We start from the raw sequence: 115343 nt of genomic DNA on the forward strand, positions 1-115343 counted from the left end.
CGAGATGAAGCTCTTCGGATGCCTGGCGGCGACGAAGATCTTCGTCGCGTTGTCGATGCCGACGGTGTCGTCGACAGGCGAGTGCATCACCAGCAGCGCCTTGTGCAGATGCTTGACCCTGTCGAGCAGGCGCTGCTCGACGACGTCGTCGAGGAACGAGCTGCTGATGCGGAACGGACGGCCCGCGAGCGAGACCTCGGCCGAGCCGTCGCGGCGGATCGCCTCGAGGCTGTCCTTGAATAGCGCGGTGACGTGGCCCGGGTCGGAGGGCGCCGCGATCGTCACCACGGCTTTCGCATCGGGAATGTCGCCGGCGGCGGCCAGCACGGCGGCTCCGCCGAGGCTGTGGCCGATCAGGATCGCCGGCGGCTGTCGGGTCTCGCGCAGATGATTGGCGGCGCGGACGAGGTCGGCGACGTTGGAGGAGAACGTCGTGTTGGCGAAGTCGCCTTCGCTGGAGCCCAGGCCGGTGAAGTCGAACCGCAGCACGGCGATGCCATGGGCCGTCAGCGCCATGGCAATGCGCCGCGCCGCATGCGTGTCCTTGCCGCAGGAGAAGCAATGCGCGAACAGCGCATAGGCCCGCGGCGCGCCATCAGGCAGATCGAGCGCCGCGGAGAGCTTGTCGCCGCCTGCGCCTTCAAACTGGAAACGTTCGGTCGGCATGATGTGGTCTCCATCCGTTGCGTCTTCACCGCCGTGCGAGGCGATGACACGGCATCGTTCCCCGTTGTCATACAACAGATCTGGCCATACGCGCAGACATGGTGGCATACCCTCGCGGCCTGCACGGCCCGAGCTCCGCGGATCTTCCACCCTCTTGAAACAAGAGGGCGCAGGGAAGGTCGGGAGCCTGCCGCCCCCATGGCCCGCCTGCGGAAAAAATGCAGGCGGCAGAACCACAGGTACGGCTGAGGACATCCCGGCCTTCCCTGCGCAATGGTTGGAACGGCTTATACGTGCTCTCTCCGGGGAACGGCTTTCTTGCCCCCGTCATCGCGATGCGCGTCATCCGCACCACGACTTGACGCCAGCACCGCGGCGCCGAGACCACACGATTTCACCGTGCGCACCGGATCGTTCGTCCGCACGGAAGACCATGCTGCGACCCGTCGCGCCCACCGCATCCCGCGCTCCACGTCCGTGACGATCGCGATACGCCCCTCTGCAACGAGGCGGGATGGCGAGGAATAAATCACGATTTTCAGAAAAACGCAAGGGGAGATTATTTAGGGGGCGAGGCTGGACGTGGGACCACATGATTGACGCCAACACCTTCCGGTCAGACCGAGGGCTGTCGCATTTGACGAACGGAGTTTTGTGCCGCCTGTCTCCAGGTCGTCATGGCCGGGCTTGTCCCGGCCATCCACGCCGTTCGGCATGCTGGGAACGACGTGGATGCCCGGGACGAGCCCGGGCATGACGGAGTAACTGGTGTGATGGTTCGTTACGACGTAGGTCAATATGCGATTGGACTGCGGTCGGCCCGGACCAGCGATCGATCTCACGACCAGGCGCCGATCAGTCTCGCGGAGGCAGGAGCTCGATCTCCTGTTCGCCATGCCGGATCGCGGTCGGCAGGTCCTGCGAGACGAGATCGGTAATCCATCGGACGAGCGCCGGCAGCGCTTCGTCCTTCGCTTGCCGGCGGAGTGGGGGTAAATCCCGCTCGTGCGCGGTGCCGACCTTGATGTTGAGACGCTCGTAAGGAATGTCGCCGTCCGGCGGCCGATATCGTGCATCGAACAGACGCCTGCCGTGGCTGCGAACGAGGTGGATGCGAATGCCGCCGAGATCTCTTGCGGTCAGTGCGGCGAGGATGACGCTCGGCTTGAGAAGGTACCCATAGCCTTTGGGGATCTTGCCGGTTTCTGAGGTGAACTCCATGCTGAATCTCTGGCACGTTCGGATATCGCGGTGACCGCGCTTCGGGTCGGAAGCGATAGCATGCAGTCCGTAGGGTGGGCAAAGCGAAGCGTGCCCACCAATCTTTTCTCATCGGCGGGGCGATGGTGGGCACGACGCGTTCCGCGTCTTTGCCCACCCTACGGCTCCGCGGGCGTGTCGATACGCGAGCCCGTCAGTCCGAATAGCGCTGTTCGGCCCATGGATCGCCGCGGTTGTGATAGCCTCGCACCTCCCAATAGCCGGGTCTGTCGGCCTCGAGAAACTCGATCGCCTTGAGCCATTTCGCGCTCTTCCAGAAATACAGATGCGGCACGACGACGCGCACCGGGCCGCCATGCTCTCCAGTCAACGGCGCGCCGGACCAGCTATGCGCGAGCAACGCATCCTCGGCGGCGAAGTCTTCGAGCATCAGGTTCGTCGTGTAGCCGTCATAGGAATGCAGCACGACGAATTCAGCGCTGTCACACGGCCGGCAGGCGGCGAGCAGGTCACGTGTGGCGAGCCCTTCCCATTGATTGTCGTAGCGCGACCAGGTCGTGACGCAGTGGATGTCGGAGACGAACTGGCGCTGCTCCTGGGCGAGGAAGGCGCGCATGTCCCAGAACAGCGGGGTCTCGACGGCGCCATAGACATCGAGTCGCCAGCGCTCTGACGTGACCGACGGTGTCAGGCCGAGGTCGAGCACCGGCCAGTCGCGGGTCAGATGCTGCCCCGGCGGCAGGCGCTGGTCCTCCGGCCTGATGATGCGGCCGGTCAGGAATTTGCCCTCGCGCGCCCAGCGTTCCTTGCTGCGGGTCAGCTTGCTCTCGGGCGGCAGGCTGGACTTGTCGGCCATCTCGACACCTCGTCAATTCGTGCGGGCTCTTTCGTGCGGGCTCATTCGTGCCGGTGCATCGCGGACGCATGCTTGGTGTCGCGCATGGTCGCATAGATCAGCAGCGACAGGAAGATCACGCCGGTGAGATAATAATAGAACCACGTCTCGTGCCCTATGCTCTTGAAGTAGAGGGCGATCGCCGGCGCGGTGCCGCCGAACAGCGATACGGTGATCGCATAGGGCAGGCCGACACCGAGCGCGCGGACATTGGTCGGAAACAGCTCGGCCTTCACCACCGCATTGATCGAGGTGTAGCCCGCCGTGAAGATCCAGGCGCCGCAGATCAGCAGGAAGGCTGTGAACGGCTCCTTGGTGCCCTTCAGTACCGTCAGGATCGGGATCGTCGACAAGGTGCCGGCGACGCCGAAGAAGATCAGCAGCGGCTTGCGACCGATGCGGTCGGAGATGGCGCCATACAGCGGCTGCAGCACGCAGGCGAACAGCAGCGAGCCGAAGATCACCATCGTGGTCTGGTCCTCGGTGAGGCCGACCGAGAGCTTCACGAAGGTCTGCATGTAGGTGGTGAAGGTGTAGAACGCGGCGGTGCCGCCCGCGGTCAGGCCGACCACCAGCAGCAGCTCCCGCGGATATTTGAACAGGGCGGTGATCGAGCCGGAAGGGCCTACGGTCTTCTTGGCCTCCACGAAGGCTTCGGTCTCGTGCAGGTTCCGCCGCATCACCGCGACGAAGATTGCGAGGCCGGCACCGATCGCGAACGGAATGCGCCAGCCCCAGGCTCGCAATTCTTCCGGGGTCAGGAACACCTTCTGCAACAGCAAAAGCACGATGATCGCGGTGAGCTGCCCGCCGATCAGGGTGACATATTGGAAGCTCGAATAGAAGCCGCGATGCTTGGCGTCGGCGACCTCGGAGAGATAGGTGGCGCTGGCGCCATATTCGCCGCCGAGGCTGAGGCCTTCGATCACGCGGGCGAGCGCCAGGATGATCGGCGCGGCGATGCCGATGGTGGCATAGGTCGGTGTCACCGCGATGATCAGCGAGCCGAAGCACATGCAGAGCACCGAGACGGTCAGCGACAGCCGCCGGCCATGGTGATCGGCGAGATAGCCGAACAGCCAGCCGCCGAGCGGGCGCATCAGGAACGTCGCGGCGAACACGACAGCGGCGTTGAGCTGCTCGACCACCGGGTCCTTCGACGGAAAGAAGGCCGGCGCGAAGTACAGCGCGAACGCCGTATAGGCATAGAAATCGTACCACTCGACCAGGTTGCCGGCCGAGCCGATCAGGATCGCCTTGATGCGCCGCTCGACGTCGGTGAATGTGGTAGTGTCCGCGGCAGGCGGCAGCGCCTGGTCTGTCATATCCGGTCTCCGGCAAGCATGATTTGCGGCCCTTCTACGGCAGCCGCCCGGATTGCCAACAGCCGATAACGGACATGGGTCCCATGTTCAGAGCATGGAACTCGGCGGATGGCGGCCTTGAAAAAAAGGCCCGTTCGTCGGCCATCGCGCCACGAAAGCAAGTCCCGATCCTCATGGTGAGGAGCGCCGCAAGGCGCCTCTCGAACCATGAGGCCGCCGACCAAACTAGCCCTTCGGCGCGCGCGGATCGATCGGGGTCGAGCTGGCCACGCCAAGAACATCTTCCAGCAACTTGGCGCCGGCGAGCAGCTCGGCGTCGGCGCGCGGCGCCGCGATCATTTGCAGGCCGATCGGCAGGCCCGTTTCCGTGAAGCCGCAGGGCAGCGACAGGGCTGGGCAGCAGGCCAGCGTGATCGCATAGACGATGCCGAGCCATTGCACGTAGTTGTCGAACTTCTGCCCGGCGCATTCGGCGACGTAGCGGTTCTCGACCGGGAAGGGGGGCACGATGGTCGCCGGCGCCAGCAGCAGATCATACGTCTCGAAGAACTTCACCGCGCGCGCGGTGATCGCGATGCGCTGCGCCTCGGCGCGCGCGATCTGGGCGACCGTGAGCTTCAGCCCTTCCTCGATGTTCCAGATCACCTCGGGCTTGAGCAGGTCGCGCTTGGTGCGCAGCAGCTCCGCCTTGCTCATCGCGAAGTCGAGCGCGCGCAGCACGTGGAAGCATTCATGCGCCTCGCTGAAATCGGGATGCGCCTCCTCGACGATCACGCCGAGCTCGGCGAAGCGCTGCGCCGCCTTGCGGGTGACGGCAGCGACTTCGGGATCGACGGGCGTGATGCCGAGATCGGGCGAGTAGGCGACGCGGACCGGCTTCTGGCCGGAGCGCGCGGCGGCCAGGAACGACGTCGCAGGCGAGGGCAGCGAGATCGGATCCGCGACGTGCTCGCCGCTCATCGCGTCCAAGAGCAGCGCGAGGTCCGCGACGTTGCGGGCCATCGGGCCCTGGACGGCGAGATTGCGGTCGATGGTCACCGCCGGCGTATTCGCGACGCGGCCGAAGCTCGGGCGCAGGCCGACGATGCCGCAGAAGCTGGCGGGATTGCGCAGCGAGCCGCCCATGTCCGAGCCGTGCGCCAACCAGGCCATGCCGGTGGCGAGCGCCACCGCGGCGCCGCCGGAGGAGCCGGCCGCCGAGCGGGACGTGTCCCAGGGATTGCGCGTCGCGCCGAACACCTCGTTGAAGGTGTTGGCGCCGGCGCCGAACTCCGGCGTGTTCGACTTGGCGTAGATCACGCCGCCATTGGCTTCGAGATGCTCGACCATGAGATCGGAGCGTTCCGGAATCCGGTCCTTGAAGATCGGCGAGCCCTGGGTGGTGAGCACGCCGGCGACGTCGGTGAGATCCTTGATCGGCACGGGCAGCCCGGCCAGCACGCCGCGCTCGGCAGCCGGCTTCTGCATCAGCGCCTTGGCGTGATCGCGCGCGCGATCGAAGCACAGCGTCGGCAGCGCATTGACCTTGCCGTCGACGGCTGCGATGCGCGCTTCCAGCGCGTCGAGGCAATCCAGCGGCGTGACCTTGCCGGACTTCAACTTGTCGACGACGGCGCAGGCGCTCTCGCGGATCAATCCCTGGTCGGCCAAAGCTTAGTTCTCCTGATGGCAAGCGTCCCGGCGCTTCGCTGTAGATCACGTTTCGGCTGAGGTGGAAAGGTCGCGGCGATCAACCCCACCCTGCGCTGATGCCGCCATCGACGGTATAGATCACGCCGGAGGTGTAGCCGGCACGGTCCGAGGCCAGGAACGCCATCAGGTCGGCGATCTCGCTGACATGCGCGGGGCGGCCGAGCGGCAGGGTCTTCTGGAACTCCGTGTAGCGGCTCTCGTCGCCGAACAGGTCGCGGGCCCGCGTCTTCAACAGGGTGACGTGACGATCGGTGCCGACCGGCCCGGGATTGATGCCGACGACGCGGATGTTGTCGGCGAGGCTCTTGGAGCCGAGCGCGCGGGTGAAGGCCATCAACGCCGCATTGCCGGCGCTGCCGCAGATGTAGTTGGCGTCGAACTTCTCGCCGGCCGCGCCGATGTCGTTGATGATCACGCCGCCGCCGCGCGCCTTCATCTGGGCATAGACCAGCCGGGTCAGGTTGATGAAGCCGAACACCTTGAGGTCCCAGGCATGCCGCCAGGCCGCCTCGTCGATCTTGTCGATCGCGCCCCCCGGAATATCGCCGGCATTGTTGACGAGAATGTCGATGTCGGACGCCTCCTGCGCCAGCCGCGCGACGTCTTCGGATTTCCGCAGGTCCACCACATGCGCGGCTGCATCGATCTGGTGCTTCGATCGGAGCTGCTCGACCAGGGCGGAAAGGCGATCGCCGCTGCGCGCAGCGAGCCGGACGTGGCAGCCTTCCTCGGCAAAGGCTTCGGCCGCCCCGGCGCCGATTCCCTTGGACGCGCCGGTGATGAGAACGCGCTTGCCGCGCAGATGAAGGTCCATGGAGGTGCTCGCTGAGGGGAGGGAGACCGGATTGTCGGGCGCGTCAGCCATGCGGTCAATCTTGCACCGCAGCGTTGCGCTGGGCCGTCGTTTGGTCCATTCAGGCGTCGACGATTTCAGCCGGGACAGTCCGGCAGCACCATCTGAGGATCCGCTCGATGAGCAAGAAGCCCTATCGCATCGCAGTCATTCCCGGCGACGGCATCGGCAAGGAGGTCATGCCCGAGGGCATTCGCGTGATCGAGGCCGCCGCCAAGAAGCATGGCGTCGCCGTGCAGTTCGACCATTTCGACTTCTCGAGCTACGACTACTACGAGAAGCACGGCCAGATGATGCCGGACGATTGGAAGGCGCAGATCGGCGGCCATGACGCGATCTATTTCGGCGCCGTCGGCTGGCCGGCCAAGATCGCGGACCACGTCTCGCTGTGGGGCTCGCTGATCAAGTTCCGCCGCGAGTTCGATCAGTACGTGAATCTCAGGCCCGTGCGCCTGATGCCCGGCGTGCCGTCGCCGCTGGCTGGCCGCAAGCCCGGCGATATCGATTTCTGGGTGGTGCGCGAGAACACCGAGGGCGAGTATTCCTCGGTCGGCGGCCGCATGTTTCCGGACACCGACCGCGAGTTCGTGACGCAGCAGACGGTGATGACCCGCACCGGCGTCGACCGCATCCTGAAGTTCGCCTTCGAGCTGGCACAGTCCAGGCCGAAGAAGCATCTGACCTCGGCGACCAAGTCCAACGGCATCTCGATCACGATGCCGTATTGGGACGAGCGCGTCGAGGCGATGGCGAAGAACTATCCGGGCGTGAAGTGGGACAAGTACCACATCGACATCCTCACCGCGAACTTCGTGCTGCACCCGGACTGGTTCGACGTCGTCGTCGGCTCCAACCTGTTCGGCGACATCCTGTCCGATCTCGGCCCGGCCTGCACCGGCACCATCGGCATCGCGCCGTCGGGCAACATCAACCCGGAGCGCCATTTCCCGTCGGTTTTCGAGCCGGTGCACGGCTCCGCGCCCGATATCGCGGGGCAGGGGATCGCCAACCCGATCGGCATGATCTGGTCGGGCGCGATGATGCTGGAGCATCTCGGCGAAAAGACCGCGGCGCAGTCGATCGTCGGCGCGATCGAGCGCACGCTCGCCGAGCGCACCTTGCGCACGCGCGATCTCGGCGGCAATGCCGATACCGAGGCGTGCGGCAAGGCGGTCGCGGAGATGGTGGACTAGGAACAGCTATTGTTGTCGCTCCCGGCGAACGCCGGGTTGCATAGCCAGGGCGGGTTAGCGGGGCGTAACCCGCCTTACTAATCGTTGCTGGACGACGGCGGATTACGCTCCGCTAATCCGCACTACGCGATTGCCACCGTCCGCTCTCGATCAATCACGCGGTATAGGTTGCCTGCGTTGGCCGGGACGACAGCGGTAGTTTAGGCGACAGCTCGACCAACAACGTCATTGCGAGGAGCGCAGCGACGAAGCAATCAGGGTCGCCGCGGGACTCTGGATTGCTTCGCTGCGCTCGCAATGACGGAGGAGAGAGCGTTTACTCTGCCGCCACCCGCCGGCAGTGCTCCCACGCGGCGTGGATCAGGTTTTCGCTCGCCTCCGGGGTGCGGAAGGCCGAGTGCGCGGACAGCGTCACGTTCGGGATCGTGGTCAGCACGTGACCGGCGGGCAGCGGCTCGGTGGTGAAGACGTCGAGGCCGGCGTGGCGGATGTGGCCGCTGCGCAAGGCATCGATCATCGCGGCCTCGTCGACGATGGCGGCGCGGGCGGTGTTGACGAAGATCACGCCCTTGCGCATCTGCGCGATGCGCTCGCGCGACAGGAAGCCGCGGGTCTCGTCGTTGAGCAGGAGGTGCAGCGAGACGACATGGCTCTGCTGCAGCAGCGTGTCGAGGTTGACGAAGTCGACGCCCGGATGGCTCTTCGGCGAGCGGTTCCAGGCGATCACCTTCATGCCGCTGCCCGACGCGATGCGCGCGACCTCGGCGGCGATGCCGCCGAAGCCGATCAGGCCGAGCGTCTTGCCGGTCAGCTGCATGCCGTCGTCGCGCAGCCAGTTGCCGGCGCGCATCTCGCGGTCCATCTGCGCGATGCCGCGCGCCGAGGCCCACATCAGCGCAATGGCGGCTTCGGCAACCGCCGTGTCGCCATAGCCCTTGATCAAATGCACGGTGATGCCGAGCTGGCTAAGCTCCTCGGGGTTCATATAGCTGCGCGCGCCGGTGCCGAGAAAGACGACGTGCTTGAGGCCCTTGCACTGCTTCGCGACCTCGGTGGGCAGGGCGGTGTGATCGACCACGCCGATCTCGGCGCCGTCGAGGATCGTGGGCCAGTCCTCCGGCTTGATGTCCGGATCGAGATGCACGCGCATCTCGGGATCGCCCGATTTGCGCTGCCGCTCGAAGATCTCGGCCAGCGAGTCGTTGGCGTCGATGAATACTCCGCGCACGGATACCTCCTAGTTGTCCTGCCTGGCTAGTGCGGCAACAGAGGCGAACTCCCTCCCCCCTTGTGGGGGAGGGTTGGGGAGGGGGTAGCCCCGGGCGACACCGCCGTTGTGGACCCCCACCCCCGACCCCTCCCCGCAAGGGGGAGGGGAGCCCAGCATGCCCGCGCTATTCAGGCTTATGATTGATCATTGATATTGGAGTAGATTGAAGCAGTAGATCACGACGCCACGCCCGCCAGCGACAGGACGGTGTGCAGCAGGACATTCGCGCCGGCGGCGCAGTCGGATTGCGTCGCGTCCTCGAGCTCGTTGTGGCTGATGCCGTCCTTGCAGGGCACGAACACCATGGCGGCCGGCATGATCGTGTTCAGATTGCAGGCGTCGTGGCCCGCTCCCGACGTGATGCGCCGGTGCGAATAGCCGAGCGTGCCGGCGGCGCGCTCGACGGCATCGACCAGCTTCGGATCGAAATGCGTCGGCGGCTTGCGCCAGACCTGGTCGATCGCGATCTCGACGCGGCGCTTCTTCGCAATTTCACCCGCGGCCGCGCGCAGGCTGGCATCGAGTGCGTCCAGCGTATCGGCATTGGCGCTGCGGCAATCGATGGTGAAGGCGATCTCGCCGGGGATCACGTTGCGCGAGGGATTGGCGATGACGGCCTCGCCGATGGTCGCGACCGCGTTCGGCCCGAGCTTGATCGCGATCTGCTCCAGGGTCAGCGCAAACTCCGACAGCGCCAGCAGCGCGTCGCGGCGCAGCGGCATCGGCGTCGAGCCGGCATGGCTCTCGAAGCCCGTGACCTTGCCGTCGTACCAGAACACGCCCTGGCCGTGGTCGACCACGCCGATGGTCTTGTTCTCGGCCTCCAGGATCGGACCCTGCTCGATGTGCAGCTCGACGAAACCGGAGAATTTCTGCGTGCCGACGGCCGTCGCGCCGCGATAGCCGATCTCGTCCAGCGCCGCGCCCACGGTCATGCCTGCGGCATCTGTCCGCGACAAAATGTCCTCGACCGTGAAGTCGCCGACATAGGCGGCCGAGGCCATCATGGCCGGCGCGAAGCGCGAGCCTTCCTCATTGGTCCAGTTGACGATGCACAGCGGCGCGTCGGTCTCGATGCCGGCGTCGTTGAGGGTGCGGATCACCTCCAGCGCGCCGAGCGTGCCCAGAATGCCGTCGAACTTGCCGCCCGTGGGCTGGGTGTCGAGATGCGAGCCGAGCCCGACCGGCGGCTTCGCCATGTCGCGCCCCTTGCGAAGTGCAAACATCGAGCCGAGCGTGTCGACGCGCACTTCGAGCCCGGCATCCTCGCAGGCTTTCCGGAACCAGTCGCGGACCTGCTTGTCCTCCTGGCTCAGGGTCAGCCGCCGCACGCCGCCCTTCGGCGTGGCGCCGAACCTGGCGGTCTCGTGGATGCTGTCCCAGAGGCGGGCGGAATCGATCTGCAGATTGGTGACGGCGCGGCTCATGCTTGAATTCCCTGTACTCCGGCATCCTGTCCATCGCGCGCCGCGACGAGCCCGTCAACCGATGCAGAGGGATGGCTGGCCGTCTGCGCCGTCCGGACTGCGAGCTCGGCGACGCGCTCGATCGCGATCATCTCGGGCGACGACAGCCAGCTCGCGGTGAAGGTCAGCGGTGGAATCCTCAGGTCCGTCTTCAACTCCTGCAGGCGGCCGCTCTCGATCTCGTTGGCGACGATCGCGGCCGGAATAACGGCGACGCCGAGCCCCTCGACCGCCATGTGGATCACGGTCGCCAGCGAGGCGCTGGCGTGCAGCCGCATCGGCGGCAGATGCGGGCGGTTGAACAGCGAACGCACGTTGTCATAGGGCTGGGTGTTGCGCGGAAAGGTGATGATCGGAAACCGCGCCATCTGCTCGGCGGTGACCACGCCCGTGCCGAAGCCGAGGGCAGGGCTGGCGAGGAAGCTGATCGGATAGTCGCACAGCACGCGGCTGCGGATGCCGGACTCGGAGGGCGCGCCCAGCGCGAAGGCGAGCTCGATCTCCTGCGCCAGCAGCCGCGCGTGCAGATGGGGCGTGACGTCGACCTCGATCTCCAGCGACAGATTCGGATAGCTCTCGTTGACGCTCTTGATTAGCCGCGGCAGCCAGTCGTGCACGATGGTCTCGGCGACGCCGAGCCGGAGCACGCCGCGCATCGCCGAGCGGTCGCCGACCTCGGCCAGCATCTCCGCGCGCAGGCCGATCAGCTTCTCGGCATAGACCAGCATCTGCCGGCCGCTCGCGGTCGGGGACGCCACGCGATGATCGCGGTTGAGCAGCTTGACGCCGAGCTCGCGCTCGAGCTGGGCGATGCGCTGGGAGATGGCGGGCTGGGTCGTATTGAGGCGCTGCGCCGCGCCGCGGAAGCTGCCAAGCTTCACGACCCAGAGGAAGGTCTCGATGGAACGGAAATCCAGCATCGCGCCCCGCTCGGATCAATTTGTCTTATCGATCCTGATTAAAAACGAAGATTAGACTTTATAGCATGGCTGATGTTCAGTGAGTTTGTCGAGATATTAGGCAAGTGGCACAAATGACTGTTTCTGCGGCAGTGCAGCAATCAGCCGGCGAGACGGATCTTCTCCCGAGCCATCGGGCCCGCCTGGATTATCGCGCGGGCAGGGGCTGGAGCACGGCGGGCGTCGCCAACGGCTTCGTCCAGGGCAATCTGGCTGTTATCCCCGAGCAGTACGCCGGCGCCTTCCACCGCTTCTGCCAGCTCAACCCGAAGCCGTGCCCGATCATCGGCATGTCCGATCCGGGCAATCCGCACATTCCGGCGCTCGGCGCCGATCTCGACATCCGCACCGACGTGCCGCGCTATCGCGTCTGGCGCGATGGCGAGATGGTCGAGGAGCCGACCGATCTCATGGCGCATTGGCGCGACGACCTCGTCGCCTTCGTGCTCGGCTGCTCGTTTTCCTTCGAGGAGGCGCTGATGGCCGACGGCCTGCCGATCCGCCACATCGAGCAGGGCTGCCGCGTGCCGATGTATCGCACCAACATCGCCTGCACGCCGTCGGGGCCGTTCGCGGGGCCGATGGTGGTGTCGATGCGTCCGTTCAAGCCGGCGCAGGCGATCCGCGCGGTGCAGATCACGACGCGCTTTCCCGCCGTGCACGGCGCGCCGGTGCATCTCGGCCATCCCGACCAGATCGGCATCGCCGACATCAGCAAGCCGGACTACGGTGACCCGGTGCCGGTTGGCGCCGACGAAATTCCTGTCTTCTGGGCCTGCGGGGTGACGCCGCAGGCGGTCATCGCTGCGGCCAGGCTGCCCTTCGCCATCACCCACGCACCGGGCCTGATGCTGATCACCGATCTCAAGAACAAGGATCTCGCCGTCCTCTAATCAGGCAGCCATGCTGCTCATTGAGCCTTTACCGTCGACCTCAACCGCTTCATCGATGCGCTTTCATCAGAGGATCTTGCCATGACCATCACGCGCCGAAACGTCCTGCTTGGAGCCACCGCCGCCGCTGCGCTCGGTCCGATCGCCGCCCGCGCCCAGACGTCGGAAGTGAAGATCGGCGTCATCTATCCGTTCTCCGGCGCCAGCGCCCAGATCGGCGTCGATGCGCAGCGCGCGTTCGAGACCGCGGCGGAAATCATCAACGGCAAGTATGATTTCGATCTGCCGCTCGCCCGCACCGAAGGCCTGCCTAGTCTCGGCGGCGCCAAGATCAAGCTGGTGTTCGCCGACCACCAGGCCGACCCGCAGAAGGGCCGCGCCGAGGCCGAGCGCCTGATCACCCAGGAGAAGGTCGCAGCCGTCATCGGCTCCTATCAGAGCGCCGTCGCGGTGACGGCGAGCCAGATCTGCGAGCGTTACCAGATCCCGTATCTGTCGGCCGACAATTCCTCGCCGAGCCTGCATCGCCGCGGCCTGAAGTATTATTTCCGCGCCGCCCCGCATGACGAGATGTTCTCGCAGGCGATGTTCGACTTCTTCGACGCGATGAAGAAGAAGGGCACCAAGATCGACACGCTGGCCCTGTTCCACGAGGACACCATCTTCGGCACCGATTCGAGCAATGCCCAGCTCAAGCTCGCCAACGAGCGCGGCTACAAGATCGTCGCCGACATCAAGTACCGCGCCAACTCGCCGTCGCTGTCGGCCGAGGTGCAGCAGCTCAAGGCCGCCAATGCCGACGTGCTGATGCCGTCGAGCTACACCACGGACGGCATCCTGCTGGTCAAGACCATGGCCGAGCTCGGCTACAAGCCGAATGCGATCGTGGCGCAGGACGCCGGCTTCTCCGAGAAGGCGCTGTATGACGCGGTCGGCGACAAGCTCGAAGGCGTGATCTCGCGCGGCTCGTTCTCGCTCGATCTCGCCGCCAAGCGGCCGATGGTCGGCAAGATCAACGACATGTTCAAGGCCAAGTCGGGCAAGGACTTCAACGACTACTCGTCGCGCCAGTTCATGGGCCTGATCGTGATGGCCGACGCCATCAACCGCGCCAAGTCCACCGACGGCGAGAAGATCCGCGACGCGCTGGCCGCGACCGACATGCCGGGCGAGCAGACCATCATGCCGTGGAAGCGGGTGAAGTTCGACGAGAACGGCCAGAACAACGACGCCGATCCGGTGCTGCTGCAATATGTCGGCGGCAAGTTCGTCACCATCTTCCCGACCCAGGCCGCGGTGGCCCAAGCCACCTGGCCGATGAAGTAAGCGTCTTCGGCCCGAGGGGCGGGGAGACCATGGCGGAGCATCTGTCGTGCTCCGTCATTGCGGGGAGCGCAGCGACGAAGCAATCCAGGGGCCGCAAAGAAGGTCTGGATTGCTTCGCTTCGCTCGCAATGACGGGGAGCAAGTGAAGTGACAGCAGAAACAATCATCCAAAGTCTCGCCAGCGGCCTCTTGATGGGCCTGCTCTACGGGCTGATCGCCGTCGGCCTGGCGCTCATCTTCGGCCTGATGGACGTCGTGAACTTCGCCCACGGCGAGTTCCTGATGATCGCGATGTACGCGACCTTCTTCCTGTTCGCCTATTTCGCGCTCGATCCGCTGCTGTCGGCGCCGATCGTCGCCGCTGCTCTCTTCGTGTTCGGCGCGGTGGTCTATCTTCTGATTGTCAGATTTGCGGTCAGGGCGAAGGCCAATACCGGCATGGTGCAGATCTTCTCCACCTTCGGTCTCGCCGTGCTGATGCGCGGTGTCGCGCAGTACTTCTTCACCCCTGACTATCGCAGCATTCCGCACTCCTGGCTGGGCGGCAAGACGATCTCGATCGCCGGCATCTATCTGCCGCAGCCGCAGCTGGTCGGTGCCCTCATTGCGATCGCCGCCTTCGCCGGCCTGTACTTCTTCATCCACCGCACCGATTTCGGCCGCGCGCTGGAGGCGACGCGTGAGGATGCCGGCGCGGTGGCGCTGGTCGGCATCGACAAGAACAAGGTGTTCGCACTCGGCTGGGGCCTTGGTGCGGCGCTGGTCGGCCTTGCCGGTGCGGTCATGGCGATCTTCTTCTATGTCTTTCCCGACGTCGGCGCGTCGTTCGCGACCATCGCCTATGTGACGGTGGCGCTCGGCGGCTTCGGCAGCGTATTCGGCGCCTTTGCCGGCGGCATCGTGGTGGGCCTCGTCGAGGCCATCACCACGCTGATCCTGCCGCCGTCGCTGAAGACTGTCGGAATCTACGGGGTCTATCTCCTCGTCGTCTTCATCCGCCCGCGCGGCCTGTTCGGATCGATCTGATGGACAAGGCATTCATCCAACGCCGTCGGCGCGACCTCGTCCTCGCCGCCTTCCTTGCGGCCATCGCCGCCGTCGTGCCGTTCTTCGTCAAGGACGTCTACGTCCAGAACATCATGGTGCTCACCCTGATGTACGCGGCGCTGTCGCAGAGCTGGAACATCCTGTCCGGCTATTGCGGCCAGATCTCGCTCGGGCACGCGCTGTATTTCGGGCTCGGGGCCTACACCACCGCAATTCTGTTCACCAAGTTCGGCGTGCTGCCGTGGTTCGGCATGCTCGCCGGCGGTCTGATCTCGGCGCTGATCGCCATGGCGCTCGGCTATCCCTGCTTCCGGCTCGGCGGCCATTACTTCGTCATCGCGACCATCGTCATCGCCGAGATCACGCTGCTCTTGTTCCAGAACTGGGATTGGGCGGGGGCGGCACTCGGCATCGACATTCCGGTGCGGCGTGACTCGTGGCTGACCTTCCAGTTCACCCGCTCCAAGCTGCCGTACTTCTACTTTGCACTCGTGCTCGCCTGCGTCGCCTGGTTCGTGACCTGGTGGCTGGAGGATTCGAAGTGGGGCTATTGGTGGCGCGCGGTGAAGGACAACCCGGTCGCCGCCGAGAGCCTCGGCGTCGACGTGTTCAACTCCAAGATGGGCGCGGCGGCCGTCTCGGCCTTCCTGGTCGCGATCGGCGGCAGCTTCTATGCGCAGTTCGTGTCCTACATCGATCCTGAAAGCGTGATGGGATTCCAGTTCTCGCTCTTGATGGCGCTCCCGGCCGTGCTCGGCGGCATCGGCACGCTGTGGGGACCGATGCTGGGCGCGGTCATCCTGATCCCGCTGACCGAGTTGACCCGCTCCTTCATCGGCGGCTCCGGCCGCGGCGTCGACCTGATCGTGTATGGCGGCCTGATCGTTGCGATCTCGCTGGCGCGGCCGCAAGGTCTGGTCAGCCTGTTCTCCCGCAAGCCGAAGCCGGCCGTTCAGCCCGCGAGAGAGGCGGTGGCGTCATGACCGCGCTGCTGGAAACCCGTAAAATCACCCAGCGCTTCTCGGGCCTGACCGCCAACTCCGACGTCTCCATCAAGGTGGGGCATGGCGAGATCGTTGGCCTGATCGGTCCGAACGGCGCCGGCAAGTCGACCTTGTTCAACCTGATCGCCGGTGCGTTCAAGCCGACCGAAGGCGCCATCATCTTCGACGGCGAGGACGTCACCGCGCTGCCGGCCGCCGAACGCTGCCAGCGCGGCATCGGCCGCACCTTCCAGGTGGTGAAAAGCTTCGAAAGCATGACGGTGATCGAGAACGTCATCGTCGGCGCGCTCGTCCGCACCACCAACATGCGCGAGGCGCGGCGGAAGGCGCATGAGGTCTTGGAGTTCTGTGGCCTCGGCGCCCGCGCCGATGTGCTCGCCAGCGATCTCGTGCCTTCGGAGAAGCGGCGCCTGGAAGTGGCGCGTGCGCTCGCCACTGAGCCGAAGCTGCTGCTGCTCGACGAGGTCCTGACCGGCCTGACGCCGGTCGAGTCACAGAAGGGCGTCGAGCTCGTGCGCCGCGTGCGCGACACCGGCATCACGGTGCTGATGGTCGAGCATGTCATGGAGATCGTGATGCCGCTGGTCGATCGCGCCATCGTGCTCGATCTCGGCAAGGTGCTGATCGAAGGCAAGCCCACGGACGTCGTCCGCGATCCCAAAGTCATTTCCGCCTATCTCGGAGACCGCCATGCTGTCGGTGCGTGACATCACCACCGCCTATCAGGGCCTGGTTGCGATCTCGAATATCTCGATCGATGTCGAGAAGGGCGAGATCGTCTGCGTCGCCGGCGCCAATGGCGCGGGCAAGTCGACCTTGTTGAAGTCGATCGCCGGGGCCGAGCGGCCGCGTGCGGGCAGCATCACCTTCGACGGCAGCCGCATCGACGGCATGGCGCAGCACCTGATCACGGCCAGGGGCATCGCCTATGTGCCGGAGAACCGCCGGCTGTTCCCGCGGCTCTCGGTGCGCGACAATCTGCGGCTCGGCAGCTATCTCTATCGCGGCGAGGCCAACCGCGAGGAGCCGCTCGACTTCGTATTCACACTGTTTCCGCGGCTGTCCGAGCGGCTCGAGCAGCGCGCCGAGACCTTGTCCGGCGGCGAGCAGCAGATGCTGGCGATCGGCCGCGCTCTGATGACCCGGCCGCGGCTTCTGATGCTCGACGAGCCGTCGCAGGGCATCATGCCGAAGCTGGTCGACGAGATCTTCCAGGCCGTCAAGCGCATCCGCGACGCCGGCATGACCGTGCTGATCGTCGAGCAACGCATGGCCGAATGCCTGGAGATCGCCGACCGCGCCTACATCCTCCAGACCGGCCGCGTGCTGATGCAGGGCACGGCAGCGGAGATCAGCGGCAACAAGGATGTGCGGAAGGCGTATTTGGGGCTGTGAGGCGATATGTTCAATTGCCTGCTCTGCGTCGTTGTGTTCGCGGCGCGTAGCGAAGCCATCTAGAGTCCCGTCCGAGGCCCCTGGATCGCGTCGCTGCGCTCGCGATGACAGCGTTCGTGGAAGGCGCGGTGTCCGCCACAACCGTCATTGCGAGCGCAGCGAAGCAATCCAGGGGCCAAGGCAAAGTTCTCTTTGGCTAAGATGTCGAGCAACAGCGGCGACTGTTCGGTCAGCCGCCGCGGCTACACCATCCCCTTGCCGGCGTCGGACCCCTGGCGGCGCTGCCGCGCCTGCAGCATCAGGATCACCGACAGCGCGGCGAAGATCACGACGAAGGACACCGCCGATGTCAGCGTGCCCAGCGCGTAGATGTCGGGCTTGGTGACGGTCGTCGTCAGGCCCTGCAATTCCAGCGGAAGCGTATTCACCGAGCCGATCGCCTGGCTGGAGCGGGCGAGTTCGTCCCAGGACAGGGTGAAGCCGAACAGGCCGATGCCGACCACGGATGGCAGGATGATCGGCAGCACGACGTGGCGGAAGGTCTGCCAGGGCGTGGCGCCGAGGTCGCGTGCGGCTTCCTCCAGCCGGCCGTCGAAGCGGTTGAAGATCGCGAACATGATCAGGAGTCCGAACGGCAAGGTCCAGGTCAGATGCGCGCCGAGGCCCGAGGTGAACAGGCCCATCGCGGTGGTGTAGCCGTCTGCGAGCCAGCCGAGCCCGACATCGGCGCCGTGCTTGTTGATGAAGTCGTCGATCAGCCGGAACTCCAGCGCGATGCCGAGCGAGGTGATGATCGAGGGCATGATCAGGCTGGCGATCGCTGTGTAGAACAGGATCGAGGCGCCACGGAACGGCTTGCGGAACGCCATGCCGGCCGCGACCGACAGCACCACCGTGATTACCATCACCACGAGGCCGAGCGCCAGCGAGCGCTTGAACGCGGCGCCGATGTCGACGATGCCGCCGCCGGAAAACACCTTGCCGAACCAGGTCAGCGACACGCCGTTCATCGGAAACGTCAGGCCGCCATCCGGTCCTTGGAACGACAAGATGTAGATCGCGATCATCGGCCCGTACAGGAACAGCACATAGGCTGCGAAGAAGGCCGCAAGGATGTAGAAGGAGCGGGGGCGCTTGTCTCCCATCTCAGAGCTCCTTGCGCACGTCGACGATCCGCGTCAGCGCGGAGATGATGATGATGGTGATGCCGAGCAGGATCACGGCATTGGCCGCGGCGGCCGGGAATTGCAGTGCCGACAGCCGGGACTCGATGATCTTGCCGGCGGAGGCGATCTGCTGGCCGCCCATCACGCCGACGGTGACGAAGTCGCCCATCACGATGGTGATGACGAAGATCGAGCCGATCACGATGCCGGGCTTCGACAGCGGAATGACGATGTTGACCAGTGTCTGCCAGCCCGATGCGCCGGCATCATAGGCGGCCTCGATCAGGCGCTTGTCGATGCGGATCATCGAATTGAAGATCGGCACCACCATGAAGAACGTGAACAGGTGCACCAGCGCCAGCACCACCGAAAATTCGGAGAACAGCAGCCATTCGATCGGCTTGTTGACGATGCCCACACCTTGCAGGCCCTGATTGACGAGGCCGTTGCGTCCCAGCAGCGGGATCCAGGCGATCATCCGGATCACGTTGGAGGTCCAGAACGGGATCGTGCACAACAGCGACAGCACGATCTGCCAGGTCTTGCTGCGAACGTGGAAGGCGAGGAAATAGGCGACCCAGAAGCCGATCATCAACGTCAGGCCCCAGGTCAGCAGGCACAGCTTCAGCGTCTTCAGATAGGTCTTCAGGATCGTGCACAGTTCGGGCAGGTTGGCGACGCAGCCTTCGAAGGTGTCGGTATAGCCGCGGAAGCTGAACGCCGGGATCATCTCATATTCGTTGTAGTCCCAGGCGCTGACGACGACGACGAGCACCAGCGGCAACAGGAAGAACAGCGCGAATACCAGCATCATCGGGCCGGCCTGCAGCCACGCGATCGAGCGCTGGGTCAGCTTGCGGAAGGTGCTCTCCGCGGGCGCTACGGTGTCGGGCGAATTGTCGATCGTCACGGCCACGTGGGGAAACCTGTCGTCCGGTGCGGATGTTTCGAAACGTCTGAGACGAGCTGCCGCGCCCACGACGTCGCGGGCGCGGCAGCAATGGCGGTCACATCAGGCGGCGATGAACTCGTTCCACTTGCGGACCATGTAGTCGTTCTCGTCCATGACGGCGTTCCAGCAGACGACGTTGCCCATGCGGTCCTCGTAGGAGCCGCCGTCGCGCACGGCGCCGGCCTTTTCCATCAGGGTGCCGTCGGGGGCCTTGATGTCGTTCTTCGCCGGCTTGCCTTCCATCCAGTAGCCCCACTCGTCCTCGGTCATGTTGGCCTTGGCGGTGGAGAGCACGGCCGAGTAGTAGCCCTGGCGGTTGAGATAGGCGCCGGCCCAGCCGGACAGGTACCAGTTGACGAACTCATAGGCCCAGTCGAGCTTCGGGCTGCCGCCCACCGCCTTGGAGACGCAGAAGCCCGAGGCCCAGGAGCGATAGCCTTCCTTGAGCGGCTGGAACACGCAGGGGATGCCCATCGAGCGCACCTTGGTGACGGCCGGCGACCACATCGACTGGATCACGGTCTCACCCGAGGCCATCAGGTTGACGGACTCGTTGAAGTCCTTCCAGAACGCGCGGAACTGGCCGGCCTTCTTGGCCTCGGTCAGCACCTTCATCGTCAGGTCGATCTCGGCCTTGGTCATGTTGCCCTTGTCGGCATATTTGTATTGGCCGGTCGCCTCGACGACGAGGGCGGCATCCATGATGCCAATCGAGGGAATGTTGAGGATCGAGGCCTTGCCCTTGAATTCGGGGTTGAGCAGCTCGGCCCAGGAGTTGATCGGGCGCTTGATCAGGTCGGGGCGGATGCCGAGCGTGTCGGCGTTGTAGACGGTCGGGATCAGCGTGACCCATTCGGTCGGGGTTGCCGAGAAGGTCTTGGAGTTTGCGCCGTCGAGATAGAGCACCTTCCAGGGCGCGGTGCCCTGGCCGCCGATCTTCTTGCCGTTCGGCAGCTCGCCCTTGGTGAAGACGGGCGTGATGTTGTCGAATTCCTTGATCTTGCGCGCGTCGAGCGGGAAGATGTTGCCCGACGGCACCAGCTTCTTGAGCGAGAAATATTCGGTGTCGAGCACGTCGAAGGAGTTCGGCTGGGTGATGACGCGCTTGGTGACGTCGTCGGTCGTCGCCGTGATGTATTCGATCTTGATGCCGGTGTCGGCGAGGCACTTCTTGGAGATCTCGTCGCCCTCGTTCACGGCGGTGCCGAGATAGCGCAGCACCTTGGCGTCGGCGGCGTGGACGTAGGGCGCGCTGAGCAGCGTGCCGGAGCCGGCGAGACCGGCAACGCCCGCCGCGCCCTTGAGCAGCGAGCGGCGGCTGATGGATGTCGTCTTCGATCGATCAGTCATGATCATCTCCTTGGGAAAGAACGAGCAAACGAAAATCAGGTGACCAGCTCCGCAGCCGGAGCGGCTGCGGCAGGGCGGGGCGTCAGTGCGTCAGCGAAGGCCATGTTCCAGGTGACGACGACGCGCTCGCCGATGCTGTGGGTCTGTGCATCGAACTGATCGTCGCTGAGCTGCGCCGAGATCTCGGGGCCACCGTCGGTCGCGACCGCGACCAGCACATAGGTGCCCTGATATTCGATCTTGCTGATAGTGCCGGGCACCACCGGGCCGTCGATCGCCGCATTCGGCGCCTTGAGCTGGATGCGGTCGACGCGCACGGCGAAGGTCTCGCCGTTCAGCGGGATCACGTTGTGGCCGCCGATGAAGCGGGCGGCGAATTCGGTGCGCGGATGATTGAAGATGTCGCGCGGGCTGCCCTGCTGCTCGATGCGGCCGCCATTCATCAGCACCACGAGGTCGGACAGCGCCATGGCCTCGTCCTGGCCATGGGTGACGTGAACGAAGGTGAGCCCGAGCTCGCGCTGCAGTCGCTTCAGCTCGGCGCGCATGCGCAGGCGCAGGAACGGGTCGAGCGCCGACAGCGGCTCGTCGAGCAGCAGGATCTGCGGCGAGGTGATCAGCGCACGGGCCAGCGCCACGCGCTGCTGCTGGCCGCCGGAAAGCTGCGCCGGCAGGCGGCCAGCATAGCTCTGCATGTCCACCAGTTCGAGCAGCTCGCGTGCCTTGGCGTGGCGCTCGGGCTTGGACACGCCTTTCATCTTCAATGCAAACGCGACGTTGTCGATCACCGACAGATGCGGAAACAGCGCATAGGACTGGAACATCATCGCGGTGCCGCGTCCTGCGGGCGGCAGCTCGGTCACGTTCCTGGCGCCGACGATGATGTCGCCCGACGTCGCGGATTCGTGGCCGGCGATCATGCGCAGGGTGGAGGTCTTGCCGCAGCCGGACGGGCCGAGCAGACAGCAATAGGAGCCGGCGGGAATCCGCAGGTCGATTGCGTCGACGGCGGTGACGTGACCGTACATCTTCGTCACCTTCACCAGTTCCAAGCTCGCGCCCGCCGCCATCCGCCCTCCGTCGTCCTGTCCCGTGTCGGTCATGATCGCAGCTCGCTCCGTCGGGCGCCCGCGATCCGGCCCGTCTGATGTCTGCAACGGATATGCCAAGGGTCGCCGTGGGCGCGGAGCAGCGCGTGAAAATTGCGCGCTGGATGAGATGCGTATGCAACGCTCGAAAGGGCATTCCCCGGTCCCGGCGTCAGTCCGCTCAGATGGGCCGCCGATCCGGCCAAACAGCCGCGCCCACGCCGATGTGGAGGCATTTTGCCCTGTCCTTTCGTGCTCCGGGCGTGCTCAGCGATAGGCTGCAATCGATGGTGGAAGAGCGGGGCGCATCCTCGCGCCGCGGCAGCGATGAGCTGCCGGTGTTGTCCTTGCTCGACCGATCCGTCCCTGATTGCTACCGAAGTCGCACTTTGCCTGAATATTAGGCATCGTTGTCCTCCCGAGGCAAGGCAGCTTGATGAGCGACAAGGCGGCGCAGGCTACCTCGCATGCAGGCCAGGCTGGCGGGACGCTAGATCCGCCGTGCCCGCGATCTCGCCTGCGCGGCGGCCACCAGCATGCGCTCGGCAATGCCGCGCAGCTCGCTGACCGCGATCGGATCAGAGGCGGCGAACGCGTCATAGGAGTCGGCTGCGATCGGAAACCAGCGATAGAAGCGGGCCTCCTCGTAGAGCACCCGGACAGCGGCATCGATCTCGGCCGGCGTTGTTGCGAAATATTGCATGCCCATCCATCCGCCGGCGGATCAGTGATGATCGTTGTGATCGGGCAGGGTGAGGCCGAAGACTTTGACCAGATCGTCGACCTGCTGCGGCGACAGATGACGCGGGTTGAGTCCGCGCAGCAGCAGATAGAGCTTTGCGGTCTCCTCGAGCTCCTCCATCGCGAACACGGCGGCTTCCAGCGTGTCACCGGACACGACGGGCCCGTGATTTGCGAGCAGCACCGAGGCGTATTTGCCGGCGAGACCCTTGATGGCATCGGCTACCGCGGGATCGCCCGGACGATGATAGGGCACCAGCGCGGTCTGGCCGCAGCGCATCAAGTAATAAGGTGTCAGCGGCGGCAGCGCGGCGCGCGGATCGATCTCCGGCAGCATCGAGATCGCGACCGAATGGGTCGAGTGCAGATGCACGACGGCGCGCGCGGCGTCGCGCGTCTGGTACAGCGCCGTGTGCAGCGGCACCTCCTTGGTCGGTGCATCGCCCGAGACCAGTCGCCCTTCGGCATCGAGCCGCGACAAACGGGCCGGATCGAGGAAGCCGAGCGAGGCATTGGTCGGCGTCACCAGCCAGCCGCCATCATCGAGCCGCACGCTGATGTTGCCGGACGATCCCGGCGTCAGCCCGCGCTCGAACAGCGAGCGGCCGAACCGGCAGATGGCCTCGCGAATCGCAGTTTCCGCCACGGGTCTTTCCTCGCATGTCGCTGTTTTGCCGCTTTGTCTCACGCTTTGGCAACGCGGCCAAGCCGTGATACCCAGGGTGCAGTCCGGGGCAACCGGACATTCTCCGGGAAACGCTTCAGGGATCTGCCGCATGCCGTCGCCATCGCAATTGAACGTCGCCGTGATCGGGCTTGGCTCGATGGGATTCGGCATGGCGACCTCGCTGAAGCGCGCAGGCTTCGAGGTGACCGGATGCGACGTCTCGGCGGACGCGGTGGCGCGTTTCGTGGCCGACGGCGGCAAGGGCGCGACGACTCCCGCCGAGGCGGCTGATGGCGCCGATATCGTGGTCAGCGTCGTGGTCAATGCGGCGCAGACGGAAGCCATCCTGTTCGGCCCGGGCGGTGCTGCCGAAACCATGCCGAAGGACGCCGTGTTCGTCTCCTCCGCGACCATGGATCCTGACGTTGCGCGGCGGCTGGCGAAGCAGCTCGAAGCCACCGGCCGGCACTACCTCGACGCGCCGATCTCCGGCGGCGCGCAGCGCGCCGCGCAAGGCGAGCTGACGATCCTGGCCTCGGGCAGCGCGGCGGCGTTTGCCAAGGCGCGGCCGGCGCTCGATGCGATGGCGGCCAAGCTCTATGAGCTCGGCGATGCCGCCGGGCAGGGCGCTGCGTTCAAGATGATCAACCAGCTTCTCGCCGGCGTTCACATCGCTGCCGCCAGCGAGGCCATCGCCTTCGCCGCCAAGCAGGGTCTCGATATCAGAAAGGTCTATGAGGTCATCACCGCCTCGGCCGGCAATTCCTGGATGTTCGAGAACCGCATGCCGCACGTGCTCGACGGCGACTACACGCCGCGCAGCGCGGTCGAGATCTTCGTCAAGGACCTCGGCATCATCCAGGACATGGCACGCAGCCATCGTTTTCCGGTGCCGGTCTCGGCCGCCGCGCTGCAGATGTTCCTGATGACGTCGGCCGCCGGCATGGGCCGCGACGACGACGCCTCTGTGGCGCGGATGTATGCGCAGGTCACTGGCACGACGCTGCCGGGCCCCTCCAAGTAGCAGCACGACGAGTATTCACGCCATGCCCCGCTTCGCCGCCAATCTCTCGATGATGTTCACCGAGCATCCGTTCCTCGACCGCTTCACGGCCGCCGCCAAGGCCGGCTTCACTGCGGTCGAATTCCTGTTTCCGTATGACCATCCGGCCGAGGAGGTCGGCCAACGGCTGCATGGCAACGGCTTGACCCAGGCGCTGTTCAACCTGCCGCCCGGCAATTGGGATGCCGGCGAGAAGGGCTTTGCGGCGCTGCCGGAGCGCTTCGACGATCTCAAGGCGAGCCTCGAGACCGCGCTGCCTTATGCCATGGCGACCGGCGTGAAGCGGCTGCACATGATGGCGGGGATCGCCGAGCGCAGCGATCCGAAGGCGGTGGAGGCGTACTACAAATCGGTCGCATGGGCGGCCGAGTTCTTCGCGCCCCACGGCCTCGACATCGTCATCGAGCCGATCAATCCGCGCAACGTGCCCGGCTACTTCCTCAACGATTTCGGCTTCGCCCGCGATCTGATCCGCGAGCTGAAGATTCCGAACCTGAAGCTGCAGTTCGACATCTATCATTGCCAGATCATCCATGGCGACGTCACGATGCGGCTGCGCGAGATGATGGACATCATCGGCCACATCCAGATCGCCAGCATTCCCTCGCGCAACGAGCCCGACGGCGAGGAGCTCAACTATCCGTTCCTGTTCGGGGAGCTCGACCGGCTCGGCTATGCCGGCTTCGTCGGCTGCGAGTACAATCCGCGCGGCCGCACCGAGGACGGGCTCGGCTGGTTCGCGCCCTACAAGGGAGTGAAGCCGTGAGCCTGAAGCTCGGCTGCATCGCCGACGACTACACCGGCGCCTCCGATCTCGCCAACACCCTGACCCGCGCCGGCCTGCGCACGGTGCAGACCATCGGCGTACCGGCTGATGACCTCACGCTGCCCGAGGTCGATGCCGTCGTGGTGTCGCTGAAGAGCCGCTCGATTGAGGCGTCGCTTGCCGTGGCCCGCTCACGCGAGGCCGACGCATGGCTGCGCGCACGAGGCGCCGACCACGTGCTGTTCAAGATCTGCTCGACGTTCGATTCCACCGACGCCGGCAATATCGGTCCTGTCATGGACGCGCTGGCGGGCGATGCCGGTGAAACGATCGTGCTGGTGACGCCGGCGTTCCCGGAAACCAGGCGGACCGTCTATCAGGGCAACCTGTTCGTCGGCGGCGTGCCGCTCAATGAGAGCCCGCTCAAGGATCATCCGCTCAACCCGATGCATGACGCCAATCTGGTGCGCGTGCTCGGCCGGCAAAGCCGACGGAAGATCGGTCTGGTCGATCTCGCCACCGTGGTGCATGGGCCGGAGGCGATCAGCCACCGGCTGCAGGAACTGGCCGGGCAGGGCATGGGTGCCGCGATCGTCGACGCCGTGTTCGATGCGGACCTGACCGCGATCGGTGCGGCCGCCTTGAAGAGCCGGGTCTCCGTCGGCGCGTCCGGCATCGGGCTCGGTCTGGCGCGCGCTTTGGTCGAGGCCGGGCGCGTGCATTCCCACGGCTTGGCGCATCACGCCGATGCCCCCGTCGGCGGCTTGGCCGCCTGCCTCGCCGGCAGCTGCTCGCAGGCGACGTTGCAGCAGATCGCGCAGGCCGAGACCATCATGCCGGTGCTGCATCTCGATGCGGCGGGTCTGGTCGCCGGTCCGGACGAGACGCAGCGCGCGCTCGCCTGGGCGCGTGAGCGCATCGCCAAGGGGCCTGTGCTGATTGCCTCCAGCGCGACGCCGGATCAGGTCAGCGCGCTGCAATCCAGGCACGGCCGCGAGGCGGCGGGGCACGCCATCGAGCAGGCGATGGCCGATCTCGCCGAGGGGCTGATCCAGGCCGGCGTGCGGCGGTTGATCGTCGCCGGCGGCGAGACCTCGGGCGCTGTCGTTGATCGGCTGGGGATTCCGGGCTTCCTCGTCGGTCCGGAGATCGCGGCCGGCGTGCCCGTGCTTCGCACGATCGGCGCCGACGCAGGCGACATGCTGCTGGCGCTGAAGTCCGGCAATTTCGGTGGGCCGCAGTTTTTCGCCGACGCGCTCGGGCTGATGCGCTAACTGCGCGTCGGCCGACTGCCGGCTGCGTCGGCCTGTGCCGGATTTTGGAACGACGTGCTGAGCCTCGGTCCCGATCTCATCATCTGCTTAGTTTGTGAGCCGTCGCTCGGCGCGGCAGCGCCGCCGTGCCGCCATAAGCATCGGGACGCACACTGAAAAAGCAGAAGTTTTTTGCGTGTAATGCCCGATAACTCCCGTAAATTAACGGTCTCTAGGGACCTCACCGCTATACCTCCGGTACGGACCGTCGCGTGACGCGTCCATCTGTGGGTAGGGCAATGAAACTGAATCGGATCGGCTACAAACTCGGGCTCGCTGGCGCCATCGGCGCATCTCTCGCCGTCGGCATGATCGCTAACCAGTTGATGGCGGAAAGAGCGGTCAACCACGCCAATCAGCAGGCCGAGCGCGCGCGGCGCGTCGTCGAGAGCGTGCTGTCGGCCAGCATCAACATGCAGCAGACCCAGCTCGGTGGCCGTTCGGCGCGGCTGGCGCGTGCGCCGGCCGAGGCAGAGAAGGCAGCCGCCGACATTCAGCAGTTCTCGACCGGGATGGTGACGGACATCGACGCCGCACTCGCCAACGTGTCGACCGCCGACAATCGCGCCCGGCTGACCCGGATCAAGGAGCTGATGACGAGCTATGCCGCGGGAGCGGTCGATCTCGCCGAGGCGCAGAAGAAGTTGCTGACGCAGATCGAAAAGCGCAGTGCTGTCTCCAACGACTGGAACACCAGCCTGAAGGCTCTGCTCGCCTCGCCGTCGCTGCCGAAGCTCGCCTTCCGCGAGCGGGTCGAGCGCCAGCTTCACGCTGCCGATGCCAAGTTGAACTACATGCGGTCGCAGGCCTGGCGGTTCGGTATGACTGGCGATGCCGCGACGATCCTGACGGTGAAGCAGACGGTGCCGGGGCTGAAGAGCTCGCTGACCGACGCCCGCATGCTGGCCGACGACCGCGAGATCCAGGCCACGATCACCAAGCTCAATGGCCTCGCCTCGGACTTCGTCGCCGCGAACGACGAGGTGGTGAAGACCGAGGGGATCAAGGAGGCCGTGCTGCGCGACCGCACGCTCATCTATCTCGGCGAGGCCGGCGAGCTGATGTCCTCTGCGATCCAGGACGCGCGCGCGCGCAACGCGAGCGCGCGGTTCGAGGCAGACCAGGTCGCCGCGCAGGCGAGCTATATCACGCTGTTTGTCGGATTGGCGGTTCTGTTGTCGGTGATCGGTTCGGTCGTGTTCTCGTTCCTCGGGATCGCGCGGCCGTTGACGCGGCTGAACGCGGCGCTCGGCGAGATGGCGCGCGGCCGGCTCGACATCGCCATTCCCGGCGCATCGCGGGGTGACGAAATCGGCGATCTCGCCAAGACCGTAACGGTGATTCGTGGCAATGCGGAGGAGAAGGCGCGCGCCGAGGCCGAGGAAAAGAGCGCGCAGGACGCGATCACGGCGCGCCAGCGCAAGGCCGACATGCAGCGGCTGGCCGAGCAGTTCGAAGCCGCGGTCGGCGAGATCGTGAACACCGTCTCGTCGGCCTCGAGCCAGCTCGAGCAGTCCGCCACCACGCTGACCCAGGCCGCGACGCGCTCGCAAGGCTTGACGACGGCGGTTGCGTCCGCCTCGGAGGAAGCCACGACCAACGTCCAGTCGGTGGCGTCTGCGACCGAGCAGATGGCCTCGTCGGTCACCGAGATCAGCCGTCAGGTGCAGGAATCGGCGCGCATCGCCAACGACGCCGTCGGCCAGGCCCGCACCACGACCGGGCGCGTCAGCGAGCTGTCCAAGGCTGCCACCCGCATCGGCGACGTCGTCGAACTGATCAACACGATTGCCGGCCAGACCAACCTGCTGGCGCTCAACGCCACCATCGAGGCCGCACGCGCCGGCGACGCCGGCCGCGGCTTCGCGGTCGTCGCCTCGGAGGTCAAGGCGCTGGCGGAGCAGACCGCGAGGGCGACTGGCGAGATCGGCCAGCAGATCTCGAGCATCCAGGTCGCAACGCAGGAGTCGGTCAGCGCGATCAAGGAGATCTCCTCCACGATCGAGAAGCTGTCGGAAATCTCCTCGACCATCGCAGCCGCCGTCGAAGAGCAGGGCGCGGCGACGCAGGAGATCTCGCGCAACGTCCAGCAGGCGGCGCATGGCACGCAGCAGGTCTCGTCCAACATCGCCGACGTCGAGCGCGGTGCGGCCGAGACCGGGTCGGCCTCGGCCCAGGTGCTCTCAGCGGCACAGGCGCTGTCCGGCGACAGCAACCGTCTCAAGCAGGAGGTCGCGAGCTTCCTCGGTTCGGTGCGGGCGGCGTAACGCCGAGACGCGGAAGCGGCCAACTCGGATTGCGCAGGGGATTAAAAGGCCGGAGCATCGAACGCTCCGGCCTTTTGCGTTGTCTCGCGTTGCATCGACGCCGGCAAACTAACCTGCGTAGTCAATCTACGTTTTTAACTTGTGTTAAGAATCGGCGCGTAGGGTCCGGACGTTCGCGGCCAACGCGCAGTCGAGTCCCACGGGCAGACGGCGCTTCTCTCGTTCGGTCGCATGGCACGAGACGACGCGTCGCACGGCAAGCCGGAGCGCGTTACCGATCTGGACGGGCAACGATCAGTTTTCGATCGTTGCTCCGTATTTGCACGGACATCGTCTTAACCAGACTTAATATTGGGTTCCGTAGCTTCCACGCGTGGGCTGCGGGCCCGTTTGCGTGACGACGAGGGCGAGCCCCCCGACCGTCGACGTGATCTGTCCCCGAGCGCCCCAAGCATGAGTCGCGCCCGTGGAGACTGACATGTCGTTTGCAATGCCTCATCGCCTCAAGCTCACCATCGGGATCAAGATCTACGCCCTGATCGGTCTGAGCTTCCTCGGTCTGATCGGCCTGACTGCCTTCAATTCCCGTGAGCTCGCTGCCGGCCTCAAGCAGCAGAAGCAGCTCGAGCTGCGGCATCTGACCGAGCTCGCGCTCGCCATCTTCGCCGAGGAGCATGCTGCCGCGCAGAAGGGGACGATCTCGGTCGCCGACGCGCAGAAGCGCGCTCTGGAGCGCGCCTCCCAGCTCCGCTATGGCGGCAACGAGTATTTCTTCGTCACGGACATGACCGCGAAGATGCTGATGCATCCGATCTCGACCAAGCTGATCGGGCAGGACGTCGCGGACATGAAGGATCCGAACGGCAAGAAGCTGTTCCAAGAGATGATCGACGTGGTTCGCCAGCATGGCCGCGGCTTCGTCGACTACGATTGGCCGAAGCCCGGCTCCGAGACGCCGCAGCCCAAGCTCACCCATGTCGCAGGCTTCGCACCCTGGAATTGGCTGGTCGGGACCGGCGTCTATATCGATGACCTCTCGGCTCAGGCCTGGGCCTCGACGCGGCAGTCGTTGATGGCGGCCGGGATCGTGCTGCTGATCCTGCTCGTCGTGTCGACGCTCGTCGGGCGCGGCATCACCAGCCCTCTGCATCGCATGACCAGCGCGATGAAGAGCCTCGCCGGCGGCCGTCTCGACGTCGAGGTCCCCGGCGTAGGACGCGGCGACGAGATCGGCGAGATGGCCGGCGCCGTCGAGGTGTTCAAGAGCAATGCGGTCGCACGTCACGCGCTGGAAGCGGAGCAGAAGGAAGCCGAGCAGCGGGCGCTGGCCCGCCGCAAGGCCGACATGCACAAGATGGCCGACGACTTCGAAAGCGCCGTTGGCGAGATCGTCGAGACGGTCTCGTCGGCTTCGTCCAGACTGGAAGTCTCGGCGGATACCTTGAGCAAGACGGCGGTCCGCGCCGGCGAGCTCGCAACCACGGTGGCGGCTGCGTCGGAGGAAGCGTCGACCAACGTGCAATCCGTCGCCTCGGCCACCGAGGAGATGACGTCCTCGGTCACCGAGATCGGCCGCCAGGTGCATGAATCGGCGCGCATGGCCAACGAAGCGGTCGAGCAGGCGAAGAAGACCAACGAGCGGGTGAGCGAGCTGTCGCGCGCGGCGAGCCGCATCGGCGACGTGGTCGAGCTGATCAACAGCATTGCCGGGCAGACCAATCTGCTGGCGCTGAACGCCACGATCGAGGCGGCGCGTGCCGGCGAGGCGGGGCGGGGCTTCGCCGTGGTCGCCGCCGAGGTCAAGGCGCTGGCGGAGCAGACCGCCAAGGCGACCGATGAGATCGGCCAGCAGGTGGCCGGCATCCAGGCGGCGACACAGGAATCGGTTGCGGCGATCAGGCTGATCTCCGGCAGCATCGAGCGGCTGTCGGAGGTTTCCTCGACGATTGCAGCCGCTGTCGAAGAGCAGAACGCCGCGACCAAGGAGATCTCGCGCAACGTGCAGCAGGCGGCGCACGGCACGCAGCAGGTCTCCGTCAACATCACCGACGTGCAGCGCGGCGCCACCGAGACCGGCTCGGCCTCGACCCAGGTGCTGGAGGCGGCCCAGGGGCTGTCGACAGACAGCAACCGCCTCAAGCGCGAGGTCAGCCGCTTCCTGCAGACGGTCCGCGCGGCCTGACAGGCCGGGGCAATCTCACTAGCTCAATTAACGATCCGACCAGCGTGTCTCAACGAGTTCAAATCCCGTCATGATGGCCTTCCTTGACCTCCGGCCCCGCCACGAGGTGGTGAACCGGATGCGATCGCTCGCGACTTCCTCGGTGATCATCCTCACCCTCATGCTCACGACCTCGGTCGGTGCCGCGCCCGGCGACAACCTCGCCGTCGTGCGCGACCTCGGCGGCAGGATCGGTCCCGCCATCGGAGCGGCCCTTGCCTGCAGCGAGATCCCTCGGCCGCGGATCCAGGCCATCATCGGCAAGTTCCAGGCCGTCATCCGGGAGGCGTCGAGCGACGACGGCGATCGCAACGAGCTGACGCGCGAGTTCGACCGCTCCATCGCCGACGGTCGCGCGGCCGTGGCGAGTGGCCGTCAGGACTGCCGGCGGGCCGAGCTTCAGCTCGCAGACATCGAGCGATCGATCGGCGCGCCCGCAACGGCGGCCGGCGCGCTGCCGGACTCTGCGCCCTCCATCGCTGCGGCTGGTGCGACGAGCGCCGTGCCTGCTCCATCGGTTCGCGGCGTCACGGAGCGCGACATCACGTTCGGCAGCGTCTTGCCACTGTCGGGCGCGAACAAGGAATCGGGTCGGCTGCTCAAGGTCGGCATCGAAGCCGCCTTCAACCGCGCCAACGACGCCGGCGGGGTCAATGGCCGGATGTTCAAGCTCGTCGTCGCCGATGACGGCTATGATCCGAACCGCACGCTCGACGCCATGAAGCAGCTCTACGAAAAGGAGCGCGTGTTCGGCTTCGTCGGCAGTTTCGGGACCGCGACGGCGGCCGTCGCGATCCCATATTCGCTCGAGCGCCGGATGCTGTTCTTCAGCCCCTATACCGGTGCGAACGTCTCGCGCCACGATCCGCCGGACCGCTACGTCTTCAACTATCGTCCGAGCTATTCGGAAGAAGCTGATGCGCTGGTCCGTTACCTGGTGAAGCTGCGCCGCGTGCCGCCACGCCAGATTGCGCTGTTCGCGCAGGACGATTCGTTCGGCGATGCAGGCTTTGCCGGCGTGGCAAAGGCGTTTCGCGTCCTCGGCCTCAGCGACGCCGCGATCCTGCGCGTCAACTACACCCGCAACACCGTGGATGTGGAGCCGGCGATCAACCAGCTCAAGGCCCAGAAGGTGCCCGTCCGCGCGGTCATCATGGTCGCGACCTCGCGCGCGGCGGCGAAGTTCATCGAAAAGGCGCGCGATGCGCTTCCCGGCGTCCTCTTCGTCAATGTGTCGGCGGTCGGCGCATCGGCGCTTGCCAATGAGCTCATGCTGCTCGGTTCGCGCTACGCGGCCGGGGTCGTCGTGACCCAGACCGTTCCCGCCGTCTCCGGCTATTCGAGCGTGGTGCTCGACTACAAGGCCGCGCTGGCTCGACACTTCCCCGGCGAACCGCCGGACTACACCTCGCTCGAGGGCTACATCGAGGCGAGTATCCTGGTTCAGGCCCTGAAGCAGGCCGGTCCGCAGCTCGATACCGAGCGGCTGATCGATACGCTGGAGTCGATGCGCAACATCGATCTCGGTCTTGGCGCCTCGCTCAACTTCGGCCCCGCCGAACATCAGGCCTCGCACAAGATCTGGGGCACGGCGCTCGACGAGACCGGCGCCTATCAGCCGATCGAGCTGGAATGACGCGGCTATCGCCGGGGTGCAGCGCGGCTCCGGCGAGACCGGCTCGGCGTCGTCCCAGGTGCTCTCGGCGGCGCAAATGCTGTCCGGCGACAGCAACCGACTGAAGCTCGAGGTTGGACGTTTCCTGGACACCGTGCGCGCAGCCTGATCCCGGCGCGCAGATCCCGACCAGACCAGGGCGTGGCCGCGAGGCCGCGCCCTTTTTTCGTGGGCCGGTCGGCGCGGATGGCGGGCGAGGCAGCCGGCCAGGCGCGCGCGACCACCGATCGCCTCGGCGGGCTGTCGAAGGCCGCGACCCGCATCGGCAAAATCGTCGAGCCGATCAACATCACCGCCGGCCGAACCAACCTGCTGGCGCTCTTGCGCTTCCTGCAAACGGTTCGCACCGATTGATCCAGTTTCCTGCATCAACGGCGGCAACATGGTTGGGCCGTTCTGTCTGGCTCGTATCGAGGAGACACGCCGGCGACAGGTCTTGTGAGATTGCGGCCGTCCGTGAACGGGGTCCAGCGACCCGTATTTCAACGGTTGCGGCATTTTATCTTAGGTTAATCGGCGACTGCGACAATCGATGCATCGTTTGCAGCAAAATTAGTCATGCCGATGCCGGCATGACTCGCGGCCATCATCGTCGATTGAAAGACTCGCCATGCGTAAGAATTTGCCCGTCACCAACGTCGAGTATCCGATCACGGATGACACGCTGATCGTGTCCAAGACCGACACGAAGGGCAAGTTGACCTTCTTCAACCAGGATTTTGTCGATGCGGCCGGCTTCACCGAAGCCGAGCTGATGGGGCAGCCGCACAACATCGTGCGTCATCCGGACATGCCGCCTGAAGCCTTCGACAATCTCTGGACCACGCTCAAGGCCGGCCGTCCCTGGGTCGGCGCGGTCAAGAACCGCCGCAAGAACGGCGACTATTACTGGGTGCTGGCGACGGCGTCGCCGATCTGCAAAGACGGCCAGGTCGTCGGCTACACCTCGGTGCGCACCAAGCTGCCCGCCGACCAGCGCGCAGAGGCCGAGCAGGTCTATGCGGCGATCCGCGAAAAGCGGCCACATGGTTACAAGATCGACGACGGCATCGTCCGCCGCCGCTCGGTGTTCGACCATCTCTCGATGTTCACCGGCACGATCGCGGCACGGCTGCGAACGCTGGTCGGATTGCAGACGCTGTTCCTGCTCGTGCTTGGTGTCATCTCGTTCGGGGAGGGCGGGCTCGCCGGAATGACCGCCGTGGCGATTGCTGCCACCGGTGTCGTGCTGTGTGGCCTGGTCGGGCTGCGCACAATGAACGTGATCGTGGCGCCGCTCGATCATGTGAACGAGACGATGGAAAGCATCACCCAGGGCAAGCTCGACACCCGCATGCACATCGAGCGCGACGACGAGATCGGCCGCGCCTTGCGTAACCTGCAGACCGTCCAGACGATGGTGCGGTTCAACGCCAGGGAGCTCGGTGAGCAGGAGCGGCGAGCAGCCGCCTCGCGCAAGCGGGAGATGTCGGAGCTCGCCAACAGTTTCGAAGGCGCCATCGGCAACATCGTCAATACGGTGTCCTCGGCCTCCAGCGAGCTCGAGAGCTCGGCCAACTCGCTGTCGAGCACCGCCGTGCGAGGGCAGGAGCTTTCCACCACCGTCGCTGCGGCCTCCGAAGAGGCGTCGGCCAATGTTCAGGCCGTCGCCTCGGCGACCGAGGAGCTCACTTCGTCGGTCCGTGAGATCAGCCGCCAGGTGCAGGAGTCCGCGCGCATCGCCTCCGATGCGGTCGAGCAGGCACGCCGCACCAATGATCGTGTCGGCGAGCTGTCGAAGGCGGCGACCCGCATTGGCGACGTCGTCGAACTGATCAACACGATCGCCGGGCAGACCAATCTGCTGGCGCTCAATGCCACGATCGAGGCCGCGCGGGCGGGCGAAGCCGGCCGCGGCTTTGCCGTCGTCGCCTCCGAGGTCAAGGCGCTGGCCGAACAGACCGCCAAGGCGACCGGCGAGATCGGCCAACAGATTTCCGGCATCCAGGGGGCCACGCAGGAGTCGGTCGGCGCCATCAGGGAGATCTCGACGACGATCGAGCGGCTGTCGGAGATCGCCGCGACGGTGGCGGCCGCGGTCGAGGAGCAGGGCGCAGCAACCGCCGAGATCTCGCGCAACATCCAGCACGCCGCCGCGGGTACACAGCAGGTGTCCGCCAACATTTCCAATGTCCAGCGCGGCGCCAGCGAGACCGGCGACACCTCGGGGCAAGTGCTCAGCGCCGCGCGCCAGCTCTCCGGTGATAGCCAGCGTCTCAAGCAGGAAGTCAGCCGCTTCCTGCAATCGGTTCGCGCCGCCTGACCCAAGACATGACGAAGCGGAGGACAGCGGCCGAGATTGGCCGCTGTCGCATCCGATAGTCGAACGACACAGCCCTACCGATAGCCGCGGACAGAGCCGACGACGCCCCCGCGAACCACGTCGACGCTCATGCGTGCGCCGTTCGTCAGGCGGCGCCCCGCTCGACCGGATCATCCCCCACCGTTGCAGACTCCCCACACCTGACGCCCCGGCCAGAAAGGCCGTTGTCGCGCCATAATCCCGCTAAGGTGCGGAGATTAACTTGTGTTAGGCATTTATTCAACCGACGGTATATTTGAGTGGCAGGCAATGTGATTGCGGGTGGTTTTTCGCGAAGGACCCTGGTGCTATCGGCCGCGACGGCCGCGGCTGCTTTGGGTCTCGATGCGGGACTAGCCGTCGTTGCCGCCAAGCCGCACCGCCGCACTGAGGATCCCGCACGCGGCTATCGCCGGATCACGATCGGCGAGGCGGAGGTGATCGCCCTCTACGACGGCGTGTGGGAAAAGCCGCACGAGGCCGGCTTCATCAGCAATGCCAGCATCAGCGACGTGAAGGACGCACTGCGCGCCGCTGGTCTGAGCCCAGCCTTCGTCCCGGTCCCGATCTCCACCTTCGTGGTGCGGCTGAAGGGCAAGACCGTGCTCTGCGATGCCGGCGGCGGTGGTCAGGTGCAGGGCTACAATTCCGACTCGATCTTCGTTTCGGGTCGCATGCTGGACAATCTGAAAGCAGCCGGCATTCGCCCGGAAGACATCGACACCATCCTGATCTCGCACTTCCATCCCGATCATATCTTCGGCCTGCTCGGCGAGAACACCGACGCGCCGGTGTTTCCCACCGCCGAGATCATCGTGGCTGCGGCCGAGTACAAATTCTGGACCGATGCATCTCTGACCAGCCGGCTGCCGCCGTGGCGGCAGGCGCTGGCGCGCCGCATCCAGAGCGTGATCCCGGGCTGGAAGAACGTGCTGCCGGTCGAGGGCGAGGACGAGGTGGTGCCCGGCATCCGCTTCGTCAGCGTCCCCGGTCATACCCCGGGGCACACCGCGTTTCATCTCGGCTCCGGAGCGGAGCAACTGATGATCTCCGGCGACACCGCCTATGTGCCGGCGTTGTGCCTGCGCCATCCGGAATGGCACGGCGCCTATGACCAGGACGGCGCGGCTGCCGAGGTCAGCCGGCGCAGATTGCTCGATCGTATCGTTGCAGAAAAGATGTTGGTTTGTGGATCTCATTTTCCGTGGGCCGCGTTCGGTCGGCTCACCCGCGATGGCGCCCATTATGCGCTCGACCTGCTCCCCGCGTGATCCCGGACCGGCCTCGGAAGAGAGGTTCGGGATCGCGCCATGACGACGCATTATGAGGTGCTCGGCGTATCGCCGCGGGCCGATCTCGACACGATCAAGCGGGCGTTCCGCCAGGCCGCCAAGGCGCACCATCCCGACCTCCGGGGCAGCGCCGATGCGGCGTCGGAGCATCAGCTCAAGCTGATCATCGTCGCCTACAACGTGCTGCGCGACGCGGGCCTGCGTGCCGAATACGACGCCCATCTCGCCTCCGAGCGCGACCGCGTCCGCCGCGAACGCTGGGACGCCATCCTGCAGTTTACCGCGGCGACCGCCGTGCTCAGCGCGGTCCTGATCGGCCTCGAGATTCTGCTGTTGCCCTCCGCCGGTGACTGGATGAGCAGGCAGGCGACGCGCTCGATCGTGACACCGTCGCCGCAGGCCCGATCGGGGCCGCAGCGCAAGGTCGCAGGTGAGACCGTCCCGGCGCCTGCCGTCCAGGACGCGACCGGAGCCGTGCTCCCGGTGCCGCCTCCGGCGGCGGAGGCCCCCGCGCCGCCTCCGCCGGCAGAGCCGAAAGCGGCAGAGCCGGTCGTGCCGCCTGCGCCGATGACCGCCGCATCCTTGGTGAAGCGCGCGATGGACCGCAGCCGACAGGGCGATCTTGAGGGCGCCGTCGCCGATTTCGACGAAGCAATCCGGCTCGCGCCCCGCAATGCCGATCTCTATCACTACCGCGCCAAGGATCTGGTCCGCATGGGTCGCTTCGACCGGGCGCTTGGCGATTATGAGCGGGCGATCCGGCTGGATCCGCACAACCCGATGCTGTTCCACGATCGTGGACTTGCGTTCCAGCGCAAGGGAGATCTCGACGAAGCCCTTGTCGATCTCGACCACGCCGTGCGCATGGGCTTCAGCGATGCCGCAACGTACAGCGACCGGGGCACGGTGTGGCTGGCAAAGGGGCACTACGACCGCGCGCTCGCCGACTTCAACCAGGCGCTCAAGCTGGATCCGGAATTGGCGGTCGCGGCCGCCCGGCGTGACGAGGCGCTCGCGCGCAAGCGCGACCAGCAATTGGCGGGCGACGACAGCGCGCCTCCGGCGGCTGCGGAGACCACGGGCACGGTGCCTGCCAACGTGAAGCCCAGGCGAAGTGGGCGCTGAGCGCCGGCCCGTGATCCGCACTCGACATCCAGGACGCGGTGGGCAGCGTTGTGCTCACACCTGTCGGCGCGACCGTTCCATCGCGCGGCGGTTTGCGATCCAGGAGCGCGCCATGAGCGTCTACGTGTCCGTCACCGGCTTCCGCCCGCATCGCGGCCTCACGCGGCTGGCGCGATTCTGGTGGCACACGCTGCGCGCCGTCCGCCAGGCGCGTGCGGCTCCCGGGAATCTGCGCGTCGAGCTTCGTCCGGTGAATGGCATCTATCACACGCTGACGGTCTGGACCGACGAAGCCAGCATGCGCGCCTATGTCAGAAGCGGCGCGCACCGCCGCGCCATGATCGGCTTCCGCGACCTCGGTGGCGGCAGGACGCTCGGCTTCGCGGCGGAGCGCGATCCCGATTGGGAGACGGCCTATGCGCGCTGGCAGCACGAGGCGCGGGAGGTGTGAGGCGACGGAAGCGAACTAATTCGTCCGCCACTCCGGCACACCATCGGCGGCCATCGTGATCGTGCCGAGCGCGCCGACCGGCGACCGGTCCTGATCCATCAGCCGCGCCAGCGTGGCTGCGTCCTGCGCCGGCACGCGCGCCAGCGTGCGCGTGTCCTGCTCGGTGCGCAGCATCACCACGCCATGCTCGACCTCGCCGTTGCGATCGAACAGCGCGGTGAAGCTCTCGACCCTGCCGCCGCCGCCGGCCTCGCTGACGAACTCCGGCGTTGCGGCGCGATGCCGATCGGCCTCGGCCTGCACGCTCACCTCCTGCGACAGCGATGACGGCGGCTCGCGCGAGATCACCAGCGCATGATGCTTGGTGACGAAGCCGCCCTGGCCGTACAGCAGGCCGCGCCTGGCGCCGCCGCGCAGCCGCCGCACCATCGCGCAGGCGGCATGCGTCATGTAGGTGTTGAGCGGCGCGCCGAAGAAGGTCAGCCCGCCGGTGACGGTCGGCTCCACGTCAGCGCCGAGGCCGAGGATCCGCCGCGCCATCTTCGGCACGCAGGGAAAGCAGCTGTAGAGCTCAATGACGTCGAACGCCGCGCCGTTGCCGCCGACGATGTTCATCGCGGCCCGCAGCACGGCGTTCTGCGGATGACTTTCGGCGAACTGATCGCGCGTGAGGTAGTCGCGCGGATCCTCCGCCGATGCGCCGCCGAGCGGATAGATCATGCGGCTGTCGGCAATGCCCGCCGCACGCGCCTTGGCCAGGCTGGTCAGGATCAGCGCCGCGCCCATGTTGACCATGGGATTGGCGACCATCAGCTTGGTGTAGGGCCAGGCGATCGGGCGGTTGTCGGCCGACGGCGTCGTGATCTCCTCGGGCGCGAAGTGCCGCTTCAGCCAGGCGTTGGGATTGTAGGCGGCAACCGCGGAAAAGCGCGACCACAGCTCGCAGGATTCGGCGAGCGCCTGCCGCGTCGTCTGGCCCCATTTGGCTGCGCTCGCGACTTCGTAGAACGGATAGACCGTGACCGGACGGAACACGCCGAGCTTCACCGCCAGCGGCTTCTGGAATGCAGCGCCGCGCTTCGGCTCCTCGACGTCATGCGCGAACGGCGTCCACGGCAGGGGCACGCCGGCGCGTTCGGCCTTGGTCGCCGTCGATTGCGCCTCGGCGCCGCAGACCACCGCGACCTCGCATTCGCCGCGCGCGATGCGCAAGGCGGCCTCGTGCAGAAAGCTGATCGGGCTCTCGCCGCCGACGGGACCGTAGTGGCAGTGCGCCGGCGTCACGCCGAGCCGCTGCGCGAGAAGCTGCTCGGGATCGCGGTAGCGCCAGCTCAGGAAGTTGACGACGTCGAGCGAGCCGGTGTCCTGGATGAGCTTGGCGCCCGCGTCATTTTCCGCGCGGCGGATCGCCTGTTCGAGCAGCGCCAGCGGCTCGAGACCGTCGCCGATGTCCTTGGGGCGATCGACGATCTCGCCCACGCCGACGATCACGGGAATGCGGTCGGGGGGCAGGGGACTTGCAGCCATCGGCGTTTCCAGGAGCCGGCCCGCGACGGACCGTCATTGTTGTCTTGTCTCCGTTCTGTCATCGCAGGTTCGACCGCGCAATGCAGAAAATGCTGATGGCGCCCGCGCGCAGCGTGGCTTCCGCTCGACGGCATATGCGCCTAAAACGCTCGCTCCTGACGCTCACGCCGGAGTCTGCCGTGTCTGAACAGAACAGCTATGTGCCGCCCAAGGTCTGGACCTGGAACAAGGCCAGCGGCGGCCGCTTCGCCAACATCAACCGGCCGATCGCAGGTCCGACGCACGAGAAGGAATTGCCTGTCGGTCGTCATCCCTTGCAGCTTTATTCTCTGGGAACGCCGAACGGCGTAAAGGTCACAGTGATGCTCGAGGAGCTGCTGGCGCTCGGCCACAGCGGCGCCGAATACGACGCCTGGCTGATCCGGATCGGCGAGGGCGATCAGTTCGGTTCGGGCTTCGTCGCCATCAATCCCAATTCTAAGATCCCGGCGCTGCTGGATCGCAGCGGGCCGGAACCGATCCGCGTGTTCGAGTCCGGCGCGATCCTGGTTTATCTGGCCGAGAAGTTCGGCGCCTTCCTGCCGACCGAGCCGGCCAAGCGCGCCGAATGCCTGTCCTGGCTGTTCTGGCAGATGGGGGCTGCGCCCTATCTCGGCGGCGGCTTCGGCCATTTCTATGCCTATGCGCCGACCAAGATCGAGTATGCCATCGACCGCTTCGCGATGGAGGTGAAGCGCCAGCTCGACGTGCTCGACCGCCGCCTGGCCGAAAGCGAGTATCTCGCCGGCCCCGACTACACCATCGCCGACATCGCGGTGTGGCCGTGGTACGGCGCGCTCGCCAAGGGCCTGCTCTACGAAGGCGGCGAGTTTCTCTCGGTGCAGGACTACAGGAATGTCCAGCGCTGGACCGACCAGATCGCGCAGCGCACCGCTGTGAAGCGCGGCCGCATGGTCAACCGCGTCTCCGGCGATCCCAAGAGCCAGCTCCACGAGCGCCACGACGCCAGCGACTTCGAGACCAAGACGCAGGACAAGATCGGGCAGGGCACGTAGTTGCGCGTGTGGGGGTGCACAAAGGAGCGGCGAGCTCATCGCGGCGTGCAACAACCGTGGAGCGCGCCGTGCCCAACGTCGTCCCTCGCCGGCGCCGTCGGTGGGCACGCGCCGCCTGACGGCCCCGATTGCCCGCCCCTGCGGTTCGATGCACGATTGCTCTTGTTGCACGTGCGAAGTCTCGGCCGTTGCCGCGCTGCGATGCTATGATTGCTGACGTTCGCGGCTTTTCTCGCAGTGAGAGAATGTGCAACGATCAATTCGCAGCGGCCGTGCATGCCGCCAGATTTCGATGAGAGCCGGCGGTGATGACCGCGGGTTCAAAACGACCACTCCGGAGGGAGTTGCATGATCGACAGACGTGATCTGCTCAAGGGAGCAGGGCTGGCGGCGCTGCTGGGCGGGTTTGGCGCGACTCGCGCGCTGGCCGAGGACACCGTGACGTTGCCCTTCGCCAACGGCGAGCGCCCGCTGGTGAAGTATCCGCAGAAGCGGCCGATGATCGGCCTGACCAGCCGGCCGCCGCAACTCGAAACGCCATTCGGGGTGTTCAATGACGGCGTGATCACGCCGAACAATGCCTTCTTCGTCCGCTATCATCTGGCGGGCCTGCCTTACGATCTCGATCCGGACAGGTTCACGCTCGCGATCAAGGGGAAGGTCGACAAGCCGCTCAAGCTGTCGCTCAAGGACATCCGGAAGATGAAGGCGACCGAGATCGTCGCCGTCAACCAATGCTCCGGCAACAGCCGCGGCTTCTTCGAGCCGCGCGTCGCAGGTGGCCAGCTTGGCAACGGCGCCATGGGCAATGCGCGCTGGCGGGGCGTGCCGCTCAAGACCGTGCTCGACATGGCGGGCGTCCAGGCCGGCGCCAGACAGGTCACCTTCGGCGGCATGGACGGACCGGTGATCGACAAGACGCCGGACTTCGTCAAGGCGCTCGACCTCGATCACGCCATGAATGGCGAGGTGATGCTGGCCTACGGCATGAACGGCGAGGATCTGCCGTTCCTCAACGGCTTTCCGTTGCGCCTGATCGTGCCCGGCTATTACGGCACCTACTGGGTCAAGCACCTCAACGAGATCACCGTCATCGACAACGTGTTCGACGGCTTCTGGATGAAATCGGCCTATCGAATTCCAGACACGCCGAACAACGCCGTCGAGCCCGGCACCACACCGAGAGCGACGATCCCGATCAACCGCTTCACGGTCCGCTCGTTCATCACCAGCCTGGCCGATGGCGCGAAGCTCAAGGCGGGCAGGGCGGTGCTGCGCGGCATCGCATTCGACGGCAGGGCGGGAATCAAGCAGGTCGCGGTCTCGACCGACGGCGGCAAGACCTGGACCGACGCCAAGCTCGGCAGGGATCTCGGGAAATATTCCTTCCGCGAGTGGAAGCTGGCGGTGAAGCTTGCCGCGGGATCCCACGATCTCAAGGTGCGTGCCACCAGCAATTCCGGCGAGACGCAGCCGGAGACGCCGCGCTGGAATCCGGCCGGCTATCTGCGCAACGTCATCGAAACCGTCCGCGTCACGGCGGCCTGAGGAGCAGCACCCATGCAGCGGACGTTTTTCCTCGTCGCCACGCTAGCCACCGGACTTGGCTGCCTTGCGGGCAGCCCCATCGCCCTGACCGCGGCGCCGGTCAACTACCAGGTTCCGCAGGAGACTGCCGCCTTCAAGCCCGGGCCCGATCTCGCCGTAGTGCAGGGCAACTGCACGGCCTGTCACTCCTCCGACTATATCAAGACGCAACCGCCGATGCAGAACAAGAAGGAGTTCTGGCAGGCCGAAGTCACCAAGATGATCAAGGTTTATGGCGCCCCGATCGACGCGGCCGATGTCGGCAAGATCGTCGACTATCTCGCCGCAACCTACTGACGCCCGGGCCCGGCGGCCAGGGCGTTCAGCCAGCGCCCTTCGCCGGCGGGAAATCCATCCGGTCGTCGGTGCGGCAATAGCGGTCGGCGAACATGCGCCCGACAGGATGGAATAACTCCATCTCGACCCGCATCTTCTCGGTGTCCCACAATTCGTCACGGATGTGGAAGGCGAGGCCTTCGCCGAGCACCAGCACGCGATCGCCATTGACGTCGATGAGCTGCCAGGTCTTGCACTCCATCGCGAACGGTGCCTCCGCCAACCGCGGAACGCCGATCATCCGGGACGGTTTGAGCTTGAGCCCAAGGTGATCCGGCTCGCCGATCTCGGGCGGAAAGTCGCCGCCGGTCTCGTGCATCGCCTGCGCCAGGGGCTCGTCGGTGATGTGGACCACGAACTCGCCTGAGCTGCGGATGTTGACCAGCGTGTCCTTGATCCGGCCGTCCGGCCGCAGGTTGATCGCGAACACGCACAGCGGCGGGTCCTCGCCGAGCACGTTGAAGAAAGAGAACGGTGCGGCGTTGACCACCCCGGTCTCGCCTCTCGTCGTAACCCAGGCGATCGGCCGTGGCAGCACGAAGGAGGTCAGGATCTTGTAGCGCTCGCGCGCGCTGAGATCGGTGGCGAGGTATTCCATGTAGAGGCCTCTGATGCGTCGGTTCCCCGACCGTAGTGGGCCGTGACGCGATCCGGAAGCCAATAAAGCGGGCAGGAGTGCGCCCCTCGGCGTCGTCGCGGGAAATTCCCATGTTTCCGGGAACGGCTCCGCCAGCGCCACGTTCGGACAGCACGGCAACTACAAATGGAGGTCGCCCATGAAACAAATGATCAGTCTGGTTGCTTGCGCATTCGTCGTCTCGGCCACGCCAGCGCTGGCGCAGGGCAGCCCACAGACCACGCCGCCGCCGAGTGCGCAGAATTCCGGAGCAGGCATCCAGGGCGCGCCTGGCAACAAGAACGGACCGGGCACTGAGAGGAAAGGCGGCACCGTCGGCTCGTCCACGATCAACCGCCATAATCCGGACGTCAGCGCTCAGGACCCGTCGAACATCAAGGGCATGCCGGGGAATAAGAACGGCCCACCGGCCAAGAAACCGCAGGACTGACGCCTGCGATGGCAGCTGCGCGATTGCGCAGCTGCCATCGCACGCCAGCGCTGAGGTGTCGTCAGATCAGGGCAGGGCCGCTGCGCCGTTGGTCACGATCAGATTGTCGGTGTCTGCCGGGGCCAGTTCGCTCGTCGCATCGCCACCGAGATATTTGTCGAGCGTCGCCTGGATCCGTTCCCGCGCCGTGTAGGGGCCGCGGTCGCTCATCCAGGTGTGCTGGAACTCGGTCTTGATGATGTCGATGCCGCTCTTCTTGTCGACATGCGTTGGCAGCACGCCGGGGTCGGTCTTGAACTGCGGATCATCCGAGCGGAACGACAGGATCTTGAGCTTGTCCCTGATGACGAAAGGAACGCGCAGATTGTCGAGCGTCACCACCTGCGAGACGATGTTCGGATGCTCCTTGGCGAAATACATCGCGGTATCGCCGCCATTGGAGTGGCCGACCAGGGTCAGGTGATCGTAGTCGGCATTCGGATGACGCTTCTTCATCTCGTTCAGCACGCAGAGGATGTTGGCCTCGCCTTTCCGGTAGACGTCGAGCCGGCCGACATAAGGCATCCCGACCTTGGTGACGAGCGGCGGATCAGTCGGAAGGTCCTGCTGGACGCTGGCGACAAGGTAGCCGCGCGCGGCGAACACGTTCGCGAGGAAGGAGTACTCGGTGTTCTTCACTGTGTTGCCGTTGCTGATGATGGCGACCGGCAGCCGCCACAGCCCGGCATTGGCCTTCATCTCGTAGTCCTTGCGCACGGCGACATCGACATTGATCGACCGCTGCCGCGCGGCATCGAAGAACTCGCGGCTTTCGTGCTGAATGCCCCATTTGGCCATTGCAAAGTAACCGGCCACAGCCAGGGCAGACACACAGGCCAAAACCGTCACACCGCGCTTCATGGTATCCTTCCTTGGACGTCTCTCCGTTATGTGATGGAAGACAACGCCCGGGTCACGGGGGTGTGGCAGCCAGGGGTGGATTAAATTTCCGAAATCTTGCAGTGCAGCACGGGAACAATCCGCGGTTGGTGAACCGGCGCGCCGGCTCACCTCCCACTGCGAGGAGTCAGAATGCGGTATAGCCGCCGTCGATCACGAGGCAGTCTGCGGTGTGATAGGACGACGCCTTGCTCATGAGGTAGACGGCGATGCCGCCGAAATCCGACGGCTCGCCGAAGCGGCGCACCGGGATACGCGGCATGACGTTGGCAACGAACTTCTCGTTTCCCATGATGCCTGCGGTCATGTCGCTCTTGATCCAGCCAGGCAGGATCGCATTCGCGGTGACGCCGTGGCGTGCGAGTTCGACGGCGAGCGCGCGGCACAGCGCATTGATTGCCGCCTTGGTTGCCGCATAGTGCTCGTTCCGCGCGGTGCCGAACAGCGAGGCGAGGCTCGAGGTCGCGACCAGGCGGCCGAACGGATCGCCGGCTTCGGCGCGCGCGGTCATGTGCTTGGCGGCGGCCTGGAAGGCATGGAAGACGCCGTCGAGATTGGTCGCGAACATTGTGCGCCATTCCTCCTCGCTGCGCTCGATGAAGGGCTTGCGGCCGCCGCCGCCGATGCCGGCGTTGGCAAAGCAGCCGTCGACGCGACCGAAGGTGTCGAGTGTCGCCTTCATCGCCTCGTTGACGGACGCAGGGCTCGTCACGTCGCAGACATGGGTATCGACCCTGCCGGGCCCCGCGGCCATCGACGCCGCAGCCGCCTTGTTCTTCTCGGCGTTGCGGCCCCAGATCGAGACGTTGCAGCCACTGGACGCAAGTGCCTGGGCGATTCCGAGGCCTATGCCTCCATTGCCGCCGGTGACGACGGCCACACGGCCGGTGAGGTCGAACATGCTCATGGGGTTCTCTTGGGCGTTTCCGTGATGATGTGAGCGCGCTGCGCGCCGCTTCGGTTATTGGGATGATCCAACCATGGACAAGCGAAGCGCAAAAATCAAATATGCTGACAGAACCATGCCGCGCTTCAAATTTCCGCGGCGAAGAATGCACTGACCGAAAAGCTCTTGAGAGGAAAACATGCAGTTCAAGCACGTCACGCTCGATTTCGACGGGCCCGTCGCCGTCCTCACGCTCGATCATCAGGAGGTCATGAACGCGGTCTCGATCGACATGCTTGGCGGGCTCGCCGAGGCGCTCGACGAGATCGAGGAGAAGAAGGCCGAGGTGCGCTGCCTGGTCGTAACCGGCGCGGGGCGGGCGTTCTGCACCGGTGCCAATCTGCAGGGCCGCAATGCGCAGGCGAAGCCCGGCCGCAGCAATGCCGGCGCCGCGCTCGAGACCGCCTTTCATCCGTTCCTGCGCCGCTTGCGCAATCTGCATTGCCCGATCGTGACGTCGGTCAACGGCCCGGCCGCCGGTGCTGGCATGAGCTTCGCGCTGATGGGCGACATGATCCTGTGCGCGAAGTCCGCGTATTTCCTGCAAGCCTTCCGCCGCATCGGTCTCGTTCCCGACTGCGGCTCGACCTGGCTGTTGCCGCGCCTCGTCGGCAAGGCGCGCGCGATCGAGCTGTCGCTGCTCGGCGAGAAGCTGCCGGCCGAGACGGCACTGCAATGGGGCCTCGTCAACCGCGTCTATGACGATGCGGCCCTCAAGGAGGAAACGATGAAGCTCGCGCGCGAGCTCGCCAACGGGCCGACGGTGGCGCTGGCGCAGATCCGCAAGCTTTACTGGGACAGCCCGGAGAACTCGTTCGAGGAGCAGCTCAACGCCGAATTCCAGTCGCAGCGCATCGCGGGCGGCACGTCGGATTTCAAGGAGGGCGTCACCGCGTTCCTCGAAAAGCGCCCGGCCAAGTTCAAGGGCCAATGATCGAGGCCAAGCTGTCGCGCTGCGTCGCCTCGTTCATGCCGGGGGCGACTGGCGTGCGCGGCGCCGCGAAACTCTCCGGCGGCGCCAGCCAGGAGACGTGGCGCTTCGACATCGTCCATCCCGGTGGTGATGTCGGCGCCATCCTGCGCCGCTCGCCGAAGGGCTACGGCGCCGCGCCCGGGCGTGCCGCCGGGCTCGACAACGAGGCGGCGCTGATGCGGCTCGCTTGTGCGGCCGGCGTGCCGTCGCCCGAGGTACTGCACGTGCTACGGCCGGAGGACGATCTCGGCGCCGGTTTCATCATGCGCCGCGTCGAGGGCGAGACCATCGCGCGCAAGATCCTGCGCGATGCTGAATTCGCCGAGGCGCGGCCGCGCCTCGCGCGCCAGCTCGGCGGCATCGCTGCCGGCATCCACGGGATTCGACGCGAGACGCTGCCCGCGTTGCGCGAGATGAACGCGACCAGGGAGATCGCGGAGCTCGCGCGCGAATATCAAAGCTTCGACTGGCCGCGCCCGGTGTTCGATCTCGCGCTGCGCTGGCTGTCGCACAACGATCCCGGCCCCTCGGCGGAGGTGACGCTGGTGCATGGCGATTTCCGCAACGGCAATCTCATCATCGGCCCCGACGGGGTGCGCGCTGTGCTCGACTGGGAGCTCGCCCATCTCGGCGATCCCATGGAGGATCTCGGCTGGATCTGCGTCAACTCCTGGCGCTTCGGCGAGATCGACAAGCCCGTCGGCGGCTTTGGCTCGCGCGAGGAGCTGTACGCGGGCTACGAGGCCGCTGGCCGCAAGGTCGATGCCGGCAGGGTGAAGTTCTGGGAGGTCATGGGCACGTTGCGCTGGGGCGTGATGTGTTGCGGCATGATGCAGCGGTTTCGCTTGGGTCCCGACCACTCGATGGAGCGCGCCATGATCGGCCGCCGCGCGTCGGAGACAGAGATCGATCTGCTGCGGCTGCTGGCGCCGAGAGGAGAGGGCTGATGCAGGACGAACCGACGGCGACGGAGCTGGCGAAGGCGGTCGCGGATTTCCTGCGCACCGACATCGCGCCGCTGATCTCCGGGCACCCGGCGTTCAAGCTGCGCGTGGGAATCAACGCGCTCGATCTGGTGGTGCGGCAGTTGACGCAGGCTGCTCCGGCGGATGCCGCGGAGCACGCGCGGCTGAAACAGCTATTGAGACGAGACGGTGACTTGCTCGAACTGAATCGTGCGCTTTCCGAGCAGATCGCCAGTGGTGCCGTCGATCTCGGCACGCCGGGCCTGAAGGACCACCTCTGGCAGACCACGCTCGACAAGCTCGCTGTCGATCAGCCCAACTACGCGTCCTACAGGCGCGAGGCGGGGAGGGGCACCAGCGATGCTTAGCTCTCCGCCGTCATTGCGAGGAGCGCCAGCGCCGAAGCAATCCAGACTGCTTCGGCGGTGGGACTCTGGATTGCTTCGCTTCGCTCGCAATGACGGCGGCGGGAGCTGGACAGGCGTTGCGATCACCTCGGCCGTCGTCCCGGGGCGCGACGCAGTCGCGAGCCTGGAATCCAGACTCCCGTTCGTGGTCACGGATTCCGGGCGCGCGCTCCGCGTGTCCCGGAATGATCACCTTGGCGATGCGCTACCGCCCCAGCCATTTCGGCGGTCGCTTCTCGGAAAACGCCTTCGGCCCCTCAATATAGTCCTGCGAGTGGATCATCGCCTGCACCGCCGCGTAGTCGCGCTGCTCGGTGATGGCCTGCTCCAGCGACACCGCGAGGCCCTTCTCGATCGCCTGTTTGGAGGCGCGGATCGACATCGGCGAGTTCTTGGCGATGGTCTCGGCCCAACGCTCCGCGGCCGCCAGCGCCTCGCCCTGCGGTACGACCTCGTTGACGAAGCCGAGCTCGTGGCCCTCGCGGGCGCCGACGTGGCGGCCGGTCAGGATCATGCCCATCGCGCGCTTCAGGCCGATCTGGCGCGGCAGCCGCTGCAGCCCGCCGGCGAGCGCGGCGAGGCCGACGCGCGGCTCGGGCAACGCGAAGGTCGCGTTCTCGGAGGCGATGATCAGGTCGCAGGCCAGCGCGATCTCGAAGCCGCCGCCCATCGCAACGCCGTTGACGGCCGCGATCAGCGGCTTGTCGCAATCGAAGCGCGAGGTCAGTCCACCGAAGCCGCTTTTGCCCCAGCCACGCGCGCCGCCGGCCGCCTGCCATTTCAGATCGTTGCCGGCGCAGAATGCCTTGTCGCCCTCGCCGGTGACGATCGCCACCCATTGCTCGGGATCGGCGGCGAAGCCGTCGAACACGCGCTCGAGCTCGTAATGCGCCTCGATGTGCAGGGCGTTGTAGACCTCGGGGCGCGCCAGGGTGACGATCGTGATCGGCCCCTTGCGCGTCACTCTCGAAAACTTCAGCTCCATCGGCCGTTCCTCCTGTTTTCTGATTGGTTGTCGCGCATCAACTTAGCGCCTGCGCAGGTGTCGCAGTCATCCAAATACGCAACGGCGCTGCGCGCCACAAGCGCGCGACGGGAGGTCGCGCCCATCAGGACCAAGAACAACAACGAAACGCACAGGGAGACACGCCATGGATTTTTCCTTGCCGAAGGAATTGGTCGCCTACCTCGACGAGCTCGATCGCTTCATCGCCGCCGAGATCAAGCCGCTGGAGCAGGCCGACGACAACATCCGCTTCTTCGATCATCGTCGCGAATGGGCGCGCACCGATTTCGAGAATGGCGGCCTGCCGCGGCATGAGTGGGAGCAGCTGCTGCGCAAGGCCAAGGATCGTGCCGACGCGGCCGGGCACCTGCGCTTCGCGATCCCAAAACGCTACGGCGGCAAGGACGGCTCGAACCTCTGGATGGCGGTGATCCGCGAGCATTTCGCCTCGAAGGGCCTCGGCCTGCACAACGACCTGCAGAACGAGCACTCGATCGTCGGCAATCTGCCGATCGTCACCATGCTCGACCGCTATGGCCGCGACGACCAGAAAGCGATGATCGACGGCTCGATCACCGGCAAGTACCGCATCACCTTCGGTCTCACCGAGCCGCATCACGGCTCGGACGCAACCCACATGGAGACGAAGGCCGTCCCAGCCACCCGCGACAACGTCAAGGGCTGGCTGATCAACGGCGAGAAGATGTGGACGACGGGAATGCACGTCGCCACCCATTGCGCGCTGTTCGCGCGCACCTCGGGCAATGACGGCGATGCGCGCGGCATCACCTGCTTCCTGGTGCCGGCCAAGAGCGAGGGCGTCAAGGTCGAGGAGTATCTCTGGACCTTCAACATGCCGACCGACCATCCGCGGGTCAGCTTCACCGACGTGTTCGTGCCGGAGGATGCGCAGTTCGGCGAAGTCGGTCGCGGCCTGTCGCTGGCGCAGTGCTTCGTGCACGAGAACCGCATCCGGCAGGCGGCGAGCTCGCTCGGTGCGGCCGTATTCTGCATCAATGAGAGCGTGAACTACGCGCGTGAGCGCAAACCGTTCGGAAAGGCGCTGGCCGAGAACCAGGCGATCCAGTGGCCGCTGGTCGAGCTGGCGACGCAGGCCGAGATGCTGCGGCTGCTGATCCGCAAGACCGCCTGGGAGATGGACCAGCTCACCCAGGCGCAGGTCGAGCACACACTCTCCGACAAGGTCTCGATGTGCAACTACTGGGCTAACCGTCTGTGCTGCGAGGCGGCCGATCGCGCCATCCAGGTTCATGGCGGCATGGGCTATTCGCGCCACAAGCCGTTCGAGCACATCTACCGCCACCACCGCCGCTACCGCATCACCGAAGGCAGCGAGGAGATCCAGATGCGCAAGGTGGCGGGCTTCCTGTTCGGGTATATGGGGGTGAACAAGAGGTGAGGCGGTTGTAGTTTGAAGGCGGCCATCGTGAGCGTCAGCCAGCAATCCAGACCTTGTTGTTTGGCCCCTGGATTGCTTCGGCGCAAGGGCGCCTCGCAATGACGGCGTGGAAGGAGCGTACCCTCTCTCCACGCCATCGCGAGCGTGGCGAAGCGATCCAGAATGTCTCAGCGAGCACCTCGTTCTTGATCAATTCACCTGCCGATCCTTGCCCGCCCAGTACGGGTCGCGCAGATTCCGCCGCAGGATCTTGCCGGAGGGATTGCGCGGCAGGGCGTCGAGGAAGTCCACGCTCTTCGGCGTCTTGAAGCCGGCGATGCGGGTGCGGGTGAAATTGATGATGTCGGTCTCGGTGGCGCGCTTGCCGGGCTTCATCACGACGATCGCCTTGACGGCCTCGCCCCATTTCTCGTCGGGAATGCCGATCACGGCGGCCTCGGCGACATCGGGGTGGTCGCAGATCGCGCTCTCGACCTCGGCCGGATAGATGTTCTCGCCGCCGGAGATGATCATGTCCTTGATGCGGTCGTGGATGTAGACGTAGCCGTCCTCGTCCATGTAGCCGGCATCACCCGTGCGCAGCCAGCCGTCCTTACCGAGCGTGCGTGCGGTCGCCTCCGGCAGGTTCCAGTAGCCGGTCATGTTGGAGCCGGAGCGGGTGGCGATCTCGCCGACCTGCCGCGGCGGCAGCGGGTTGCCCGAGGGATCGATGATCGCGACTTCGACGCCCGGCAGCGGCTTGCCGGCCGAGCGCATCCGCTCCAGCCCTTCGACGTGATCCTCGGGCGGCAGCGCGATGATGGTGCCCGTGGTCTCGGTCATGCCGTACATCTGCACGAAGCCGCATTTGAACACCTCGATGCATTCCTTCAGCAGCGCCGCCGGGATCGGCGAGGCGCCGTAGAGCATGTATTTGAGCCGCGAGAAGTCGACCTGCCGCGCTCGCGGCTGCCGGACCACGAACTGCATCGCGGCGGGCACCATGAACAGCTTGGTGATGCCGGACTGTTCGAAGAAGTCGAGGATCTTCGTGGGATCGAACTCGCGCGCGATCACGCCGCGGGCGCCGTGGTAAAGGCTCATCAGGCCCCAGCCGGAGCCGCCGATGTGGAAGATCGGCATCGCGATCAGCGAGACGTCGTCGGTCGTCCATTTATTCCAGTCCGGCTTCTCCTCGGGATTGCCGGTGTTGACGAGGTTGAGGAAGTTGGCGTGCGACAGCATCGCGCCTTTCGGCTTGCCGGTGGTGCCGGAGGTGTAGAGCTGCAGCGCGATGTCCTGCGGCGTGATCGCCTCGCCGGGATCGTCGGCGCTCTGCGCGTCGCGCCAAGCCGTGTAGTCCTGCCATTCCGGCGCGCCGCCTTCGGTGGTGATGATGTGCCGCACGCTCGGAATCTGGTCGCGGATGTTGCGGATCATCGTGACGAACTCGGGACCGACGAACAGGGCAGGCGCCTTGCAGTCCTCGACGATGAAGGCGACCTCGGGACCGGCGAGGCGCCAGTTCACCGGCGCCATCACGACGTTGGCCTTCATGGCGCCGACCAGCAGCTCGAAATAGATGTCGCTGTTCTTGCCGAAATAGGCGATCCGCTCATGCGGCTTGATGCCGATCGCCTTCAGCGCGTTGGCAACCTGGTTGGTCTTGCGGTCGAATGCGGCGAAGCTGGTGAGGCGGCCTTCGAACTCATAGGCGGTGGCGGAGCCAAGCGCTTCCGCCTGCCTGCGCACGACGTCGACGAGCGTCGACGCTGCCGTCGTGACGGACATGTTTCCCCTCCGATTGCGTCTTGTTCTTTGTTCGATGTCTTGTCGTGGTCCTCGCCCCGGATTGCGCCGGAGCAAGCATCTCTCGATCAGTCTACAGGGAGCAGATCGCCGATCAACAGGGTGATTGCGCCATCAGCTCGTGCGCGTCGCGCGATCCTTTTCGTTCTGCGCCTTGATCGACTCCTTGGCCTTGGTCCAGTCGTCGTCGCTCCAGTCGCGCAGCTGATAGAAGTTGCCGCCCATCGCCAGCGCCTGGGCACCGTCCATCGCGATTGTCTCGCCGTTGATCCAGTTGCAGCCGCCGGAGATCAGGAACACCGCGAGGTTCTGCAGCTCCTCCATGGTGCCGACCCGACCCATCGGGTTCATCGCCTTGGTCCGCGCGCCGGCCTCGTCACCGGGCTTGATGCGCTTGCTCATGCCTTCGGTCGGGATTTCGCCGGGTGCGATGGTGTTGAGGCGGATGCCGTAGCGGCCCCATTCAGTCGCGAGCGACATCGTCATGGCGTGGATCGCCGACTTGCTCATCGCCGAGGGCACCACGTAAGGCGAGCCGTTGCGCACCCAGGTTACCGTGATCGAGACGACGTTGCCCGGCTGCTTCGCGGCGATCCAGCGCTTGCCGACGGCGTGCGTCACGTAGAACGTGCCGTGCATCACGATGTTGGCGACCGCGTCGAAGCCGCGCGGGCTCAATTCCTCGGTGCGGGAAATGAAGTTGCCGGCCGCGTTGTTGATGAGATCGGTGAGACCGCCTTCCTGGAAGATGGCCTCGATCATGTCCTCCACCGCCATGGCATTGCGGATGTCGACGCCATGGCTGGCCACACGGCCGCCGTAGAGGTCCATGAGTTCGGTCGCGGTCTCGTCGCAGACGATTTTCCGCCGGCCGCAAATATGCACTTCGGCGCCGAGTTGCAGGAAGCGTGCAGCCATCGCTTTGCCAAGGCCCGTGCCGCCGCCGGTCACCAGAATGCGTCGACCTTCGAGGAGATTGTCCTTGAACATGGGAGTTTCCGCCTGACATGTTGTGAGTTAATTGGTCGATTGACTAAATCGCTCCGACAGCCTTCTGTAAAGTCACAAAGACATCCGTAGGGAGACCGCTCGATGGACAACCGCCTCGCGATCGAGATCAAGGACGGCGTCGCCGATGTTCGCCTGGTTCGCGCCGACAAGATGAATGCGTTGGACATGGAGATGTTCGAGGCGCTGGTCGCGGCGACCGACCGGCTGTCGAAGGAGAAGGGCCTGCGGGCGGTGGTGCTGTCCGGCGAGGGCCGCGCCTTCTGCGCTGGCCTCGACATGGGCCGCTTCGCGGCGATGAAGGATTCCGGCGGCAACGGCATACCCGGCGGCGAGAAGCGCGACCTCACCGTTCGCACCCACGGCAAGGCCAACTTCGCGCAGCAAGCGGTATGGGGCTGGCGGCAGTTGCCGGTGCCGGTGATTGCTGCAGTGCATGGCGTCGCCTATGGCGGCGGCTTCCAGCTCGCACTCGGCGCCGACATGCGCTACGTCGCGCCGGACACCAAGATGTCGATCATGGAGATCAAGTGGGGTCTGGTGCCCGACATGGCGGGCACGCCGATCCTGGCCACCCTGATGCGCGACGACATCCTGCGCGAGCTGACCTACACGGGCCGGGTGTTCTCGCCGGAGGAAGGCCAGTCCTACGGCCTCGTCACCCGCATCTGCGCCGATCCGCGCGCGGCTGCGCTGGAGACCGCGCGTGAGATCGCCGGCAAGAATCCGGATGCGATCCGCGCCGCCAAGCGGATGCTGAACAATCTCTCGGTCGATCCGGGGCCGGCGCTGCTCGCCGAATCGGTCGAGCAGCAGAAGCTGATCGGCAGCCCGAACCAGCTCGAATCGGTGCGCGCCAACATCGAGAAGCGCGCGCCGAAGTTTGCGGACTGAGTCCGTCATTCCGGGATGCTCCGAAGGAGCAGGCCCGGAATCTCGAGATTCTCCGGTGCGCAACTGCGCACCTGAGTTCGATGCTCCGCGCAAAACGGCACCGCCGTTTTGTCGCGGCGCATCGCCCCGGATTGATGGCGGAAACTCAAACCGACGCCAGATCGGATAACAAAGAAAATGGAAACGTCCTCCCTGTTCTGCGGCATCATCTCCGGCGAGCGCCGGCGCAGCCACGCCGAAATCGCCGACCGCGCCGCGCGGATCGCCAGCGGCCTCGCGCAACTCGGCGTACGCCAGGGCGATTGCGTCTGCATGCTGATGCGCAACGACATCGCCTTCATCGAGGCGGCCTATGGCGCGATGCGGCTGGGCGCCTATGGCGTGCCGGTGAACTGGCACTTCAAGCCGGAGGAGATCGACTACATCCTCAAGGACTCCGCGACGCGCGTGCTGATCGGTCACGCCGATCTGCTGCATCAGCTTCGCGGCCTGATTCCACCTGGAGGCACCGTGCTCAGCGTGCCGACGCCGCCGGAGATCCTGTCCAACTACAAGATCGACGCGGATCTGCTCGCAACACCGGAGTTCGCGACCGACCTGGAAAGCTGGCTGACACAGCAGAGCCCGTACGAGGGGCCGCAGGTGCCGCAGCCGCAGAACATGATCTACACCTCCGGCACGACCGGTCATCCCAAGGGCGTCCGCCGCAGTGCGCCGACGGTGGAGCAGGCCGCCTCGGCCGAGCGCATGCGCGCGTTGATCTACGGGCTGAAGCCGAACGCGCGCGCGCTGCTGCCGGGGCCGCTGTATCATTCGGCGCCGAACGCCTTCGGCCTGCGGGCGGGCCGGCTCGGCGGCGCGCTGGTGCTGATGCCGCGCTTCGAGCCGGAGGCGTTTCTCGACGTCATCCAGACAGAGCGGATCGATACCATCTTCATGGTGCCGACCATGTTCATCCGGCTGATGAAGCTGCCGGAGGAGGTTCGCCGCCGCTACGACGTCTCGTCGTTGCGCCATGTCATTCACGCTGCCGCGCCGTGCCCGGCCGACGTCAAGCGCGCGATGATCGACTGGTGGGGGCCGGTCATCTACGAGTTCTACGGCTCGACCGAATCCGGTGCCGTGACCTTCGCGACCTCCGAGGACGCGCTGCGCAAGCCCGGCACCGTCGGCAAGGTCTCGCCGGGCGCGGAGCTGCGCTTTCTCGGCGAGGACGGTCGCATCCTGCCGCAGGGCGAGATCGGCGAGATCTATTCGCGCATCGCGGGCAATCCGGATTTCACCTATCACAACAAGCCGGAGAAGCGTGCCGAGATCGACCGCGACGGCTTCATCACCTCGGGCGATGTCGGCTACATCGATGCCGAGGGCTACGTCTTCCTGTGCGACCGCAAGCGCGACATGGTGATCTCTGGCGGCGTAAACATCTATCCCGCCGAGATCGAAGCCGTGCTGCATGCCGTGCCCGGCGTGCATGATTGCGCCGTGTTCGGCATCCCAGATGCCGAGTTCGGAGAAGCCCTGATGGCCGTGGTCGAGCCGCAGCCGGGCGTGACGCTTGACATTGGGGAGATGAGGGCCCGGCTGAGAGCGTCGCTGGCCGATTACAAGGTGCCCAAGCACATCGAGATCCACGAGAAGCTGCCGCGCGAGGACTCCGGCAAGATCTTCAAGCGGCGGCTGCGCGATCCCCATTGGGAGCAGGCGGGGCGGAAAATATGATGATGGGCCCGCACTTGGCGGCGAAAGGAGGCGAGACCGACATTGAATAGGGCAGGCGACGCCTCTTTCTTGATCTTGCGCTGCGGTATAGATACGGCAGACTGACCCGTAAATGGGCAGCTGCTGGAGAGCGCATCCATGTCGCCGCAAGCCATGACAGAGGAAATCCGTCCCAACCGCGCCGCCGAGGCGCAGGCCATGGAGGAGGACGCGCGGCTCCGGGACGATATCCGGCTGCTCGGCCGCATCCTCGGCGATACCGTCCGCGACCAGGAAGGCGCCGAATTGTTCGACCTCGTCGAGCGCATCCGCCAGACCTCGGTGCGCTTCCACCGCGACGAGGACCGCCAGGCGCGGCGCGAGCTGGAGCAGATCCTCGACGGCATGACGACGGCTGAGACGGTCCGCATCGTCCGCGCCTTCAGCTATTTCTCGCACCTCGCCAACATTGCCGAGGACCAGAACAACATCCGACGCATGCGTGCCAGGAGCGACTCCAATGGCGGGTCCGGCATGCTGGCGGCGACGCTCGCTCACGCCAAATCCGCCGGGTTCGAGGCTTCCGATCTGCGCAAGTTCTTCTCGACGGCGCTGGTCAGTCCGGTCCTGACCGCGCACCCGACCGAGGTGCGGCGCAAGAGCACGATGGATCGCGAGATGGAGATCGCGATGCTGCTCGACCGCCGCGAGCGGATGCAGTTGACGCCGGACGAGCGCGAGGCCAATGACGAGGCGCTGCGCCGCGCCGTGCTGACCTTGTGGCAGACCAACCTGCTGCGCCGGACCAAGCTGACGGTGCTCGACGAGGTCACCAACGGGCTGTCGTTCTACGACTACACGTTTCTGCGTGAGGTGCCGCGTCTGCTGTGCTCGCTCGAGGATCGGCTCAATGACGGAGCGGAGGTGGCAGGCGATCTCGCCTCGTTCCTGCGAATGGGGAGCTGGATCGGCGGCGACCGGGACGGCAATCCGTTCGTCACCGCCGAGGTGATGCGCGGGACGCTCAAGCTGCAATCCAGCCTGGCGCTGCACTACTATCTCGAGGAACTGCATCTGCTCGGCAGCGAGCTGTCCATCGCCGCGCATCTCGCCGATGTCTCCGAGGAGCTGCGTGCGCTGGCCGAGCGCTCGCCGGACACGTCGCCGCATCGTCGCGGCGAGCCATATCGTCTGGCGGTGTCCGGCATCTATGCGCGCTTGGCGGCGACGGCGAAGAAGCTCGGTATCCAGATCAGCCGCCTTCCCGTGGCGGCGGTGGCGCCTTACGACAGCGTCAAGCAGATGCAGGATGATCTCGACGTGCTGCATCACTCGCTGATCGCCAACAATGCCGAGGTGATCGCCCGCGGGCGGCTGCGGCTGCTGCGGCGTGCAGTGGATTGCTTCGGCTTCCATCTGGCCCGGCTCGACATCCGCCAGAATTCGGCGGTGCACGAGCGCACCGTCGCCGAGCTGATCGACACCGCGATGCCCGGCATGTCCTATATGGCGCTGAGCGAGGATGCCAGGGTCGGCCTGCTTGTCAGCGAGCTGCGCAATGCGCGGCCGCTGGTGTCGCAATTCGTCAAGTACAGCGACGAGACCGTCGGCGAGCTCGCGCTGTTCCGCGCGGCCGCCGAGGCGCACGCGACGTTCGGTGCCGACGTGATTCCCCAGTGCATCATCTCGATGTGCAAGGGCATGTCGGACATGCTCGAGGTGGCACTGCTGCTCAAGGAGGTCGGCCTGATCGACCCTTCGGGCCGCTGCGCCGTCAACATCGTGCCGCTGTTCGAGACGATCGAGGACCTGCAGGCGTCCAGCGGCATCATGGACCGCATGCTGGCGCTGCACGATTACCGCCGCCTGGTCGACAGCCGCGGCGCCGTGCAGGAGGTCATGCTCGGCTATTCCGACAGCAACAAGGACGGCGGTTTCGTCACCTCGGGCTGGGAGCTCTACAAGGCGGAGATCGGCCTCGTCGACATCTTCGAGCGCCACGGCATCCGGCTCAGGCTGTTCCACGGCCGCGGTGGATCGGTCGGCCGCGGCGGCGGACCGAGCTACGACGCCATCATCGCCCAGCCGGGCGGCGCGGTGAACGGCCAGATCCGCATCACCGAGCAGGGCGAGATCATCTCCAGCAAATATTCCAACGCCGAGGTCGGACGTAACAATCTGGAAATTCTCGCCGCCGCGACGCTCGAGGCCAGCCTGCTGCATCCGCGGCAGCCGGCGCCGAAGCGCGAATATCTCACCGCGATGGACCGGCTCTCGGAGCTCGCGTTCAAGGCCTATCGCGGCCTGGTCTACGAGACCGACGGCTTCGTCGACTATTTCTGGGCCTCGACCGTCATCAACGAGATCGCGACCTTGAACATCGGCAGCCGCCCGGCCTCGCGCAAGAAAACCCGCGCGATCGAGGACCTGCGTGCGATCCCCTGGGTGTTCTCCTGGGCGCAGTGCCGGCTGATGCTGCCGGGCTGGTACGGCTTCGGCAGCGCGGTCGAGACCTGGATCGCGGAAAATCCGGAGCAGGGCATGCCGTTCCTGCGCGAACTTTATCAGGAATGGCCGTTCTTCCGCATGCTGCTGTCGAACATGGACATGGTGCTCGCCAAGAGCTCGATCGCCATAGCCTCGCGCTATGCCGAGCTGGTCCCGGACGAGGCCCTGCGCGAAAAGATCTTCGGCCGCATCCGGCGCGAATGGAATCTGGTGATCGAGACTTTGCTCGACATCACGGGGCAGGAGCGGCTGCTGCAGGGCAACCCGCTGCTGGAGCGCTCGGTGCGCAACCGCTTTCCCTATCTCGATCCGCTCAACCACGTGCAGGTCGAGCTGCTCAAGGAGCATCGCGCGCAGAACCCGGACGAGCAGGTGCTGCGCGGGATTCAACTAACGATCAACGGCATCTCGGCGGGGTTGAGAAATACGGGATGAGGGCGAGTGGCGAGTAGCGAATAGAGGGTCTATTCGCTACTCCCTATTCGCCATTCGCTATCTTCAGGGCTTCAGCGCACCCTGCGCACTCGTATAGACCGCATAGAGCGACGTCGAGCCGCAGATGTAGAGCCGATTACGCTGCTGGCCGCCGAAGCACAGATTGGCGACGGTTTCCGGAATGTGAATCTTGCCCAGCAACGTTCCGTCCGGGGCATAGCAACGTACGCCGTCCTCGTTCGGATCGCCCCAGCCGACCGAGCACCAGACCCGCCCGTCGCGATCACATCGGACGCCGTCGGAGATGCTGGGCTTAGGCATTTCGGCGAAGACCTTGCTGTTCGTCAGCTTGCCGGCGGCGTGATCGACGTCGAACACGCGGATATGCGCGGGATTGTCGGGCCCGTCGGTGAAGCCAGTGTCGATGACGTAAAGCTTCGTTTCGTCGGGTGAGAAGGCGAGCCCATTGGGCTCGACGAAGTCGTCGGCAACGACCTTGACCTCTCCCGATTTCGGATCGACCCGATAGACATTGTGCTTGTCCTGCTCGGGCGCCGCCTTGAGGCCCTCATAGAAGCCACCGATGCCGTAGACCGGATCGGTGAACCATATTGCGCCGTCGGCCGCGACCACTGCATCGTTCGGCGAATTCAATCGCTTTCCATTATAGCTGTCGGCGATGATCGTGATCGAGCCATCGAGCTCGGTGCGAGTGACCCGCCGACCGCTATGTTCACACGTGATCAGCCGTCCTTCTCGATCGATGGTGTTGCCGTTGGAATTCATCGACGGCTGCCGATAGACGCTGAGGTGACCATCGTCCTCGGAGAACCGCATGATGCGATTGTTCGGGATGTCGCTGAACAGCAGATAGCGACCGGCGGCAAAATAGACCGGGCCTTCGGCCCAGCGCATTCCGGTCGCGACGCGTTCTACGGCCATCGTGCCCGCGAAGGCCGGAAACTCCGCCGGCCCGAATGACAGCTTGGGCTTTTTCGACGACTCCAGGTGAGAGTCCGGATAGCGGCTGCCCGGCAAGGGACCGAGAGGCAGCGGATCTGTCGAGATTGTCGGTGCCCCGGTCTGGCCGAAGGGCGTGACGGTTGCAGCCGATGCTGACGTCACGGTTGCCGCGGCAGCGGCGAATGCCGCGGCTCCTTTCAGCAATCTGCGCCTGTCGAAGCCATCTGCTCCGACCAGCGAGTTTTGCGCGACGTCGTGTCGTGGAGTCGTCATATGTGTCCTCCCATTTTTTTGTTGGGAGGCGACCATACGACAGAATCGTGGCGACGTGCGGGTCGTCTCGATAAAAAACAACTTGAGAGTGTGTGCGCTGCGAATGGACTTTGCGCGCTGCAAATCTCAGATCGGGTCCCAGCCGAACACGTCGGCGGAACGATCGAGCTTGTAGAACGACGGCTTCAGTGCCGGCATGCCATGCTCCGCAATGGTCTGCGGCGTCCAGCCTTCGCCGCGGTGCACCGAGCGCAATGGGCGCGACTGGCTCATCAGGAAGATCTCGTTCATGCGAACGGCGAAGATCTGGCCGGTGACGTCTTTCGAGGCATCGCTGAGCAGATAGGCGACGACGGGCGCGATCTTCTCGGGCCCCATCCGCTTCATGCGTTCGACGCGTTCCTTCTCGGCCTCGGTCTCCGCCGGGATGGTGCCGATCATTCGGCTCCAGGCAAACGGCGAGACGCAATTGGAACGCACGTTGAAGCGGCCCATGTCGAGCGCGATCGACTTCGACAGGCCGACGATGCCGAGCTTCGCCGCGGCGTAATTGGCCTGGCCATAATTGCCGATCAGGCCCGAAGTCGAGGTGAAATGGACGAAGGAACCGCTCTCCTGCTCGCGGAACAGCCGTGCGGCCGAGTGGGCGACGTAGAACGAGCCCATCAAATGGACCTTGATCACCTGCTCGAACGCCTCGATGCTCATCTTGTGGAAGATCATGTCGCGCAGGATGCCGGCATTGTTGACCACGCCATCGAGCTTGCCGAAATGGTCGGTGGCGGCCTTCACGATCTTGCTGGCCGGGATCGCTTCGGACACGCTCTCGAAATTCGCCACCGCCGTGCCGCCGCGCTTCTTGATTTCCTCGACCACTTCCTCCGCCGGCGCTGCGCTGGTGCCCGAGCCGTCGGAGGCGACGCCGGGATCGTTGACCACGACCTTGGCGCCTTCGGCGGCGCACAGCAGCGCGATCTCGCGCCCGATGCCGCGGCCGGCGCCGGTGACGATGACGACTTTGTCCTGCAGCGATTTGGTCATGAGAGGTTCTCCTTAGCGTGATGTGCTGTTCATCCTGCCCCGTTTGCGTCAGGGCTATTGCATTTGACGAGACGGCTCAGATCAGCCGGGCTGCCTGCCGATATGTTGCTCCGTCATGCCCGGGCTTGTCCCGGGCATCCACGTCGTTCCGAGGGCACCGGACGACGTGGATGGCCGGGACAAGCCCGGCCATGACGACAAAACGAAAGAGAGCGACCGGAACGGCGAGCGTCGTTACCTCTCGTTGGTGAAGATGATCGTCCCCGATGCGGCGAACATGCCGCCGACGCCGTGGCACACCGAGATCTTGGCTCCTGGTACCTGCGCCGGGGCGATGCCACGCATCTGGCGCACGCTCTCCTGCAACGCATACATGCCGTACATGCCCGAATGCATGTAGGATAGGCCGCCGCCGTTGGTGTTGAGCGGCAGCTTGCCGCCTGGCCGTGTGTGACCGGCTGCGATGAACGGCCCGGTCTCCTCATGCGGCATGAAGCCGAGATCACCGAGACCGAACAGCGGCAGATGCGCGAACGCGTCGTAGATCATGAGATGGTCGACGTCGGCATGGCCGATGCCGGCCTCCTTGAAGGCGAGGGGGCCCGCGACCTTGAAGGCGCGCGATGAATTGAACGTCTCCATCTGGCTGACCATCGGCGTCTCCACGCTTTCGCCGGTGCCGAGAACATAGACTGGCCTCTGCGGAAAATCCTTGGCGCGATCGGCCGAGGTCAGGATCAGCGCGCCGCCGCCATCGGTGACGAGGCAGCATTGCAGCAGCCGGAACGGGTAGGCGATCATGCGCGAGTTCAGCACGTCCTCGACGGTGATCGGGTCCTTCATCATCGCGCGCGGGTTCTTTGCCGCCCATTCGCGCTGTACGACGGCAACCATCGCCAACTGCTCATGGGTGATGCCGTACGTCTTCATGTAGCGCAGCACGGGGATCGGGAACATGCTGGGCGGCCCGTAGACGCCGAACGGCGCCTCGAACTGGCCCTGCAGGCTGTCCGGCGGGATCGAGCGCGGCAGCTTGCCGATCATCGATTTGCCGCTCTCGGCGTGGGTGATCAGCACGGTCTTGCATAGGCCGGCCTCGATCGCAGCCGCGGCGTGGCGGACATGCAGCATGAAGGAGCAGCCGCCGACCGAGGTGCCATCGACCCAGGTCGGCGTGATGCCGAGATAATGACAGATCTGCTGCGGCGTCTCGACCGCGGTGGCGAAGCCGTCGATGTCCGACAGCTTGAGCCCGGCATCGGCGATGGCATTCAGCGCCGCGTCCGCATGCAGCTGGATCTGCGACATCGTCGGGATGATTCCGAGCTCGGTGGTCTCGGCCGCGCCGACCACGGCCACCTGGTTTCGACGCATGGCGCTATCCTTTCGCCGGCCGGAACAGGGGCAGGGTGATCTGCTCGTCCATTTTCTCGAATGTGACTTCGAGGGCCATGTCGAGCTCCAATGCCTCCGGTGTCTGCGGGCAGCCCGTGATGTTGCTCATCATGCGCGGGCCCTCTTCGAGCGCCACGACGGCAATGGCGTAGGGCGGCGTGAAGCCGGGCGCAGGGGGACGATGGTTGATGACGTAGCTGTAGAGCGTGCCTTTGCCCGTGGCCTTGAAGACGCTGACCTTGCGGCTGGCGCAGGCCGGACAGAATGGGCGCGGCGGGAAGTAGACGTGGGCACAGGCGTCGCAGCGCTGCAGCCGCAATTCGCCGGCGCGGGTACCGTCCCAGAAATGCTGCGTCTCGGGTGTCGGTTTGGGGCGTGCACGCATAGGCTCGGCCATCCCGGTTGATCCTCCCTGCGGCGGGCTCCGTCGCCCGCTCCTTTGCATCCGTGATGCGCCATTTGACGCAGACGCGTCAACGGTCCATCACGCCACGCATGCGGCCCTCCGGGAGGCGCAGAGGTGTTTGGACGGCAATTGCCGCCTGATGAAAATTGGTCTTTGATGCTGGGAGTATGATCGGAGCCGAGATGAAGCTGCGTGACATCGCCCATTCCAGAACCGGCGACAAGGGTGACACCTCGAACATCTCGGTCATCGCCTACGACCCCAAGGATTACCCGCTGTTGCTCGCACAAGTCACGGCCGAGCGGGTGAAGGCGCACTTCGCCGGCATTGTCCAGGGCGAGGTGGTCCGCTATGAGCTGCCCAACATTGCGGCGCTGAATTTCGTGATGAGCCGGGCGCTCGGCGGCGGGGTCACCCGGTCGCTCGCGCTGGATGCGCACGGCAAGTCGCTGAGTTCCGCGCTGCTCGATCTGGACATCGCGGCCGATGCCGCAGACACGCTATAGGATGCCATGACCGTTTCGAATCCGACCCTGGCCGCGCTGGCCGACGATCTCGCCGCCGGTCGCACCACGTCCCGCAAGTTGGTGGAGGAGTGTCTCGCCCGGATCGCCGATCCCGCCGGCGAGGGCCAGCGCGCCTTCATCCATGTCGACAAGGAGGCCGCGCTGGCGGCGGCCGACGGCATGGATGCGCTGCGCAAGGCCAATGCGGCGCCGTCGCCCTACGCCGGCATTCCGGTCTCGATCAAGGACCTGTTCGACATCAAGGGCCAGGTCACCCGCGCCGGCTCGCGGGCGCTGGAGGATTCCGCGCCGGCCGAGGCCGATGCGCCGGCGGTGGTGCGGCTGCGCCGGGCCGGCTTCGTCGTGATCGGCCGCACCAACATGACCGAGTTCGCTTATTCCGGCATCGGCATCAACCCGCACTACGGCACGCCGAAGAGCGCCTGGAAGCGCGACGTCGGCCATGTGCCCGGCGGCTCGTCGTCGGGCGCCGCGGTCTCGATCGTCGATCGCATGGCCTATGGCGCGCTCGGCACCGACACCGGCGGCTCCTGCCGCATTCCCGCGGCCTTCAACGGCATCACGGGCTACAAGCCGACGCAGGCCCGCGTGCCGCTCGACGGCGGCGTGCCGCTGTCGACCACGCTCGACAGCTTTGGGCCGCTCGCCAACACGGTCGCCTGCTGTGCCGTCCTCGATTCCGTGCTGGCCGACGAGCCGGTCCGCCCGCTCGCGTCGCGCCCGGTGAAGGGTTTGCGGCTTGCGGTGCCCACCACGGTCGTGCTCGACGAGCTCGATGTCGAGGTCGCCGAGACCTTTGAGCGGGCGCTGCAGACGCTGGCGAAGCAGGGGGCGCTGATCGAGCGTATCGAATTCCCCGAGTTCCTCGACGTCGGCCTGATCGGCATGAAGGGCGGCTTCGCCGCCGCCGAGAGCTATGCCTGGCACCGCTTCCTGCTGACAGCCAAGGGCGACGTCTACGATCCGCGCGTGTCCGTCCGCATCATGCGCGGCGAGGCGATCACCGTGCCGGATTACATCGAGATGCTCAACGCGCGCCGCTCGCTGGTGAAGCGCGCCGCTGCACGCATCGCGCCCCACGATGCGCTGGCGATGCCGACCACGGCCAACGCGCCGCCTGTCATCGCCGATCTCGCCGACGACCAGGCCTTCGCCCGCGAGAACATCCGCGCTTTGCGCAACTGCACCTTCATCAACATGATCGACGGCTGCGCCATCTCGCTGCCGGCGCACCGCCACGGCGAGGTCCCGGTCGGCCTGATGCTGGCGCAGTCCGGCGGCCAGGACCGCAAACTGCTGGAGATCGCGGCTGGGGTCGAGGGCGTGGTGCGGGGCTGAGCTGGCCGAACGCGATCAGGGTTTGTGTGACGGGCCATCGATCGGGGGCAGAGGCGCGGCCTTGGCGGCGATCGCCTGGGCCTGGTCGATGAGACCGGCGGCCAGCATCCTGTCGAGCATGCGATCGCGCCACTCGCTGTCGTGCTCAGAGGTCCACGGCCTTCGGAAACGCGCGAGGAGAAAGGCAAGCTCGCCGATGTCGAGGCTTGCGAGGGCTTTGCCGAAATAGGTTGTGGCTGCGTCTGCAGCACCATAGGTCCGGCGGCCAAGATAGGCATTGTTCAGATAGGCCTCCAGGATGCGATCGCGCGTGAACGTGCGCTCGATGCGGCCCATGAACACCTCTGTGCCAATCTGCCATTCGAGGTTCGGCCCTTTGTAACAGTCCGGAACGAGGGTACAGAGACAATCTCGGCTAACCGAGTGGATGATGTTCGACCGGCCCGGCCGGCGACCCGCCGCCATGTCGGATGCGAGCCGGGCCAGCGGGCCGACATAGGGTCGCGCGTAGAAGTCACGGTCTTCAGACGCCACGACGGCGTTCCGGACCAGAGGCGGAATCTCCGAGAGCGGCACAAAGGAGCTTCTCGGGTTCGCCGAACAGAGTGGACCTGTCGTCGGGAGAGCCGCAAGCTGGCTCTCCGTAGGGAGTCCGAGGCCGTATTCGAAGTACCAGATCACATAGCCTTCGGCGTAGAGCAGCAGCACGACAGCGATCGAGAGCATAGCCAGGATCGACTTGCCGAACAGGATGAAGAGCCGTTTGGTGCGCGGAGATCGCATCGTCAGAAGTTGGTTCCTGCATGAGCGTTCCGGTTCACTGGATGGTTTCAGGAAACCGTGATGCGAAGAATTGTCCGGAAAACGGGTGGCCACTAGCGTGCGTTTCATGACACGCTCGTCATTCCGGGATGCGCGCCCTTGCGCGCAGGCCCGGAATCCATAACCACGATCGTGCGTATGGATTCCGGGCTCGTCGCTTCGCGCCGCCCCGGAATGACATCTGGGATGAATCGCATGGCCAGACTCAAGCACGCAGTGCCCGAAGTCGACTTTTCCGCCGCCACCGGGATCGATGCAATCGACTGGGCGATGGTCGAACGCGACCTCGATGCCGGCGGCTGCGCCGTGTTGACGCAGCTGCTGTCGCCCGACGATTGCCGCGCCCTGGCGGCGCTCTATCCGGACGACCGGCACTTCCGCAGCCGCGTCGTCATGGCGCGGCATGGTTTCGGCCGCGGCGAGTACAAATATTTCAGTTATCCGCTGCCCGATCCGATCGCGCAGTTGCGGCCGCGGCTCTATTCGCATCTGGTGGCGATCGCCAACCGCTGGAATGCGACGATGGGGATCGACATCCAATTTCCCGCCGAGCACGACGACTTCCTGGCGCGCTGTCATGAGGCCGGCCAGACGCGGCCAACGCCGCTTTTGCTGCAATATGTCGAGGGCGACTACAACTGCCTGCACCAGGATCTCTATGGCGAGCACGTGTTTCCGCTGCAGGTCGCGATCCTGCTGTCGGAGCCGGGGCGCGATTTCGAGGGAGGCGAGTTCGTGCTGACCGAGCAGCGGCCGCGCATGCAGTCGCGCGCCGAGGTGGTGCCGCTCCGGCAGGGCGATGCGGTGGTGTTCGCGGTCCACAATCGCCCGGTCCAGGGCACGCGCGGCAGCTACCGTGTCAACATGCGTCATGGCGTGAGCCGGCTGCGTTCCGGCCGGCGGCATACGCTCGGCGTGATCTTTCACGATGCGAAGTAGCATATGACGGATCTGTTCGATGGATTTGAGATCGCCGGACCGGCGCGCGAGCCGCTCGCGCCCGGCGCGGTGCTGCTGCGTGGTTTTGCGCAGCCACATGCGACGGAGCTTCTGGCCGCGATCGAGGCGATCACCGCGCAGGCGCCGTTCCGCCGGATGATCACGCCCGGCGGGCACCAGATGTCGGTGGCCATGACGAATTGCGGCTCGGTCGGCTGGGTGACGGACCGCAGCGGCTATCGCTACGATCCCGTTGATCCAGACAGCGGACAGAGGTGGCCGGCGATGCCGCCGCTGTTGCGACAGCTCGCCGAGCAGGCGGCGAGCGAGGCAGGCTTTGCCGCCTTCGCGCCCGATGCCTGCCTGATCAATTGCTACGAGCCCGGCGCCAAGATGTCGCTGCATCAGGATCGCGACGAGCGCGACGTCGGCGCGCCGATCGTCTCGGTGTCATTGGGCCTTCCCGCGACGTTCCTGTTCGGCGGCCTCAAGCGCTCCGACAAGACGCAACGCTATCGGCTGGCCCATGGCGACGTCGTCGTCTGGGGCGGCCCGGCGCGGCTCGCCTTTCACGGCGTCGCGCCGCTCGCCGATGGCGAGCATGCTCGGCTCGGCCGCCGGCGCATCAACCTGACGTTCCGCCGCGCCCGATAGTCCTGGCCGCTCTGTGACGTTCCTCATTTTGCAGCGGGCATCCCTGGCTCTATGCTGCGCCCGGGAGAGGGGCCATGAGCACTGTCGAACTTGCGGACGAGCGGGCGCCTGCGGCGGCGCGAATGGGACTTCACCTTGCGCTGCTGCAGCTGGTGTTCACGCTGCTGTGGACGACCTACGTGATCTATCTGCCGAAGCTCGCCGCCCAGGCCGGCATCGCGCCCTCCGCCGTCGTTCTGATCCTGATGCTGGACCAGGCGATCTTCACATTGTCCGATACCGCGATGGGACTTGCGGCCGATCGCATCGGGCGCGCCGCCGCGCGGTTCGGTCTCTTCATCGGCCTGCTGACTGCGGTATCCTGCGCCGCCTTTGTCGCGCTGCCTTTCGTGGCGGCGTCCGCAGGTCCAGCGGTCTTCATCGGACTGATCGCGATCTGGGCGCTGACCTCGTCGGTCTTGCGCGCGCCGCCCTTGACGCTGCTCGGGCGCCATGCGGCCCGGCCGGCCATTCCGTTCCTGGCAGCGCTGGTCATGCTCGGCTATGGCGTGGCCGGCGCCGTGTCGCCCTACCTCGGCGTGATCCTGCGCGACTACGATCCGCGCCTGCCGTTCGTCATCTCATCGGCCGTGCTGCTGCTGACGGCGCTCGGTCTCTCGCGCATTCCGCAGGATAGCGGTCGGGCAGCGCAAGCAGCTGCCAAGCCCGAGCCCAGGCCGCTGCGGGGACTCCCGCTGCTGTTCATCGGCGCCATGGTGATCCTCGCGCTCGGCTACCAGCTGCATTTCAGCATCAACAGCTCGGCGTTCTATCTCCGCTTCGCCAGGCCGGAGGACCTTTCCTGGCTGATGCCGGTGTTCTGGATCGGCTTCAACCTCGTGCTGTTCCCGGCCAGCGTGGTCGTCAAGCATAGCGGCGGGCTCATCGTGATGGGATTCGCCGGTCTGCTCGGTGCGCTCGCGATCGTGATCGCCGAGCTCGCGGGCGCATTGACCGTGCTGATCGTGGCGCAGTTCATCGCCGGGGCGGCCTGGGGCTGCATGATGATGAGCGCCATTTCCGCGGCGCTCGCGATCGGGACGACCGGCGCCGAGGGCAAGGTGACCGGGCTCGTGTTCTCGGCGCTGGCGCTGGCAACCTTCGCGCGGATCGCTGCCGTCGCCGGCGGTCTGCAGAAGTTGCCAGACTATGCGCCGCTGGTGCAGTGGGCGCCGGTCGCGTGCTGGCTCGTGGCCGGCGCGGGCCTGCTGGCGATGGCCGCCGCCGGATTGCAGGGACGCCGCGCGTCCCCGCCGTGAGGTCGATCAGATCCCTGGAGGCTTCGACGGATGGATGAAGGCCCAGGGCGAGACCTCGGAGTCGCGCGGCACCTCGATGTCGATCAGATATGGCCCGCCATGCGCCAGCGCCGTCTCGAGCGCGGATTTGAACTGATCGGGTGACGTGACCTTGCTGGCGGCGACGCCGAAGGATTCGGCGAGCGTGACGAAATCCGGATTGACGAGATCGGAGGCGACGACGCGGCCGTCGAAGCGCTCACGCTGGTCGCGCCGGACATTGCCATAGGAATTGTTGTTGAACACCAGGGTGACGACGCCGATGTTGTATTGCACGGCAGTCGCCAGCTCCTGCACGGCGAACATGAAACCGCCATCGCCGGTGATCGCGACCACAGGTCTGTCGGGATGCGCCACCTTGGCACCGAGCGCGGTGGGAAAACCCGCGCCGAGCGTGCCCTGATAGCCCGAGGTGATGAAGGTGCGCGGCTCGTAGACGGGAAAGCCGTACCAGGAGGCGAAGCCGACCTGCGACAGTTCGTCGGTGACGATGGCGTCGCGCGGCAGCACCTCGCGGAGCACGTTCAGATAGGCCATCTGCGGCTGGACCTTCTGGATCTCCTGCAAGGTCGCTGCGGTGACCTCCCGGATCGCGGCGCGGCGTCCCGAGCTCTTGCGGTACCCCGCCTTGCTCACAGCAGCGATGAGCGCGGCCGTGCCCGCCTTGGCATCGGCGACGATGCCGGCGTCGACGATCAGGCGCCGCATCTCCACCGGGTCGATGTCGATGCGGATCGACTTCAATCCATCCGGCTTGAACGGCCAGCGGAACGTGGTCGGCAGCTCCATGCGGGTGCCGATGCCGATCATCAGATCGGTGGTCGGCCACAGCTTGTAGGCTGAGGCCATGGTAAGCCCGAGCTCGTGTGCATTGGAGACGATGCCGCGTCCTGACCGGAAGGCGACGACCGGCGCGTCGATCATCTCGGCGAGCTCGAGGATGTCCTCGCGCGCCTCGATTGCGCCTGAGCCGACGAAGATCATCGGCGCCTTCGCGGACGTGATCAGCCCGGCCGCCTTGGCGATGCGGTCGGGATCGGGCTGCGGCGGCGCGAACTGTGCCAGCGGCATCGCCGCGGCGGTGGCCGCCTTCTGCGTGAACACGTCCCACGGCATCTCGAGCGCAGCGGGGCCGCGCCGCCCCGACATCATCTCCTGGAACGCGCGCGCGACCTGCGTCGGCGCGCAGTCGGGATATTCGATGCGCTCGGCCCATTTGACGAAGGTGCGCAGGGTCGCGAGCTGGTCCGGCATCTCGTGCAGATGGCCGCGGCCGCGGCCGAGATAGTCGGTCGGCACCTGGCCCGTGAGGCACAGCACCGGCTCGTTGCAGCCGAAGGCGGTGAGCAGTGCCGCGCCGGCGTTGAGCACGCCGGGACCCGGCACGACGCTGAACACGCCGGGCCTGCCGCTGGCGCGGGCATAGCCGAACGCCATGTAGCCGCAGGCCTGTTCGTGGCGGGCGCCGACGACCTTGAGCTGCGCCTGGTGGAAGGCATCGAACAGGCCATAGACCTGCGCTCCAGGCAGGCCGAACACGGTGTCGACGCCGTGGGCGACGAGCCCGCTGACGATGGCTTCGCCGCCGGTCATGGTGGTCATGCTGACATTCCGTTGCTGACTTTACAGAGCTTCGTCGACGACGCCATTGCGCAAGGTGCCGACGCCGTCGGCTTCGATCTCGATGACGTCGCCGGGCTTCAGATAACGCGGCGGATCGAACCGTGCACCGGCGCCGGTGGGCGTGCCCGTCACGATCACGTCACCGGGGACGAGCGTGGTGAAGGTCGAGATGTAGTTGATGAGGTAGCGGAAGCCGAAGATCAGCCGTGACGTGCGGTCGTCCTGGCGCAATTCGCCATTGACGCGCGTCGTCAGCCGGATATCGGCAATCTGGCTCTCATTCGTGTAGGGCACGATCCAAGGCCCGAGGCTGCCGGTCGAATCGAAGTTCTTGCCTTGGGTGACGTTGAACTTGGCATGCCGCACCCAGTCGCGGATGGTGCCCTCGTTGCAAAGCGTGAGTGCGGCGATGTGATCCAGCGCCTGGGCCTCCGGGATGTGACGGCCGGCCTTGCCGATGATCAGCACGAGCTCGCCTTCATAGTCGAGCTGCGGCGAGGCGCGGGGACGCACCAGGGGCGTTTCATGACCGACGAAGGAGCGCGGCGTCCGCATGAACATCGACGGATATTTCGGCGCGTCCTGGCCATCCTTGTATTCGGCATTGCGGTCAGGATAATTGACGCCGATGCAGATGATCTTCTCGGGCGAAGCGATCGGCGGCAGCCAGGTGATGGCATCGAGGCCGTGATCGGGCGACAGCCCGGCTGCGGCATCGATCAACCGGGGCAGGGCGCCCGCGGCGATCACCTCACGCAAGGTCGGATAATCCCTGGCGAACCGCGCGGAGAGATCGACGAGGCCGGTGTCGGTCACGAGCCCGTAGCGGACCGAACCATCGACGGCATAGGTGGCGAGGCGAGCGGAGGTCATGGGCAGTTCTCCTTAGACGCCGAGCCGCTGGATCTTGTGGGTGCCGCGCGCGAGCGAAACGTGCTTGGTCTCCATGTAGAAGTCGAACGAATAGTCGCCGCCGTCGCGGCCGATGCCCGATGCCTTCATGCCGCCGAACGGGGTTGGCAGGTGGCGGACATTCTCCGAGTTCAGCCAGATCATGCCGGCTTCCAGCGCGTCGGCGACGCGCAGCGCGCGGCCCATGTCGCCGGTCCAGACATAGCCGGTGAGGCCGTATTGCACGTCATTGGCGACCGCGATCGCGTCAGCCTCGTCGCGGAACGGGATCACGGTGAGGAACGGCCCGAACACCTCTTCTTGCGCCACGCGCATGGTCTGGCGCGCGCCGGTCACCAGTGTCGGCTCGACGTAATGCCCGCCGCCCGGGCCGTCGAACCGCTTGCCGCCGACGGCGATGATCGCACCGTCCTCGCGTGCAACGTCGACATAGGAGCAGACCTTGGCGAGATGCCGTTCGTGGATCAGCGGCCCGATCTCGGTGGCGGGATCGAGCGGATGACCCACTTTCAGCGCACGCACGCGCGCCGCAAGCTTGGCCGTAAAGGTCTCGGCGATACTCTGCTGCACCAGCAGGCGGCTGGATGAGGTGCAGCGCTCACCGTTGAGCGAGTAGATCATGAACACGACGGCATCGAGCGCGCGGTCGAGATCGGCATCGTCGAACACGATCACCGGGTTCTTGCCGCCGAGTTCGAAATGCACCCGCTTCAGGGTCGGTGCGCCCTGCGCCATGATCGCAGATCCCGTCGAGCTCTCGCCGACGAAGCCGATTGCCTTGATCGCGGGATGCTCGGTCAGCGCCTTGCCGGCCTCCTCCCCGAAGCCATGAACGGTGTTGAGGACGCCGTCGGGAATGCCGGCGTCCTTGGCGAGCTTGGCCAGCCACTGCGCCGTGATCGGCGACCATTCCGCCGGCTTGTGTACGACCGTGCAGCCGGCCGCGAGCGCCGGGGCGATCTTCCAGGTCGACAGCATGAACGGCGTGTTCCATGGCGTGATCACGCCGACCGGGCCGATCGGCACCCGCGTCGAGATGTTCCAATGCTCGTCGCTCGGCGTACTCAGGCCGTCACGCGCCTCGGTGCATTTGTCGGCGAAGAAGCGGAAGTTTTCCGCCGCGCGGACCGCGGCCTTGGCCATGAAGCGATAGGCCTGCCCGGTGTCGATGCATTCGAGCACGGCGATGTCGTCGGCATGATCCTCGATCGCGTCGGCCACGCGATGCAGTAGCTTGCGCCGCATCGCCGGCGCCATGTCGCGCCAGGATCTGAAGGCGAGTGCGGCCGATGTCGCCGCGCGGTCGATGTCCTCTGCATTGCCGCGAGCGACCTTGGCCAGAACAGTGCCGTCGATCGGGGACTTCGTCTCGAACGTCGTGCCCGAGATCGCCGGCACCACCTTGCCGTCGATGAAGTGGCCGATGCCCTCGTCCTTCAGCTTCGCGAGCAGGGGAGCGGCACGGTCGAGATTGGCCTTGTAGATGTCGGTCTTGGGGCTGGCCTTATCCATGGGATGCCTCCGCTTTCAGGGCGTCGTGGATGTTGTTGCGCTTCCAGCTGGTCGCGGCGTCGTTGATCTGCATGTCGAAGGACAATGCGAACTTGGTGCTTGCGAAGACCGGATCGAGATACGCCGAGAGTGCCTTGAAGACGTGCTCGCCGGCCTTCTGCCGTGCCGCGAGGTCGCGGCCTTCGCCGAGCCGCAGCAGCATGGCGAGGAAGGCGGAGTCGGGCTTGCCGTCGGCGATCGCGTAGTGCTCGCAGCGGATCGCGCGCACGCGGATGCCGCCGATCGGAAAGATCCCGGTCTCGCTGGCGGCCTTGCGGACCACTTCGCAGACGTTGGCCATCACGACAAAGGCGTCGAGATTGGCGGAGTATTCGATGCTGAAATGCGGCATGATGCGGTCGCTCCGGGGCAGGCTTCAGGCGAAGTAACAGCTCACCGTCCCATACGGGCCGTAGTCGGCCTGGATCGTGTCGCCCTTGCGCGCCTCGATCGGCCGGATGAACGAGCCGGCAAGGACCACCTGTCCCGGCTCCAGCGCGAATCCATTTGCCGCGATCTTGTTGGCGAGCCACGCAACGGCCGTTGCCGGGTTGTTCAGCACGCCGGCGGCCAAGCCGGTCTCTTCCAGTTGACCGTTCTTATAACAGAGTGCGCCGATCCAGCGCAGGTCGGCATCGAGCGGCCGCAGCGGCCGGCCGCCGAGCACGATGCCGGCATTTGCGGCGTTGTCGGCGATCGTATCGAAGATCTTGCGGGTCGCCTTGGTCGCGGGATCCACCCGCTCGATCCGCGTATCCAGGATCTCGAGTGCCGGCACCACGAAATCCGTCGCGTTGAGTACGTCGAACAAGGTGCAGTCCGGTCCAGACAGACGGTGCTTCATGACGAAGGCAAGCTCCGCCTCGATACGCGTCGCGATGAAGCGGTCGGACGGCACCAGCCCGCCATCGGCAAAGAACATGTCGTCGAGCAGCACGCCCGAATCCGGTTCATCGATGTTCAGCGCGCTCTGCATCGCCTTCGATGTCAACCCGATCTTGTGACCCTTGATGACGCGGCCCGCGGCCACCTTGATGCTGATCCAGGCCTCCTGGATCGCATAGGCATCTGCGATGGTGATATCGGGAAACTCCTGCGACAACTGCCTGATCTGGCGGCGGCTCTTTTCGGCCTGATCCAGGCGTAAGGCGCAGCTATGAATCTGGTCGCTCGCAAGAGGCATGGTCTATCGCTCAGAAAAGAGATGGCGACAGATGATTAACATGTTAAGTTTCAGTCGGCAAACCGAAAGGACGTTTGCTGCAGTGCAAATGTTCAGGATGGCCCACGGGAGATTGAGGAGATTGATGTGAGCGAGACCAGGGCCAAGGTCGCCAGGCAGGCTGCGAAGGAAGCGCGCAAGGTGCCGATGCGCGACTTCTCGCAGTCGCTGCCGATGGCCTTGTTGCGGGCGCGTGAGGCCGTGATGCGGCAGTTTCGCCCCAATCTGCGACAGCACGGCCTGACCGAGCAGCAATGGCGTATCTTGCGCGCGCTGGCGGCGGTCGATGTGATCGAGGTGACGGAGCTGGCGAGGGTCGCGTTCCTGCTCGGGCCCAGCCTGTCCCGCATCCTGCGCGATCTCGAGGCGCGCGGCCTGATTCAGCGCGAAGTCGATAGCCGCGACATGCGCAGGGGCGTGTTGTCGATCTCGGCCAAGGGCATGAAGCTGATCGCACAGGTCGCGCCGAGCTCAGAGGCGATCTATGCATCGATTGCCAGCCGGTATGGCGCCCGCAAGCTTGCCGCATTGCACAAGATGCTGGGCGAGCTGGAGCAGAGCATCGGCGGCGATCTCGACGCCTCCGACGACGGCGATGGCTGATCTGCCGCGGACCAAGCGCAATGACGCGGTCTCATGCTTGGCAGGCCGTTCGGCGTTTTGATAAGAAGCGATGCAGTCCAGCGGAGAGGGCGTGCGTCGCAGGCATGGCAAACCATGCTAACTCTGTTTTCGCATGCTGATCGAACCCGCGAGTTGTCATGGTCACTATCAAGGTTGCGCATCTCATCGATTTCGTTGCCGACGTCTTTGAACACGCCAATTCCTCGCCGGAGGAGGCCCGCCGGATCGCGACCTATCTGACGACGGCCAACCTGACAGGGCATGACAGCCACGGTGTGATCCGCGTGCCCGTCTATATCCGTTGGCAGAAGATGGGTTCGATCGTGCCCAACCAGACCGCAGAGGTCGTGGTCGACACCCCGTCGCTGGTGGTCGTCGACGGCAAGTTCGGCTACGGTCAGACCGTGACACCACAGGCCGTGAGGATCGGCATCGAGCGTTGCAAGAAGAGCGGCTTGGCTGCGTTGGCGCTGCGCAATTCCGGCCATCTCGGCCGGGTCGGCGACTGGGCGGAAATGGCCGCCGCCGAGGGGCTCGTCTCCATTCATTTCGTCACGGCCGCAGGTTCACTGCTGGTGGCGCCCTATGGCGGAGTCGAGAAGCGGTTCTCCACCGCGCCCTATTGTGTCGGCATCCCGCGCCAGGGAAAGGATCCCATCGTGCTCGATTTCGCGACCTCGATCGTGGCCGAGGGCAAGGTCTTGGTGGCGAGCCGCGGCGGCAAGAAGCTGCCCAAGGGCGCCTTGATCGATGCCGACGGGACGCTCAGCGAGGATCCGGCGGTGCTCTATGGACCCTATGAGGCCGAGGGGACGCGCGACCACACCAAGGGGACGGGAGCGATCCGCGCCTTCGGCGAGCACAAGGGCTCCGGTCTCGCCTTCATCTGCGAGCTGCTCGGCGGCGCCTTGACCGGCACCGGGGCGACGTCGGCAAATCGGCGCTTTGCCAACGGCATGCTCGCGATCTACATCGACCCGAAGGTGGTCGATCCGGCGAGCTTCTTTGATGGTGAGATCACCCGCTACACGGATTTCATCCGGGCGACCAAGCCGGTCTCCGGCGTTGATCAGGTGCTGGTGCCGGGCGATCCCGAGCGCAAGATGCGGGCCGAGCGTACGGCCAATGGCGTGCCCTTGCCCGATGACACCTGGGCGGCAATAGTGAACACGGCACGCGAAGTGGGTGTCAGCGAAGCGAGCATTCAGCGGGCGACATCGTGAAATCAGTGTGACTGCGGGTGGTGCGAAGCATCCATGCTCAGATTGAGCGGGATTGCATTGCGTTGCGCCATCGGCGAGAACGAATTCTAACGAGACGGATCGGTTGAACAACAAGGGAAGGAAACGCAGTCGTGGCGAACAATAAGGTCAAGCAACTCTGGGCCGAAGGCAAGACGGTGGTGAATGCCTGGCTCGCGATCCCCTCGGGCTTCTCCGCGGAGGTCGTGGCTCAGTGCGGCTTCGACAGCGTCACCGTGGACATGCAGCACGGGGTGCAGGACTATCTGTCGATGGTGCAATGCTTCCAGGCGATGCATGGCCATCCGGTCACGCCGATGGTGCGCGTGCCGTGGAATGAGCCCGGCATCATCGGCAAGGTGCTCGATGGCGGTGCCTATGGTGTCATCTGCCCGATGGTCAACACAGCGCAGGAAGCGCGCAACCTCGTTTCCTATTCCAAATATCCGCCGAAGGGTGTGCGCTCCAACGGTCCGATCCGCTCGGGCATGTATGGTGGTGCGGGCGAGTATCAGAAGACGGCCAACGACGAGATCGTGCTGCTGCCGATGATGGAGACCAGGACCGCGGTCGAGAACATGGAAGCCATTCTCGATGTCGAAGGCATCGACGGCGTCTATATCGGGCCCTCCGATCTCGGCTTTTCCTATGGCCTGGTGCCGAAGCTCGATCGTGACGAGCCGGAAATCCTCAAGATCTATGAGAAGATCGTGAAGGAGTGTGGCAAGCGTGGGCTCAATCCCGGCATTCACTGCAGCGGCGCCGAGGGTGCGGTCCGCGCCATCAACATGGGCTTCAAGCTCGTGACCTTGTCGAACGAGGTCGGCCTGATGCAGGTCTATGCCCGCCAGCAGGTCGCGCAGACCCGCAAGGAATCCGGCGGCAAAGCGTAACGAGAAAGGCGAGTGGCGAGGAGGGCGTAGCGAACGGGGATCCGTCCATTCGCTATGCGCCGCTCGCCATTCGCATATGTGTTCGCGATCGTCGTATTGATACGAGAGAGACAGCCATGGCTCCCACCCCCGTCATCCGTCTTCATCCCGAGGACAGCGTCCTGATCGCGCGCGCCAGCCTGCCCCCGGGGCTGTCGATCGCCGATGGGGTCACCACGACCGACCGGATTCCGGCCGGTCACAAGGTCGCGGTGCGTCCGATCGCACAGGGCGAGCCCATCCGCCGCTACGGCCAGATCATCGGCTTCGCGACCGCGCCGATCGCGCCCGGGCAGCACGTTCATACGCAGAACTGCGGCATGGGCGATTTCGCCAAGGACTACGCCTATGGCGTTGACGTGAAGCCGACGCCGAATTTCGATCTTCCGGCGACGTTCGAGGGCATTCGCCGGCCCGATGGCCGGGTCGCGACCCGCAACTACATCGGCATTCTGACCTCGGTGAACTGCAGCGCGCATGTCGCGGGCCTCGTTGCCGACGTGTTCAAGCGCAATCCCTTCACCGGTGACGATCCGCTCGCCGACTTCTCGAACGTCGACGGCGTCGTGGCGCTGACGCACAAGACCGGCTGCGGCATGACGCTCGACGAGCCGTTGAAGCTGCTGCGGCGAACCCTCGGCGGCTACGCGCGGCACGCGAACTTCTCTGCGGTGATCGTGCTCGGCCTTGGTTGCGAGGCCAATCAGATCGGCGGATTGATGGAGGAGCAGAAGCTCGCCGGCCGCCTGCGCGCCATGGACATCCAGGAGGTCGGCGGCACCCGCAAGACCGTCGAGGCCGGCATCGCTTTCGTCAGGGAAGCGCTCACCGACGCCAACAGGGTCAAGCGCGAGACGGTTCCGGCCAGCGAACTGACGGTCGCCCTTCAATGTGGTGGGTCCGACGGCTATTCCGGCATCTCGGCCAATCCGGCGCTCGGTGCGGCAAGCGATCTGCTGGTGCGACATGGTGGCACAGTGATCCTGTCGGAGACGCCCGAGACCTACGGCGCCGAGCATCTGCTGACGCGCCGCGCAGTCAGCCGCGACGTCGGCGAGAAACTCGTCTCCCTGATGCGCTGGTGGGAAGAGTATACGGCGCGCGAGGGCGCGGAGATGAACGCCAATCCCAGCCCGGGCAACAAGGCCGGCGGCCTGACGACGATTCTCGAGAAGTCGCTCGGCGCGATGGCCAAGGCCGGCAGCACCAATCTGGTCGACGTGCTGCATTATGCGGAAGCCGTCACCAAGAAGGGCTTCGTGTTCATGGACACGCCCGGTTACGACCCGGTTGCGGCGACGGGGCAGGTGGCCGGCGGCGCCAATCTCGTCTGCTTCACCACCGGCCGCGGCAGCGTGTTCGGCTGCAAACCGGCGCCGTCCATCAAGCTCGCGACCAACACGCCGATGTACAAGCGGATGGAAGACGACATGGACGTGAATTGCGGCACCATCCTCGACGGCGAGGAGACGGTGCAGGAATGCGGCCAGCGCATCTTCGAATTGATGTTGAAGACCGCCTCGGGGCAGCCGACCAAGAGCGAGAGCTTCGATTTCGGCGGGGCCGAGTTCGCGCCCTGGGTGCTCGGCGCGACGATGTAGCTGGATAACTCAGCTATTCGGCGGCCCCTATCGGGGCTGCGGTCCGGTGCCCCGGCATCTGATCGCAGCTGAGATCGCAAGTTAACTGAGACTGGATCGCAACTGAGATCAGATGACAGGTGAGCGCGCCGCCACGGGCTGGCTGTCGTGGGCAGTCCGTCATGGGCTGGCCCTGCCGACGCTCGCGTGACAGCGGCGCCGAGCAATTTACCGCTGGTGGCCCAGGCCGATGCCGAGCGCCAGAGCCTTCTGACGGAGCGAGCCTTCGGTCCGCTTCATCGCCTTGGCGATCTTGGCGACCGGGGTCTTGGACTTCGAGTGCTGCTTCAGCAGCTTGATGTCGGCGGGCGTGTAGGGTTTCCGCGCCAACTTCTTGGTAGCTGCCTTCTTAGCTGTCTTCGCCACTTGATTCTCCTTTTGGCAATGATGGTCCTAAATAGCATGTGTAGTCGAGCTATCAAGCGATTGCGGCAAATGCAACGCTATTAGTTCTTGTTAGTTCATCATTCGGGGTTAATCCCTGCTTTGAGGGACTGGTCAATCTTCCGTGAGCGCCGGCGGCGCCTTCCTGTGGACAACTCTTGCCGACGCGGCTGGAGAGGTTGTTTGTTCTTCTCTCGTTCTTCGTGACGGGCCTGATTGAGGCGCGCAGCGGCCGGAAAGCGACCGGTGCGTGCAGCGGAGACACCTGATAGGGCGGCTCAACTGGACCGGCGCGGTCCAAATGCCGCCTTTTGGGCTTAGGATCGTCCAATAGGCAGCTCTGCCCTTTGTTAGTGCTTGATCCCTAAGCACAGCAATGTTCTGCTTAAAAAAGTTGCTGGAGCGCCGAAGCCTCGTGTCAATCTACGTCGCATTACATCACGTCACCCATTACAAATACGATCGTCCGGTCGAACTGGGCCCGCAGACCATCCGCCTGCGCCCTGCACCACATACCAGGACCCCCGTGCTGAGCTATTCGCTCAAGGTCACGCCGCCCAACCATTTCGTGAACTGGCAGCAGGATCCGCAAGGCAATTGGCTGGCCCGCTACGTTTTCCCTGAGAAGGTGAACGAACTCAAAATCGAGGTCGACTTCACGGCGCAGATGACCGTGATCAATCCGTTCGACTTCTTCGTCGAGCCTTACGCCGACAGTTTTCCCTTCGCCTATCCGGAGGGCCTCAAGGTGGAACTGGCGCCCTATCTCGAGACGATCGAGCCGGGGCCGTTGTTCGCGGAATACTTGAAGTCGATTCCCCGCGATGCGGACAACACGGTCAACTATCTCGTCGAACTCAATGCGCAGTTGCAGAAAAAGATTCGTTATATCATCCGGATGGAGCCTGGCGTTCAAACGCCGGAGGAGACGCTGTCGTCGGCCGCCGGCTCCTGCCGCGACTCGGCGTGGCTGCTGATCCAGACGCTGCGGCATCTCGGGCTCGCCGCCCGCTTCGTCTCCGGCTATTTGATTCAGCTTCGTCCCGACATCGATCCGATCGAGGGGCCGGTCGAGGTCGAGAATGATTTCACCGATCTGCATGCCTGGGCCGAGGTCTATCTGCCCGGCGCTGGATGGATAGGCTTCGACGTCACCTCGGGCATGCTGGCGGGCGAAGGACACATCCCCGTTGCTGCGACTCCCCACTATCACTCGGCCGCGCCGATCAGCGGCAGTGCCGGAGTCGCCGAGGTCAACTTCAACTTCGAGATGAATGTGAGGCGCATCCGCGAAGCGCCGCGGATTACCCGGCCATTTTCGGATGAGGCGTGGGACCGGCTCGACCGCCTCGGCGAAGCCGTCGATGCCGATCTCGCCGAAAACGACGTGCGCCTCACGATGGGCGGCGAGCCGACCTTCGTGTCGATCGACGACATGGAATCGGCGGAGTGGAATACGGCTGCCGTCGGCCCGGCCAAGCGCGGGCTCGCGGACAGCCTGATCCGGCGTCTGCGCGCGCGTTTCGCGCCCGGTGGCCTGCTGCATTACGGACAGGGCAAGTGGTATCCCGGCGAAAGCCTGCCGCGCTGGGCGTTCGGACTGTATTGGCGCAAGGACGGTGAGCCGATCTGGCGCAATCCGGATCTGATCGCCAGCGTCGATGGCCCGCGCAGGGCGACGATCCAGGATGCAGAGCGTTTCCTGGACACGGCGGCCGAGACGCTCGGGCTCGAGCCGGACTACGTGCTGCCCGCGTTCGAGGATCCCGCGCATTGGCTGCAGAAGGAAGCCGCGCTGCCCGAGAACGTCGACGCGCTCGACTCCAAGCTCGCCGATCCCGAAGAGCGCGCGCGCATGGCGCGGGTGTTCGACGAAGGCCTGCACATCCCGCGCGGCTTCGTGCTGCCGATCCAGCGCTGGAATGCGCAGCCCCGGCGCTGGCGCAGCGAGCGCTGGGGCCTGCGGCGCAAGCGCCTGTTCCTGATTCCCGGCGACTCGCCGCTCGGCCTGCGGTTGCCGATCGGCTCGCTGGCCTACATTCCGCCGGAAGATTTCCCGTACATCCACGAGCAGGACCCGATGGAGCAGCGCGGGCCGCTGCCGATGTTCACGCAGGGGCGTCCGGTGATCGTGCCGCAGGTACCGCCGCTGCCGAAGCTCGATCGCGCGCCGAAGCCGCAGCAGGATGTTCAGTATCAGTACTGGGGAGGGCTCGGCGTCCGCACTGCGATGTCGGTCGAGATCCGCGATGGCATTCTCTGCGTGTTCATGCCGCCGGTCGAAACCATCGAGGACTACCTGGAGCTGGTCGCAACGGTCGAAGCGACGGCCGAGTCGATGCAGATCAAGGTTCACGTGGAGGGCTATGCACCGCCGTTCGATCCGCGCATCGAGGTCATCAAGGTGACGCCCGATCCCGGCGTCATCGAGGTCAACATCCAGCCGGCCGCGAGCTGGCGGCAATCGGTCGACATCACTTTCGGGCTGTATGAGGATGCCGCGAAGGTGCGGCTCGGCGCCAATCGCTTCCTGATCGATGGCCGCCACACCGGCACCGGCGGCGGCAATCATGTCGTCGTCGGCGGCAGCTCGCCGCAGGATTCGCCCTTCCTGCGTCGCCCCGATCTGCTGAAGAGTCTCGTCCTGTATTGGCAGCGGCACCCGTCGCTGTCTTATTTGTTCTCCGGCATGTTCATCGGGCCGACCAGCCAGGCTCCGCGCATCGATGAGGCGCGCCACGACAGCCTTTATGAGCTCGAGATCGCGCTCGCCAACGTGCCTCGGATCGGGCAGAGCGTGCCGCTGTGGCTGGTCGACCGGCTGTTCAGGCATCTGCTCGTCGACATCACCGGCAATACCCACCGCTCGGAGATCTGCATCGACAAGCTGTACTCGCCGGAGGGACCGACGGGCCGGCTCGGACTCGTGGAGTTCCGCGCACTGGAAATGCCGCCGGATCCGCGGATGTCGCTGGCGCAGCAGCTTCTCATCCGTGCGCTGATCGCCAAATTGTGGCGCGAGCCGCAGGACGGCCGGTTCGTGCGCTGGGGCACGGCGCTGCACGACCGCTTCATGCTGCCGCACTTCATCTGGGAAGACTTTGTTGATGTCCTGGATGAGCTGCGGTCGTCCGGCTACGACTTCTCGCCGGAATGGTACCAGGCGCAGCTTGAATTTCGCTTTCCGACCTTCGGCCGCGTGCAGCATGGCGGCGTGACCCTGGAGCTGCGGCAGGCGTTGGAGCCCTGGCATGTGCTGGGCGAGGAAGGCGCCGCGGGCGGCACCGTGCGCTATGTCGATTCCTCGGTCGAGCGACTTCAAGTCAAAGCCGAAGGTTTCATCGAAGGCCGCCACCTCATCACCTGCAATGGTAGGAGGATGCCGATGACCTCGACCGGACGGTCGGCGGAAGCGGTGGCGGCGGTTCGTTTCAAGGCATGGCAGCCGGCCTCCGGCCTGCACCCGACGATCCCGGTGCATGCGCCGCTGACCTTCGACCTGATCGACACCTGGAACGGCCGTTCGCTGGGCGGCTGCGTCTATCACGTCGCCCATCCCGGCGGCCGCAACTACGATACCAAGCCGATCAACTCCTACGAGGCGGAGGCACGGCGGCTCGCCCGCTTCCAGGATCACGGCCACACTCCGGGACGAATCGCGCTGCCGCCGGAGGAACGCACAAATGAATTCCCGATGACCCTCGACTTGCGCAGGCCGCTCCTGCATTGATGGCACGGAGTTTGTGCGGAGGACCAGGGTATGGACGGCTCGAGCGGCCAGGACCAGGGAGCGAGCGCCGCCGGTCGGCCGGCGGCACGTTCTCCGCTGCGCCGGGCCGAGCATTGGGCCCGCGACTATGCCCGGCTCCCCGGCATCCCCGATGAGTTCATCGGGGCCGACGGCCGTCCGCGACCGGTCTGGACCCGCTTTGCCGAGACCTTCGCCGCACTCGCGCCGAGTGACATCGAGCGCCGCTTCGCCTCCGCCGATCGCCATCTGCGCGAAGCCGGCGTCACCTATCGCTCGCCGGGCGACAACGCCGAGCGATCGTGGCCGCTGAGCCATCTGCCGCTGCTGATCGACGAGTCCGAATGGGCGCAACTGTCCCAGGGCATCGTCCAGCGCGCCGAACTGTTCGAACGGGTGCTGCAGGACATCTATGGCGAGGGACGGCTGGTGGCGAGCGGCGCGCTGCCGGCAGCCGCCGTCGCCGGGTCCAGCGAATATCTGCGCCCGGTCTGCGGCGTCAAACCGCCCGGCGGCCGCTTCCTCAGCATCTACGCCGCCGATATCGGCCGCGGGCCCGACGGCGGCTGGTGGGTGCTCAACGACCGCACCCAGGCGCCGTCCGGCATGGGCTATGCGCTGGAAAATCGGCTCGTGCTGTCGCGCGCCTTCTCCTCGATCTACAAGTCCATGAACGTGGAGCGGCTCGCGCCGTTCTTCGAAGCATTCCGCGATGCTCTGCGCGCCAGCGCCGATCGTGACGAGCCGCGCATCGGCGTGCTCACGCCGGGCATGTTCAGCGAGACCTATTTCGAGCACGCGACGCTGGCGCGCTATCTCGGCTTTCTGTTGGTCGAGGGCGACGATCTCGCTGTCAGCGGCGACCGCGTGCATATCCGCACCGTCGCCGGCCTGAAGCGCGTCGACGTGCTGCTGCGGCGGCTCGATTCCAACTCGCTCGATCCGCTCGAACTCGATGCCGGCTCGCGACTCGGCGTCGCCGGCCTGATGGACGTCGTGCGCAAGGGCGGTGTGGTGATCGCCAACATGCCGGGTTCTGGTGTGCTCGAGGCGCGCGCGCTGCTCGGCTTCCTGCCGAGCCTTGCGCGGCGCGTGCTCGGTGAGGATCTCAAGATCCCGCACATCGCGACCTGGTGGTGCGGCCAGAAGTCCGCACGCGACGAGGTGCTGTCGCGGCTCGAGGAGTTCGCGATCGAAGGCGCCTATGGCCGCGCCGTGCCGGGCTTCGCAAGCAGCGGTCCGGTGCTGGCTGGTGAGCTCTCGGCCGCCGAGCGCGAGCGGCTGCGCGCTGCGATCAGCCAGCGCGGCATCGATTATGTCGGACAGGAGGTGGTGCGGCTGTCGACCACGCCGGTGTGGGAGGACGGTCGGATCGCGCCGCGGCCGTTCGTGCTGCGGGTGTTCGCGGCCGCCACGCCCGACGGCTGGACCGTCATGCCCGGCGGCTTCTGTCGCATCGCCGACAAGCTCGATGCGCGCGCGGTGTCGATGGGCGATGGCGCGCGCGCCGCCGACGTCTGGGTGGTCGCCGACAAGGCGGTGGCGGCGCGCACCTTGCTGCCGGGCTCCGACAATGTGCGGATACGCCGCATCGCCGGCGTGCTGCCGAGCCGCGCCGCCGACAATCTGTTCTGGCTCGGACGCTATCTGGAGCGCGCCGAGGCCACCGTGCGGCTGATCCGGGCGCTCGCAGCCCAGCATCGTGATCCCGGCAAGGGATCGCCGGCGCAGCTCAACACCTCCGAGCGTATCCAGCGGCTGTTGCTGGCGTGGGGCGCGGTTGAGCAGACCTCGCGCAGCAAGGGATTTCAGGTGGCGGCTGAGGCCCTGCAGGCCGAGGCGCAGTTCGGCTCGGCGCTGTCGCTGCTCAGATCGGCTCAGCGCACCGCGACCTCGCTGCGCGAGCGCCTCTCGCCCGACGCTTGGCAGGTCATCACCGAGATGCCGAATCGCCTGGCGCAGGAGGCCGAGGATGAGGACGCCGTCGTCAGCATCGCCGAGCTCACGCTCGACCGGCTTGCGAGCTTCGCCGGCCTTGCCCAGGAGAACATGAACCGCGCCGCCGGCTGGCGCTTCCTCGACATGGGGCGCCGCGCCGAACGCGCCATCAACACCGCGCGGTTCGCGCGGCAGTTCGGCTATGACGAGGCGACGCCCGAGGATCTCGACGTCCTGCTCACGCTGGTCGACTGCCAGATCACCTACCGCTCGCGCTATTTGATCGGCCCGTCGCTGGCGCCGATCCGCGATCTCGTCGTGCTCGACCTCTACAATCCGCGCTCGGTCGCGTTCCAGGTCGAGCTGCTCAACGAGCACATCGCGAGCCTCCCGGTGCTGAAGGAGAACGGGCTGATCGAGCGGCCGCAACGCCTCGCGATCTCGCTGGGCGCGCGGCTGACCGCGGCGGAGGCGGCCCATCTCGATGGCCGCGCCTTGTTTGCACTGGAGCAGGACCTGCTCAATCTGGCGGAGGCGATCGGTCAGCACTACTTCCCACACGGTCCGAACGCGACGCGGCCGGAAAAGCTGACGGGCCTCGCGTGATCTACGACATCCGCCATGTCACCACCTACGAATACGGGAGTGCCGTCAGCTTCGCGCGCTGCTCGCTGCGCCTGGAGCCGCTCAGCGGCGACGGCCAGGAGTTGATCTCGCACAGCGTTGACATCCGCCCGCGTCCCTCGGAGCGGACGGCGCGGCGCGATTTCTTCGGCACACTGACCGAGAGCATCGTGATCGACACTCAGCACCGCCACCTGCGCATCGACTCGCGCTCGCGGGTGAAGCTGTCGCGCACGCCGCCCGAGCGCGATGCGCCGAGTGCGGAGTGGGAGCAGGTGCGCGATGCAGCTTTCGAGGCGACGAGCCTCGGCCCGTCGTCGCCGATCGGCTACGTCTTCGCCAGCGCGCTGGCGCCGGTGCTGGAGCCGGTGACGGACTACGCCGCGGCGAGCTTCTCCGCCGAGACGGGGATCGTAGCCGGCGCCGCCGATCTGATGCGGCGCATCCGCAAGGAGTTCAGATACGATCCGAAGGCGACCGTGATCTCGACCCCGCTGCGCGAGGTGTTCGACAATCGCCACGGCGTCTGCCAGGACTTTGCTCACGTCATGATTGCCGGCCTGCGCGGTCTCGGTCTCCCCGCGGCCTATGTCAGCGGCTATCTGCGCACCATCCCGCCCGAGGGCCGGCCGCCGCTGCAGGGCGCCGACGCCACCCATGCCTGGGTGTCGCTGTGGTGCGGCGACGACCTCGGCTGGATCGGCTTCGATCCGACCAACGATCTCCTGGTCGGCAATGATCACATCATCCTCGGCATGGGCCGCGACTTCTCCGACGTCTCGCCGGTCGATGGCATCATCGTCGGCTCGCGCAAGCAGAAGCTCGGCGTCGCCGTCGATGTCGTGATGGTCGAGTAGGGTTCCCTGACCGGGAACGGTCGGAACATTTTTCCCGCATCGCACTTGATCCGCCCGAGGGGCCCGAATGGGGGCTGGCTGACCCTTTCGAGCGATGGAGTGATCGACATGAAACGTGTTGCAATCGTCATTGGCCTGGTCGGCGCCTGCGTCGCCGGCAGCGCCTCGGCCCAGCCGAGTGCGAACCTCACCGGCACCTACCGCTGCATCCAGATGTGCCGCGACGGAATGATCGGCGCGCCGGCCTTCGTGACGCAGAACGGCGATGCCGTGAACCTGACCACCGAAACCGGCGAGTCCCTCCAGGCCTGGCCGGACTGGAATGCTCCCAATAGCCGGCTTTGGATCGACGCACGTGACGAAAGCGCAGTGTATTCGCCCGACGGCATGCGCATCCAGTTCGACGACGGCCGTGTCTGGGAGCGCGACCTGCCGCCGCCGCTCATCGTGCGCCGCGCGCCGGTGGTGTACGGGCGATAAGCGATCGCCATTGCTATCGAGGCTCTCGCGCACGCGGGGGCCTTGATTTGCGGGTGAGATGAAAGGTGCCGGCCTCACGATCCAGTACTCGCCGGAAGGGGTGATGAATCGAGACGCCGCGGCGTACCGGATGCCCGCCTGCGCGGACATGACACGGGGTACGGGGCGGCGTTCTCGCGACACGATCTGTCCGAGTCATGAAGGATAGCTCGAACCCTCTGAGAACAAGAGGGCGCAGGGAATGCCGGGTGATGGCCTCACCCATGGCCCGCCTGCGAAAAGAATGCAGGCGGCAGGAACCACAGGTGCAGCCGGATCAACCCGGCATTCCCTGCGCGATGGCTTTACGGCTTATACGTGGTCTCCCTGGTGCGCCGGGCTTTCTGGCCACCATCCCCAGCGCGATCGTATTGCGCCAGGTTGACACCAGCATCGGGGTGTCGGGACATCACGACTTCACCGTGCGCATCATGCCGTTCGTCCGCGCGACTGATCACGCTGCAGCACCACACGCCCACCGCTCCCCAGGCTCCACGTTCGTGACGATCGCGATACGCCCCTCTCACGAGCCCGGGATGGCCGGAAACATCGGTCTGATGTGCCCGACGACACAAGTGGGCAAGCGTGCGACAAACTGGCACGACGGGCAATTCGGGCATGGCGGATATGCGCGATCTATTAGTTGTCGTTCAGACAGCGAGCGCCATGCTGAATCCGGCACCAGCAGAGAAGCTCAGCACTTCCGCATCTGCAAACAATGCTCTCGCCCCTCGACATCAGTCCGAAACGACTCGATGAAGCCGCCCTGGCGCTGGGTCACATACACGGTCTTGCCGTCGCTGCCGCCGAAGGCGAGGTTGGTCGGCTCCCTGGCTTTCAGCGCGATCTCCCGGATCATGCGCCCATCCGGCGCCAGCATGGCGATGCTGCCCTTGAGGATGTGCGCGACCAGCAGCCGGCCGCTGGCGTCGGTGCGCAGTCCGTCGATCGTGTTCGGCTCGAAGGTCTTGATCAGCTTGGGCCGTGTCAGCGCGTCGCCGTCGATCGCATAGGACCAGAGCTCGCCGCTGTTGGATTCGCCGACATAGAGCGTGCGGCCGTCTGGGCTGAGATCGATGCCGTTGGCGGTGCCCATGGCACGCGGCGCCGACATGGCTGCGCCTTGCAGGGATCCGTCGGGTCCTTTCGCGATCCGCCAGATGCGGCCGCTGCGCGCCTTCCAGTTGGGATCGCTCGCATAGATCGTGCCGTCGCGCGCCAGCGTGATGTCGTTGGGCTGGCTCATGTCATCGGCATGGAAGACGAGGCGGGGCTCGGTCGTGCCGGGGGCGATGGCGAAGATGTTGTGGCGCTTGTAGTCGGCGACGAACATCGTGCCCGTGGCGTCGATGCGGATGGCGTTGCCAATGCTGTTGTCGGGCAGCTCGGTGAACTTTTCGGAGGCCGTCGCCTCCGGCGCGAGCTTGCCGATCGTGCCGGCCTTGCCGAGATTGACGACGAACAGATTGCCGTCGCGGTCGACGGCGGGCCCCTCGATGCCGAAGGTGTATTCGCCGGATGGAGTGAGCTGGGTGCTCTCGAACAGCTTTGGTGCGGCGAGGGTGGGCGCGCTCGCAAGCAAGAGCATGAGAACAGTCGCCAAACCCGAGATGCGTAGGGTGGACAAAGGCGCAGGGCGACGCCGCTTGCGCCCGAACGCACGCTCGTTCGCGCCGTGCCCACCAGCATCAGCACCGGTGCGCGCGGCCGGTGGGCACGCGCCGCCTGCGGCGGTCGCTTTGCCCGCCCTACGGGCCATTGCAAGCCGGTCAGAGCGGCACCAGAAACTGCTGTTGGATGTAATAGCCATTGTCGTCCGTACAGGTGCCGTTGAGGTAGGTATCGGCGGGCCGGAAGAAACGGCTGAAGCCGGGCTTATTGACGGCAGACCTCTCGGTCATCACGACGACCTTGCCGAACGGGATCTCGCCGCATTCGCGGCCGTCGCCGGCGAAGAACTTGCGATGCGGAGGGCCGCCCGGTTTCACCCGCATCCTGGTTCCTGGAATCATGCGCGCGACCAGATCGTCCGCCACATCAAGCACCCTGGCGTAGCCTGGTTCCGTCTTGATGAGGTTGGCGCCCGGCGGCATCTGCCGCTCGGCACCCAATCCGCGCAATCGTTGACGCAGCCGGCCGGCTTCGGGATCGCCCGGGTAGATCCAGCCGTCTTGCGCCAGCATGAAGCGCAGCACGGCGCGGTCCTTGTCGTCATCGGATTGCCCGGCCTTGAGGCCGAAATCCGAATGGCAGCCGCTGCAATGTTTTTCGATCAGGCTCCTGCGCACGGTCGTGAGCCGCGCGCGACTCGCCGCGTCCTGCATCACGAAAGCCGCGAGCCGGTCGATCAGCGCCTCGTTCCTGATGTCGCAGGGCAGGGGGTCGGGGGCCGCCTCGCCTGAGCGGTCGATGCGGATCACGGTCTGGTTCTTGTCCTCGACCAGCCAGATCGCGCCGTCGTCGGCGATGGTCATGCCGACCGGCGCGCCCTGCGGCCGGATGCCGTTGACGCGATGCCACCCCGTGATGATCTCGTCGAACGCCGCGGCCGGCGCGGGACCGGCTGCGGTCTGGAAAGCGCGGCTTGGCTCGGCGGCGCAGCTCACATGGTAGCGCACCGGCGCCGGGCTCAGCTTGGGGAAGCCGTGGTCGTCGACCTCGAAGGCGAGTAGCCGGCTGCCGGTCGGCCGATAGCCATGCAGGCCGACCAGCAGCTTGCCCTTCAGGTCGTCGAAGCGATCGCCGGTGTAGTAGAGCATGCCGAGCGGCGCGCCATGCGGCGGCAGCAGCGACCAGGGCTGCTTGTAGAGCGTGGTGGTGTTGCAGAGGTTCTTGAGCGCGCCGGACTGCAGCACACGCTTGAATTCCGGGCTCGGCGTCGTCAGGTCGTAGCAATAGGGCCAGCCATAGTGGCGGCCTTGCTCGATCGCGTTGATCTCCTCGTTGGGCGCGAAGATGTCCTGCAGGTCGCGCGCGTTCTCGCCCTGCAGGAACGCGGTGCCGGGATCGGGAAAGCGCGGATGCAGCGCCAGCGCCATCGAGTTGCGCAAGCCGCGCGCGAACACCTCATGAGGCGGAGCGGAATCGCCGGGTTTCAGCGCTGGAAAGAGGTCGCCGGCGGGCGGCGTGAACAACCAGATGGAAGCCAGCGGCGAGGTGCCGTCGCCCGCCGCGCAGGGGCGCGTGATCGGCGCCGGCGACAGGCAGTTGTCGCTGTGCGAGCCGATGTTGACGAACAGCCGCCCATTGCGGTCGAAAGCGAAGGCCTTCAGCGGATGCGCACTCTCCGCGATCCGGGTGCCGTCCGGCAAGGTCAGGCGGCGCCCAGGCAGATCGCGGATGATGGTCTCGATGGTCGCTCTCGGGTTCGCGGCGAGCGGATCGAAGCGGAAGATCGCGGTGTCGGTCGAGGCGTAGATCCTGCCGTCGAGGCCCGCGGCGAGGCCGAATGGATAGGACAGTCGCGTGACCGCCTCGCGGATGCGCTGGCCCGCGGGCGCTACGGGATCGAGGATGAGGAGGCGGCCGTCGTCATGGCCCCAGCCGCCCATGTCCGCGACCACGAACAGTTGATGGCCGGGAATCTGCACGATGCTGCGGGGAAATCGCAGGCCGTCGTCGCGACTGGCGACGAGGCCGGCGCAGAAGCCGGGCTTCATGTCGATCTGGAGGCGCGGAAAGGTGAGGGCGCCGTCGCCGCAACTGGCCGGGCCGAGCGCGTAGCCGCTGCGGATCGTCGCGTCGTCGGCGTGGCCAGCTCCGATGCCGATGAGCATGGCGGTCGCGACGGCTGCAAGACTGTGCCACGACCATTCCATGCGTCGGTCCCGCTCAGTGAAGCAGATTGTATTGGATGATGTAGGCGGCGGCGCCGGCAAAATAGCCGAGCAGGGCGATGCCGCTGATGCGGCGCACGTACCAGAAGAAGTGGATGTTCTCGAGCCCCATCGCGGCGACGCCGGCCGCCGAGCCGATGATCAGGATCGAGCCGCCGGTGCCGGCGCAGTAGGCGACGAACTCCCACAGGAAACTGTCCGGCGGAAACTGGCTCAGGCTGTACATGCCCATGGATGCTGCGACCAGCGGCACGTTGTCGATGACCGCGCTGGCGAGGCCGAGCACGATCACGATCAGGTCGAGCCGGCCGACGGTGCGATCGAGCCATTGCGCCAGCGCCTGCAGGATGTGGGTGTGCTCCAGCGCTGCGACGGCCAGCAGGATGCCGATGAAGAACACGATCGAGGGCATGTCGATGCGGGTCAGCGCATGTACGAGCGTCAGGCGCTGCTTCTGCTCCGAGGCCTTCTCGCGATGGATGATCTCGCCGACCATCCAGAGCAGGCCGAGGCCGAACAGGATGCCCATGAACGGCGGCAGGTGCGTCAGCGCCTTGAACACCGGCACGGCGACCAGGATGCCAAGGCCCATGAAGAACATCAGATTGCGCTCGAACGGCAGGATCGGGCTGATCGAGGCGAGCCCTGCGCTCGCCGGAGGCGCGAGCTGCTTGCCGCGCAGCGTGACGCTGACGACCGCGAGCGGCACCAGCAGGTTCAGGAGCGAGGGGATGAAGACCGACTTCATGATCGCGAGCGGCGTGATCTGGCCGCCGATCCACAGCATGGTGGTGGTGACGTCGCCGATCGCCGACCACGCGCCGCCGGCATTGGCGGCAATCACGATGATGGCGGCGAACACGAGACGATCTTCGTCACGCCCCGACAGCTTCTTCATCAGCGACACCATCACGATCGCGGTGGTGAGGTTGTCGAGCATGGCGCTGAGGAAGAAGGTCACGAAGCCGACCAGCCAGACCAGCGTGACCTGATTCCTGGTGCTGATCAGCGAGGTCACGACCTCGAAGCCGTTGTGCGCGTCGATGACCTCGACGATGGTCATCGCCCCGATCAGGAAGAAGATGATCTGCGCGGTCGAGGCCACGGACTCGTTGAGTTCAGCCGCAACGGCCGGTGCGGTCCCGCCCATGACGGCGTAGATGGTCCACATCAGGCCGGCACCGACCAGAGCGGTGGCTGCCTTGTTGATCCGGAACGGATGCTCCAGCGCCACCACGGCATAGGCGAGCGTGAAGACGGCGACGATGGCGGCGGTCATGGGCAGGGCATTCCGGGCTGGATCGGCGGGAGACGGATGGAACTGCCCAAGATATGACCGATCGGCGTCCGGCCAGCAAGCCGTGAGCGCTGTTCAGGCTGGACGAACGCCGGTTACACCAGGGCCGACGCGATCGCGTCGGCGTGGCTCCGGATGGCGCGGATCTCCGCCGCGCTGCGGCGCTCGAGATTGACGTACTGGTTGCGCATGCGGCCATTATTGGCGAAGCGCCGGCGGTGCTTGGCAAGGAAGCTCCAATACAGCGTCGTGAGCGGGCAGGCCCTGTCGCCGGTCGCCTGCTTCGGATCGTAGCGGCAGTTGCGGCAATGGTCGCTCATGCGGTCGATGTAGTGGCCCGACGCCGCATAGGGCTTGGTGCCGACCACGCCGCCGTCGCCATGCTGGCTCATGCCGAGCGTGTTGGGCAGCGACACCCAGTCGATGGCGTCGTGAAACATCGACATGTGCCAGAGGTGCACATCGTAGGGCCGGACGCCGAGCAGCATCGCGAACAGGCCGAGCACCATCAGCCGCTCGATGTGATGCGCATAGGCGTGATCGATGGTATGGCCGATCGCCTGCGCCAGGCAGCGCATCTCGGTCTCGCCGGTCCAGTAGAAGCGCGGCATCGGCAGGCCGGCGTCGAGCGCGTTCTCATCGGCGTAGTGAGGCATGCGCTGCCAATAGATGCCGCGCACGAATTCCCGCCAGCCGATGATCTGGCGGACGAAGCCCTCGAGCGCGTTCAGCGGCGCGTTGCGGCTCTGAAGCGCGGCCGCGACCACTTCGCGCGGATTCAGCATGTGCAGGTTCAGCGCGCCCGACAGCCGCGAGTGATACAGGAACGGCTCGTCGCTCAGCATCGCGTCCTGATAGGTGCCGAACAAGGAGAGGCGCCAGGCGACGAAATCGGAAAGCTCGGTCAGCGCGTCGACGCGCGACACCGGCAGGTCGAAGCGGTCGAGCTTGCCGGGACTGTTGGAGAAGCGCGCCGCGACCAGCTTGAGCACGTCGCGCGTGATCGCGTCGGGCGCATAGGATCTGGCGACGGGGATCGGCGGGCGCGACTTGCCGAATCCCTTGCGGTTCTCGGCGTCGAAATTCCAGCTGCCGCCGACCGGGCGGCCGCTCTCGTCGATCAGGATGCCGGTCTTGCGCCGCATCGCGCGGTAGAACGTCTCCATGATCGGGCGCGGATGGCGCTCGGTGAAGGCGTCGAACTCCTCCGCCGTGCACAGGAAGTGGCGGTCGGCGCGGATGTCGGGCCGCTGCGGCAGCTTGCGCAAGCCCTCGCGCACGCGAAAATCGCCGGGCTCCAGCACGATGGTCGCCGCAGGCCGCAGCGCCGCCTGATGCCGCGCGATCTCGCTGTCGAGTGCGCCGGTGTTGGCGGGATCATCGAGCCGGACGTAATGGACGGTGCGGCCGCGGCTCTCGAGATCGGCGCGGAAGTGGCGCATCGCCGCGAAGAAATACGCGATGCGCATCTTGTGCTGCGGAACGTAGCTGGCCTCGTCGCTGACCTCCATCTGCAGCACGGCGTCCTGCTCCGGGTCGAAGCCGTCGAAGGCCGCCGAGTCCGCATCGAGCTGGTCGCCCAGCACGATGACAAGGTGTCTTACGGCACGTGTCCTGGTCATGGGACCTTGGTCATCACGCCATGCAGCCGATCAGGCGGCCGCCGCGGTAACCGCGTGGGCCTGGCCAAGACAGTCCTTGCGCACCGTGAGCAGGCTGCGATGCAGCCAGGTCTTGATGGTGCCGACCGGCACGCCAAACCGTTCCGACAGACGCGTCCGGCTTTCGCCCTCGAGATAGGCGAGCGCCAGCAGCCGTCGGCGCTCCTCCGGCAGCCGCCCAAGCGCCTCGCGGGCGATCGGTTCCGCCAGCGCGTAGTCGAATTCGTCGGCGGCGCTGTCGGCGGAATCGGGGATCGCGAGGGCCTCATCGAGCTCCGAGGTCGGCACGCCGGTGGCGCGCAGCGCGTCGATCGCGGTGTTGCGCATGATGCTGCACATCCAGGTGATGGGCGAGGCGCGCGTCGGGTCGAAGCTCGCGGCATGCCGCCAGATCTTCAGGTAGCCATCCTGCAGGATGTCGTCGAGGTCAGCCGCGGACGGCAGCAAGGCGCGCACGGTCTTCCGCATCTTCAAGATCGTTGCAGCATGGAGCTCGGCAAAGGCTTGCTCATCGTTGCGTCAGGCACGGGCCAGCAGGCTGCCAAGATGCGCGACGCAACCCTTCTGATCCGCGCTTGCTGATCGCATCATTCTCCTCCATGCGCTCTCTCTGAACGGAAACGGGGCAGAGTCAGATGCGGATCACCGCCAGCGTGCTGTCGGTATCGCGCGGAGGGAAGTGGCGAATCGTCCAGCCGATCTAGCTCGTCTTGATTGCTCCGCGGCGGCACGCCACGATGCGATCAGAGCCGGACGAAGGGGCTGATGAGGCGGCCGAGCAGGCCGTGCATGCGCAGGTCGCCGGTCATGGCGACGAGGCAGAGGCAGGGGCCCTCGTCACCGACCACCGGACGATGGTCGACCTCGTCGTCGCCATAGTCGAAGTCGCCGGGTCCGTAATAGCCGCCGAGATGGCTGAAGCTGCCCTTCAGCACGCAGGTCAGCTCATTGCCGGAATGCGTATGCTCCAGCATCCGCGCCCCTGGCTCCGAGCGCAGCAAGAAGGCGCGCGATTTGCCGGTGCCAGGCAGCAGGATCGGGCGCATGCTGATGCCGGGTGCCACGCGCCGGCGCTTGCCGATCTTGCAGCGCTTGACCATCTCGGGCAGGTCCGCGAGCTCGGGATCGTGCTCGGCGACCTCGCTCACCTGCGGCGCCGCCTGCGGGCGTCGATCGATGCGGGCCATCACGGCATCGAAAGCATCCGCGCCCGTCGCGATCGGCTCGGCCGCGTCCAGCGAGGCGCCGGCGAGCTGCTCGATGGCGCGGACGAAGCGCTGGCATCGGCCGCAATCGGCGACATGGACACCGACGACCAGCCGCTCGGCCTCGTCGAGCGCACCAGTGGCGAAGTCGGCCAGCAGGTCTTCCGGCGGGTGGTGGCTGATCGTCATGTCGCGTCGTCCAACAGGTCTCTCAGGCGATTCATCGCCAGTCTGATTCGTGACTTTACCGTACCCAGCGGCAGGCCGAGCACCGCCGCGATTTCCGAATGCGGTCGTTCCTCAACGAACGACAGGCGGATCACGGTGGATTGCTCCGCCGATAATCTTTCGATCGCGGCCGCTACCCGTGTGGCATCTTCGACACGCGAGACGATCTGGTCGGCTGCGAGCGTCGGATCGGCTTCCTCGTCGCGCCCCACTTCTCTGCTCAGCCGGCTGTCGCGGGCGGCCTTGCGCACGGCGTCGATCCGCTGGTTGCGCGCGATCGTGAAGATCCAGGCGGCCGCGCCGGCCGTCGACGGATCGAATTGCCCCGCCTTCGTCCACACCGCCACCATGGTGGATTGGGCGATTTCCTCGGCGTCGTCGGCGTTGCAGCCGGTCTTGATGAGGAAACCTTTGATGCGGGGCGCAAAATGCGCGAACAGGGCCTTGAACGCCTCGCGGTCGCCGCGCGCGGCGACGCGTCCGATCAATTCAGCCCAATCCACAGTCGCCTTCGGCCCTCTGCTCACATTCACCTTGGTACGGGCGCCCAAGGCCCGTGCAAATCGATGCCGGGACGATGCCACGTTCCATTGCGCTAATCCAGCCGCTCTCATCGCGTGGTCATGGTCCCCGGCACGCATGCTTGATCCCGGATAACGTGGCTCATGGACGGCTGGATCACAGCGGGCGGACGATTTTCCGTGCCCCTCAATCCTTCAGGTCGGAATTGACCATAGCCAGGAACTCCTGGCGGCTCATCGGGTCGGTGCGGAAGCAGCCGAGCATGCGGCTGGTGGTGAGATCGACGCCGTGCTTCTTGACGCCGCGCGAGCTGATGCAGTGATGGGCTGCCTTGATCACGACCGCCACGCCCTGCGGCTGCAGCACCTCGTCGATGATGTTGGCGATCTCGGCGGTCATGCGTTCCTGGATCTGCAGCCGGCTGGCATAGGCCTCGACGACCCGGGCGAGCTTGGAAATCCCGACCACGCGGTTGCGCGGCACGTAGCCGACCCAGGCGCGGCCGATGATGGGCGCCATGTGGTGCTCGCAATGGCTCTGGAACGGGATGTTCCGCAACAGCACCATCTCGTCGTAGCCGGCGGTCTCCTCGAACGTCTTGCGCAGATACTCCTCGGGGTTCTGCTCATAGCCGGAAAAATAGCTCTTGTAGGCCCGCGCGACGCGGGCCGGGGTCTCGGAGAGACCCTCGCGTGACGGGTCCTCGCCGATCCAGGTCAGGATGGTGCGGATGGCGTCCTCGACGTCATCCTGGGTGACCTCAACCGGGTCGCAGGCGAACGGAAGTTTCTTGGCTGTCTGGCGCACGATGGCTCTCCAAAAACCAAGAAACGGTTCCGGTGTCGGAACGGATCACGTCTTGTGGGGGCGATTTCCGCAACCGATGGCTCGCCGCCGTCAGCTCGCCTTGCGCAGCCGCATCTCCGCAGACGGACCCGAGCGCAGGTTCTGGAAGAACTTCTCGACCTCGTTAGCGAGCGTCTGCGCGGTCGCGTTGAGGTCGCCGGACGCCGACAGGACGGAGGCGGCGGCCGTCGAGGTCTCGCTGATGGCGTCGCGCAGCGAGTCGATGTTCATGACCAGCGTCTGGTTGCCCTGGGCGGTCGACTGCGCGTTGGTCGAGATCTCCCGCGTCGCCTGGTCCTGCTGCTGGATGGCATTGGAGATGTTCGAGGTGATCTCGTTGATGCCGCGGACCGCCTGGCCAATCTCGCGGACGGCGTCGACCGCGGTCTTGGTCGAGGCCTGGATCAGGCCGACGTTCTGGCTGATCTCCTCGGTCGCCTTGGCCGTCTGCCCGGCCAGCGCCTTGACCTCGTGAGCGACCACGGCAAAGCCACGGCCGGCCTCGCCGGCGCGGGCGGCCTCGATGGTCGCATTCAGCGCGAGGAGATTGGTCTGCTCGGCGATGGTCTGGATCAGGGTCAGTACGCCGTCGATGCGCTGGGTGGCGGCGGCAAGGCCCTCGATCTCCGTGACCGACTTCTCGGTGCGTTGGCCGGTCTGCTCGACGGCGCCGGCCGACTGCCGGATCTGCCGGCCGATCTCCTCGACCGACGTCGACAGCTCCTCTGCGGCGCTGGCGACGGCGGAGACGTTGGTCGAGGCCTGCGACGTGGCGCCGGCCGCGGTGACCGCGCGCTCGTTGGCGTCGGCCGTCAGCCGCGTGATCATCTCGGCGGTTTGGCGCATCGCGGCGGCGTTCTCGGTGACGGTCCGCATCACGCTGCCGATCGCGGTGCGGAATTGCTCGACCGCGGTCTCGATGTGGCGGGCCCGGGCTTCGCGGATTTCCGAGTCCTGCGAGACCTGGACATTGAGGTCGCGGTTATGGGCCATCGCCTGCTGGAACACGCCGATGGCGCGGGCGAGCTCGCCGATCTCGTCGGCCCGTCCGGCATGCGGCACCTCGACGTTCTCGGCGCCGGTCGCGACCTGGCGGATCGTATCGGTGATCTGCGACAGCGGCCGAGCGATCGAGCGGGCGATGATCACCACGCCGGCTGCGACCAGAACCAGCATCAGGCCGCCAAGACCGGTCAGCACGAGCGAGAGCTTGTTGTTCAGCGCCGTTTCCTCGGCGATCTTTCCTGCGCGCTCGACATAGACTTTGGACAGCGCCTCGAGATCCGTGTTGAGCGCCTTGCGCACGGAGCGATTGGCATCGTTGTCGCCCCACTCGCGTCCCGCAGCCGGGCTGATTTCATTGGCGCGGCGGACCAGTTCGGCGCGGAATTCGACGAATTGCTCGATCCGCTTCTTGAACGTTGCGAATTGCTGGGCGTCGTCGGCCTGGACGATCGCCTGCCACTTGTCGACGACCTTCAGGATGTCGGCATTGAACTTGAGCAAGCCGTTGCCGTATTGCTTCACGACGGCGGGGTCTGTCGACATATAGACGCCGCGCGACTCCATGACGACGGCATAGACAAGGCCGTTGACCAGCTGAACGTTGTGAGCGGCGAGATTGGCTGTCTCGATGGCTTTGATGAGCTCCGTGGCTCGCCGCGAGTTGTAGTCGGACAGCCAGGTGATTGCGGCGGTCAATAGCGCAAACAACGCAAAGATTGCGTAGAGCTTGACTGCGATGGATTGGCGCGTGGCCGTCTTCGTTGACGTCGGGCTTGAGGTCATGAGGTGAGATACCGCGAGTTTTTGCTACGACGGAGGAGGCGCTTGATTGTTAATAGTTATGCAAAACCTTCATGGAGAAAGCGTTAAGTGGACACCGTCAGTATTATGCAACCACAGCGTACTTTGCTTGGCGTTTCAATCGATTAGTTGGTGCTCCGCAGCAGGGGAGGGCGTCGGGGCATCCGGTCGACTACGGAGGGCATGCGCCATTTCGAGGCTCCTCGTTCCCCTGCAAATGCATTGCAAACCAGTGGCCGCGCACGCGCGCTCCGCAATTGGTTCGTCGGTCGGAGACAGGCGGGAGCAGTCGTCGCGCTCGACCGATCAATTATCCATCCGATTGGAACTTTGGATCGCCCTTCGCATTCCGCCATCCGTATTGCGATGCATCGGATCAGGTCGCCTCGTCAGGTCGCGTCTGATCATGCCAGGCAGCGTGAGCATCTGGCACGCGGCGGGGACGTCGCGCCTTGCGACAGGAGCGGAAGGCGCGATCGCACTCAACTTTTCCGGAAGGGGTAGCGAAGCCTTATCTTCGGCCGTAAGGTAACCGGTTAGCGGGTTTGTCGCGAGGGGCAGTCGATGAGATTCGAGGGCATCGAAACGGTACGTCGCATTCTCTGTGTGTTTCCGCGCTACACCTCGTCGTTCGGAACCTTCGAGCATGCCTATCCGCTCACCGACGGCATCCAGGCTTTCATGCCGCCGCAGGGGCTGCTGCTGATCGCGGCCTATCTTCCGGGTTCCTGGCAGGTGCGCTTCATCGATGAGAACATCCGCCCGGCGCAGGACGAGGATTTCTCATGGGCCGAAGCGGTGTTCGTCAGCGGCATGCACATCCAGCGTCAGCAGATGAACGACATCTGCCAGCGGGCGCACGCGTTCGACCTGCCGGTCGCGCTCGGCGGCCCCTCGGTCAGCGCCTGTCCGGACTACTACCCGAGCTTCGACTATCTGCATGTCGGCGAGCTCGGTGATGCGACCGACGAGCTGATCGCGCGGCTGGCGCGGGATCCGTCACGGCCTGCGCAGCAGGTCGTGCTGCGGACCAACGAGCGGGTGGCGATGACGGATTTCCCGGTGCCGGCCTACGAGCTCGCCGAGGTGAAGAAGTACTTTCTCGGCAGTATCCAGTATTCCAGCGGCTGCCCCTATCAGTGCGAGTTCTGCGACATCCCCGGCCTCTATGGGCGCAACCCGCGCATCAAGTCGCCGCAGCAGATCATCGCCGAGCTGGACAAGCTCAGGGAATGCGGCGTCACCGGCTCGGTCTATTTTGTCGACGACAACTTCATCGGCAACCGCAAAGCCGCGACGGAGCTGCTGCCGCATCTGATCGAATGGCAGAAGCGCACCGGCTATGTGATGCGGCTCGCCTGCGAGGCCACGCTCAACATCGCCAAGCGGCCCGAGATCCTGGAGAAGATGCGTGAGGCCTATTTCATCACCATCTTCTGCGGCATCGAGACGCCCGATCCGGATGCGCTGACGGCGATGCAGAAAGATCACAACATGATGGTGCCGATCCTGGAGGGGATCAGGACCATCAACAGCTACGGCATGGAGGTCGTCTCCGGTATCATCATGGGGCTGGACACCGACACGCCGCAGACCGCGGACGCGCTGCTGCGGTTCGTCGAGGAGAGCCGGATCCCGCTGCTCACGATCAATCTGCTGCAGGCGCTGCCGAAGACGCCCCTGTGGGACCGCCTCGAGCGCGAGGGTAGGCTGGTCCACGATGACGGTCGCGACTCCAACGTGAAATTCCTGATGCCCTATGACGAGGTGGTCACGGCGTGGCGGCGCTGCATGGAGGTGGCCTATGAGCCGGAGCGGCTGTTCGCGCGCTACAAGCACCAATGCGACACCACCTACGCCAACCGTATCGAGGTGCCGGTCAGCGACGAGATGAAGAGTTGGCCGAACATCAGGCGCGGCCTGGTCATGATGGGCAAGATTTTCTGGAAGGTGGGCGTGCTCGGCGACTACAAGCGGCCGTTCTGGCGCTTTGCCTGGAGCCAGCTCAAGCGAGGCGAGATCGAGAATTTCATCGCCGTGGCGCTGATCGCGCATCACCTCATCATGTTTGCGCGCGCCGCCTCGCGCGGGCATCAGAACGCGTCGAACTACTCGATCCGGCTGCGCGAGGCCGCCCTTCCCGCAGGGTGATGGTCCTCTGTGGAACTGGGGGCGGCGGGTGGTGCTCGCCAGCACCGGCTCGCGGCCTGCCCAGAGCAAGGGACGGCTCGGTCGGATACCGGTCCTTGAGTCGTTCAGGTTTCGAGGCCCCGCGTCCGTCGGGGCCATCCACGCTCTTTTCAAGCACGGCAGAATCGTGGCGTGATCGGAAGCCGTGGCGGCTCGCCGTATTGTGTGGCCGCGCATGGTTGCGGCCGGGGAGTGAACCCTGCTAGATCGCCTCGACGAATTTTCACGTGTTTTCAAGGATTAGCTTGGGCTGCGGGCCACAATGCGGTCATCTCTGCTTCGCTGAGCGGCCTTATTTCTGCCCTATGCGCTCAGGCCCTCAGAATTGGGCCGCACCCCAACCACTGGACACCGCATGCTGGAAGTCAGGCACGACAACGAAGTCCATGTCGAGAAGGTCGAGCACCGGCCGGCCGACAGCATCGCTTTTGGCATCGAACGACTCGGCCTCCTCGCGGTCAAGGCGCCGATCTTCTCCTGCGTCGTCCTGCTCGTCCTCATCGTGGCGGCGGTGTTCGGCATCAAGCGCATCCAGATCGACGATTCGCTCAGCCAGCTGTTTCGCTCCGACAGCAAGGAATTCCACCAGTACGAGGAGGTGACGAAGAAGTTCCCGGCCGAGGAATTCGACGTCCTCGTCGTGGTCGAGGGCAAGACCCTGCTGGCCCGCCAGAACCTCGAGAAGCTTCGTGACTTCGTGACCGACCTGCAACTGGTCGAGGGTACCCGTGGCCTGGTGTCGCTGTTCTCGGCCCGTCAGGCGCCGGCGCCCGGCAAGCTGCCGGCCGCGCTGTTTCCGTCGGATCTGCCGGAGGGCGAGGCCTACGACAAGTTCATCGAAACGGTGAAGTCGAACGAGATCATCCGCGGCAAGCTGTTGTCGGAGGACGGTACGCTCGCCCTGATCGTGCTGTCGCTCGAGCCCAAGGTGGTGGCCTCGAACGATCTCGGGAAGGTGGTGGGCGACATCCGGAAGCTGATGGCGGAGGACCTCGGCGACACCGGCCTGAATGTCCAGCTTTCCGGCGTGCCGGTCATGCAGCTCGAGATCCGCAACGCGGTGGAACGTGACGGGCTGACCTACAACATTCTCGGCATTCTCGCCGGCTGCATCATCGCCATCATCTTCTTCCGCAAGGTCTCCTTCATGATCGCAGCGGCGTTTCCGCCGCTGATCGCGATCATGCTCGCGCTCGGCGCGCTCGGCTGGGCCAATTTCAATCTCAACATGTTCCTGAACGTGATGACGCCGCTCATCATGGTCATCAGCTTCTCCGATTCGATGCAGCTTACCTTCGCCGCCCGCGACCGCCTGATCGCGGGGCAGGACAAGGTGACGGCGTTCAAGAACGCCGTGCTGGTCGTCGGCCCGGCTTGCGTGCTGACCCACGCCACCGCCGGCATTTCCTTCATCGCCCTGCAGTTTTCCGACAGCGACCTGATCCGCAAGTTCGGCGAGGCGGGGCTCGCAGCCACCATCATCGCGCTGGTCGCGGTGCTGTCGCTGGTGCCGGTGTTCGGCGTGCTGCTGGTGCGCAACGAGAAGACATTCGCGGTCAAATTCCAGGGCGCCGACGCCGGCGTCCAGGCGCTGCGCAATTTCTGCTACTGGATCGCGGTGCGCATGGTCGGCCGTCCCGGCCTGTTCAGCCTGATCGCGGTGCTGTTCGTCGGCTCGCTCGCGGTGGTGTATTCGACCCTGGAGCCGCGCTATCGCCTCGCCGACCAGGTGCCTGACAAGCAGCAGGCGGTTGCAGCGAGCAACCGGCTCGATGCCAAGCTGACCGGCGCCAATCCGGTCAACGTGCTCATCCAGTTTCCGAAGGGCGCCTCGCTCTATGCGCCGGAGACGTTGCAGGCGATCGCCGACGTCCATGCCACCGTCGAAAAGACCGCTGGTGTCGGCAACGTCTGGTCGGTCGAGACGCTCCGGCGCTGGCTGGCCGAGAAGGCCGGCTCGTCGGATACGGCGACGTTGCAGGAATATGTCAATCTGATCCCCAAGCACCTCGTGCGCCGCTTCATCGACAAGGAACAGGATGCCGTGGTGGTCGCCGGCCGCGTGCCGGATGTCGATTCCAGCCAGCTGCTGCCGGTGGTCGACAAGCTCGACCGCGAGCTCGATGCGGTGAGAAAGAAGCATCCCGGCTATGAAATCGCCGTTACCGGTCTCGCCGCCATCGCCGCGCGCAACTCCGCCGGCATGATCGAAAAGCTCAACCATGGGCTGACGATCGAGTTCGCGCTGGTCGCGATGTTCATCGGGCTGGCCTTCCGCTCCTGGGTGGTGATGCTCGCCTGCATCCTGCCCGGCATTTTCCCTGTCGTGATGTCGGGCACCGTGCTGTGGGCAATGGGTGAGGGGCTGCAATTTGCCAGCGTGGTGGCGCTCACGGTCTCTTTCGGCCTTGGCCTGTCGGCGACTATCCACTTCCTGAACCGGCTGCGGATGGAAAGCGCGCCCGGCGTCAGTGCCGCCGTCGCAGTGGAGCGCGCCACCGTGCTGGTCGGACCGGCGCTGATCCTCACCACCGTGGTGCTGGCCTGCGGCCTGGTCGTCACCGTGTTCTCGGATCTGCCGTCGCTGCGGCTGTTCGGTTGGCTCAGCGCGTTCTCGATGGTGGCGGCGCTGTTTGCCGACCTCTTCATCCTCCGCCCGACCGCGATGTTCCTGATCAACCTGTCGCAGAAGCTGAAGCGCAAGCCGCTTTAGCCCAGGCTATTGCGTAAACCAGGCCGTCATCACCCGTGAAAGCGGGTGATCCAGCACGCCGCGGCCTATCGGTTCAATCAGGACAGCCTCTGGAATACTGGAGCGCCCGGTCCCGTCTGCGCCTTCGGCTTCGACGCGGCTATAAGTTCAAGGGCGCGCCGGAGCTTTAGCGAAGGCGGCAAGCCGGGCGACGACAGCGGCGGGTCTCATTCGTATCCGAGGGCTGCGGAAGCACCGCAAAACAAAACGGCCCTGACATTGTCAGGGCCGTTTGCGCATTCGACTGCCCGTGAGCGCGCGACACGCTCCGGTCCAAGGATCAGGTCTTCGACATCGTGATGTTGACGCCGCGGATCTCGCCCTTGGAGGAAATCTGCACGACCTGCTTGTTGCCGCTGGTCCTCAGGGTGATGCTGGCGGCGAAGCCGGCGGCCTGCACGAACACGTCGATCTGGCCGTTGCCGGCGGTGCCCTGCAATTCGCCGTTCACGTTGCGGCTGGATTCGCTCCAGTTGCCGGAGATGCGGTCGCCCTGGCTGGTGACGTCACTGGACAGGAGGAACTTGTAGCTGTCGCTGGCGCATTGCAGGCTCTGCTTCAGATTGGCGCCGGCCACCTTGTAGCTGGCCTTGCAGCGGATGCGCTCGGTGGTGCCGTCCGACAGCGCGACCGTGCCGTTGCCCGACCACGAGCCGTCGAAGCCGGCGAACGGGCCCGACTGAGCCTGAACTGCGGTCGCCGCCACGAACAGTGCCGCTCCGAGACCGGCGGCCTTGATGACGTGCCCCGAGAAAGATGAGCCGAACAGTTTCATATCGAGTTTCCCATCCAAAATGACACCGCTGTGTCGGCGTATGCCGCCGCTTCGAACACTTGGTGTTCTCGCCGAAGGTTAGGTTCAAATGACGGCCGGTCGGGCGCTGCGACCGGATGCCATGATGCCCGCCGACACCGTGCGACGGGTCGGCGCCGAATGGTCGTCCTCGCAAGACGGCTGCACGCAAGCCGCCTCGACGGCGCTGCATCTAACGGTCCGCGCGGCAAGCTTGCAACAGCCAAATGCGAAAAACGTGTTCCGAGAATAACGCCCTAGTATCAACGCCTTGTTTGTGCCAAAGCTGTGATCTCCGAGCTTGATCCGCTCGGGATCATAGGGCGCAAATTTGGCCGCATTTGGCAGCGTACCTCCGGCGCTGGGGGGCTTGCGGTCCTTGCCAAACCAAACAGGTGTTTCCCGGGCAGCATCGGCGATCCGGGAGGTCTCCTCTGCTGTCAAAATGAAGGAACACGATGCGTAAGATTTTCCTGGCACTTTCCCTGCTGTCGTCGGTGTCCGTTTCCACCGGTGCGTTCGCGCAAGGCCGCGGCGGCACGCCCGAAGAGCAGGCGGCCTGCACGCGTGACGTTCAGAAGTTCTGTCGTGCCGTCATCGATCAGGGTGACTTCACGATCCTTGCGTGCCTGAAGGAGAACCGCCCCAAGATCAGCCCGGCCTGCGATCAGGTGCTGAAGACCCACAACCAGTAAGTGGTTGCCGTTCGGAACGGTTGTTTCCGAACTCTTTTGGTTAACGACCGCCGGCCCGCCCCTCGGGGGAGGGCGGCGGTTCGATCCTATGGGCTGCCCGACATCGATTGCATTGGTTTTGGCTGGATCTTCGCCTATATGGGGGCGAGCAATCCGTTCGCATGAGCGAAGCGGCGGGCATTGTTTTCGGTAGCGCCCTTTCAACCTGATAGCTGTTTCGTCCATGACCACCGCGAGCGATTTGCGATCCGGCAAGACACACCGGGACGAGAACTTTCCGGTGGCGTCGTGGATCATCCGTCCCGAGCACCGGGCGCTGATCCTCGCCTTCTACAATTTCGTGCGCACCGCCGACGACATCGCCGACCACCCGAGCCTGCCGGGTGAGGAGAAGCTGCGGCTGCTCGATCTGCTCGAAGCCGAGCTGACCGGGACGGGCGAGACCCAGGACGTCGCCGTCAGCCTGCGCCGGGCGCTCGCCGAGCGCGGCATGCCGCCTCGGCACGCGCTCGATCTGCTGGTTGCCTTCCGGATGGACGTGACCAAGCTGCGCTACGAGAACTGGGACGAGGTCATCCACTACTGCCGCTACTCGGCGATGCCGGTCGGCCGCTTCATGCTCGACGTGCACGGCGAGTCCACCGCGACCTGGCCGGCCTCGGACGCGATCTGTGCGGGCCTGCAGATCAACAACCACCTGCAGGACTGCGGCAAGGACTACAAGGCGCTCAACCGCGTGTATCTGCCGCGCGATGCGCTGGCGGAAGCCGGCGCGACCGTCGAGATGCTCGGCGAGGCCAAGTCGCCGCCGCCTCTGCTGGCCTGCCTGCAGAAGCTCGCGGTGCGCAACGCGGCGCTGCTCGATGAGGGCAGGGACCTCAACAGCGGCGTCAAGGATTTCCGCTTCGGACTGGAGATCGCCGTGATCCAGGCTTTCGCCGACCGCATCGTGGCGTTGCTGAAGGTGCGCGATCCGCTGAGCGAGCGCGTGCACCTGTCGCCCGTCGGCATGCTCGGCCTCACCTTCACGTCGGTCATGGGCGAGATCGGCCGCCGCGTGGCCGGGCGTCATCCCGTCACCAAATCGGCAGCCGGCGCATGACCCTCGAGGCAACCGCAGACAATATCGATCACGGCACGGCGGCCTCCGGCAGCTCGTTCTATGCCGCCATGCGCATCCTGCCGCGCGCCCAGCGCGACGCGATGTTCCAGGTCTACAGCTTCTGCCGCGAGGTCGACGACATCGCCGATTCCGACGGCCCGCGGCCCGAGCGGCTGGCGGCGCTGCAGAAATGGCGCGACGACATCGACGCGCTGTACCAGGGCAACCCGCCGCCGCGGCTGCGCGACTATGTCAGCTCGGTGAAGACCTTCGGGCTGAAGCGCGAGGACTTCCTCGCCATCATCGACGGCATGGAGATGGACGTGCCGCAGGAGATCCGCGCGCCGGATCTCGCGACGCTCGACCTTTATTGCGACCGCGTGGCGAGCGCGGTCGGCCGCCTCTCGGTGCGCATCTTCGGCATGCCCGAGGAGGACGGCATCCTGCTCGCGCACCATCTCGGCCGCGCGCTGCAGCTCACCAACATCCTGCGCGACATCGACGAGGATGCCGGCATCGGCCGGCTCTATCTGCCGCGCGAGGCGCTGCTGTTCGCCGGCATCACCGGCGACGATCCGGTCAAGGTCACGCAGGAGCGCGCGCTGCCCAAGGTCTGCAACTCGGTTGCGGTCAGGGCCAAGACGCATTTCGAGAAGGCCGACGAGATCATGCGGCGAAATCGCCGGCGCGCCGTGCGGGCGCCGCGGATCATGTCAAAATATTATCGTGCCGTGTTCGACCTCTTGCTCGAACGAGGCTTCGCGCCGCCGCGCGAGCCTGTCCGCGTGAGCAAGCTCACGAAGATCGGCATCATCCTTCGTTACGCAATCATCTGATGCAGAAGACAGCTCACATCATCGGCGCCGGCGTGTCCGGCCTTTCCGCCGGCGTGCGGCTCGCCAATGCGGGCTACATCGTCCATGTCCACGAGGCGACGCAGCAGCTCGGCGGCCGCTGCCGGTCCTATTACGACGCCGCGACCGACCTGGTGATCGACAACGGCAACCATCTGCTGCTGTCGGCCAATCATCACGTGTTGGCCTATGCCCGCGCGATCGGCTCGGAGGCGGGGCTCGTGGGGCCGGCGAAGGCAGAGTTCGCCTTCGTCGACATCCGCAGCGGCCAGCGCTGGCTGCTCGATCTCGGCAACGACCGGCTGCCGCTGTGGGTGTTCGACGAGGGCCGCCGCGTGCCGGATACCAAGCTCGGCGACTATCTCGCGCTGTCGCCGCTGATCTGGGCCGGTACGTCCAGGACGATCGGCAGCACGATTCCCTGCAAGGGTACGCTGTATGACCGTCTGGTGCAGCCGCTGCTGCTTGCGGCGCTCAACTGCGATCCGCCGGAGGGGTCGGCGGGGCTGGCCGGCGCCATCGTCCGCGAGACCTTGCTCGCCGGCGGCCAGGCCTGCCGGCCGTTGATCGCGCGCGACGGCTTGTCGGGCGTGCTGATCGATCCGGCCGTGAAATTCCTGGAAGGCAAGGGCGGCAGCGTGCGGATCGGCCGCGAGCTGCGCGGCCTCGACGATGGGGGCGGTCGCGTCACCGGGCTCAGGTTCGGCGGCGATGAAACCGTCGCGCTCGGTCCTTCCGATGTCGTGGTGCTCGCCGTGCCGCCGCGGCCGGCGATGGCCCTGCTGCCGGGGCTCACGGGGCCGACGAAATATCGTGCCATCGTCAATGCCCATTTCCGCATCACGCCGCCGCGCGATGCACCAGCTCTGCTCGGGGTGGTCGGCGGCCTGGTCGAGTGGCTGTTCGCCTTCCCGCAACGGCTCTCGGTCACCATCAGCAATGGCGATCGCCTCGTCGACATGCCGCGCGAGGAGCTCGCCGCCGCGATCTGGGCCGACGTCTGCAAGGCCGCCGGGATCACGGCGGAGCTGCCGCCGTGGCAGATCGTGCGCGAGCGTCGCGCCACCTTCGAGGCGACGCCCGAGCAGAACGCGCTCCGACCGGGAGCGAAGACGGCGTTCGGCAATCTCGCTCTGGCGGGGGACTGGACCGATACCGGCCTGCCGGCAACCATCGAAGGCTCGGTGCGCTCCGGCGACCGCGCTGCGAATCTCCTGCTCGGGCACGGTTGACCCGCGCAGGGGCGGCCGAATCTGCCCGCGCCGTCATGCCGCCTGCCGTGAGTCTCACATTTTCGTGGCGTGGTTCTTGCTTAAAGTTCCACGCCCGGTGGCACCGGCGCAATCTGTTCCAGGACGGAACAGGGATCGGCGGGGCCAAATGGCAACACCGGGCAAAAAACGCATCAGGTGCCGGTGCAGTGCGGCGCAAACGGGGTTTCCTCGCGGATTTTTTCTGCGTAATCCTCGGTTTGTTAAGGCCTTTCCGCTCTGGCGCCGCCGTGGCTGAGGCTTTGGAACAAGAGACGGAGACGTCGGATCACGCGACGTCCGAGAAGGTGTCAGGGGTCGGATTGTGAAGTTGGGGATGGGGGACGACACGTCCGCGGATCGCCCGATTGATTCGCGGCCGGTCTTGGTCGTGACGGGCTTGGTGCAGGAGGCCCGGATTGCTGCCGGGCCCGGCATGATGGTGATCTGCAGCTCGAGCGACCCCAGGCAGTTGCGCTCGCTGCTCACCGTGTTCGATCCGACCTCGATCCGCGGCGTCGTCAGCTTCGGCGTGGCCGGCGGTCTCGATCCGAGCCTCAAGGCCGGCGACATCGTCGTCGCCACCGAAGTGACCGCCGGCGATGCCCGCTGGCTGTCGGGCCTGTCGCTGCGCGAGGAGCACATCGCCCGCGCCGCCCTGAAGAAGCGCCGCGTTGTGCGCGGCGTGCTCGCCGGGGCCGAAGAGGTGGTGGTGGCCCAGGCCCGCAAGGCGGCGCTGCGCATGAAGACCGGTGCGGCCGCGGTCGACATGGAGAGCCACATCGCCGCCGCCTATGCCGCCGAGTACGGGCTGCCGTTCGCGGCGCTGCGGGTGATCTCCGATCCCGCCCATCGCACCCTCCCGTCGCTTGCCAAGGACGCCATCAAGCCCAACGGCGACATCGACCTGCCGATGATCCTGCGCGGCGTCGCCCGCAATCCGGCCGTGCTGCGCGGCCTGGTGTCGACGGGCATCGAGTTCAATCGCGCCCTGCGCTCGCTGCGCGGCGCCCGCGACCTGCTGCTGAGCGGCATGCTGGCGGCTGAGCATTTCCTCGAGACCGAGACGCTGGCCGCTGCCGAGGCGTGAGCCGTTTGCTCATCGCGGAGCGTAGCGTCCATCCCGATCCACAGATCAGTTCAATGAAAAAGGCCGCCGATCACTCGGCGGCCTTTTGATTGATCAGAGCCGTGAAGATCAGGCGGCCGTCGAGGCCTTCTGCTGCGCCTCGATCGCCTCGTCGTGACGGATCTCGGAGAGGCGCTTCTGCACCTCCGACGAGAACACGTACTGCGCCGGGCGCTGCTTGGAGAGGTCGATCTCCGGCGCCATCGGGCCTTCGGTCTTGATGCCGCGCAGCGACACGAACATCGCCTTGATCGGGTTGGTCAACGCCGCATTGGCGGCGGTCGCCTCGTAGCCGCAATGCGCCATGCAGTCGGCACACTTCTCGTACTTGCCGGTGCCGTAGGAGTCCCAGTCGGTGGTCTCCATCAGCTCCTTGAAGGTCTTGGTGTAGCCTTCGCCGAGCAGATAGCAGGGCTTCTGCCAGCCGAAGATGTTGCGCGCAGGCATGCCCCAGGGGGTGCACTCGAACTCCTGGTTGCCGGCCAGGAAGTCGAGGAACAGACCGGAATGCATGAAATTCCACTTCTTGCCCTTGCCGAGCTTGAAGACGTCGCGGAACAGCTGCTTGGTCTTGGTGCGGTTGAGGAAGTGCTCCTGGTCCGGCGCGCGCTCATAGGCATAGCCGGGCGACATGGTCACGCCGACGCCGAGCTCGGTCGTGAAGTCCAGGAACTTGGCGATCTCCTCGGCGGGATGGCCGTCGAACACCGTGGCGTTGACGTTGACGGTGAAGCCGCGCGCCTTGGCGGCCTTGATCGCGGAGACGGCGCGGTCGAACACGCCCTTCTGCGACACCGCCTTGTCGTGATGCTCGCGCAGGCCGTCGAGGTGCACCGAGAAGAACAAATATGGCGACGGCTCGAACAGGTCGAGCTTCTTCTCCAGCAGCAGCGCGTTGGTGCAGAGCGAGACGAACTTCTTGCGGGCGACCAGGCCGCGCACGATCTCGCCGATCTCCTTGTGGATCAGCGGCTCGCCGCCGGGGATCGCGACCATCGGCGCGCCGCACTCGTCGGCCGCGTCCCAGCACTCCTGCGCGCTCATGCGGCGGTTGAGGATCGCGTCGGGATAGTCGATCTTGCCGCAGCCGGCGCACGCCAGGTTGCAGCGGAACAGCGGCTCCAGCATCAGCACGAGCGGATAGCGTTTCCGGCCGAGAAGCTTCTGCTTCATCAGATAGGCCCCGATACGCAGTTCCTTATGGAAGGGGATTGCCATTACGTCTCTTCTTTCTGGACCAAACGAGGACCGATCAGCCCGCGACCAATTCGGCCGGCAGGCGGAATTCGATGTTTTCTTCCCGCCCCGGGACCACCGCGACCTCGACCGGTCCGATGCGCCGCAGGGCTTCGATGACGTCGTCGACGAGAACTTCGGGAGCCGAGGCGCCGGCGGTGATGCCGACGGCCTTGGCATCCTTCAGCCAAACCGGATCGAGCTCGCTGCCATCAGCGATCAGATAGCTTGCGACCCCGGCCTCGGTGCCGATCTCGCGCAGTCTGTTCGAGTTGGAGCTGTTGGCGGCGCCCACCACCAGGATGACGTCCACCAGCTTGCTTAAGTCCCTTACCGCAGATTGCCGGTTCTGTGTCGCATAGCAGATATCCCGGATATCGGGACCTTGAAGGTCTGTAAAGCGGGCTTGGAGGGCTAAAATGATGTCTCTTGTGTCGTCCACGCTGAGCGTAGTCTGGGTAATATAGGCCAGCGGGGTATCGACCGGCAGGGGCAGGGTGGCCACATCGGCCACGTTCTGCACCAGGTGGACCGGGCCGGGAACCTGGCCCATGGTTCCCTCGACTTCCGGGTGGCCGGCATGGCCGATAAGTACCAGGGTACGGCCTTTGGACATGTAGCGCTTGCCCTGGTTGTGGACCTTCGTCACCAGCGGGCAGGTGGCATTGAGCACCGGCAGCCCGCGGGCGGCCGCTTCCTCCTCCACCGTCCGGGCGACGCCGTGGGCGCTGAACACGGTGACGGCGCGCGGGGGGACCTCGGAGAGGTCCTCGACGAAGATGGCGCCCTTGGCCTTCAGGCTCTCGACCACGTGCTTGTTGTGGACGATCTCATGACGCACATAGACCGGCGGGCCATACTTCTCCAGCGCGCGCTCCACGATCTCGATCGCACGCACGACTCCAGCACAAAAACCGCGCGGCTGCGCGAGATACACCTGCATTGGACGTCCAGCCACGTTGCCTCACTTTCGACCTGGCACCTCCGTGCGTGCGACAGGGTTGCAATAATCGCACCAGCGAATGCCCAATGGCCCGCCACACGGATGGAAACGCAGGACTTTGTGTCAAAAATCGAGCGAAGAAGAAAGCCGGTCTGCAAGTGGCTCGCATGTGACACGTCGCACACAGCCCGCAATAGGTCACCGGTAATTTAGTAATTATAAATTAGATCAATCAATTGAGTTGGTTATGCTCTCACTCGTTCGTCACTTTACCGCCGAGAACAGCCGCTATATCAGCCGCCCCGACGGTTCCGTGCATCGTTCGACCTGATCCGCCGTCGACGGACCACCCTCGTCTTCAAGGTTGGGCCAGGCCGGGTCGGGGCGCCGCTCAGGATGTGTGCGTCCGGGGCTCGCCCTGATCGGGGAACTCCGCCATGAAGCGGACGTTTCCGCCCAGCTCTCTAAACATTAGAAAGTCACGAAGTGCTGACCACGTTTGTCGTCTCGATCGTCAAGGCCTGCACCCGGTTTGCCTGGCCGACATTGATTGCGGCCCTGCTGCTCTCCGTAGGTGCGGGCTTCTATACGGCGCGTCATTTCTCGATCAATACCGACATCAACAAGCTGATTTCGCCTGATCTCGACTGGCGCAAGCGCGACCAGCAATATGAGCAGGCCTTCGATCGCGATCGGATGATCCTGGCGGTGGTCGAAGCGGCGACGCCCGAGATGACAGGTGTGGCGGCCGATGCGCTCGCCAAGAAGCTCAAGGGCGACACCGCGAACTTCTCATCGGTCGAGTTGCTCGGCGGCGGCGAGTTCTTCGCCAGGAACGGCCTGCTGTTCCTGCCGACCGAGGAGGTCAAGCAGCTCACGGACCAGTTCGCGGCGGCAGCGCCGCTCGTCGAGATCATGGCCGGGGACCCCTCGATCCGCGGCCTGACCGGTGCGCTGGAGACCGGCCTTGCCGGCGTCAAGCGCGGCCAGGTCAAGCTCGACAATGCCGCACGGCCGTTCGACTACATCTCCCAGACGGTGGAGACCGTGCTCGACAAGGGTGATGCGACCTTTTCCTGGCGCCAGCTGATCTCCGACAAGCCGCTCGAAGACAGCGACAAGCGCGCCTTCATCCAGTTCAAGCCGATCCTCGACTACCAGGCCCTGGAGCCCGGCAAGGCCGCCACCGATGCGATCCGGCAGGCCGCGGCCGAGCTCGATTTCCCCAACCGCTTTCACGCGCGCGTGCGGCTGACCGGTCCGGTGCCGATCGCCAACGAGGAATACGCCACCGTGCAGGAGGGCGCCGTCGTCAACGGCATCGGCACCGTGGTCGTCGTGCTGATCATCCTGTGGCTGGCGCTGCATTCGGCCAAGATCATCTCGGCCGTGTTCATCAACCTGTTCATCGGCCTCGCCCTCACCACGGCCGTCGGCCTGATGATGGTCGGCTCGCTCAATCTGCTGTCGGTTGCGTTCGCCGTGCTGTTCATCGGCCTGGGCGTCGATTTCGGCATCCAGTTCAGCGTGCGCTACCGCTCCGAGCGGTTCAAGAACGACAATCTGCCGGAGGCGCTGGCGGAAGCCGCGCGCCGCTCCGCGGTGCCGCTGTCGCTCGCGGCGATGGCGACGGCTGCCGGCTTCCTGTGCTTCCTGCCGACCGACTACAAGGGCATCTCCGAGCTCGGCGCCATCGCCGGCGCCGGCATGATCATCGCGTTCCTGTCGTCGATCACGGTGCTGCCGGCGCTGCTGAGGATTCTCAATCCGCCCGGCGAGAAGGAGCCGGTCGGCTATGCCTTCCTGGCGCCGGTCGATCATTTCCTCGAGAAGCACCGCGTGCCGATCATCGTCGGCACGCTCGGCCTGGTCGTCGCCGGCCTGCCGCTGCTCTACTACATGAAGTTCGACTTCAACCCGATGAACCTGCGCAATCCGCGCGCCGAGTCGATCGCGACCTATCTCGACCTGCGAAAGGATCCGAACACGGGCGCCAACGCGATCGACGTGCTGACGCGCTCCGAGACCGAGGCCAAGGCGATCGAGGCCAAGCTCGGGAAACTCCCCGAAGTGGCGCGCGTGATGTCGCTCGACAGCTTCGTTCCCGAGGACCAGCCGGCCAAGCTGAAGCTGATCGCGCAGGGCGCGAAGGTGCTGGGGCCTGCGCTCAATCCGGATCAGGTCGATGCGGCGCCGAGCGACAAGGAGAATGTCGACGCCCTGAACTCGACCGTCGACAATCTCCGGCGCACCGCGGGCGAGAGCAATGGGCCGGGCGCGGTCGCGTCGCGGCGGCTCGCAGATGCGCTTGCCAGGCTCGCGGGCGCGAGCGAGGCGGTTCGCAACAAGGCACAGGCGGTGTTCGTCGAGCCGTGGAAGATCACGCTGACGCAGCTCAGCGCCACCCTGCAGGCGCAGCCGGTCAGCCTCGCGAACCTGCCGCCGGAACTGGTGTCGCAGTGGAAGAGCAAGGACGGACTGATTCGGGTCGAGGCCCAGCCCAAGGGCGATCCGAACGACAACGACAATCTCAGGCGATTCGCCAACGCCGTCCTGACGGCCGAGCCCAACGCGATCGGCGGGCCGGTCTCGATCCTGAAGTCCGGTGACACGATCGTGAAGGCATTCATCCACGCCGGCATCTACTCGCTGGTCGTGATCAGCCTGCTGCTGTGGGTGACCTTGAAGCGCTTCACCGACGTGCTGATGACGATCGTGCCGCTGCTGGTCGCAGGCGCCGTGACGTTGGAGATCTGCGTGCTGATCAAGCTGCCGCTGAACTTCGCCAACATCGTCGCTCTGCCGCTCCTGCTTGGCATTGGCGTCGCGTTCAAGATCTACTACGTGGTGGCGTGGCGCGGCGGCCGCACCAATTTGCTCCAGACCAGCCTGACCCGGGCGATCTTCTTCAGCGCGCTGACGACGGCGACCGCATTCGGCAGCCTGTGGCTGTCGAGCCATCCCGGCACGTCCAGCATGGGCAAGCTGCTGGCGCTGTCGCTGGTCACCACGCTCGCCGCCGTGCTGCTGTTCCAGCCGGCCCTGATGGGCAAGCCTCGCGAGGTCAAGGAGCAAGAGGGCTCTTGATCACCGAATAGAAAAAGCGGCCGATCTCTCGGCCGCTTTTTTGTTCGGGTGACGGACGCCAACTAGCGGGCGCGCGCAATATCGGGCAGCAGGCAGATATCGCCGACCTGGTCCGCGGGCTTGTGTCCCGGCTTGGCCGATGCGGTTGCGCCACTGCCGACGCCGGTCGTGGTCTTGGCCGCCGGGGCAGGGGCCGGCGCGATTGGTTTCTGTGTACCTTTGGCCATGCTGTTTACGGGGCTCGACGGGATCGGCGGAGCAACCCGCGTCCAGGTCTCGCCGCCGCACAGGAAGCCGAGCACGCAGCCCTTGATCTCCAGGTGATCGGGGTCGACCGGCGTGATGGTGGAGCTGTAGAGCTGCCCATCCTTGGCGTTGTAGACTTGGCCTTCCCACGCGTCTGCGCCGGGCTTCTTCTTCATGTCGATCAGGATCGGCATGCCGAGCGTCGGCCGGCTCTGGCGGGCCGGATCGGGGTTGTTGCTGTCGCGTCCGCCCGGGGTCTTCTCCCAGGCCACGACGCCCCACATGCTGCCATTACATTGTGCGACTCGGATGTTAGCGACGCCGTCGGCGACCCGCCAGTCGCCGGTGGGGTCGGCCGCGAGCGCGGAAGAAATTCCTGCTGCGAACACGACTGCGGAGTATGCTAGTGTCGTCGACATGAGATATCTAAGGCGATGCAACATTGGCAGAAACCCGTGCTTGCTTTGATGGTGCGAATGAGGGCAAAACGCCGCATTGCGCGTTTTCAGTTGACGTCACGTCCATCAACCGAAGTATGTAGCCGATGCTAAAACCCAATCTAGACGTTTCCGAGATGTTTGTGGAGCGCCAAGCGCAGCGCAGCACGATGCACTCTCGGCATCTGAACGAGCAGCTTGTCCGCGTTCTAAAGACGATTGGATATGATGTTGGGTTCCAGAAGGGACAAGGGCAATATCTCTACGATCGTGATGGCGCCCGTTATCTTGATCTGCTCAGCGGTTTTGGCGTCTTTGCAATCGGCCGCAATCATCCGACGCTGCGTGCCGCGCTGAAAAGCGTCCTCGACACCGATCTGCCGAATCTCGTTCAGCTCGACGTCTCGACCTTGGCGGGCGTTCTTGCCGAGCGGCTGCTGGAATATGTCCCGTATCTGGACAAGGTGTTCTTCGCCAATTCCGGCGCCGAGACGGTGGAAGCCGCGATCAAATTCGCGCGTGGCGCGACCGGCCGGCCCGGCATCGTCTATTGCGGGCACTCCTATCACGGTCTCACCTACGGCGCGCTGTCGCTGACCGATGATTCGAACTTCCGCAACGGCTTCGAGCCGCTGCTGCCGGGCTGCACGGCGATCCCCTTCAACGATCTCGCCGCGCTCGAGCAGGCGCTGTCGTCGCGCGAGATCGCAGCGTTCATCGTCGAGCCGATCCAGGGCAAGGGCGTCAACATGCCCTCCGACGAGTTCCTGCCCGGCGCCGCGGCGCTCTGCAAGAAATACGGCACCATCTTCATCGCCGACGAGATCCAGACCGGCATGGGCCGCACCGGGCGGTTCCTTGCGGTGGAACATTGGAACGTCGAACCCGACATGGTGCTGCTGTCGAAGGCGCTGTCCGGGGGCCATGTTCCGGTCGGCGCGCTGCTGACGCGCAAGCAGATCTTCGACAAGATCTTCAACCGCATGGACCGCGCCGTGGTGCACGGCTCGACCTTCGCCAAGAACGACCTCGCGATGGCCGCCGGCATTGCCACGCTCGAGGTGATGAAGGCCGAGAAGCTGGTGGAGGCCGCAGCCAAGCGCGGCGCCGAGCTGCGGCTGGCGCTGACGCGGATGGTGCCGGGCTACGAGCTGCTCAAGGAAGTGCGCGGCAAGGGACTGATGATCGGCGTCGAGTTCGGTCCGCCGAAATCGCTGCGCCTCAAGGCGTCGTGGACCATGCTGGAGAGCGCCAACAAGGGCCTGTTCTGCCAGCTCATCACGGTGCCGCTGTTCAAGGATCACAAGATCCTGACCCAGGTCGCCGGCCACGGCTTGCATACGATCAAGCTGCTGCCGCCGCTGACCATCACCGAAGAGGACTGCGCCTGGATCGAGCGCGCCTTCGACGACGTCATCGCGCAGAGCCACAAGGTCCCCGGCGCGATCTGGTCGCTCGGCAAAACCCTGGTCG

At 65.5% G+C, this 115343-nt stretch carries 97 protein-coding genes and 1 pseudogene (2 of these 98 only partly in view); 52 read left to right on the top strand and 46 right to left on the bottom strand.

What is annotated here, in order from left to right; genetic code table 11:
* The 6 genes from QX094_RS23795 to QX094_RS23820 form a co-directional block, all read right to left on the bottom strand.
* Positions 1–666, bottom strand: partial view of a bifunctional alpha/beta hydrolase/OsmC family protein gene (locus QX094_RS23795; RefSeq protein ID WP_315715776.1) — the 5' portion only. The gene continues 552 nt to the left of window position 1, outside the view; 666 of the gene's 1218 nt are visible here — the first part of the coding sequence; it begins with the start codon at positions 664–666; its stop codon lies beyond the left edge, outside the window.
* Between the two features lie 855 nt (positions 667–1521).
* Positions 1522–1887: a hypothetical protein gene (locus QX094_RS23800; RefSeq protein ID WP_315754677.1), complete on the bottom strand. Its 366-nt coding sequence runs from the start codon at positions 1885–1887 to the stop codon at positions 1522–1524.
* A gap of 193 nt (positions 1888–2080) precedes the next feature.
* Positions 2081–2743 carry a sulfite oxidase-like oxidoreductase gene (locus QX094_RS23805; protein ID WP_316185158.1) on the bottom strand — a complete coding sequence of 221 codons (663 nt, stop codon included), beginning with the start codon at positions 2741–2743 and terminating at the stop codon, positions 2081–2083.
* 41 nt (positions 2744–2784) lie between these two features.
* Positions 2785–4107: an MFS transporter gene (locus QX094_RS23810; RefSeq protein ID WP_315754675.1), complete on the bottom strand. Its 1323-nt coding sequence runs from the start codon at positions 4105–4107 to the stop codon at positions 2785–2787.
* Positions 4108–4332: 225 nt separating this feature from the next.
* Positions 4333–5757, bottom strand: coding sequence for an amidase (locus QX094_RS23815; protein ID WP_316170587.1), 1425 nt, complete (start codon positions 5755–5757; stop codon positions 4333–4335).
* A 79-nt stretch (positions 5758–5836) separates the two neighbouring features.
* Positions 5837–6613: an SDR family oxidoreductase gene (locus tag QX094_RS23820; RefSeq protein ID WP_316185160.1), complete on the bottom strand. Its 777-nt coding sequence runs from the start codon at positions 6611–6613 to the stop codon at positions 5837–5839.
* Between the two features lie 158 nt (positions 6614–6771).
* Here QX094_RS23820 and QX094_RS23825 point away from each other — a divergent pair, with 158 nt between their 5' ends.
* Complete coding sequence (locus QX094_RS23825; RefSeq protein WP_316185162.1) at positions 6772–7845, top strand: tartrate dehydrogenase; 1074 nt, start codon at positions 6772–6774, stop codon at positions 7843–7845.
* A gap of 316 nt (positions 7846–8161) precedes the next feature.
* Here the strand turns inward: QX094_RS23825 and QX094_RS23830 are convergent, their stop codons facing one another.
* The 3 genes from QX094_RS23830 to QX094_RS23840 form a co-directional block, all read right to left on the bottom strand.
* Positions 8162–9073 carry an NAD(P)-dependent oxidoreductase gene (locus QX094_RS23830; protein WP_316188163.1) on the bottom strand — a complete coding sequence of 304 codons (912 nt, stop codon included), beginning with the start codon at positions 9071–9073 and terminating at the stop codon, positions 8162–8164.
* Positions 9074–9291: 218 nt separating this feature from the next.
* Positions 9292–10542 carry a Zn-dependent hydrolase gene (locus tag QX094_RS23835; RefSeq protein ID WP_315749150.1) on the bottom strand — a complete coding sequence of 417 codons (1251 nt, stop codon included), beginning with the start codon at positions 10540–10542 and terminating at the stop codon, positions 9292–9294.
* Positions 10539–11501 (bottom strand): LysR family transcriptional regulator, encoded by a 963-nt coding sequence (locus tag QX094_RS23840; protein WP_315715785.1) that lies wholly within the window; start codon positions 11499–11501, stop codon positions 10539–10541. The genes QX094_RS23835 and QX094_RS23840 overlap by 4 nt, the downstream gene beginning before the upstream one ends.
* A 113-nt stretch (positions 11502–11614) precedes the next feature.
* Here QX094_RS23840 and QX094_RS23845 point away from each other — a divergent pair, with 113 nt between their 5' ends.
* The 6 genes from QX094_RS23845 to QX094_RS23870 all read left to right on the top strand — a co-directional run bounded on the left by QX094_RS23845 (position 11615) and on the right by QX094_RS23870 (position 17205).
* The gene (locus tag QX094_RS23845; protein ID WP_316185165.1) at positions 11615–12433 is read left to right on the top strand and encodes a putative hydro-lyase; all 819 of its coding nucleotides are present in this window, start codon (positions 11615–11617) and stop codon (positions 12431–12433) included.
* 81 nt (positions 12434–12514) lie between these two features.
* Entirely contained in the window at positions 12515–13759 is a 1245-nt protein-coding gene (locus QX094_RS23850) for an ABC transporter substrate-binding protein (protein WP_316185167.1), read from the top strand.
* A gap of 147 nt (positions 13760–13906) precedes the next feature.
* Positions 13907–14785, top strand: coding sequence for a branched-chain amino acid ABC transporter permease (locus QX094_RS23855; protein WP_315715789.1), 879 nt, complete (start codon positions 13907–13909; stop codon positions 14783–14785).
* Positions 14785–15789 carry a branched-chain amino acid ABC transporter permease gene (locus QX094_RS23860; protein ID WP_315715790.1) on the top strand — a complete coding sequence of 335 codons (1005 nt, stop codon included), beginning with the start codon at positions 14785–14787 and terminating at the stop codon, positions 15787–15789. The genes QX094_RS23855 and QX094_RS23860 overlap by 1 nt, the downstream gene beginning before the upstream one ends.
* Positions 15786–16517: an ABC transporter ATP-binding protein gene (locus tag QX094_RS23865; protein ID WP_316164358.1), complete on the top strand. Its 732-nt coding sequence runs from the start codon at positions 15786–15788 to the stop codon at positions 16515–16517. Before QX094_RS23860 ends, QX094_RS23865 begins: the two co-directional genes overlap by 4 nt.
* Positions 16501–17205, top strand: a complete 705-nt coding sequence (locus tag QX094_RS23870; protein WP_316164359.1) for an ABC transporter ATP-binding protein — start codon at positions 16501–16503, stop codon at positions 17203–17205. The genes QX094_RS23865 and QX094_RS23870 overlap by 17 nt, the downstream gene beginning before the upstream one ends.
* A gap of 242 nt (positions 17206–17447) precedes the next feature.
* Here the strand turns inward: QX094_RS23870 and QX094_RS23875 are convergent, their stop codons facing one another.
* The 6 genes from QX094_RS23875 to QX094_RS23900 all read right to left on the bottom strand — a co-directional run bounded on the left by QX094_RS23875 (position 17448) and on the right by QX094_RS23900 (position 23148).
* Entirely contained in the window at positions 17448–18350 is a 903-nt protein-coding gene (locus tag QX094_RS23875) for an ABC transporter permease (protein ID WP_315749155.1), read from the bottom strand.
* Position 18351: 1 nt separating this feature from the next.
* Positions 18352–19287 (bottom strand): ABC transporter permease, encoded by a 936-nt coding sequence (locus tag QX094_RS23880; protein ID WP_315749156.1) that lies wholly within the window; start codon positions 19285–19287, stop codon positions 18352–18354.
* Positions 19288–19383: 96 nt separating this feature from the next.
* The gene (locus QX094_RS23885) at positions 19384–20673 is read right to left on the bottom strand and encodes a PotD/PotF family extracellular solute-binding protein (RefSeq protein WP_315714958.1); all 1290 of its coding nucleotides are present in this window, start codon (positions 20671–20673) and stop codon (positions 19384–19386) included.
* 35 nt (positions 20674–20708) lie between these two features.
* Positions 20709–21743 carry an ABC transporter ATP-binding protein gene (locus QX094_RS23890; protein ID WP_315826484.1) on the bottom strand — a complete coding sequence of 345 codons (1035 nt, stop codon included), beginning with the start codon at positions 21741–21743 and terminating at the stop codon, positions 20709–20711.
* Positions 21744–22251: 508 nt separating this feature from the next.
* The gene (locus QX094_RS23895; RefSeq protein WP_315714957.1) at positions 22252–22464 is read right to left on the bottom strand and encodes a hypothetical protein; all 213 of its coding nucleotides are present in this window, start codon (positions 22462–22464) and stop codon (positions 22252–22254) included.
* A gap of 21 nt (positions 22465–22485) precedes the next feature.
* On the bottom strand, positions 22486–23148 hold the full coding sequence (locus QX094_RS23900) for an aldolase (protein ID WP_316164363.1): 663 nt from the start codon (positions 23146–23148) through the stop codon (positions 22486–22488).
* A gap of 130 nt (positions 23149–23278) precedes the next feature.
* Between QX094_RS23900 and ltnD the strand changes: the two genes are divergently transcribed.
* The 12 genes from ltnD (at position 23279) to QX094_RS23960 (ending at position 37683) form a co-directional block, all read left to right on the top strand.
* Complete coding sequence (gene ltnD, locus QX094_RS23905; RefSeq protein ID WP_316188164.1) at positions 23279–24193, top strand: L-threonate dehydrogenase; 915 nt, start codon at positions 23279–23281, stop codon at positions 24191–24193.
* Positions 24194–24215: 22 nt separating this feature from the next.
* Complete coding sequence (gene otnI / locus QX094_RS23910) at positions 24216–24998, top strand: 2-oxo-tetronate isomerase (protein WP_316188165.1); 783 nt, start codon at positions 24216–24218, stop codon at positions 24996–24998.
* Positions 24995–26272 (top strand): 3-oxo-tetronate kinase, encoded by a 1278-nt coding sequence (gene otnK, locus QX094_RS23915; protein WP_316188166.1) that lies wholly within the window; start codon positions 24995–24997, stop codon positions 26270–26272. Before otnI ends, otnK begins: the two co-directional genes overlap by 4 nt.
* A gap of 278 nt (positions 26273–26550) precedes the next feature.
* Positions 26551–28578, top strand: coding sequence for a methyl-accepting chemotaxis protein (locus tag QX094_RS23920; protein WP_315749165.1), 2028 nt, complete (start codon positions 26551–26553; stop codon positions 28576–28578).
* A gap of 478 nt (positions 28579–29056) precedes the next feature.
* The gene (locus tag QX094_RS23925) at positions 29057–30760 is read left to right on the top strand and encodes a methyl-accepting chemotaxis protein (RefSeq protein WP_315714951.1); all 1704 of its coding nucleotides are present in this window, start codon (positions 29057–29059) and stop codon (positions 30758–30760) included.
* 118 nt (positions 30761–30878) lie between these two features.
* Positions 30879–32435 carry an ABC transporter substrate-binding protein gene (locus QX094_RS23930; RefSeq protein ID WP_316185173.1) on the top strand — a complete coding sequence of 519 codons (1557 nt, stop codon included), beginning with the start codon at positions 30879–30881 and terminating at the stop codon, positions 32433–32435.
* A 16-nt stretch (positions 32436–32451) separates the two neighbouring features.
* Entirely contained in the window at positions 32452–32583 is a 132-nt protein-coding gene (locus QX094_RS23935) for a hypothetical protein (protein WP_409999235.1), read from the top strand.
* A gap of 32 nt (positions 32584–32615) precedes the next feature.
* Positions 32616–32828, top strand: a complete 213-nt coding sequence (locus QX094_RS23940; RefSeq protein WP_410052211.1) for a hypothetical protein — start codon at positions 32616–32618, stop codon at positions 32826–32828.
* A gap of 256 nt (positions 32829–33084) precedes the next feature.
* The gene (locus tag QX094_RS23945) at positions 33085–34776 is read left to right on the top strand and encodes a methyl-accepting chemotaxis protein (protein WP_316174667.1); all 1692 of its coding nucleotides are present in this window, start codon (positions 33085–33087) and stop codon (positions 34774–34776) included.
* 344 nt (positions 34777–35120) lie between these two features.
* Positions 35121–36086, top strand: a complete 966-nt coding sequence (locus tag QX094_RS23950; protein ID WP_315714948.1) for an MBL fold metallo-hydrolase — start codon at positions 35121–35123, stop codon at positions 36084–36086.
* Between the two features lie 39 nt (positions 36087–36125).
* Positions 36126–37232 (top strand): tetratricopeptide repeat protein, encoded by a 1107-nt coding sequence (locus QX094_RS23955; protein ID WP_315714947.1) that lies wholly within the window; start codon positions 36126–36128, stop codon positions 37230–37232.
* Positions 37233–37344: 112 nt separating this feature from the next.
* Positions 37345–37683, top strand: a complete 339-nt coding sequence (locus tag QX094_RS23960) for an antibiotic biosynthesis monooxygenase (RefSeq protein ID WP_315714946.1) — start codon at positions 37345–37347, stop codon at positions 37681–37683.
* A gap of 15 nt (positions 37684–37698) precedes the next feature.
* On the opposite strand, the gene QX094_RS23965 is transcribed toward QX094_RS23960, so the two are convergent.
* Positions 37699–39210 (bottom strand): acetyl-CoA acetyltransferase, encoded by a 1512-nt coding sequence (locus QX094_RS23965; protein WP_316185174.1) that lies wholly within the window; start codon positions 39208–39210, stop codon positions 37699–37701.
* Between the two features lie 134 nt (positions 39211–39344).
* On the opposite strand from QX094_RS23965, the gene yghU reads away from it, so the two are divergent.
* From yghU to QX094_RS23980, 3 genes are all read left to right on the top strand, one after another.
* Positions 39345–40265 carry a glutathione-dependent disulfide-bond oxidoreductase gene (yghU, locus tag QX094_RS23970; protein WP_409998601.1) on the top strand — a complete coding sequence of 307 codons (921 nt, stop codon included), beginning with the start codon at positions 39345–39347 and terminating at the stop codon, positions 40263–40265.
* A 348-nt stretch (positions 40266–40613) separates the two neighbouring features.
* Positions 40614–41813 carry a molybdopterin-dependent oxidoreductase gene (locus QX094_RS23975; protein ID WP_316185176.1) on the top strand — a complete coding sequence of 400 codons (1200 nt, stop codon included), beginning with the start codon at positions 40614–40616 and terminating at the stop codon, positions 41811–41813.
* Between the two features lie 12 nt (positions 41814–41825).
* Positions 41826–42149 carry a cytochrome c gene (locus QX094_RS23980; RefSeq protein WP_316170577.1) on the top strand — a complete coding sequence of 108 codons (324 nt, stop codon included), beginning with the start codon at positions 41826–41828 and terminating at the stop codon, positions 42147–42149.
* A gap of 25 nt (positions 42150–42174) precedes the next feature.
* On the opposite strand, the gene QX094_RS23985 is transcribed toward QX094_RS23980, so the two are convergent.
* The gene (locus QX094_RS23985; RefSeq protein WP_316185178.1) at positions 42175–42786 is read right to left on the bottom strand and encodes a flavin reductase family protein; all 612 of its coding nucleotides are present in this window, start codon (positions 42784–42786) and stop codon (positions 42175–42177) included.
* 178 nt (positions 42787–42964) lie between these two features.
* Between QX094_RS23985 and QX094_RS23990 the strand changes: the two genes are divergently transcribed.
* Positions 42965–43255, top strand: coding sequence for a hypothetical protein (locus QX094_RS23990; RefSeq protein WP_316185179.1), 291 nt, complete (start codon positions 42965–42967; stop codon positions 43253–43255).
* A gap of 66 nt (positions 43256–43321) precedes the next feature.
* On the opposite strand, the gene QX094_RS23995 is transcribed toward QX094_RS23990, so the two are convergent.
* Both QX094_RS23995 and QX094_RS24000 read right to left on the bottom strand, forming a co-directional pair.
* Positions 43322–44155: an alpha/beta hydrolase gene (locus QX094_RS23995; protein WP_315714939.1), complete on the bottom strand. Its 834-nt coding sequence runs from the start codon at positions 44153–44155 to the stop codon at positions 43322–43324.
* A 166-nt stretch (positions 44156–44321) separates the two neighbouring features.
* Positions 44322–45101, bottom strand: a complete 780-nt coding sequence (locus tag QX094_RS24000) for an SDR family oxidoreductase (protein WP_315749184.1) — start codon at positions 45099–45101, stop codon at positions 44322–44324.
* Positions 45102–45279: 178 nt separating this feature from the next.
* Here QX094_RS24000 and QX094_RS24005 point away from each other — a divergent pair, with 178 nt between their 5' ends.
* From QX094_RS24005 to QX094_RS24015, 3 genes are read left to right on the top strand one after another with little or no spacing between them, the layout of a single operon-like run.
* Complete coding sequence (locus QX094_RS24005) at positions 45280–46074, top strand: enoyl-CoA hydratase/isomerase (RefSeq protein ID WP_315749186.1); 795 nt, start codon at positions 45280–45282, stop codon at positions 46072–46074.
* Positions 46071–47060, top strand: coding sequence for a phosphotransferase family protein (locus QX094_RS24010; protein ID WP_316185182.1), 990 nt, complete (start codon positions 46071–46073; stop codon positions 47058–47060). Before QX094_RS24005 ends, QX094_RS24010 begins: the two co-directional genes overlap by 4 nt.
* On the top strand, positions 47060–47446 hold the full coding sequence (locus QX094_RS24015) for a DUF6285 domain-containing protein (protein ID WP_315749189.1): 387 nt from the start codon (positions 47060–47062) through the stop codon (positions 47444–47446). The genes QX094_RS24010 and QX094_RS24015 overlap by 1 nt, the downstream gene beginning before the upstream one ends.
* 244 nt (positions 47447–47690) lie before the next feature.
* On the opposite strand, the gene QX094_RS24020 is transcribed toward QX094_RS24015, so the two are convergent.
* Positions 47691–48470: an enoyl-CoA hydratase-related protein gene (locus QX094_RS24020; RefSeq protein ID WP_315749190.1), complete on the bottom strand. Its 780-nt coding sequence runs from the start codon at positions 48468–48470 to the stop codon at positions 47691–47693.
* A 166-nt stretch (positions 48471–48636) separates the two neighbouring features.
* On the opposite strand from QX094_RS24020, the gene QX094_RS24025 reads away from it, so the two are divergent.
* Complete coding sequence (locus tag QX094_RS24025; RefSeq protein WP_315749191.1) at positions 48637–49911, top strand: acyl-CoA dehydrogenase family protein; 1275 nt, start codon at positions 48637–48639, stop codon at positions 49909–49911.
* Positions 49912–50100: 189 nt separating this feature from the next.
* Here the strand turns inward: QX094_RS24025 and QX094_RS24030 are convergent, their stop codons facing one another.
* Both QX094_RS24030 and QX094_RS24035 read right to left on the bottom strand, forming a co-directional pair.
* Positions 50101–51681 (bottom strand): fatty acid--CoA ligase, encoded by a 1581-nt coding sequence (locus QX094_RS24030; protein ID WP_316185185.1) that lies wholly within the window; start codon positions 51679–51681, stop codon positions 50101–50103.
* A gap of 132 nt (positions 51682–51813) precedes the next feature.
* Positions 51814–52689, bottom strand: a complete 876-nt coding sequence (locus QX094_RS24035) for an SDR family oxidoreductase (protein WP_316164380.1) — start codon at positions 52687–52689, stop codon at positions 51814–51816.
* A gap of 102 nt (positions 52690–52791) precedes the next feature.
* On the opposite strand from QX094_RS24035, the gene QX094_RS24040 reads away from it, so the two are divergent.
* From QX094_RS24040 to ppc, 3 genes are all read left to right on the top strand, one after another.
* Positions 52792–53601, top strand: coding sequence for a crotonase/enoyl-CoA hydratase family protein (locus QX094_RS24040; RefSeq protein WP_315826366.1), 810 nt, complete (start codon positions 52792–52794; stop codon positions 53599–53601).
* Between the two features lie 177 nt (positions 53602–53778).
* Positions 53779–55323, top strand: a complete 1545-nt coding sequence (locus tag QX094_RS24045) for an acyl-CoA synthetase (RefSeq protein WP_316185187.1) — start codon at positions 53779–53781, stop codon at positions 55321–55323.
* A 138-nt stretch (positions 55324–55461) separates the two neighbouring features.
* A complete protein-coding gene (ppc, locus tag QX094_RS24050; RefSeq protein ID WP_315714928.1) occupies positions 55462–58245 on the top strand; it encodes a phosphoenolpyruvate carboxylase in 2784 nt (927 codons plus the stop codon).
* Between the two features lie 63 nt (positions 58246–58308).
* Here the strand turns inward: ppc and QX094_RS24055 are convergent, their stop codons facing one another.
* The 4 genes from QX094_RS24055 to QX094_RS24070 all read right to left on the bottom strand — a co-directional run bounded on the left by QX094_RS24055 (position 58309) and on the right by QX094_RS24070 (position 62314).
* Entirely contained in the window at positions 58309–59187 is an 879-nt protein-coding gene (locus QX094_RS24055) for an SMP-30/gluconolactonase/LRE family protein (RefSeq protein WP_315714998.1), read from the bottom strand.
* A 420-nt stretch (positions 59188–59607) separates the two neighbouring features.
* Positions 59608–60522: an SDR family oxidoreductase gene (locus QX094_RS24060; RefSeq protein ID WP_316188167.1), complete on the bottom strand. Its 915-nt coding sequence runs from the start codon at positions 60520–60522 to the stop codon at positions 59608–59610.
* A gap of 234 nt (positions 60523–60756) precedes the next feature.
* Complete coding sequence (locus QX094_RS24065; RefSeq protein WP_315749200.1) at positions 60757–61896, bottom strand: thiolase C-terminal domain-containing protein; 1140 nt, start codon at positions 61894–61896, stop codon at positions 60757–60759.
* Positions 61897–61900: 4 nt separating this feature from the next.
* On the bottom strand, positions 61901–62314 hold the full coding sequence (locus tag QX094_RS24070) for a Zn-ribbon domain-containing OB-fold protein (RefSeq protein ID WP_315749201.1): 414 nt from the start codon (positions 62312–62314) through the stop codon (positions 61901–61903).
* Positions 62315–62505: 191 nt separating this feature from the next.
* On the opposite strand from QX094_RS24070, the gene QX094_RS24075 reads away from it, so the two are divergent.
* Both QX094_RS24075 and QX094_RS24080 read left to right on the top strand, forming a co-directional pair.
* Complete coding sequence (locus QX094_RS24075) at positions 62506–62829, top strand: hypothetical protein (protein ID WP_316188168.1); 324 nt, start codon at positions 62506–62508, stop codon at positions 62827–62829.
* Positions 62830–62835: 6 nt separating this feature from the next.
* Positions 62836–64188 (top strand): amidase, encoded by a 1353-nt coding sequence (locus QX094_RS24080; protein WP_316188169.1) that lies wholly within the window; start codon positions 62836–62838, stop codon positions 64186–64188.
* 15 nt (positions 64189–64203) lie between these two features.
* On the opposite strand, the gene QX094_RS24085 is transcribed toward QX094_RS24080, so the two are convergent.
* Positions 64204–65079: a transglycosylase domain-containing protein gene (locus tag QX094_RS24085; protein ID WP_316188170.1), complete on the bottom strand. Its 876-nt coding sequence runs from the start codon at positions 65077–65079 to the stop codon at positions 64204–64206.
* A 126-nt stretch (positions 65080–65205) separates the two neighbouring features.
* Between QX094_RS24085 and QX094_RS24090 the strand changes: the two genes are divergently transcribed.
* The 3 genes from QX094_RS24090 to QX094_RS24100 all read left to right on the top strand — a co-directional run bounded on the left by QX094_RS24090 (position 65206) and on the right by QX094_RS24100 (position 67901).
* Entirely contained in the window at positions 65206–65949 is a 744-nt protein-coding gene (locus QX094_RS24090; RefSeq protein ID WP_316188171.1) for a 2OG-Fe(II) oxygenase, read from the top strand.
* A 3-nt stretch (positions 65950–65952) separates the two neighbouring features.
* Complete coding sequence (alkB, locus tag QX094_RS24095) at positions 65953–66603, top strand: DNA oxidative demethylase AlkB (RefSeq protein WP_315714921.1); 651 nt, start codon at positions 65953–65955, stop codon at positions 66601–66603.
* 74 nt (positions 66604–66677) lie between these two features.
* Positions 66678–67901, top strand: a complete 1224-nt coding sequence (locus QX094_RS24100) for an MFS transporter (RefSeq protein WP_316188172.1) — start codon at positions 66678–66680, stop codon at positions 67899–67901.
* 6 nt (positions 67902–67907) lie between these two features.
* On the opposite strand, the gene QX094_RS24105 is transcribed toward QX094_RS24100, so the two are convergent.
* Genes QX094_RS24105 through hpaH form a run of 5 tightly spaced genes read right to left on the bottom strand, consistent with a single transcriptional unit; the run spans position 67908 to position 73209 of the window.
* On the bottom strand, positions 67908–69542 hold the full coding sequence (locus QX094_RS24105; RefSeq protein ID WP_316185192.1) for a thiamine pyrophosphate-dependent enzyme: 1635 nt from the start codon (positions 69540–69542) through the stop codon (positions 67908–67910).
* Between the two features lie 21 nt (positions 69543–69563).
* The gene (locus tag QX094_RS24110) at positions 69564–70436 is read right to left on the bottom strand and encodes a fumarylacetoacetate hydrolase family protein (RefSeq protein WP_316174656.1); all 873 of its coding nucleotides are present in this window, start codon (positions 70434–70436) and stop codon (positions 69564–69566) included.
* Between the two features lie 12 nt (positions 70437–70448).
* Positions 70449–71987, bottom strand: coding sequence for a 5-carboxymethyl-2-hydroxymuconate semialdehyde dehydrogenase (hpaE, locus tag QX094_RS24115; RefSeq protein WP_316164390.1), 1539 nt, complete (start codon positions 71985–71987; stop codon positions 70449–70451).
* Positions 71980–72378: a 5-carboxymethyl-2-hydroxymuconate Delta-isomerase gene (locus tag QX094_RS24120; protein WP_315826358.1), complete on the bottom strand. Its 399-nt coding sequence runs from the start codon at positions 72376–72378 to the stop codon at positions 71980–71982. The genes hpaE and QX094_RS24120 overlap by 8 nt, the downstream gene beginning before the upstream one ends.
* Positions 72379–72402: 24 nt before the next feature.
* On the bottom strand, positions 72403–73209 hold the full coding sequence (hpaH, locus tag QX094_RS24125) for a 2-oxo-hept-4-ene-1,7-dioate hydratase (protein ID WP_316164391.1): 807 nt from the start codon (positions 73207–73209) through the stop codon (positions 72403–72405).
* A 186-nt stretch (positions 73210–73395) separates the two neighbouring features.
* Between hpaH and hpaR the strand changes: the two genes are divergently transcribed.
* From hpaR to QX094_RS24145, 4 genes are all read left to right on the top strand, one after another.
* A complete protein-coding gene (gene hpaR, locus QX094_RS24130) occupies positions 73396–73851 on the top strand; it encodes a homoprotocatechuate degradation operon regulator HpaR (protein ID WP_409977900.1) in 456 nt (151 codons plus the stop codon).
* Between the two features lie 158 nt (positions 73852–74009).
* A complete protein-coding gene (locus QX094_RS24135) occupies positions 74010–75095 on the top strand; it encodes a malate/lactate/ureidoglycolate dehydrogenase (RefSeq protein ID WP_316185195.1) in 1086 nt (361 codons plus the stop codon).
* 131 nt (positions 75096–75226) lie between these two features.
* Entirely contained in the window at positions 75227–76006 is a 780-nt protein-coding gene (locus tag QX094_RS24140; RefSeq protein WP_315749218.1) for an HpcH/HpaI aldolase family protein, read from the top strand.
* Between the two features lie 116 nt (positions 76007–76122).
* Positions 76123–77646, top strand: coding sequence for an altronate dehydratase family protein (locus tag QX094_RS24145; RefSeq protein ID WP_316185197.1), 1524 nt, complete (start codon positions 76123–76125; stop codon positions 77644–77646).
* A 207-nt stretch (positions 77647–77853) separates the two neighbouring features.
* Here QX094_RS24145 and QX094_RS24150 read toward each other — a convergent pair whose 3' ends face one another.
* Positions 77854–78051: a hypothetical protein gene (locus QX094_RS24150; protein ID WP_008964013.1), complete on the bottom strand. Its 198-nt coding sequence runs from the start codon at positions 78049–78051 to the stop codon at positions 77854–77856.
* Positions 78052–78484: 433 nt separating this feature from the next.
* On the opposite strand from QX094_RS24150, the gene QX094_RS24155 reads away from it, so the two are divergent.
* From QX094_RS24155 to QX094_RS24170, 4 genes are all read left to right on the top strand, one after another.
* The gene (locus tag QX094_RS24155; protein ID WP_316188173.1) at positions 78485–81799 is read left to right on the top strand and encodes a transglutaminase family protein; all 3315 of its coding nucleotides are present in this window, start codon (positions 78485–78487) and stop codon (positions 81797–81799) included.
* A 30-nt stretch (positions 81800–81829) separates the two neighbouring features.
* A complete protein-coding gene (locus QX094_RS24160) occupies positions 81830–84361 on the top strand; it encodes a circularly permuted type 2 ATP-grasp protein (RefSeq protein ID WP_315826352.1) in 2532 nt (843 codons plus the stop codon).
* A complete protein-coding gene (locus tag QX094_RS24165) occupies positions 84358–85236 on the top strand; it encodes a transglutaminase family protein (protein WP_315714908.1) in 879 nt (292 codons plus the stop codon). The genes QX094_RS24160 and QX094_RS24165 overlap by 4 nt, the downstream gene beginning before the upstream one ends.
* 99 nt (positions 85237–85335) lie before the next feature.
* On the top strand, positions 85336–85716 hold the full coding sequence (locus tag QX094_RS24170; RefSeq protein ID WP_315714907.1) for a hypothetical protein: 381 nt from the start codon (positions 85336–85338) through the stop codon (positions 85714–85716).
* 733 nt (positions 85717–86449) lie between these two features.
* Here the strand turns inward: QX094_RS24170 and QX094_RS24175 are convergent.
* From QX094_RS24175 to QX094_RS24215, 9 genes and pseudogenes are all read right to left on the bottom strand, one after another.
* Positions 86450–87343 (bottom strand): SMP-30/gluconolactonase/LRE family protein, encoded by an 894-nt coding sequence (locus QX094_RS24175; RefSeq protein ID WP_316185201.1) that lies wholly within the window; start codon positions 87341–87343, stop codon positions 86450–86452.
* A gap of 181 nt (positions 87344–87524) precedes the next feature.
* Positions 87525–89573, bottom strand: coding sequence for a PQQ-dependent sugar dehydrogenase (locus QX094_RS24180; protein ID WP_316185202.1), 2049 nt, complete (start codon positions 89571–89573; stop codon positions 87525–87527).
* Between the two features lie 13 nt (positions 89574–89586).
* Complete coding sequence (gene nhaD / locus QX094_RS24185; protein WP_315749228.1) at positions 89587–90870, bottom strand: sodium:proton antiporter NhaD; 1284 nt, start codon at positions 90868–90870, stop codon at positions 89587–89589.
* A gap of 113 nt (positions 90871–90983) precedes the next feature.
* Positions 90984–92510, bottom strand: a complete 1527-nt coding sequence (locus QX094_RS24190; RefSeq protein WP_315749229.1) for a cryptochrome/photolyase family protein — start codon at positions 92508–92510, stop codon at positions 90984–90986.
* A gap of 30 nt (positions 92511–92540) precedes the next feature.
* A pseudogene (locus tag QX094_RS24195) lies at positions 92541–93137 on the bottom strand (RNA polymerase sigma factor).
* 155 nt (positions 93138–93292) lie between these two features.
* The gene (locus QX094_RS24200) at positions 93293–93943 is read right to left on the bottom strand and encodes a ChrR family anti-sigma-E factor (RefSeq protein WP_315749232.1); all 651 of its coding nucleotides are present in this window, start codon (positions 93941–93943) and stop codon (positions 93293–93295) included.
* Positions 93940–94485, bottom strand: coding sequence for a sigma-70 family RNA polymerase sigma factor (locus QX094_RS24205; RefSeq protein ID WP_315826481.1), 546 nt, complete (start codon positions 94483–94485; stop codon positions 93940–93942). Before QX094_RS24205 ends, QX094_RS24200 begins: the two co-directional genes overlap by 4 nt.
* A gap of 205 nt (positions 94486–94690) precedes the next feature.
* On the bottom strand, positions 94691–95311 hold the full coding sequence (gene folE, locus QX094_RS24210) for a GTP cyclohydrolase I FolE (protein WP_316188174.1): 621 nt from the start codon (positions 95309–95311) through the stop codon (positions 94691–94693).
* Positions 95312–95401: 90 nt separating this feature from the next.
* The gene (locus QX094_RS24215; protein ID WP_315826346.1) at positions 95402–97138 is read right to left on the bottom strand and encodes a methyl-accepting chemotaxis protein; all 1737 of its coding nucleotides are present in this window, start codon (positions 97136–97138) and stop codon (positions 95402–95404) included.
* 582 nt (positions 97139–97720) lie between these two features.
* On the opposite strand from QX094_RS24215, the gene QX094_RS24220 reads away from it, so the two are divergent.
* Both QX094_RS24220 and QX094_RS24225 read left to right on the top strand, forming a co-directional pair.
* A complete protein-coding gene (locus QX094_RS24220; RefSeq protein ID WP_316188175.1) occupies positions 97721–99307 on the top strand; it encodes a B12-binding domain-containing radical SAM protein in 1587 nt (528 codons plus the stop codon).
* A gap of 394 nt (positions 99308–99701) precedes the next feature.
* Positions 99702–102059, top strand: a complete 2358-nt coding sequence (locus QX094_RS24225) for an efflux RND transporter permease subunit (RefSeq protein ID WP_316188176.1) — start codon at positions 99702–99704, stop codon at positions 102057–102059.
* Between the two features lie 319 nt (positions 102060–102378).
* Here the strand turns inward: QX094_RS24225 and QX094_RS24230 are convergent, their stop codons facing one another.
* Entirely contained in the window at positions 102379–102873 is a 495-nt protein-coding gene (locus tag QX094_RS24230) for a hypothetical protein (RefSeq protein WP_315714895.1), read from the bottom strand.
* 476 nt (positions 102874–103349) lie between these two features.
* Here QX094_RS24230 and QX094_RS24235 point away from each other — a divergent pair, with 476 nt between their 5' ends.
* From QX094_RS24235 to QX094_RS24255, 5 genes are all read left to right on the top strand, one after another.
* Entirely contained in the window at positions 103350–103586 is a 237-nt protein-coding gene (locus tag QX094_RS24235) for a hypothetical protein (RefSeq protein ID WP_315714894.1), read from the top strand.
* A gap of 223 nt (positions 103587–103809) precedes the next feature.
* Entirely contained in the window at positions 103810–104688 is an 879-nt protein-coding gene (hpnC, locus tag QX094_RS24240) for a squalene synthase HpnC (RefSeq protein ID WP_315749238.1), read from the top strand.
* The gene (gene hpnD / locus QX094_RS24245; protein WP_316188177.1) at positions 104685–105524 is read left to right on the top strand and encodes a presqualene diphosphate synthase HpnD; all 840 of its coding nucleotides are present in this window, start codon (positions 104685–104687) and stop codon (positions 105522–105524) included. Before hpnC ends, hpnD begins: the two co-directional genes overlap by 4 nt.
* Positions 105524–106774, top strand: coding sequence for a hydroxysqualene dehydroxylase HpnE (gene hpnE / locus QX094_RS24250; RefSeq protein ID WP_316188178.1), 1251 nt, complete (start codon positions 105524–105526; stop codon positions 106772–106774). Before hpnD ends, hpnE begins: the two co-directional genes overlap by 1 nt.
* Before the next feature lie 343 nt (positions 106775–107117).
* Positions 107118–107882, top strand: coding sequence for a phosphorylase (locus QX094_RS24255; RefSeq protein WP_409977888.1), 765 nt, complete (start codon positions 107118–107120; stop codon positions 107880–107882).
* A 108-nt stretch (positions 107883–107990) separates the two neighbouring features.
* Here the strand turns inward: QX094_RS24255 and hpnH are convergent, their stop codons facing one another.
* Both hpnH and ispH read right to left on the bottom strand, forming a co-directional pair.
* Positions 107991–109139: an adenosyl-hopene transferase HpnH gene (hpnH, locus tag QX094_RS24260; RefSeq protein ID WP_315714889.1), complete on the bottom strand. Its 1149-nt coding sequence runs from the start codon at positions 109137–109139 to the stop codon at positions 107991–107993.
* A gap of 34 nt (positions 109140–109173) precedes the next feature.
* Positions 109174–110100, bottom strand: a complete 927-nt coding sequence (gene ispH, locus QX094_RS24265; RefSeq protein WP_315714888.1) for a 4-hydroxy-3-methylbut-2-enyl diphosphate reductase — start codon at positions 110098–110100, stop codon at positions 109174–109176.
* Between the two features lie 486 nt (positions 110101–110586).
* Between ispH and QX094_RS24270 the strand changes: the two genes are divergently transcribed.
* On the top strand, positions 110587–113187 hold the full coding sequence (locus QX094_RS24270; protein ID WP_316185209.1) for an MMPL family transporter: 2601 nt from the start codon (positions 110587–110589) through the stop codon (positions 113185–113187).
* 62 nt (positions 113188–113249) lie between these two features.
* Here the strand turns inward: QX094_RS24270 and QX094_RS24275 are convergent, their stop codons facing one another.
* Complete coding sequence (locus QX094_RS24275; RefSeq protein WP_409977889.1) at positions 113250–113876, bottom strand: DUF2147 domain-containing protein; 627 nt, start codon at positions 113874–113876, stop codon at positions 113250–113252.
* A gap of 101 nt (positions 113877–113977) precedes the next feature.
* Here QX094_RS24275 and hpnO point away from each other — a divergent pair, with 101 nt between their 5' ends.
* On the top strand, positions 113978–115343 hold the 5' portion of the coding sequence (hpnO, locus tag QX094_RS24280; protein ID WP_315714885.1) for an aminobacteriohopanetriol synthase HpnO. Its footprint extends 26 nt past the window's final position; only the first 1366 of its 1392 coding nucleotides appear in the window; its start codon is at positions 113978–113980; its stop codon lies off the right edge, out of view.

This window comes from Bradyrhizobium sp. SZCCHNS1050 (assembly GCF_032484785.1).
In the GTDB taxonomy this organism is placed as follows: Bacteria; Pseudomonadota; Alphaproteobacteria; order Rhizobiales; family Xanthobacteraceae; genus Bradyrhizobium.

Excerpts from the sequence above, each read along its gene's own strand:
- QX094_RS23965 (WP_316185174.1), bottom strand. The coding sequence starts at position 39,210 with ATGGCTGCAAGTCCCCTGCCCCCCGACCGCATTCCCGTGATCGTCGGC.
- QX094_RS24275 (WP_409977889.1), bottom strand. The coding sequence starts at position 113,876 with ATGTTGCATCGCCTTAGATATCTCATGTCGACGACACTAGCATACTCC.
- QX094_RS24200 (WP_315749232.1), bottom strand. The coding sequence starts at position 93,943 with ATGACGATCAGCCACCACCCGCCGGAAGACCTGCTGGCCGACTTCGCC.
- QX094_RS23975 (WP_316185176.1), top strand. The coding sequence starts at position 40,614 with ATGATCGACAGACGTGATCTGCTCAAGGGAGCAGGGCTGGCGGCGCTG.
- QX094_RS24070 (WP_315749201.1), bottom strand. The coding sequence starts at position 62,314 with ATGGCCGAGCCTATGCGTGCACGCCCCAAACCGACACCCGAGACGCAG.
- QX094_RS23890 (WP_315826484.1), bottom strand. The coding sequence starts at position 21,743 with ATGGCGGCGGGCGCGAGCTTGGAACTGGTGAAGGTGACGAAGATGTAC.
- QX094_RS23805 (WP_316185158.1), bottom strand. The coding sequence starts at position 2,743 with ATGGCCGACAAGTCCAGCCTGCCGCCCGAGAGCAAGCTGACCCGCAGC.
- QX094_RS24145 (WP_316185197.1), top strand. The coding sequence starts at position 76,123 with ATGGCTCCCACCCCCGTCATCCGTCTTCATCCCGAGGACAGCGTCCTG.
- QX094_RS23870 (WP_316164359.1), top strand. The coding sequence starts at position 16,501 with ATGCTGTCGGTGCGTGACATCACCACCGCCTATCAGGGCCTGGTTGCG.
- QX094_RS24080 (WP_316188169.1), top strand. The coding sequence starts at position 62,836 with ATGACCGTTTCGAATCCGACCCTGGCCGCGCTGGCCGACGATCTCGCC.
- QX094_RS23980 (WP_316170577.1), top strand. The coding sequence starts at position 41,826 with ATGCAGCGGACGTTTTTCCTCGTCGCCACGCTAGCCACCGGACTTGGC.
- QX094_RS24160 (WP_315826352.1), top strand. The coding sequence starts at position 81,830 with ATGGACGGCTCGAGCGGCCAGGACCAGGGAGCGAGCGCCGCCGGTCGG.
- QX094_RS24100 (WP_316188172.1), top strand. The coding sequence starts at position 66,678 with ATGAGCACTGTCGAACTTGCGGACGAGCGGGCGCCTGCGGCGGCGCGA.
- QX094_RS24075 (WP_316188168.1), top strand. The coding sequence starts at position 62,506 with ATGAAGCTGCGTGACATCGCCCATTCCAGAACCGGCGACAAGGGTGAC.
- QX094_RS24045 (WP_316185187.1), top strand. The coding sequence starts at position 53,779 with ATGGAAACGTCCTCCCTGTTCTGCGGCATCATCTCCGGCGAGCGCCGG.
- QX094_RS23875 (WP_315749155.1), bottom strand. The coding sequence starts at position 18,350 with ATGGGAGACAAGCGCCCCCGCTCCTTCTACATCCTTGCGGCCTTCTTC.
- QX094_RS24055 (WP_315714998.1), bottom strand. The coding sequence starts at position 59,187 with ATGGCCGTAGAACGCGTCGCGACCGGAATGCGCTGGGCCGAAGGCCCG.
- QX094_RS23920 (WP_315749165.1), top strand. The coding sequence starts at position 26,551 with ATGAAACTGAATCGGATCGGCTACAAACTCGGGCTCGCTGGCGCCATC.
- QX094_RS24120 (WP_315826358.1), bottom strand. The coding sequence starts at position 72,378 with ATGCCGCATTTCAGCATCGAATACTCCGCCAATCTCGACGCCTTTGTC.
- QX094_RS24135 (WP_316185195.1), top strand. The coding sequence starts at position 74,010 with ATGGTCACTATCAAGGTTGCGCATCTCATCGATTTCGTTGCCGACGTC.
- QX094_RS24225 (WP_316188176.1), top strand. The coding sequence starts at position 99,702 with ATGCTGGAAGTCAGGCACGACAACGAAGTCCATGTCGAGAAGGTCGAG.
- QX094_RS23955 (WP_315714947.1), top strand. The coding sequence starts at position 36,126 with ATGACGACGCATTATGAGGTGCTCGGCGTATCGCCGCGGGCCGATCTC.
- QX094_RS24025 (WP_315749191.1), top strand. The coding sequence starts at position 48,637 with ATGGATTTTTCCTTGCCGAAGGAATTGGTCGCCTACCTCGACGAGCTC.
- QX094_RS23990 (WP_316185179.1), top strand. The coding sequence starts at position 42,965 with ATGAAACAAATGATCAGTCTGGTTGCTTGCGCATTCGTCGTCTCGGCC.
- QX094_RS24020 (WP_315749190.1), bottom strand. The coding sequence starts at position 48,470 with ATGGAGCTGAAGTTTTCGAGAGTGACGCGCAAGGGGCCGATCACGATC.
- QX094_RS23865 (WP_316164358.1), top strand. The coding sequence starts at position 15,786 with ATGACCGCGCTGCTGGAAACCCGTAAAATCACCCAGCGCTTCTCGGGC.
- QX094_RS23820 (WP_316185160.1), bottom strand. The coding sequence starts at position 6,613 with ATGGACCTTCATCTGCGCGGCAAGCGCGTTCTCATCACCGGCGCGTCC.
- QX094_RS24105 (WP_316185192.1), bottom strand. The coding sequence starts at position 69,542 with ATGACCACCATGACCGGCGGCGAAGCCATCGTCAGCGGGCTCGTCGCC.
- QX094_RS24180 (WP_316185202.1), bottom strand. The coding sequence starts at position 89,573 with ATGGAATGGTCGTGGCACAGTCTTGCAGCCGTCGCGACCGCCATGCTC.
- QX094_RS23835 (WP_315749150.1), bottom strand. The coding sequence starts at position 10,542 with ATGAGCCGCGCCGTCACCAATCTGCAGATCGATTCCGCCCGCCTCTGG.
- hpaH (WP_316164391.1), bottom strand. The coding sequence starts at position 73,209 with ATGCCTCTTGCGAGCGACCAGATTCATAGCTGCGCCTTACGCCTGGAT.
- ltnD (WP_316188164.1), top strand. The coding sequence starts at position 23,279 with ATGCCGTCGCCATCGCAATTGAACGTCGCCGTGATCGGGCTTGGCTCG.
- QX094_RS23930 (WP_316185173.1), top strand. The coding sequence starts at position 30,879 with ATGCGATCGCTCGCGACTTCCTCGGTGATCATCCTCACCCTCATGCTC.
- QX094_RS23925 (WP_315714951.1), top strand. The coding sequence starts at position 29,057 with ATGTCGTTTGCAATGCCTCATCGCCTCAAGCTCACCATCGGGATCAAG.
- QX094_RS23885 (WP_315714958.1), bottom strand. The coding sequence starts at position 20,673 with ATGACTGATCGATCGAAGACGACATCCATCAGCCGCCGCTCGCTGCTC.
- QX094_RS24190 (WP_315749229.1), bottom strand. The coding sequence starts at position 92,510 with ATGACCAGGACACGTGCCGTAAGACACCTTGTCATCGTGCTGGGCGAC.
- hpnH (WP_315714889.1), bottom strand. The coding sequence starts at position 109,139 with ATGGCAATCCCCTTCCATAAGGAACTGCGTATCGGGGCCTATCTGATG.
- hpaE (WP_316164390.1), bottom strand. The coding sequence starts at position 71,987 with ATGGATAAGGCCAGCCCCAAGACCGACATCTACAAGGCCAATCTCGAC.
- QX094_RS23945 (WP_316174667.1), top strand. The coding sequence starts at position 33,085 with ATGCGTAAGAATTTGCCCGTCACCAACGTCGAGTATCCGATCACGGAT.
- QX094_RS23850 (WP_316185167.1), top strand. The coding sequence starts at position 12,515 with ATGACCATCACGCGCCGAAACGTCCTGCTTGGAGCCACCGCCGCCGCT.
- ispH (WP_315714888.1), bottom strand. The coding sequence starts at position 110,100 with ATGCAGGTGTATCTCGCGCAGCCGCGCGGTTTTTGTGCTGGAGTCGTG.
- QX094_RS23800 (WP_315754677.1), bottom strand. The coding sequence starts at position 1,887 with ATGGAGTTCACCTCAGAAACCGGCAAGATCCCCAAAGGCTATGGGTAC.
- yghU (WP_409998601.1), top strand. The coding sequence starts at position 39,345 with ATGCGCCTAAAACGCTCGCTCCTGACGCTCACGCCGGAGTCTGCCGTG.
- QX094_RS24005 (WP_315749186.1), top strand. The coding sequence starts at position 45,280 with ATGCAGTTCAAGCACGTCACGCTCGATTTCGACGGGCCCGTCGCCGTC.
- hpaR (WP_409977900.1), top strand. The coding sequence starts at position 73,396 with ATGCGCGACTTCTCGCAGTCGCTGCCGATGGCCTTGTTGCGGGCGCGT.
- QX094_RS24235 (WP_315714894.1), top strand. The coding sequence starts at position 103,350 with ATGCGTAAGATTTTCCTGGCACTTTCCCTGCTGTCGTCGGTGTCCGTT.
- QX094_RS24215 (WP_315826346.1), bottom strand. The coding sequence starts at position 97,138 with ATGACCTCAAGCCCGACGTCAACGAAGACGGCCACGCGCCAATCCATC.
- QX094_RS23960 (WP_315714946.1), top strand. The coding sequence starts at position 37,345 with ATGAGCGTCTACGTGTCCGTCACCGGCTTCCGCCCGCATCGCGGCCTC.
- QX094_RS23895 (WP_315714957.1), bottom strand. The coding sequence starts at position 22,464 with ATGCAATATTTCGCAACAACGCCGGCCGAGATCGATGCCGCTGTCCGG.
- QX094_RS24035 (WP_316164380.1), bottom strand. The coding sequence starts at position 52,689 with ATGTTCAAGGACAATCTCCTCGAAGGTCGACGCATTCTGGTGACCGGC.
- hpnD (WP_316188177.1), top strand. The coding sequence starts at position 104,685 with ATGACCCTCGAGGCAACCGCAGACAATATCGATCACGGCACGGCGGCC.
- QX094_RS24065 (WP_315749200.1), bottom strand. The coding sequence starts at position 61,896 with ATGCGTCGAAACCAGGTGGCCGTGGTCGGCGCGGCCGAGACCACCGAG.
- hpnE (WP_316188178.1), top strand. The coding sequence starts at position 105,524 with ATGCAGAAGACAGCTCACATCATCGGCGCCGGCGTGTCCGGCCTTTCC.
- QX094_RS23840 (WP_315715785.1), bottom strand. The coding sequence starts at position 11,501 with ATGCTGGATTTCCGTTCCATCGAGACCTTCCTCTGGGTCGTGAAGCTT.
- QX094_RS24090 (WP_316188171.1), top strand. The coding sequence starts at position 65,206 with ATGGCCAGACTCAAGCACGCAGTGCCCGAAGTCGACTTTTCCGCCGCC.
- otnI (WP_316188165.1), top strand. The coding sequence starts at position 24,216 with ATGCCCCGCTTCGCCGCCAATCTCTCGATGATGTTCACCGAGCATCCG.
- QX094_RS24010 (WP_316185182.1), top strand. The coding sequence starts at position 46,071 with ATGATCGAGGCCAAGCTGTCGCGCTGCGTCGCCTCGTTCATGCCGGGG.
- QX094_RS24000 (WP_315749184.1), bottom strand. The coding sequence starts at position 45,101 with ATGAGCATGTTCGACCTCACCGGCCGTGTGGCCGTCGTCACCGGCGGC.
- hpnC (WP_315749238.1), top strand. The coding sequence starts at position 103,810 with ATGACCACCGCGAGCGATTTGCGATCCGGCAAGACACACCGGGACGAG.
- QX094_RS24060 (WP_316188167.1), bottom strand. The coding sequence starts at position 60,522 with ATGACCAAATCGCTGCAGGACAAAGTCGTCATCGTCACCGGCGCCGGC.
- QX094_RS23985 (WP_316185178.1), bottom strand. The coding sequence starts at position 42,786 with ATGGAATACCTCGCCACCGATCTCAGCGCGCGCGAGCGCTACAAGATC.
- QX094_RS24030 (WP_316185185.1), bottom strand. The coding sequence starts at position 51,681 with ATGTCCGTCACGACGGCAGCGTCGACGCTCGTCGACGTCGTGCGCAGG.
- QX094_RS23995 (WP_315714939.1), bottom strand. The coding sequence starts at position 44,155 with ATGAAGCGCGGTGTGACGGTTTTGGCCTGTGTGTCTGCCCTGGCTGTG.
- QX094_RS23825 (WP_316185162.1), top strand. The coding sequence starts at position 6,772 with ATGAGCAAGAAGCCCTATCGCATCGCAGTCATTCCCGGCGACGGCATC.
- QX094_RS23860 (WP_315715790.1), top strand. The coding sequence starts at position 14,785 with ATGGACAAGGCATTCATCCAACGCCGTCGGCGCGACCTCGTCCTCGCC.
- QX094_RS23845 (WP_316185165.1), top strand. The coding sequence starts at position 11,615 with ATGACTGTTTCTGCGGCAGTGCAGCAATCAGCCGGCGAGACGGATCTT.
- nhaD (WP_315749228.1), bottom strand. The coding sequence starts at position 90,870 with ATGACCGCCGCCATCGTCGCCGTCTTCACGCTCGCCTATGCCGTGGTG.
- QX094_RS24220 (WP_316188175.1), top strand. The coding sequence starts at position 97,721 with ATGAGATTCGAGGGCATCGAAACGGTACGTCGCATTCTCTGTGTGTTT.
- alkB (WP_315714921.1), top strand. The coding sequence starts at position 65,953 with ATGACGGATCTGTTCGATGGATTTGAGATCGCCGGACCGGCGCGCGAG.
- QX094_RS24015 (WP_315749189.1), top strand. The coding sequence starts at position 47,060 with ATGCAGGACGAACCGACGGCGACGGAGCTGGCGAAGGCGGTCGCGGAT.
- QX094_RS24230 (WP_315714895.1), bottom strand. The coding sequence starts at position 102,873 with ATGAAACTGTTCGGCTCATCTTTCTCGGGGCACGTCATCAAGGCCGCC.
- QX094_RS24175 (WP_316185201.1), bottom strand. The coding sequence starts at position 87,343 with ATGCTCTTGCTTGCGAGCGCGCCCACCCTCGCCGCACCAAAGCTGTTC.
- QX094_RS24040 (WP_315826366.1), top strand. The coding sequence starts at position 52,792 with ATGGACAACCGCCTCGCGATCGAGATCAAGGACGGCGTCGCCGATGTT.
- QX094_RS24085 (WP_316188170.1), bottom strand. The coding sequence starts at position 65,079 with ATGAAACGCACGCTAGTGGCCACCCGTTTTCCGGACAATTCTTCGCAT.
- ppc (WP_315714928.1), top strand. The coding sequence starts at position 55,462 with ATGTCGCCGCAAGCCATGACAGAGGAAATCCGTCCCAACCGCGCCGCC.
- QX094_RS23810 (WP_315754675.1), bottom strand. The coding sequence starts at position 4,107 with ATGACAGACCAGGCGCTGCCGCCTGCCGCGGACACTACCACATTCACC.
- QX094_RS24110 (WP_316174656.1), bottom strand. The coding sequence starts at position 70,436 with ATGACCTCCGCTCGCCTCGCCACCTATGCCGTCGATGGTTCGGTCCGC.